General features: G+C 59.1%; 98 protein-coding genes, 1 pseudogene and 1 riboswitch (1 of these 100 only partly in view). Of the genes and pseudogenes, 48 read left to right on the top strand and 51 right to left on the bottom strand.

Annotation, left to right across the window (positions count from 1 at the left end):
* On the bottom strand, positions 1-651 hold the 5' portion of the coding sequence (locus DXC67_RS00515) for a hypothetical protein (RefSeq protein ID WP_117636943.1). It extends 426 nt beyond the left edge of the window; only the first 651 of its 1,077 coding nucleotides appear in the window; the start codon lies at positions 649-651; its stop codon lies beyond the left edge, outside the window.
* Between the two features lie 500 nt (positions 652-1,151).
* On the opposite strand from DXC67_RS00515, the gene DXC67_RS00510 reads away from it, so the two are divergent.
* From DXC67_RS00510 to DXC67_RS00485, 6 genes are all read left to right on the top strand, one after another.
* Positions 1,152-2,375, top strand: a complete 1,224-nt coding sequence (locus DXC67_RS00510) for an iron-containing alcohol dehydrogenase (RefSeq protein ID WP_055251037.1) — start codon at positions 1,152-1,154, stop codon at positions 2,373-2,375.
* Positions 2,376-2,458: 83 nt separating this feature from the next.
* The gene (locus DXC67_RS00505) at positions 2,459-3,559 is read left to right on the top strand and encodes a glycerol dehydrogenase (protein ID WP_117636942.1); all 1,101 of its coding nucleotides are present in this window, start codon (positions 2,459-2,461) and stop codon (positions 3,557-3,559) included.
* A gap of 147 nt (positions 3,560-3,706) precedes the next feature.
* The gene (locus DXC67_RS00500) at positions 3,707-4,774 is read left to right on the top strand and encodes a glycerol dehydrogenase (RefSeq protein ID WP_117636941.1); all 1,068 of its coding nucleotides are present in this window, start codon (positions 3,707-3,709) and stop codon (positions 4,772-4,774) included.
* Positions 4,775-4,925: 151 nt separating this feature from the next.
* Positions 4,926-6,179: a 4Fe-4S binding protein gene (locus tag DXC67_RS00495; RefSeq protein ID WP_117583323.1), complete on the top strand. Its 1,254-nt coding sequence runs from the start codon at positions 4,926-4,928 to the stop codon at positions 6,177-6,179.
* Between the two features lie 114 nt (positions 6,180-6,293).
* The gene (gene ychF / locus DXC67_RS00490; RefSeq protein WP_089572784.1) at positions 6,294-7,370 is read left to right on the top strand and encodes a redox-regulated ATPase YchF; all 1,077 of its coding nucleotides are present in this window, start codon (positions 6,294-6,296) and stop codon (positions 7,368-7,370) included.
* An 11-nt stretch (positions 7,371-7,381) separates the two neighbouring features.
* Positions 7,382-7,765, top strand: a complete 384-nt coding sequence (locus DXC67_RS00485) for a DUF1648 domain-containing protein (protein ID WP_089572786.1) — start codon at positions 7,382-7,384, stop codon at positions 7,763-7,765.
* A 9-nt stretch (positions 7,766-7,774) separates the two neighbouring features.
* On the opposite strand, the gene DXC67_RS00480 is transcribed toward DXC67_RS00485, so the two are convergent.
* A complete protein-coding gene (locus DXC67_RS00480) occupies positions 7,775-8,164 on the bottom strand; it encodes a hypothetical protein (protein ID WP_117583322.1) in 390 nt (129 codons plus the stop codon).
* A gap of 76 nt (positions 8,165-8,240) precedes the next feature.
* Between DXC67_RS00480 and DXC67_RS10735 the strand changes: the two genes are divergently transcribed.
* Positions 8,241-8,459, top strand: a complete 219-nt coding sequence (locus DXC67_RS10735) for a helix-turn-helix domain-containing protein (RefSeq protein WP_035136926.1) — start codon at positions 8,241-8,243, stop codon at positions 8,457-8,459.
* Positions 8,460-8,777: 318 nt separating this feature from the next.
* Here DXC67_RS10735 and DXC67_RS00470 read toward each other — a convergent pair whose 3' ends face one another.
* Complete coding sequence (locus tag DXC67_RS00470) at positions 8,778-9,791, bottom strand: asparaginase (protein WP_117636940.1); 1,014 nt, start codon at positions 9,789-9,791, stop codon at positions 8,778-8,780.
* A gap of 267 nt (positions 9,792-10,058) precedes the next feature.
* Here DXC67_RS00470 and guaA (DXC67_RS00465) point away from each other — a divergent pair, with 267 nt between their 5' ends.
* Positions 10,059-11,657, top strand: coding sequence for a glutamine-hydrolyzing GMP synthase (gene guaA, locus DXC67_RS00465; protein ID WP_117635915.1), 1,599 nt, complete (start codon positions 10,059-10,061; stop codon positions 11,655-11,657).
* Positions 11,658-12,471: 814 nt separating this feature from the next.
* Here the strand turns inward: guaA (DXC67_RS00465) and DXC67_RS00455 are convergent.
* From DXC67_RS00455 to DXC67_RS00430, 5 genes are all read right to left on the bottom strand, one after another.
* Positions 12,472-12,891, bottom strand: a complete 420-nt coding sequence (locus DXC67_RS00455) for a YjdF family protein (RefSeq protein ID WP_117636938.1) — start codon at positions 12,889-12,891, stop codon at positions 12,472-12,474.
* Positions 12,892-13,285: 394 nt separating this feature from the next.
* Positions 13,286-13,522 (bottom strand): hypothetical protein, encoded by a 237-nt coding sequence (locus tag DXC67_RS00445; RefSeq protein ID WP_147327725.1) that lies wholly within the window; start codon positions 13,520-13,522, stop codon positions 13,286-13,288.
* A 245-nt stretch (positions 13,523-13,767) separates the two neighbouring features.
* The gene (locus tag DXC67_RS00440; protein WP_117636936.1) at positions 13,768-14,676 is read right to left on the bottom strand and encodes a radical SAM mobile pair protein B; all 909 of its coding nucleotides are present in this window, start codon (positions 14,674-14,676) and stop codon (positions 13,768-13,770) included.
* Complete coding sequence (locus DXC67_RS00435) at positions 14,664-15,353, bottom strand: radical SAM mobile pair protein A (protein ID WP_117636935.1); 690 nt, start codon at positions 15,351-15,353, stop codon at positions 14,664-14,666. The genes DXC67_RS00440 and DXC67_RS00435 overlap by 13 nt, the downstream gene beginning before the upstream one ends.
* The gene (locus tag DXC67_RS00430; protein WP_117636934.1) at positions 15,350-15,550 is read right to left on the bottom strand and encodes a hypothetical protein; all 201 of its coding nucleotides are present in this window, start codon (positions 15,548-15,550) and stop codon (positions 15,350-15,352) included. The genes DXC67_RS00435 and DXC67_RS00430 overlap by 4 nt, the downstream gene beginning before the upstream one ends.
* Before the next feature lie 143 nt (positions 15,551-15,693).
* On the opposite strand from DXC67_RS00430, the gene DXC67_RS00425 reads away from it, so the two are divergent.
* On the top strand, positions 15,694-16,254 hold the full coding sequence (locus DXC67_RS00425; protein ID WP_117636933.1) for a TetR/AcrR family transcriptional regulator: 561 nt from the start codon (positions 15,694-15,696) through the stop codon (positions 16,252-16,254).
* 83 nt (positions 16,255-16,337) lie between these two features.
* On the opposite strand, the gene DXC67_RS00420 is transcribed toward DXC67_RS00425, so the two are convergent.
* From DXC67_RS00420 to DXC67_RS00410, 3 genes are all read right to left on the bottom strand, one after another.
* Entirely contained in the window at positions 16,338-17,186 is an 849-nt protein-coding gene (locus tag DXC67_RS00420) for an NAD-dependent protein deacetylase, SIR2 family (RefSeq protein ID WP_117636932.1), read from the bottom strand.
* Positions 17,174-17,788 carry a hypothetical protein gene (locus tag DXC67_RS00415; RefSeq protein WP_147327724.1) on the bottom strand — a complete coding sequence of 205 codons (615 nt, stop codon included), beginning with the start codon at positions 17,786-17,788 and terminating at the stop codon, positions 17,174-17,176. Before DXC67_RS00415 ends, DXC67_RS00420 begins: the two co-directional genes overlap by 13 nt.
* Positions 17,789-17,875: 87 nt before the next feature.
* Complete coding sequence (locus DXC67_RS00410) at positions 17,876-18,841, bottom strand: hypothetical protein (RefSeq protein WP_199410538.1); 966 nt, start codon at positions 18,839-18,841, stop codon at positions 17,876-17,878.
* Positions 18,842-18,984: 143 nt separating this feature from the next.
* On the opposite strand from DXC67_RS00410, the gene DXC67_RS00405 reads away from it, so the two are divergent.
* Complete coding sequence (locus DXC67_RS00405; protein ID WP_117636930.1) at positions 18,985-19,545, top strand: TetR/AcrR family transcriptional regulator; 561 nt, start codon at positions 18,985-18,987, stop codon at positions 19,543-19,545.
* 224 nt (positions 19,546-19,769) lie between these two features.
* Here the strand turns inward: DXC67_RS00405 and DXC67_RS00400 are convergent, their stop codons facing one another.
* Both DXC67_RS00400 and DXC67_RS00395 read right to left on the bottom strand, forming a co-directional pair.
* A complete protein-coding gene (locus DXC67_RS00400; protein WP_117635858.1) occupies positions 19,770-20,066 on the bottom strand; it encodes a DUF6508 domain-containing protein in 297 nt (98 codons plus the stop codon).
* Between the two features lie 57 nt (positions 20,067-20,123).
* Positions 20,124-21,857, bottom strand: coding sequence for a DUF262 domain-containing protein (locus tag DXC67_RS00395; RefSeq protein ID WP_117636929.1), 1,734 nt, complete (start codon positions 21,855-21,857; stop codon positions 20,124-20,126).
* 289 nt (positions 21,858-22,146) lie between these two features.
* Here DXC67_RS00395 and DXC67_RS00390 point away from each other — a divergent pair, with 289 nt between their 5' ends.
* Both DXC67_RS00390 and DXC67_RS00385 read left to right on the top strand, forming a co-directional pair.
* Positions 22,147-22,677 carry a flavodoxin family protein gene (locus DXC67_RS00390; protein WP_117636928.1) on the top strand — a complete coding sequence of 177 codons (531 nt, stop codon included), beginning with the start codon at positions 22,147-22,149 and terminating at the stop codon, positions 22,675-22,677.
* A 180-nt stretch (positions 22,678-22,857) separates the two neighbouring features.
* Positions 22,858-24,147 carry an ATP-binding protein gene (locus tag DXC67_RS00385; RefSeq protein ID WP_117636927.1) on the top strand — a complete coding sequence of 430 codons (1,290 nt, stop codon included), beginning with the start codon at positions 22,858-22,860 and terminating at the stop codon, positions 24,145-24,147.
* Between the two features lie 98 nt (positions 24,148-24,245).
* Here DXC67_RS00385 and DXC67_RS00380 read toward each other — a convergent pair whose 3' ends face one another.
* Together DXC67_RS00380 and DXC67_RS00375 are read right to left on the bottom strand one after the other, a co-directional pair.
* A complete protein-coding gene (locus DXC67_RS00380; protein ID WP_117636926.1) occupies positions 24,246-26,486 on the bottom strand; it encodes a DNA gyrase subunit A in 2,241 nt (746 codons plus the stop codon).
* A gap of 45 nt (positions 26,487-26,531) precedes the next feature.
* Entirely contained in the window at positions 26,532-28,529 is a 1,998-nt protein-coding gene (locus DXC67_RS00375) for a type IIA DNA topoisomerase subunit B (RefSeq protein ID WP_117636925.1), read from the bottom strand.
* A gap of 235 nt (positions 28,530-28,764) precedes the next feature.
* On the opposite strand from DXC67_RS00375, the gene DXC67_RS00370 reads away from it, so the two are divergent.
* On the top strand, positions 28,765-29,325 hold the full coding sequence (locus DXC67_RS00370) for a sugar O-acetyltransferase (protein WP_117635853.1): 561 nt from the start codon (positions 28,765-28,767) through the stop codon (positions 29,323-29,325).
* Positions 29,326-29,500: 175 nt separating this feature from the next.
* Here DXC67_RS00370 and DXC67_RS00365 read toward each other — a convergent pair whose 3' ends face one another.
* On the bottom strand, positions 29,501-33,868 hold the full coding sequence (locus DXC67_RS00365) for a hypothetical protein (protein WP_117636924.1): 4,368 nt from the start codon (positions 33,866-33,868) through the stop codon (positions 29,501-29,503).
* Positions 33,869-34,023: 155 nt separating this feature from the next.
* Positions 34,024-35,028, bottom strand: a complete 1,005-nt coding sequence (locus tag DXC67_RS10450) for a helix-turn-helix transcriptional regulator (RefSeq protein ID WP_199410537.1) — start codon at positions 35,026-35,028, stop codon at positions 34,024-34,026.
* Between the two features lie 297 nt (positions 35,029-35,325).
* On the opposite strand from DXC67_RS10450, the gene guaA (DXC67_RS00355) reads away from it, so the two are divergent.
* Positions 35,326-36,306: a glutamine-hydrolyzing GMP synthase gene (gene guaA / locus DXC67_RS00355; protein WP_117636923.1), complete on the top strand. Its 981-nt coding sequence runs from the start codon at positions 35,326-35,328 to the stop codon at positions 36,304-36,306.
* Between the two features lie 116 nt (positions 36,307-36,422).
* Here guaA (DXC67_RS00355) and DXC67_RS00350 read toward each other — a convergent pair whose 3' ends face one another.
* Both DXC67_RS00350 and DXC67_RS00345 read right to left on the bottom strand, forming a co-directional pair.
* Complete coding sequence (locus DXC67_RS00350; RefSeq protein ID WP_117636922.1) at positions 36,423-37,571, bottom strand: cell wall metabolism sensor histidine kinase WalK; 1,149 nt, start codon at positions 37,569-37,571, stop codon at positions 36,423-36,425.
* Positions 37,568-38,242: a response regulator transcription factor gene (locus DXC67_RS00345; RefSeq protein ID WP_117636921.1), complete on the bottom strand. Its 675-nt coding sequence runs from the start codon at positions 38,240-38,242 to the stop codon at positions 37,568-37,570. The genes DXC67_RS00350 and DXC67_RS00345 overlap by 4 nt, the downstream gene beginning before the upstream one ends.
* A gap of 89 nt (positions 38,243-38,331) precedes the next feature.
* Here DXC67_RS00345 and DXC67_RS00340 point away from each other — a divergent pair, with 89 nt between their 5' ends.
* From DXC67_RS00340 to DXC67_RS00320, 5 genes are all read left to right on the top strand, one after another.
* Entirely contained in the window at positions 38,332-38,478 is a 147-nt protein-coding gene (locus tag DXC67_RS00340; protein ID WP_197032826.1) for a CD1871A family CXXC motif-containing protein, read from the top strand.
* On the top strand, positions 38,471-39,382 hold the full coding sequence (locus DXC67_RS00335; protein ID WP_233503109.1) for a 4Fe-4S binding protein: 912 nt from the start codon (positions 38,471-38,473) through the stop codon (positions 39,380-39,382). The genes DXC67_RS00340 and DXC67_RS00335 overlap by 8 nt, the downstream gene beginning before the upstream one ends.
* A gap of 35 nt (positions 39,383-39,417) precedes the next feature.
* The gene (locus DXC67_RS00330) at positions 39,418-40,380 is read left to right on the top strand and encodes a redoxin domain-containing protein (RefSeq protein ID WP_117636919.1); all 963 of its coding nucleotides are present in this window, start codon (positions 39,418-39,420) and stop codon (positions 40,378-40,380) included.
* Positions 40,381-40,605: 225 nt separating this feature from the next.
* A complete protein-coding gene (locus tag DXC67_RS00325) occupies positions 40,606-42,297 on the top strand; it encodes an FAD-dependent oxidoreductase (RefSeq protein ID WP_117636918.1) in 1,692 nt (563 codons plus the stop codon).
* Between the two features lie 221 nt (positions 42,298-42,518).
* Positions 42,519-45,773, top strand: coding sequence for an ABC transporter ATP-binding protein/permease (locus DXC67_RS00320; RefSeq protein ID WP_117636917.1), 3,255 nt, complete (start codon positions 42,519-42,521; stop codon positions 45,771-45,773).
* A gap of 37 nt (positions 45,774-45,810) precedes the next feature.
* Here the strand turns inward: DXC67_RS00320 and DXC67_RS00315 are convergent, their stop codons facing one another.
* Together DXC67_RS00315 and DXC67_RS00310 are read right to left on the bottom strand one after the other, a co-directional pair.
* A complete protein-coding gene (locus DXC67_RS00315) occupies positions 45,811-46,944 on the bottom strand; it encodes a hypothetical protein (RefSeq protein ID WP_117636916.1) in 1,134 nt (377 codons plus the stop codon).
* A gap of 63 nt (positions 46,945-47,007) precedes the next feature.
* Positions 47,008-47,535, bottom strand: coding sequence for a DUF3592 domain-containing protein (locus DXC67_RS00310; protein ID WP_117636915.1), 528 nt, complete (start codon positions 47,533-47,535; stop codon positions 47,008-47,010).
* Between the two features lie 123 nt (positions 47,536-47,658).
* Here DXC67_RS00310 and DXC67_RS00305 point away from each other — a divergent pair, with 123 nt between their 5' ends.
* Entirely contained in the window at positions 47,659-48,612 is a 954-nt protein-coding gene (locus tag DXC67_RS00305) for a tRNA-dihydrouridine synthase (RefSeq protein ID WP_117636914.1), read from the top strand.
* 131 nt (positions 48,613-48,743) lie between these two features.
* Here DXC67_RS00305 and DXC67_RS00300 read toward each other — a convergent pair whose 3' ends face one another.
* The 4 genes from DXC67_RS00300 to DXC67_RS10330 all read right to left on the bottom strand — a co-directional run bounded on the left by DXC67_RS00300 (position 48,744) and on the right by DXC67_RS10330 (position 52,175).
* The gene (locus tag DXC67_RS00300; RefSeq protein WP_055252530.1) at positions 48,744-49,010 is read right to left on the bottom strand and encodes a ribbon-helix-helix protein, CopG family; all 267 of its coding nucleotides are present in this window, start codon (positions 49,008-49,010) and stop codon (positions 48,744-48,746) included.
* A 332-nt stretch (positions 49,011-49,342) separates the two neighbouring features.
* Positions 49,343-50,494: a hypothetical protein gene (locus tag DXC67_RS00290; RefSeq protein ID WP_117636913.1), complete on the bottom strand. Its 1,152-nt coding sequence runs from the start codon at positions 50,492-50,494 to the stop codon at positions 49,343-49,345.
* 556 nt (positions 50,495-51,050) lie between these two features.
* Positions 51,051-51,296 carry a glutaredoxin gene (locus tag DXC67_RS00285; protein ID WP_117636912.1) on the bottom strand — a complete coding sequence of 82 codons (246 nt, stop codon included), beginning with the start codon at positions 51,294-51,296 and terminating at the stop codon, positions 51,051-51,053.
* 51 nt (positions 51,297-51,347) lie between these two features.
* Positions 51,348-52,175, bottom strand: a complete 828-nt coding sequence (locus tag DXC67_RS10330) for a TipAS antibiotic-recognition domain-containing protein (protein WP_158551252.1) — start codon at positions 52,173-52,175, stop codon at positions 51,348-51,350.
* A 140-nt stretch (positions 52,176-52,315) separates the two neighbouring features.
* On the opposite strand from DXC67_RS10330, the gene tsaA reads away from it, so the two are divergent.
* The 3 genes from tsaA (at position 52,316) to DXC67_RS00260 (ending at position 56,465) form a co-directional block, all read left to right on the top strand.
* Positions 52,316-53,053 carry a tRNA (N6-threonylcarbamoyladenosine(37)-N6)-methyltransferase TrmO gene (tsaA, locus tag DXC67_RS00275; RefSeq protein ID WP_233503108.1) on the top strand — a complete coding sequence of 246 codons (738 nt, stop codon included), beginning with the start codon at positions 52,316-52,318 and terminating at the stop codon, positions 53,051-53,053.
* Positions 53,054-53,406: 353 nt separating this feature from the next.
* The gene (locus DXC67_RS00265; protein WP_117636910.1) at positions 53,407-54,276 is read left to right on the top strand and encodes an ABC transporter substrate-binding protein; all 870 of its coding nucleotides are present in this window, start codon (positions 53,407-53,409) and stop codon (positions 54,274-54,276) included.
* The gene (locus DXC67_RS00260; protein ID WP_117636909.1) at positions 54,273-56,465 is read left to right on the top strand and encodes an ATP-binding protein; all 2,193 of its coding nucleotides are present in this window, start codon (positions 54,273-54,275) and stop codon (positions 56,463-56,465) included. The genes DXC67_RS00265 and DXC67_RS00260 overlap by 4 nt, the downstream gene beginning before the upstream one ends.
* Positions 56,466-56,534: 69 nt before the next feature.
* On the opposite strand, the gene DXC67_RS00255 is transcribed toward DXC67_RS00260, so the two are convergent.
* Complete coding sequence (locus DXC67_RS00255; RefSeq protein WP_055252525.1) at positions 56,535-57,014, bottom strand: pyridoxamine 5'-phosphate oxidase family protein; 480 nt, start codon at positions 57,012-57,014, stop codon at positions 56,535-56,537.
* Positions 57,015-57,055: 41 nt separating this feature from the next.
* Positions 57,056-59,860, bottom strand: a complete 2,805-nt coding sequence (locus DXC67_RS00250; RefSeq protein WP_117636908.1) for a transporter substrate-binding domain-containing protein — start codon at positions 59,858-59,860, stop codon at positions 57,056-57,058.
* Positions 59,861-60,073: 213 nt separating this feature from the next.
* On the opposite strand from DXC67_RS00250, the gene DXC67_RS00245 reads away from it, so the two are divergent.
* From DXC67_RS00245 to DXC67_RS00235, 3 genes are all read left to right on the top strand, one after another.
* Positions 60,074-60,499: a potassium channel family protein gene (locus DXC67_RS00245; protein ID WP_055252221.1), complete on the top strand. Its 426-nt coding sequence runs from the start codon at positions 60,074-60,076 to the stop codon at positions 60,497-60,499.
* A gap of 36 nt (positions 60,500-60,535) precedes the next feature.
* Positions 60,536-61,069, top strand: a complete 534-nt coding sequence (locus DXC67_RS00240; RefSeq protein ID WP_117636907.1) for a TIGR00730 family Rossman fold protein — start codon at positions 60,536-60,538, stop codon at positions 61,067-61,069.
* 125 nt (positions 61,070-61,194) lie between these two features.
* Entirely contained in the window at positions 61,195-62,493 is a 1,299-nt protein-coding gene (locus DXC67_RS00235; RefSeq protein ID WP_117636906.1) for a chloride channel protein, read from the top strand.
* An 86-nt stretch (positions 62,494-62,579) separates the two neighbouring features.
* On the opposite strand, the gene DXC67_RS00230 is transcribed toward DXC67_RS00235, so the two are convergent.
* The 3 genes from DXC67_RS00230 to DXC67_RS00220 form a co-directional block, all read right to left on the bottom strand.
* A complete protein-coding gene (locus DXC67_RS00230; RefSeq protein WP_117636905.1) occupies positions 62,580-63,278 on the bottom strand; it encodes an ABC-2 transporter permease in 699 nt (232 codons plus the stop codon).
* On the bottom strand, positions 63,275-64,042 hold the full coding sequence (locus DXC67_RS00225) for an ATP-binding cassette domain-containing protein (protein ID WP_233503107.1): 768 nt from the start codon (positions 64,040-64,042) through the stop codon (positions 63,275-63,277). The genes DXC67_RS00230 and DXC67_RS00225 overlap by 4 nt, the downstream gene beginning before the upstream one ends.
* A 138-nt stretch (positions 64,043-64,180) precedes the next feature.
* Positions 64,181-64,561: a GntR family transcriptional regulator gene (locus DXC67_RS00220; protein WP_117636904.1), complete on the bottom strand. Its 381-nt coding sequence runs from the start codon at positions 64,559-64,561 to the stop codon at positions 64,181-64,183.
* A 647-nt stretch (positions 64,562-65,208) separates the two neighbouring features.
* Here DXC67_RS00220 and DXC67_RS00215 point away from each other — a divergent pair.
* The 3 genes from DXC67_RS00215 (at position 65,209) to DXC67_RS00205 (ending at position 68,391) form a co-directional block, all read left to right on the top strand.
* Positions 65,209-66,822 (top strand): peptide chain release factor 3, encoded by a 1,614-nt coding sequence (locus tag DXC67_RS00215; RefSeq protein WP_055286676.1) that lies wholly within the window; start codon positions 65,209-65,211, stop codon positions 66,820-66,822.
* A gap of 156 nt (positions 66,823-66,978) precedes the next feature.
* Positions 66,979-67,701 (top strand): VUT family protein, encoded by a 723-nt coding sequence (locus tag DXC67_RS00210; RefSeq protein WP_233503106.1) that lies wholly within the window; start codon positions 66,979-66,981, stop codon positions 67,699-67,701.
* Between the two features lie 9 nt (positions 67,702-67,710).
* Positions 67,711-68,391, top strand: coding sequence for an SDR family NAD(P)-dependent oxidoreductase (locus DXC67_RS00205; RefSeq protein ID WP_117636903.1), 681 nt, complete (start codon positions 67,711-67,713; stop codon positions 68,389-68,391).
* 50 nt (positions 68,392-68,441) lie between these two features.
* Here the strand turns inward: DXC67_RS00205 and DXC67_RS00200 are convergent, their stop codons facing one another.
* Positions 68,442-69,167 carry a uracil-DNA glycosylase gene (locus tag DXC67_RS00200; protein WP_117636902.1) on the bottom strand — a complete coding sequence of 242 codons (726 nt, stop codon included), beginning with the start codon at positions 69,165-69,167 and terminating at the stop codon, positions 68,442-68,444.
* Positions 69,168-69,255: 88 nt separating this feature from the next.
* Entirely contained in the window at positions 69,256-70,158 is a 903-nt protein-coding gene (locus DXC67_RS00195; RefSeq protein ID WP_117636901.1) for a DMT family transporter, read from the bottom strand.
* A 158-nt stretch (positions 70,159-70,316) separates the two neighbouring features.
* Between DXC67_RS00195 and DXC67_RS00190 the strand changes: the two genes are divergently transcribed.
* A complete protein-coding gene (locus tag DXC67_RS00190) occupies positions 70,317-71,183 on the top strand; it encodes a LysR family transcriptional regulator (protein ID WP_117636900.1) in 867 nt (288 codons plus the stop codon).
* Positions 71,184-71,210: 27 nt separating this feature from the next.
* Here DXC67_RS00190 and DXC67_RS00185 read toward each other — a convergent pair whose 3' ends face one another.
* A complete protein-coding gene (locus tag DXC67_RS00185; protein ID WP_117636899.1) occupies positions 71,211-72,593 on the bottom strand; it encodes an MATE family efflux transporter in 1,383 nt (460 codons plus the stop codon).
* 178 nt (positions 72,594-72,771) lie between these two features.
* On the opposite strand from DXC67_RS00185, the gene DXC67_RS00180 reads away from it, so the two are divergent.
* The gene (locus DXC67_RS00180; protein ID WP_117636898.1) at positions 72,772-73,587 is read left to right on the top strand and encodes a putative RNA methyltransferase; all 816 of its coding nucleotides are present in this window, start codon (positions 72,772-72,774) and stop codon (positions 73,585-73,587) included.
* 128 nt (positions 73,588-73,715) lie between these two features.
* Here the strand turns inward: DXC67_RS00180 and DXC67_RS00175 are convergent, their stop codons facing one another.
* The gene (locus DXC67_RS00175; protein ID WP_117636897.1) at positions 73,716-74,117 is read right to left on the bottom strand and encodes a hypothetical protein; all 402 of its coding nucleotides are present in this window, start codon (positions 74,115-74,117) and stop codon (positions 73,716-73,718) included.
* Between the two features lie 434 nt (positions 74,118-74,551).
* Here DXC67_RS00175 and DXC67_RS00170 point away from each other — a divergent pair, with 434 nt between their 5' ends.
* A complete protein-coding gene (locus tag DXC67_RS00170) occupies positions 74,552-75,256 on the top strand; it encodes a class I SAM-dependent methyltransferase (protein WP_117636896.1) in 705 nt (234 codons plus the stop codon).
* A 67-nt stretch (positions 75,257-75,323) separates the two neighbouring features.
* Here DXC67_RS00170 and DXC67_RS00165 read toward each other — a convergent pair whose 3' ends face one another.
* Positions 75,324-75,620 carry a hypothetical protein gene (locus DXC67_RS00165; protein WP_055310006.1) on the bottom strand — a complete coding sequence of 99 codons (297 nt, stop codon included), beginning with the start codon at positions 75,618-75,620 and terminating at the stop codon, positions 75,324-75,326.
* Positions 75,621-75,697: 77 nt separating this feature from the next.
* Between DXC67_RS00165 and DXC67_RS00160 the strand changes: the two genes are divergently transcribed.
* From DXC67_RS00160 to DXC67_RS00145, 4 genes are all read left to right on the top strand, one after another.
* On the top strand, positions 75,698-76,186 hold the full coding sequence (locus tag DXC67_RS00160) for an N-acetyltransferase (protein WP_117636895.1): 489 nt from the start codon (positions 75,698-75,700) through the stop codon (positions 76,184-76,186).
* Between the two features lie 258 nt (positions 76,187-76,444).
* Complete coding sequence (locus DXC67_RS00155; RefSeq protein WP_117636894.1) at positions 76,445-78,448, top strand: translation factor GTPase family protein; 2,004 nt, start codon at positions 76,445-76,447, stop codon at positions 78,446-78,448.
* Between the two features lie 93 nt (positions 78,449-78,541).
* On the top strand, positions 78,542-79,660 hold the full coding sequence (locus DXC67_RS00150) for an AAA family ATPase (protein WP_117636893.1): 1,119 nt from the start codon (positions 78,542-78,544) through the stop codon (positions 79,658-79,660).
* A gap of 10 nt (positions 79,661-79,670) precedes the next feature.
* Positions 79,671-82,166 (top strand): excinuclease ABC subunit UvrA, encoded by a 2,496-nt coding sequence (locus DXC67_RS00145; protein ID WP_233503105.1) that lies wholly within the window; start codon positions 79,671-79,673, stop codon positions 82,164-82,166.
* 42 nt (positions 82,167-82,208) lie between these two features.
* Here the strand turns inward: DXC67_RS00145 and DXC67_RS00140 are convergent, their stop codons facing one another.
* The 5 genes from DXC67_RS00140 to DXC67_RS00120 form a co-directional block, all read right to left on the bottom strand.
* The gene (locus DXC67_RS00140) at positions 82,209-83,309 is read right to left on the bottom strand and encodes an ATP-binding protein (protein ID WP_117636891.1); all 1,101 of its coding nucleotides are present in this window, start codon (positions 83,307-83,309) and stop codon (positions 82,209-82,211) included.
* Between the two features lie 111 nt (positions 83,310-83,420).
* Positions 83,421-84,020 (bottom strand): tRNA (cytidine(34)-2'-O)-methyltransferase, encoded by a 600-nt coding sequence (locus DXC67_RS00135; protein ID WP_117636890.1) that lies wholly within the window; start codon positions 84,018-84,020, stop codon positions 83,421-83,423.
* Between the two features lie 95 nt (positions 84,021-84,115).
* Entirely contained in the window at positions 84,116-85,246 is a 1,131-nt protein-coding gene (locus DXC67_RS00130; protein ID WP_117635529.1) for a GTP-binding protein, read from the bottom strand.
* An 86-nt stretch (positions 85,247-85,332) separates the two neighbouring features.
* Positions 85,333-85,674 carry an arsenate reductase family protein gene (locus DXC67_RS00125; protein WP_117636889.1) on the bottom strand — a complete coding sequence of 114 codons (342 nt, stop codon included), beginning with the start codon at positions 85,672-85,674 and terminating at the stop codon, positions 85,333-85,335.
* A 17-nt stretch (positions 85,675-85,691) separates the two neighbouring features.
* Positions 85,692-86,315, bottom strand: coding sequence for a flavodoxin family protein (locus DXC67_RS00120; protein ID WP_117636888.1), 624 nt, complete (start codon positions 86,313-86,315; stop codon positions 85,692-85,694).
* A gap of 334 nt (positions 86,316-86,649) precedes the next feature.
* Here DXC67_RS00120 and DXC67_RS00115 point away from each other — a divergent pair, with 334 nt between their 5' ends.
* Positions 86,650-86,970, top strand: coding sequence for a DUF3784 domain-containing protein (locus DXC67_RS00115; RefSeq protein ID WP_117635527.1), 321 nt, complete (start codon positions 86,650-86,652; stop codon positions 86,968-86,970).
* A gap of 284 nt (positions 86,971-87,254) precedes the next feature.
* Here DXC67_RS00115 and DXC67_RS00110 read toward each other — a convergent pair whose 3' ends face one another.
* Positions 87,255-88,787 carry a diguanylate cyclase domain-containing protein gene (locus DXC67_RS00110; protein WP_117636887.1) on the bottom strand — a complete coding sequence of 511 codons (1,533 nt, stop codon included), beginning with the start codon at positions 88,785-88,787 and terminating at the stop codon, positions 87,255-87,257.
* 126 nt (positions 88,788-88,913) lie between these two features.
* Positions 88,914-91,631, bottom strand: coding sequence for an EAL domain-containing protein (locus DXC67_RS00105; protein WP_117636886.1), 2,718 nt, complete (start codon positions 91,629-91,631; stop codon positions 88,914-88,916).
* Between the two features lie 329 nt (positions 91,632-91,960).
* Here DXC67_RS00105 and DXC67_RS00100 point away from each other — a divergent pair, with 329 nt between their 5' ends.
* Positions 91,961-92,830 (top strand): patatin family protein, encoded by an 870-nt coding sequence (locus DXC67_RS00100; protein WP_117636885.1) that lies wholly within the window; start codon positions 91,961-91,963, stop codon positions 92,828-92,830.
* Between the two features lie 223 nt (positions 92,831-93,053).
* Here the strand turns inward: DXC67_RS00100 and DXC67_RS00095 are convergent, their stop codons facing one another.
* Genes DXC67_RS00095 through thiM form a run of 3 tightly spaced genes read right to left on the bottom strand, consistent with a single transcriptional unit; the run spans position 93,054 to position 94,930 of the window.
* The gene (locus tag DXC67_RS00095) at positions 93,054-93,749 is read right to left on the bottom strand and encodes a thiamine phosphate synthase (protein WP_117636884.1); all 696 of its coding nucleotides are present in this window, start codon (positions 93,747-93,749) and stop codon (positions 93,054-93,056) included.
* Positions 93,746-94,087 carry a thiamine-binding protein gene (locus DXC67_RS00090; protein ID WP_233503104.1) on the bottom strand — a complete coding sequence of 114 codons (342 nt, stop codon included), beginning with the start codon at positions 94,085-94,087 and terminating at the stop codon, positions 93,746-93,748. Before DXC67_RS00090 ends, DXC67_RS00095 begins: the two co-directional genes overlap by 4 nt.
* A 3-nt stretch (positions 94,088-94,090) precedes the next feature.
* Positions 94,091-94,930: a hydroxyethylthiazole kinase gene (gene thiM / locus DXC67_RS00085; protein ID WP_117636883.1), complete on the bottom strand. Its 840-nt coding sequence runs from the start codon at positions 94,928-94,930 to the stop codon at positions 94,091-94,093.
* Positions 94,931-94,981: 51 nt separating this feature from the next.
* Positions 94,982-95,092, bottom strand: a riboswitch (TPP riboswitch).
* A gap of 61 nt (positions 95,093-95,153) precedes the next feature.
* Here thiM and DXC67_RS00080 point away from each other — a divergent pair.
* The 4 genes from DXC67_RS00080 (at position 95,154) to DXC67_RS00065 (ending at position 99,716) form a co-directional block, all read left to right on the top strand.
* Positions 95,154-96,062, top strand: coding sequence for an HAD-IIB family hydrolase (locus DXC67_RS00080; RefSeq protein WP_117636882.1), 909 nt, complete (start codon positions 95,154-95,156; stop codon positions 96,060-96,062).
* A gap of 10 nt (positions 96,063-96,072) precedes the next feature.
* A complete protein-coding gene (locus DXC67_RS00075) occupies positions 96,073-96,969 on the top strand; it encodes a LysR family transcriptional regulator (RefSeq protein ID WP_117636881.1) in 897 nt (298 codons plus the stop codon).
* Positions 96,970-97,124: 155 nt separating this feature from the next.
* Positions 97,125-98,258: a 5-methyltetrahydropteroyltriglutamate--homocysteine S-methyltransferase gene (locus tag DXC67_RS00070; RefSeq protein ID WP_233503103.1), complete on the top strand. Its 1,134-nt coding sequence runs from the start codon at positions 97,125-97,127 to the stop codon at positions 98,256-98,258.
* A gap of 123 nt (positions 98,259-98,381) precedes the next feature.
* Complete coding sequence (locus tag DXC67_RS00065) at positions 98,382-99,716, top strand: uracil-xanthine permease family protein (protein WP_117636879.1); 1,335 nt, start codon at positions 98,382-98,384, stop codon at positions 99,714-99,716.
* 63 nt (positions 99,717-99,779) lie between these two features.
* Here the strand turns inward: DXC67_RS00065 and DXC67_RS00060 are convergent, their stop codons facing one another.
* The 4 genes from DXC67_RS00060 to DXC67_RS00045 all read right to left on the bottom strand — a co-directional run bounded on the left by DXC67_RS00060 (position 99,780) and on the right by DXC67_RS00045 (position 106,000).
* On the bottom strand, positions 99,780-100,445 hold the full coding sequence (locus DXC67_RS00060; protein ID WP_117636878.1) for an alpha/beta hydrolase: 666 nt from the start codon (positions 100,443-100,445) through the stop codon (positions 99,780-99,782).
* A 207-nt stretch (positions 100,446-100,652) separates the two neighbouring features.
* The gene (locus DXC67_RS00055; protein WP_158551250.1) at positions 100,653-102,443 is read right to left on the bottom strand and encodes a carbohydrate-binding domain-containing protein; all 1,791 of its coding nucleotides are present in this window, start codon (positions 102,441-102,443) and stop codon (positions 100,653-100,655) included.
* Positions 102,444-102,714: 271 nt separating this feature from the next.
* Positions 102,715-104,481 carry a carbohydrate-binding domain-containing protein gene (locus DXC67_RS00050; protein ID WP_158551249.1) on the bottom strand — a complete coding sequence of 589 codons (1,767 nt, stop codon included), beginning with the start codon at positions 104,479-104,481 and terminating at the stop codon, positions 102,715-102,717.
* A gap of 208 nt (positions 104,482-104,689) precedes the next feature.
* Positions 104,690-106,000 carry an NCS2 family permease gene (locus DXC67_RS00045; RefSeq protein WP_117636875.1) on the bottom strand — a complete coding sequence of 437 codons (1,311 nt, stop codon included), beginning with the start codon at positions 105,998-106,000 and terminating at the stop codon, positions 104,690-104,692.
* Positions 106,001-106,193: 193 nt separating this feature from the next.
* On the opposite strand from DXC67_RS00045, the gene DXC67_RS00040 reads away from it, so the two are divergent.
* On the top strand, positions 106,194-106,613 hold the full coding sequence (locus DXC67_RS00040; protein ID WP_035137017.1) for a peptide deformylase: 420 nt from the start codon (positions 106,194-106,196) through the stop codon (positions 106,611-106,613).
* Positions 106,614-106,744: 131 nt separating this feature from the next.
* Positions 106,745-107,710: a choloylglycine hydrolase gene (gene bsh / locus DXC67_RS00035; RefSeq protein WP_117636874.1), complete on the top strand. Its 966-nt coding sequence runs from the start codon at positions 106,745-106,747 to the stop codon at positions 107,708-107,710.
* A gap of 102 nt (positions 107,711-107,812) precedes the next feature.
* Here the strand turns inward: bsh and DXC67_RS00030 are convergent, their stop codons facing one another.
* Positions 107,813-108,724, bottom strand: coding sequence for a DMT family transporter (locus DXC67_RS00030; RefSeq protein ID WP_117629623.1), 912 nt, complete (start codon positions 108,722-108,724; stop codon positions 107,813-107,815).
* Positions 108,725-108,842: 118 nt separating this feature from the next.
* Between DXC67_RS00030 and DXC67_RS00025 the strand changes: the two genes are divergently transcribed.
* Both DXC67_RS00025 and DXC67_RS00020 read left to right on the top strand, forming a co-directional pair.
* A complete protein-coding gene (locus tag DXC67_RS00025; protein ID WP_233503102.1) occupies positions 108,843-109,700 on the top strand; it encodes a LysR family transcriptional regulator in 858 nt (285 codons plus the stop codon).
* Positions 109,701-109,901: 201 nt separating this feature from the next.
* The gene (locus DXC67_RS00020; protein ID WP_117637011.1) at positions 109,902-111,383 is read left to right on the top strand and encodes an aminotransferase class I/II-fold pyridoxal phosphate-dependent enzyme; all 1,482 of its coding nucleotides are present in this window, start codon (positions 109,902-109,904) and stop codon (positions 111,381-111,383) included.
* A gap of 199 nt (positions 111,384-111,582) precedes the next feature.
* Here the strand turns inward: DXC67_RS00020 and DXC67_RS00015 are convergent, their stop codons facing one another.
* Positions 111,583-111,993 (bottom strand): peptide deformylase, encoded by a 411-nt coding sequence (locus DXC67_RS00015; protein ID WP_117629625.1) that lies wholly within the window; start codon positions 111,991-111,993, stop codon positions 111,583-111,585.
* Between the two features lie 205 nt (positions 111,994-112,198).
* On the opposite strand from DXC67_RS00015, the gene DXC67_RS00010 reads away from it, so the two are divergent.
* Together DXC67_RS00010 and DXC67_RS00005 are read left to right on the top strand one after the other, a co-directional pair.
* Positions 112,199-113,614: an MFS transporter gene (locus tag DXC67_RS00010; protein ID WP_117636872.1), complete on the top strand. Its 1,416-nt coding sequence runs from the start codon at positions 112,199-112,201 to the stop codon at positions 113,612-113,614.
* A gap of 152 nt (positions 113,615-113,766) precedes the next feature.
* Positions 113,767-114,393 (top strand): annotated as a pseudogene (locus DXC67_RS00005) (hypothetical protein); the annotation flags it as partial.

The following is a 114,393-nucleotide window of genomic DNA, read 5'->3' as shown; positions in this document are numbered from 1 at the left end:
GGCAGAGCGAAAGCGCTTGAGCTCCTCGGCGGGGTATTCGAGCTTTGCCATGGCAAGCATCGCAGTATGGCGGACGCCGGCGGGGTCGTTGGGGGCAAAGTCGAGGCTGCGGTTTGCGGCTTCGAGCGACATGCGGTAGCGGCCGCTAATGAGCGCGCGCGATGCCAAGGCGGCAAGCCAGCGCAGGTAGGGGCGGCGCATAAGGTCGCCTGCGGCCTCGCGCTCGTAGGGGTCCTGCGCCGAGACGATCTTGAGCGCCAGGTCGTGTTCGACTTCATCGCGCTTAGATACCAAGTACTGCACGTATTCCTCGTTGGATTCGGCGGTGAGCGCCGTCAGCATGCGCTGGGCATCCCAGTTGGCCGGATCGAGTGCGGCTGCCTCGCAGAGCATGTTCTCGGCAGCTGCCTCTTCCTGCTCTGCCTGGGTATCGTCAGGGATAAAGGGAATGCGGTAATCGACGGCCTCGACCACCTTGGCAATGAGGTGCCCGGCGCGGTCGCGGTCGTGCACGATGAGCGGTGCGGGGTTGCGGGTGAATTGTTCCATCAGACGCTCTACGGCGGCAGCGTCGGTGAGCGGGATATTGTCGCGGCGCAAGGCCTCAAGAACGAGGCGATGGCAATCCTCTTGAATGGGATCGAATGCCATGGGGCCTCCTTTGCTGCGGTTAGGGTTCAAATGTTTCTATATAAAATTCTAGTTTACCCGCATGTGGCACACCGGGGGTGCCGCACTTGGACTTGCACCTTTGCACCACGAAGACGGATGTCGCACAAATGTCGGCACCTTGGACGACCGAGTGGTATCACGGTGCCGCAAACGGTCGATTTTTGGCGGCGAACGGTGCATATTTTGGAGGGGCACAGTCCTGCCCAGGATATGTAGTCAACCTTGATAAAACGTTTGCCCAGCTTGGGAGTATGAATGCCGCACAAGGGTCTTCAGGGATAGAAAAAACGTTTCATCATTGGCGGCTTTAGGTGAATAACTGACCAACCAGAACGGTAAAATAGCGTTTGTCTGAGCGTTGAGACGTTTAGACATCGCGCATTGTCATCGCCGGCAACGCGCAAACCGGTCCTAACGGAGCCAATTGGGTGCTCCGTTATATACGCAAGTCTAAGAGGGGCTTGTTTAGGAGGCACAGTATGGGACGTTTTACCAATCCTCGCGATCTGTACTTTGGTGAGGGCGCTCGCCACGAGGTGAAGAACCTCAAGGGCAAGAAGGCCATCATCGTTTCTGGCGGCAGCTCTATGCGCCGCGGCGGGTTCCTGCAGGACGTTGAGGCCGACCTCAAAGAGGGCGGTTTCGAGGTCAAGCTGTTCGAGGGCGTCGAGTCCGACCCGTCCATCGAGACGGTCATGAAGGGCGCCGAGGCCATGCGCGAGTTCGAGCCCGACTGGATTATCGCCATCGGCGGCGGCTCGCCCATCGATGCCGCTAAGGCCATGTGGGTCTTCTACGAGTATCCCGAGGAGTCCTTCGATAACATCATCCAGCCGTTCAGCTTCCCTGAGCTGCGTCAGAAGGCTCACTTCTGCGCCATCTCCTCTACCTCCGGTACCGCTACCGAGGTTACCGCCTTCTCCGTCATCACCGACTACGCCAAGGGCATCAAGTACCCGCTGGCCGACTTCAACATCACCCCTGATGTCGCCATCGTCGACCCCGAGCTCACCTACACCATGCCCGCCAAGCTGTGCGCTCACACCGGCATGGACGCTCTGACCCACTGCATGGAGGCCTACGTTTCCACCTTCGCCTCTATGTTCACCGATGCCAACGCCCTGCACGGCATCCGCGAGATCGTCGAGTGGCTGCCCAAGTCCTATGCTGGCGACCACGAGGCCCGTCAGCACATGCACGAGGCTCAGTGCATCGCCGGTATCGCCTTCTCCTCGGGCCTGCTCGGCATCGTTCACTCCATGGCTCACAAGACCGGTGCTGCCTTCGAGAACGGCCACATCATCCACGGTGCTGCTAACGCTATGTACCTGGGCAAGGTCATCCAGTGGAACTCCAAGGATCCCCGTGCTGCCGAGCGTTACGCTTACGTGGCCAAGGAGATCCTGCACCTTCCCGGCGAGACCAACGAGGAGCTTATCGCTGCGCTCGTCCAGAAGATCCGCGACCTCAACGACCAGCTCAACATTCCGCAGTCCATCAAGGATTACGCGAATGGTGGCGTGAAGGTCGACGCCGAGAACCCGCAGATGGTTTCCGAGGAGGAGTTCCTCGCCAAGCTCCCCGAGATCGCCGCGAACGCCGAGCAGGACGCCTGCACGCCCGAGAACCCGCGTGAGACCAAGGCTGCCGACTTCGAGAAGATCCTCAAGGCCTGCTACTACGACACCGACATCGATTTCTAATCGACTCTTGTTATCGTAACGAGGGGCTCCGCACGTATCTGTACGGAGCCCCTTTCTTTTTTCTTTTAGAGAATGGGATAGTTATGGCTGCAATTTTCAATAGCCCCAGCAAGTACATCCAGGGTCCGGACGAGCTCGCCAAGCTCGGCTCCTATGTCGAGCCGCTCGGCGCTAAGGCCCTCGTCATCGTGACGCCTTCGGGCAAGAAGCGCGTCGGTGCCAAGATCGAGGGCGGCTTTGCCGAGGCTAAGGCCGAGCTGCTGTTTGAGGACTTTAACGGCGAGTGCTCCAAGGGCGAGGTCGATCGCCTGGTTGCGCTCGCTCGCGACAACGGTTGCGACATCATCGTCGGCGTCGGTGGCGGCAAGATCCTCGACACCGCGAAGGCCGTCGCCTATTACCTGGAGTCCCCGGTTATCATTTGCCCCACCATTGCTTCGACCGATGCCCCGTGCTCGGCGCTCTCCGTGCTCTATACCGATGACGGCCAGTTCGATAAGTACCTGTTCCTTAAGGCGAACCCCAATATCGTTCTTATGGATACGACGGTTATCGCGGCGAGCCCGGTACGCCTGACGGTGGCAGGTATGGGCGATGCGCTCGCAACCTACTTTGAGGCCCAGGCGACGCACGATGCCGACGGTGGCACCTGCGCCGGTGGCAAAGGCGGCATGGCCGGCCTGGCGCTCGCCAAGCTCTGCTACGAGACGCTTATGGCCGATGGCGTCAAGGCCAAGGTCGCGCTGGAGAAGGGAGCGTTGACGCCTGCCGTCGAGCATATCATCGAGGCCAATACGCTGCTTTCGGGCATTGGCTTTGAGAGCTCGGGCCTTGCTGCTGCTCATGCCATCCACAATGGTCTGACGATGCTGCCCGAGTGCCACGGCATGTACCACGGCGAGAAGGTCGCCTTCGGCACCATCGTCCAGCTGGTACTCGAGGATGCCCCGACCGAGAAGCTCGAGGAAGTCTTGGGCTTCTGCATTGAACTGGGCCTGCCGGTCACGATGAAGGAACTTGGCGTTGCCGAGCTTACACGCGAGCAGGCCATGATTGTTGCCGAGGCCGCGTGCGCGCCCGATGACACCATGTGCAACATGCCGTTTGAGGTGACGCCCGAGATGGTCGCAAACGCCATCCTGGGTGCCGACGCTCTGGGCCACTACTATCTCATGGATGAGTAAATCAAGCTATGGAAGGGGCAAAGCAAGCAGATGGCTTTGCCCCTTTTTGCTATGGTGCAAACTAACCTGACCCCATCGCACCAAGTTGGTGCAAGGGGGTCAGGTTACTTTGCACCAATCGTTGTTTGATGAAGGGCGGATTCTCGTATGGCGCTTCCTATGGTTTACGGTGGTCCTGGCCGGTATGTTCAGGGGCCGGGCGAACTTTCGCGTCAGGGCAGGTATTTGCCATGGTTGGGCTGCGCTGCCTATGTCTTGTTTGACCAGGGCACCGAGGATCGGCTGTGCAGGCAGATTGTCGATGGATTTCTGGACGACGATCTGAGTGAGCCATTCTTTAAGATTTATGACGGTCCGTGTACGGAAGATGCCGTTGTCGAAATGGCCAAGGAAGCCCGGGCCGAGTATTGCGACATGGTGGCGGGCATTGGCGGCGGCAAGATGCTCGATATCGCAAAGGCCGTTGCGTTTTATGCTGAGCTGCCGTTGTGCGTATGTCCCACGGCGGCTTCGATGGACGGTCCGTGCAGCGCGATTTCGGTGTTGTATCACGAGGACGGGTCGTTCGACCGCTATCTGATGCTCGAGAAGAATCCAGACCTGGTCGTGGTCGATACCAACGTGGTCGCGGCGGCCCCACTGCGCATGACGGTCGCCGGTATGGGCGACGCGCTGGCAACGTACTTTGAGGCACGTTCGTGCGCCGCGGCGAGAGGTGCGAACGAGCACGGTGGCGCACCGGGGCACTTGGCACTGGTCGCGGCACGTGCCTGCTACGACACGCTTATGGAATGCGGCATCGCTGCCAAGCGCGATCTCAAAAAGGGACGTACATCGCCAGCGGTTGAACGCCTGATCGAGTGCAACATCCTGCTCTCGGGCGTCGGCTTTGAGAGCGGTGGCTTGGCGTTGGCGCATGCCATCGCCAACGGTCTGACGATTCTGCCCGAGTGCAAGGCCATGCATGGTGAGGCTGTGGCATTTGGCCTGGCGGTGCAGCTGCGTCTGGAGCGTGCGCCCGAGCTTAATCAGGTGCTCGAGTTTTGCCAGCGCGTTGGTCTGCCGACGACGCTCGAGGAGCTGGGCCTCGGCGAGATTTCCGATGCCGACCTGATGAGCGTTGCGGATGCGGCCTTTAGAAACGAACGCAATATGGCCAACGAGCAGGCCAAGGCGACCAAACAAAAGCTCGTGCAGCTCATGCGGGAGGCATAGCTTGGCGCTTGATCGACCTTGTGCAATCGAGGCTGCGATAGGCCATGGGTTATTTGCCTCAAAGGTGCTCCGCGTGTAATTTGCCCGAGGCGTGGGCTCATAGCGTATCATTATCTCTTGCTTGTTTGCACTGCTCAGGGAGGGGCCGCGCATGGCGCAGGAACACGATCTATTTGATGACATTATCGAGATCAGCAAGGGTTTCGACTTTCTTAAAAACCCGCTTGGCGGTGTGACCGATGCACTCGATCCGTCGGCACCGCAGTGGAATCCTGCCGACTACAAGGAGCGTCCGCGCGGCAACACCATTCCGTGCCTGACCTGCAAAAACGAAAAGAGCGGCTGCACCGCGTGCGTGGACGTGTGCCCGGTCAACGCTATCGAGGTCGAGGAAGACGCCATCGAGATCCTCGACTCCTGTCGCAAGTGCGGCCTGTGCGCCGCCGCCTGTCCGACCGAGGCGATCATCTCGCCACGCCTGGCGCCCAAAAACCTGTATGACGACATTGTCTCGGCAGCTACGAGCCACGAGACCGCCTACGTCACCTGCACGCGCGCCCTTAAGCGCATGCCGCGCGAAAACGAGGTCGTCGTTGCCTGCGTGGGCGATATTACGGCCGAGACCTGGTTCTCGGTGCTGGCGGACTATCCCAACGTGAGTGTGTACCTGCCGTTGGGCGTGTGCGATAAATGCCGCAACACCGGCGGCGAGGACATTCTGGGCGAGGCGATTGCGAAGGCCGAGGAATGGGCCGGTACGGGCATGGGTCTTGAGGTCGACCCCAAGAGCCTCAAGTGCCATAAGCGCCGCGAGTACGAGCGCAAGGAATACATGGAAAAGATCGCCCGCACCACGGGCCTGACCGTGACTAAGCTCAACCCGGCGACGGCGGCGCTAGCTTCGGTGACACAGAAGCTCAAAGCCCATCGTCATCAGATTACCCAGCTGGAGCGCACACTCAACACCATGTGCGGTACCACGACGACCAAGCGTCGCCGTTCGCTTACGCACGGGCGACAGCTGGTGCTCTCGACGCTGCAAAACCACCCCGAGCTTGCCCAGAACATGCAGGTGAGCACGCCGGAGTGCGATTTTGACAAGTGCACGTCGTGCGGCGAGTGCGTCAATGTATGCCCCACGTTCGCCTGCGATTTGATGGGAAGCGGCCGCTTTGCGTTGGAGTCCACGTATTGCTTGGGCTGCAGTGCCTGCGTCAAGGTGTGCCCCGAGCATGCGCTCAAGCTGGTTGAGCATGACGCGTCCAATCTGGTCGTCGTCGATCCCGAAGCCGAGGAAAAGGCTGCCCAGAAGGCGAAGGCTCACGAGGAGGCCGAGAAGGTCAAGGCCGAGGCAAAGGCCAAGCTCGATAAGATGCTCGATCAGGTGGAAAAGCTCGCAGACTAGTCAGCGACCCCTATCTCTGCTTCATTTGCGCCGCCGTGGCGTCCGGGTTCGCCTGGATGCTGCGGCGGCGCTATACTTATGCAGTTTGAAGTACCTGTATCAAAAGGAGCTGTCGTGTCCCTTTCCATCGGTATCGTGGGCCTGCCCAACGTGGGCAAGTCGACGCTGTTCACCGCGCTTACCAAAAAGACCGGCCTTGCCGCCAACTACCCGTTCGCCACGATCGACCCCAACGTGGGTATCGTCGATGTGCCCGATAGCCGCCTGCAAAAGCTCGCCGACATCGTCAACCCGGGTCGCATTGTGCCGGCTACGGTCGAGTTCGTCGACATCGCAGGTCTGGTGAAGGGCGCTAACGAGGGCGAGGGTCTGGGCAACCAGTTCTTGGCAAACATCCGCGAGACCGACGCCATCTGCGAGGTCGTGCGCTACTTTAAGGACCCCAACGTCATGCGTGAGGTGGGCCGCACCGGCGAGTTCGTCGATCCCGCCGGCGATGCCGACACCATCATGACCGAGCTTATCCTGGCCGACATGGGCACGCTCGAGAAGCAGCTGCCCAAGCTCGAGAAGGAGGCCAAGCGCGACAAGGAGCTCATGCCCAAGTTTGAGGTCGCCAAGCGTCTGCTTGCCTGGCTCAACGAGGGCAAGCGCGCCGCATCCATGGAGATGACTGACGAGGAGCGCGCCGCCGCCAAGGGCCTGTTCCTGCTCACCATGAAGCCCATCCTGTATGTGGCCAACGTGGACGAGGATATGCTCAACGAGGACCTGGCGCCCATCGATGGCGTCAAGCCGCTGCCGATCTGCGCCAAGATTGAGGCCGAGCTTTCCGAGCTCGATCCCGAGGACGCTGCCGACTACCTGGAGAGCCTGGGCCTGGAGCAGCCCGGCCTGGACGTGCTCGCGCAGGCCGCCTACAAGCTGCTTGGCCTGCAGTCGTTCTTTACGGCTGGTGAGATGGAGGTCAAGGCCTGGACGGTTCGTCAGGGCGCAACCGCTCCGCAGGCCGCCGGCGTCATCCACACCGACTTTGAGCGCGGCTTTATTAAGGCCGAGGTCATTGGCTACGACGATTACATCGAGCTCGGTGGCGAGCAGGGCGCCAAGGCCGCCGGCAAGCTGCGTATCGAGGGCAAAGAGTATGTCATGGCCGATGGCGACGTCGTGCACTTCCGCTTTAACGTGTAAGGACGACGCATATGTTTAAATATGGCAAAAAAGCTGGCTACATGGGTATTGCGTTGCTCGTACTTGCGGTGATTCCGCTGGTGGTTGCAGCGTGTGTTATCCCCAACATTGGTCCCGAGGTGGCAACGAAGTTTAACGCGGCCGGTGAGGTGACGCGCTGGGGCAAGAGCTACGAGCTGCTGGCGCTGCCGGTGCTCAACCTGCTGCTGAGCGTGGCGACGTACTTTACGGCAGGACGTCAGGCTAAAAACAATGATGACTCCGCCGCCATGGCGCGCATCGTGTGCGAGCGCTACCTGCGAAACGGCTGCATCACGGGTGTGTTCCTCAACGTGATTAACGTTTACTTTATGTACTCGGCTATTACCGGAACAGGCTTTGGCTTTGGTTTCTAGCTTGTCCTTTTAGGCAACGAGCCTGCACGCATATTCAATGGCTGCTGCGAGGCCGCCGCTCGATCGTGGTTTAAAGACCATATCGGCGGCGGCCTCGTTTTCGTATCCGGAACCGCGGAGGGCGAGTGCGATACCGGCTTCTAAAAGGAGCGGCAGGCCGCGTTGGCTGGTTGCGATTACGGCAGCCTGATTGAGCGAGCGGCTGTGCGCTTGGCATTGGATGACAAGTTCGCCTTGCGCCGGGCAAGGGACCAGAACGGCGGCGACGCGACTTGATAGCAATGCAAATGCTGTGCGCTCATCGGGCGAAAGACATTCTGCTTCAACGACGACGAGCTTGGGCGGTGCGCTGTTTGTGCGAAGCGTGGCTCGGTACGTGCGGACCGAAGAACCCGACATAGAAAACTCCTGTGTATTCGGCAAAACGTAAACTATAGTTTACGTTTATGTTCGGCTCCATTTCAAACTCGTCTGCATGGACGAACGTGCTAAACAGATTCTTGGCAGGCGGGTCGAAGAGACACGCAGGGACCTTGGTATCTCCAAGGTTGATTTTTGTGTGGCGACAGGAATCAGCCGACCCTACCTCGACCGAATCGAAGATGGGACGGCAAATTTCACGCTCAAGGTTCTATTTAAGATCGCGCCCGCACTCGGCATGACGGTGTCAGAGCTTCTCGAGGGTATCGAGTAGCCTTTTTTTGCTAGATTTGCCGTTTGCTGAACGGGTCCCCCCGACGGCGGCGTGCAAAAACGCGAGTATTCAGCATCCCTCAATAATTTGACGGCAGCCGGGGCCACAAATACGACGCGTAATGTTTTGGATTATCCACAAAATTCAATAATATGAGGAATAACAAGCGCGCGGAACGAGTCTTTCGAGTCGAAAGGCAATTTACAGCCAGCGGTTTTAACGTTCCCGGAAGGGGCGGATGCTGAAAACTCCGCTTTTTGCACGTTCCGAGGGGTATCACGTGCCCTACAAGGCCCAAAGAGGCGGATTTTGTTTTAGCTACGCCATCGGGATGCGGTCGTGGTTGACTTGGCTGTAGAACAGGCGCTGAATCTCGGCCGCATCACGTGACTGGCCGAGTGCCCACATGGTCTTGGCCACGAGCGTCTCGGTGGTCATGTCGTCGCCGCGCAGAATGCCCGGATGATCCGCGTAAGCACGGCCGACCTCATAAACGCCCAAATCGAGGCCCTCTTCGGGGACCTGCGTGGTCATAACGACAGTACGGCCCGAATCGACCCAGCGGAAAATCGCCTCCTGGAATGACTCGCCCGACTCACCAAACTCGGGGATACCGCCAATGCCAAAGGTCTCCAGAATCATGGCGTCGTAGCTATCGGCAAGGGCGTCCAGGATACCCGGGTTCACGCCGGGTGTCAGCTTAAGGACAAACACGCGCGGGTCGATACTGTCGTAGAAACGAACCGGATTCTCATTCTGGTGAGTGCCGTGAAGCCCGTTGCGCACAATGCGGTCGTTGCGGATGTAGGCAATGGGCGGATAGTTGACACTAATGAACGCGTTAAAGCTCATGGTGCGCTGCTTGCGGGCGCGCGTGCCGGCAATGGCGACGCCGCCAAACACGATCGAGACGTCGTGTGAATGCTCATCGAGCGCATAGAGCAGGCTCTGGTACAGGTTGAGCTTGGCATCGGTAAAGGGGTTGCCCATGGGCTTTTGCGAGCCGGTGAGTACGATGGGCTTGGGACTGTCCTGAATCAGATAGGAAAGCGCTGCCGCGGTGTAGCTCATGGTGTCGGTGCCGTGAAGGACTACGAAGCCGTCGTGATCGGCATAGCCTTCGACGATGACGTCGCGGATACGCATCCAGTCGCTCGGGCGCATATTGGTGCTGTCGATGTTCATGGGCTGCACGACGTCGAGCTCGCAGAGGCCCGAGATCTCGGGAACGCTCTGGGCGAGTTCCTCACCGGTCAGGGCGGGGGAGAGGCCGTTGCCGTCCTCGGTCGATGCGATGGTGCCGCCCGTGGCGATGAGAAGGATGCGCTTCATGCTGGTATTCCTATCGTATTTGCCGCCGCGAGGGCGGAGTCGTTCGGCAGTATTGTGGCACAGGGCGTCCAATGTTCAAACGTATTACATCATCTGTAACGTTCGGTAACACTTCAATTGCCGTCAAATAGGGGTCCAGGTCGTGCGTTTGCCGTGCGCTGATGGTTGCGAGGGACGAGAAACCCCATATAACGTGTACACTATGAAAGCTATTTCGTTCATTCACGCGGGTGAGCATCGGCTCCCCGCCAACAAGAGGGGGAAACCATGGATCAAAAGGCTTCCGCAAAGGTCCTCGTACTCGACTTTGGTGCGCAGTACGGTCAGCTCATTGCCCGTCGCGTCCGCGACCTCAACGTGTATTCCGAGATCGTTCCCTGCGACATCTCGGCCGACGAGATTCGCGAGATGAACGCCTCTGCGCTCATCCTTTCCGGCGGCCCGGCTTCTGTGTATGCCGAGGACGCTCCGTCCATCGACCCCGCCATCTTTGACCTGGGCCTTCCCGTCCTGGGCTTCTGCTACGGTCATCAGATCACGGCCGTGACGCTCGGTGGCAAGGTCGGCCACTCCGAGGTGGGCGAGTATGGCCGCGCCACCATCACGCGCACGGCAGGCGCCAAGCTCTTTAACTCCACGCCCATGGAGCAGACCGTGTGGATGAGCCACCGCGATGCCGTCTCCGAGGTGCCCGAGGGCTTTACCGTTACCGCCAGCACCGACGTGTGCCCGGTTGCCGCCATGGAGTGCGTCGAGCGCAAGATCTTCACCACGCAGTTCCACCCCGAGGTCAAGCATTCCGAGTACGGTCAGCAGCTGCTGAGCAACTTCCTGTTTGAGATCTGCGGCCTGGAGCCCAACTGGAGCATGGACAACCTGGTCGAGACCATGACGGCCGAGTTCCGCGAGAAGGTCGGCAACGACCGCGTGATTCTGGCCCTGTCCGGCGGCGTCGACTCCTCCGTCGTGGCTGCGCTGGGCGCCCGCGCCGTAGGCAAGCAGATGACCTGCGTGTTCATCAACCACGGTCTGCTGCGCAAGGGCGAGCCCGAGCAGGTGGAGGAGGTCTTCACCAAGCAGTTTGACGTCGACTTTATCCACGTCCACGCCGAGGACCGTTATGCCGAGCTTCTGGCCGGCGTGACCGAGCCCGAGGAGAAGCGCCGCATCATCGGTACGCAGTTCTGGAAAGAGTTCTTCGCGGTTGCTCAGCAGCTTGAGACCGATGGTAAACCCGTGAAGTACCTGGCTCAGGGCACCATCTACCCCGACATCATCGAGTCCGGCGCTCGCAAGACGGGCGGCAAGACGGCCACCATCAAGAGCCATCACAACCTGATCCCGTTCCCCGAGGGCGTGCACTTCGACCTCATTGAGCCGCTCGACCACTTCTTTAAGGACGAGGTCCGCGCGCTTGGTCTGGCGCTGGGTCTGCCGGGTCACATCGTGTTCCGTCAGCCTTTCCCGGGCCCGGGTCTTGCCATCCGCATCATCGGTGCGGTCGACAAAGAGAAGCTCGAGATCCTCAAGAACGCCGACGCTATCGTGCGCGAGGAGCTCGACGCCTACAACCAGCGCCTGTTTGAGCAGACCGGCGAGCGCAACTCCGAGCACAGCTGCTGGCAGTATTTCGCGGTCCTGCCCGATATTAAGTCCGTTGGCGTTATGGGCGACGAGCGCACCTATCAGCGCCCGATCATCCTGCGTGCCGTCGAGTCCAGCGATGCCATGACCGCCGATTGGGCCAAGCTGCCCTACGACGTACTGGCCCGCATCTCCGGCCGCATCGTTGCCGAGGTCCCCGGCGCCAACCGCGTGTGCTACGACATCACGTCCAAGCCGCCGGCGACCATCGAGTGGGAGTAGCCGAGGGTCTAATACGGCACGTCACAAAAGGTAGTGAATAGCAATGAAGCCCCAGGTAGAATTGGCTATCTGGGGCTTCTTCATGCAACGTCGCGATGCGCTCCATAACGCTCTATTTGGGGAATTTAGTTCAGGCAATGGAGACGGGCGCATGAACGCAGAAAAGACGGCACGAGGCCCACTTGAATCCTCGACACTCATCCGCATTATCGTTGCCCCAATGCCCTCTGCATCAAGCGAGGTCGGCGGTTAAGCAACGGCTCGGCGAGTGTTATTTTGAGAGCTACGCGCATCTAAGGCGAGTTTTCGTGGTAAAAACTACTTGCCGGAAGCCGCGGCTTTCAGAGTACGGCTTACGTGCACGTTTAACCTCCGTGGGCGACGGGGTGCCGCAAGGCGTAGAGTATCGCTCACCTGTAGGGGCAGCGTCGCTTTAGGACCGAGGGTTCGGCCTACTACGAGACGCCCCAGCGCATCATCGACGGCAACACCAAGCGCATTGTCTCCGAGTGCCAGGCATGTCTCGACCGCTACGAGCGCGAGGGAAGGCCCCGCTTCGCCGTCGACATCGACCGCATCGTGGGGCTGCTGGAGGGCGAGAAGTAGGGCACCTCGGCTCAGTCTCGAGCCATGCGGAGTCGCTCCGCATTTTTGAACGCCGCGTGTGCGTTCCAAATACTTGAGAAACAAGCTGTGAAGTGCGGTGGCGCGCCCGTGCCGGTGCATAGCCGTCACCATCAGCGTCTACGCGGTGTCGGCTCCAAGTGGAGCTGACACCGCTGCTGTATATGGTTTGCCTTGCTGCAAATGGCGATCAATGCCCGCGATGCTTCTGTTTGCGCTTCAGTTTTCTCTGCTCGTAGCGCGCATCAGCCTCTTTCGCGCGGCGTCGGCTTCTTGCATGAGCTGACTCCTGCTTCAACGCTTCCCTCTGTGCCGCGAGCGCCTGCTGCGCCTTGGTGCTCATCGCTGGCTGCTTGAGGGTTTTCGCCGCCTCGCGAGCGCGTCGCTTGGGGTTCTTTATGGGCTTGCTTGCCTCAGCCGGTTTGCCATCGAAGAACGAGAACTTCTCCCATTTGCCGACGACGAATTTCAGAATCTCCTCATCGGATGGCTCCGCGCCGAAGACGATGCGGGCGACGCCGTACCGTCCGTCCTCGACGTGCTCCGCCAGCCCGACCCAGAATTGGCCGTCGTGATATACGGTCAGGGTGGACGACACGCTGATCTGCATGGTTGGTTCCTCCTTTATGTAGATGACCATGCAGAGAAGGGACAACCAAGGAGGCAGGTTACTGATGCGGACTCCCGCACGCCCACGACTACCCGACGGGGACTGTGTTTTCATCTCTGGTGGTTGGATTGTAGCATGAGCGAATGCGCATTGACCTCGCTGCCGGCATGCTGTGACTGGTCGAGGGTTTTACCAGGAATGGGGAAAGCCGGCACAGGAACTGCACCCGGGGCGATGCGGTCAACATCGCCCCGGGGGTGAAGCATTGGCACGGAGCCGCGCCCGACGGCTGGTTCTCGCATCTCGCGCTGGAGGTTCCGGGCGAGGAGACCTCCAACGAGTGGTTGGAGCCTGTGAACGACGAGGATTATCTCAAAGCGACTAACAAAGAGGCTTAAGCACCGTCGCCCACCCGCGCCGCCGAGAGCAGTGCGCCCAAATCGGCCTGGATTGCCTCCGCCTTGCTTCCGAGCTGCAACGGGGCTGAGTCGCCCGAGATGTTTACGCTCAACAGATGCGCATCCGGCAGCTTTGCGGCCATGCTCCAGAACGGGAGCGTGATGATGCCGGGGGTCATCTCGCCCACGCCACGCTCCAGCAGCAGCACGCGGCCAGCTCCGCGCTCGTGCACGAAGCGCTCGTATCGTCCGAGGCTCTCGCGCCATGTCGCACCCTGCAGAAACGTGCCGTCGCGCACCCACGGTATAAGATACTGGTTTTCCGTGCGAAAACGCTCATGCCGCTAAATTGAGCGACCGCCTGTACTGCAGCGGGATCATCCGCCCGAGCGATCCCTTAATCCGTCGCCCGTTGCGCCAATCGGCAGAAGCCACGCGTGGACGCTAATCGCTCGAGCGAATCGTCGTCGGTTTCCGTTTAACGATTTCTTTTTCCGCTATTATCCGACCCTCGGACTTCCTCGTGATAGAAGTAGTCCACGATCACCGGATGCCCCTGGGGGACTCTGCCATAAGGCATTTCGTTGTCCACAAAGGGGCAATCGTACTTCTCGGCCATTTCCTCGGCTTTTACTTCAAGCGCTTCAAAATAGCTACGGTTGTGCTTGTTATAGATCTCATCGTAAAGCGGTACGAGATCGGGATGTTTCTCGGCGATATAATCCAGGATCGCTTTTTTGAAACCACCCCGAAGATTGAGATTTTCGAGCCAAAACAAATCGCACCGATCCTTTACTCGCTCAAAAATCATCTCAAAATCCGTGATGCCGGGAAATACCGGGGACACGAAGCAGACCGTACGGATACCTTCGTCATAAACCTGCTTCATAGCGGCGATACGACGCTCGATGCTCGACGCGGAGTCCATATCGTTCTTGAAGTTCTCATCCAGCGTGTTGATCGACCATGAAACAGTCACTCGTCCAAGCTTCTTCAGCAGATCGATATCCCGTACCACAAGATCGGACTTTGTGCAGATCAGAATATCTGCATCGCTGCCAATCAGCTGCTCCAGGAGTTTCCTGGTATTCCCGAATCGCTCCTCCTGTGGATTGTAGCCATCCGTCACAGAACCGATAACCACCCGCTGTCCAGCGTATTTCTTCGGATTCTTGATTTCCGGCCAATGCTTCACATCAAGAAAGGTGCCCCATTCCTCCTTGTGTCCGGTAAAGCGCTTCATAAAGGAGGCATAGCAATACTTGCAGGCATGCGTGCAGCCTACATAGGGATTGACCGAGTAGCCGCCTACCGGCAGGCTGGACTTGGTCATGATGTTCTTTGCTTCCACCTCATTGATGAGGATTCCATCGATCACTTCCGCCATGTTCTCTGCACCTCCAGCACTCTTTCGAATTCTTCCGGCAATTCCTGAATCATGTTTTCGTCCCCTATGACAGAGACGAGGTCTTCCTTCATAAACATTGGAATGCCAAGCGCGTGCGCCTGGTCCGTCAAAGACCATGCCCACTCCGGTTCCGTATGAACCTTCCTGCTCTGCGCCCCGGTCATGGTACCGACGACGATCCAGTTGATTCCGGAAAGGTCGACCGTACCGGGATCGTCGAATAGCGGCTCAAAAGTAACGAAGAAGTGATTTGCTTTGACGTTTTTCCGAAGGGCGTCGATACGCCACAGCTCCGCTTTCCTCGTCACCGTAACGCCGAACCATGCGTTTTCCAGGTCGGTATTTAAATCCAGCAAATCGGGTCTCTTGGTCAGGAACAGGAACTGATGCTGTGGATTCTCATGGATCTTTGCAAATACCTCGTCTCGCCATTCCAGCTTCCACCCGGAGAGATCGCTCATGCCGGTAAGGAGAAAGTTCTGCGGGCGTTTCTTTTCCATCATCTTGAGCTTGCTCGGGAAGAACGCAGGATCAGCGAAGTCGTCAATCATATGCCAACGTTTCACATTGTTACGGGCATAGCAATATGGACACCCCACCGTGCAGCCGATGACGATATTCATATTCTGAATCTGATTTTTGATGCAGATGCTCATAACGCCTGCCTACCTGCCTCTCCCGTAAACACGCAATCAGCCTCCCCCACCTTGCGGGCAAAAGCCTCGATATCTTGCTTGCAAGCAGCAGGCTCGCAATCGCTCAAATCGTATGACGTGCCGCCGTTTCGATAGACGGCCCGATGGGAAAACGATCGGTTGACAAGCCCGATGCCGAGCTTCTCGTACAGGGTCATCCGTGCTCCCTTTCAGCTATTATAAACAGGTGTCTATAAACAGTATCCTTGTTGATTTTCGCAGGGGCAATGAACAAACGCGTGCACCTGTCGATAAACGAACAGCTACCGGACATTGTCAAACGACTCAGATTGGAGAGGCGATGGGAGAAACCAAGATCGACCGCCGGCGGCGCTACACCCTCTCGGTCATACAGGAGGCGTTCTTCGCGCTGCTGGCCGAGGTCGGCTTCGCGAAGATGACGGTGGCGGACATCTGCCGCCGCGCCGAGATCAACCGGGGAACGTTCTATCTGCATTACGAGGATAAGTACGCGCTGCTCGATGCGCTTATCGACGAGGCATTGGCAGCGGCTCCCCCGCTTGAGGGGGTTGAATCGGCAACGCTTTGCCAGCGTCCGCCGGCAGACGACGATTATCGCCTGCTTTATTCGGACAGCGACGCATACGCTCGCGTAGCCCAGCGCGTCATAGAACGCGGAGCGGAGCAGATGGTTCCCTGGGTCATGGAGAAAACAGGGCTTTCACGCGAAGACGCCTTCCTGCTCTTCGTCCACAACGTCCAGGGCAATCTGGCCGTCAACCGCCTGCTCGGCTGGAGACGAGGCCCCGAGTTCGCCCATGCCCAGGAGCTGCTCAACGCCTATTCCGAAGGGGGCTTACTGGCGGTATCCGCTCTTCGCGATTCCGATAACCCATCGTGACCTGCGATTCAGGAATACCAGCCTCCGAGCCCTCTCGTTCGGAGGCTGCGGCTAAAACCTCATTGCGCGTCTACCGCTCCGCGTTACTCGCCACCTGCCCGCGCCGCCGAGAGCAGGGCGCCCAGGTCGGCCTGGATCGCCTCCGCCTTGCTTCCAAGCTGCAGCGGAGCCGAGTCGCCCGAGATGTTTACGCTCAACAGGTGCGCATCCGGCAGCTTTGCAGTCATGCTCCAGAATGGGAGCGTGATGATACCGGGAGTCATCTCGCCCACGCCGAGCTCCAGCAACAGCACGCGGCCATTGCCGCGCTCGCACACGAAGCGCTCGTATCGTCCGAGGCTCTCGCGCCACGCCGCGCCCTGCAGAAACGTGTCATCGCGCACCCACGGCACAAGCTGCCAGCCGCAATGCGGGCACCGGGGGACATCCTCGCTGAGGACCTCGAACCCCGTCATGCCCGCGAGCATGCGTTCGACGTAGGGGCTCGCGTCGAAGACCTCGTCACAGCATGGCTGCTTGCACTGAAGGTGCGCGAAGCTTCCCTGATAGTTGCAGATTCTCTCGGCGGGAAACGTCTTCTCGACCTGGGTGTCCACATTGGTGCTCAGGATGAAGTAGTCCTTATGGCCGATGAGAGACCGCAGGTCTAGGTAGGGCTGTGAGGCCGGCTCGCGCAGCATGAAATCGATATAACGCGCATAGTAGGCCCATTGCTGCTCGAGGCTGGGGTAGAGGTGGTAGAAGCCGTCAAAAAGGCTCTTAAAGCCAAATGCTCGCTGCCAGTCCTCCATTCCGGCGCGCGCCATGCCCGCGCGGTTGTAATGGTTGAACCCGGCGGCGCTCGACATGCCCGAGCCGATGCCGACAATGATGGCGTCGGCATCGTCGATAAGGCTTCGAAGCCTACGCGCTTCTCTTTCTAGGGGTGGCATCGGGCGATCTCCTCGAAAGCCGGGGCCATATCGCCGTCAACGAGAATCGTCTCGCACGATGCATCGGGCGCCATAGCCTGGCCGTAGTTGAACACGATGTAGGTGGCGTGCTCGCAGGCGCTTGCGACCTGGGCGAGCATGCGCTTTATGACGCCGTTGTGCAGTCCCACGCCAAGTTCGAGGATGGCGACCCTGCCGTTGCGATGGGCTTGCACAAGGCGTTCGAGCTCCTCGAGCCGGGCCATGGCGAGGGCGTCTGGATGGGCGAGACGCCGCTCGTCGATCGACGTGCGTATGCTCCCCTCCGTCTCGAGCACGCGCTCCTCGTCGAACCCGGCGCGCGCGAAGTGCCCGTCGATGTTGCATGTGACCACGAAGGTGTCGGCGTGCTCCGTAAGACGCCGCAGCCCGTTCATGAGCGAGCCGGGCTCATATTCGAGATACTCCTTTTGATGGAACCGCTCGGCCCATCGGCGTCGCACGCTGGCATCCGGGGAAGCGAGCCCCTGCAGTATGCAGCCGATGCCGTCGGCCTGAGCGAGGTCGCCGTACGCCTCTCGGAAATGGGCATCGGCGCTAAAGAGGTTGAGTCCCTCCGCCATGTCGAGCCCGTTGCTGGCGCCGATGATGACAAGATCCGCTTCGGCTAGCGCCCTGCCTATGCGAACTGCTTTCGCCGTCTCCATGCGCTACCTCCCCAGCGTCTTGCGCACGTCGGCGAGCACGTCGGCGATGTCGGCGCGAACGGCGAGCCCCCGATCCTCGATCGCGCGGGGGAGAAACTGCGTCTTGTTGTTTACGGCGATGTAGCTGGCCTGCGGTAACTGCGCCGTGAGGGCCCAGAACGGCTCCTGGATAAACGCGGGCGTCATGCGGCCCACACCCAGCTCGAGGAAGAGGATCCTCTGACGCGCGTGCGCGTCGAGCCAGTCGGACACCTTGCGGTACTGCTCCTCGTAGAGCTCGCCCTGCAGGAAGTTGCCGTAGCCGCGAACCCAGGGGAACGCCTCTGCCCCGCAGTGCGGGCAGCGCGGCACGAGCTCTGTCGGAACCTCAAGGCCGTCTCCCATGGCCTCTACCATGTTGGAGACCGGCTCGACCGCATCCCACACCGCGTCGGTGCAACAGCGGGAGCACTGAAAGAAGCGGTGGTCGCCTTGGATCTCTGCCACCTTCTTCCAGGGGTAGAGCTTCACAAACTGCGTGTCCTGGTTGGTGGTGAGCACGAAGAAATCCTTCTCGGCGAGAATGGCGTCGAGGTCCTTGTAGGGCTTGCGCAGCGGGGCGTTGAGCGTGGTGTCGAGGAAGGTGGCGAGGTATCCCCAGCGCGCCTCGGCGGTGGGCCAGCGGTAGAACGACCCCTCGAAAGCGCCCTTGAAACCGTAGCGCTCGGCGAATTTGCCGAAATGCCTGCGATAGGTTGCGTTGTCCTCGTAATAGAAGTCGCCGCCGCCCGCCGCGGAGAGCCCGGAGGCCCCACCCACCAGCACGCAATCGGCTTCCTCGATCATGCGGGCGAAGTCCCTGATTTGCTGGTCGTAGGGCTCGGGCTCGCGGTCACTCAGCTCATAGGGCGTGCCGCCGCTGCGGTAGGCGGCCTGAAGGGAAAACGATTGGTTGGTGAGCTCGATAACGAGCTGCTCGTACAGGGTCACTGGATACCTTCTTTCAGCTATTATAAACAGGTGTCTATAAAAAGTATCCATGTCGATTTGCTTAAGAGCAATGAACAGCTTCGGCCTGCTGTCGATAAACGAGCGTTTGCCGGGCATTGTCGAGCGTTGCAATTGGAGGGGTAATGGAAGCGGGGAAGATCGATCGTCGCCGACGCTATACACTCTCGGTCATACGGGAGGCGTTCTTCGCGCTGCTGGCCGAGGTCGGCTTCGCGAAGATGACGGTAGCGGATATCTGCCGCCGCGCCGATATCAACCGCGGCACGTTCTATCTGCACTACGAGGACAAGTTCGCCCTGCTCGACGCGCTTATCGACGAGGCCCTGACGGCGGTGCCGCCGCTCGAGGGAACGGAGGCGGGTGCCCTCTGCCAGCGCCCGCCGGCAAACGATGACTATTATCTGCTCTACTCGGATGACGACGCGTACGCCCGGGTGGCACAGCGCGTCGTCGAGCGCGGCGCCGAGCAGATGGTTCCCTCGATCATGGAGGAGACTGGGCTTTCGCGCGAGGACGCCTATCTGCTCTTCGTCCACAACGTCCAGGGAAATCTCGCGGTCAACCGCCTGCTCGGTTGGAGGCGAGGGCCCGAGTTTGCCCACGCTCAGGAGCTGCTCAGTGCCTATTCTGAAGGAGGTATGCGGGCGGTATCCGCCCGCTATGATTCTCGTAGTTCATCTTGACCACGGGTTCATTTCAGGTAAGCAGTGCAGCTATGAGCTGAGGATAAAGCGCCATCGTGTGCCCCGCGCTCTCGACTTCTCGGCAGAAATGTGAGCCTTTGGTCAATGTATCTCAAGATTGAGCGTTGGCTCCGCTTTTGATTTGGTGACATGACGGAGTGCGACGGCATGGCATTGTCGCATCGCTGTGCTGTCGCAGCGCCAGACGTCTTCGTGGCCGCCGTTCAGCCCTCGTCGAGCTCCTTCAGTCGGGAGAGGCAGCGGTCCAGAAACCCGCTCCGGGCTTGCGCGGCAAGGAGTCCGTCGCAGAAGCGGTCGCCACGAACGCACCACGTGATGCATGCGCGTATCAGGTCAATGTCCCCATGGTCGATGTCACAGCTGTCTATGCCTTCCGAGGTGTCGATGCTATGGCGTTCAAGCGTCTCGAAGTAGCTGGTGTCCGCGAACCCGTCCAGTTCATAGAAATCGTCGACGAAATCCTCGAGTCCGAGCGTCCCGCCCCCAAGCTCGACATTCATGTTTCTGTCCGTCAGCTTGCCAGCGTACTTGGTTAGTCTTTCGAACGTGTTCGCTCCTTAGCTCAAAAGTCCGTTGTCGCCCAGGTAGTCCACGAAGGCATCGATGATCCGTGCCGTGCGAGTCGCGATGTCTATTTCGGTGAAGTCTTCCATGACTTGTGTCAGGCGCTTGAGTTCCGCGATCTTTGTTCCGGCTTTGCGCTTGCCATTGCCGTCGGTGTATCCCTCATAGTACTTGCGTTTATCGCAGAATCTGTAGTCGGCCGCGCGGATGTTTACACGCTTCTCGAGCAGCGCCTTGTTACCCAGCGCCTCCAGGTTGGATTGGTCGACGAGCGGGTCTACCTCGTTGCGCTTCTTGGCATAGATGTGCTCAATTTCGAGCGTGGTGTCTAGGTCCATGAGTGGTTGATCTGGGTCTGCGTACGCCCACCAAGTGAGCATGGACTTCGTTACAGGCCTGCCGTTGGTGAACACGTAGGTTCGGAATCGCTCAGCAATATTTGCGCGATTGAAGTGGTGGTTGGGAAACTCCACCGGGCGGTGCTCCACGATGTTGATCATCTCGGGATACACTGGCGAACGCAGCGCATTTACGCCGGGACGCTCAATGGCGTAGGCGAGAACGAATGCCGTGATCTTGTTTAGAAAGCCGTAGAGTGCCTCGTCATCGAGGACACTTTTGCTGTCGCGGTTGGCAAGGAACCAGACGCTTAGCAGATAGGTCCACATGCCGTTGGGGGCGTAGTTCAGCACGAAGAGCCTGCGGAGCACGCGCTCACTGAACCCTTCCTGCGCATCGACGCGTTTCCAGAAGCCGAGCAGCGCCTCGAGATCGTCGAGCGTGGCGTCCTCCTTGAGCATGGCGTAGCCATCGGCACCGAAGAAGTCGCGCAACGATGCGGTGGTCGTGTCGCGGATGCCTTTCTTCGCGCGGCGGTAGTACATATAGCGCGTAAATAGCTCATCGGTTGGTGTACCGCGCATGGGCCGGAAGATAGCGTTCGCTCCCTCCTCGAGCGCCTTCCAGCGACGGATGAACTCGTCCTTGCGCCCCGTGTCGGAATAATGCTTGTAGAACTGGCTTTTGAAGATGTCGGCATCCGAGAGAGGCAGCCCTCGGTCGTTTAGAGTCGAGAAGATGCGTAGCGCGGTGTCCTGCGACTCCGCTTCAATGGGTAACAGTATCACATTGTTGATGACGCGTGTGGCCATGTAGACGGTGTAGGTGGGCCACTCGCTCACCAGTTGTTCAATTTTCCTCTGGAAGAAAGCGAAGTTGCGGGCATAAGCGCTCTTCCAGCCATCGCCTACGTTGCCCTCTCGTAAAATCTCGAGGAATTCATTCTTGTCGTTGTCCGATGCAACCTCGGAGTCGATCTTGAGGCGCTCCATGTCGGGCTCGTCGAACTCGTCGGTTTTCCATACACAACGGGCGATTGCCTCGCGCATCTTCACAGACTGCTTATCCTTCATGTTGGTGAACTTGTCGTAGAACGCGCGGAGCAGCAGCATGATGGTGGTGAGGCGCTGCTGGCCGTCAATGATCTCGAGTTGACCAGAGAGGTTCTTAAAGGTGACGATGGGTCCTAGAAAGTATTCGTCGTTCTCGCTGTCGAAACGCTCGTAGTCATCGCCTGGAAAAGCGAACGAGAACAGGTCGTCCCACAGCGTTGCGCATTCATCCTCGCCCCAGGCGTAGGGCCTCTGGTAGTCGGGGATGAGGAAGTCCGATCGCTTATCGGTGAGAAGATCGCGAATCGATCGCTGGTCGATGTTGAGCTTGGACATGAGCTGTACCTTCCGCGCGGGAACAATCAAGATGACACGGATTATATCGCCGAAGTCGTCATTCGCTCTATTGCTGCGAGCTACTGAATCTGGCAACCTCTGGCCAACCCTTACGGTTTCATGTCGTGATCCATATCGGCGCTGATTAATGTCCGTGATGCTTCTGCTTGCACCTTCTTTGGAGAGCGCGAGCGAGAGATGCGATCTACAGACGTCTGAATAGCTCCATCCGTTTTGGTTACAACAAAATGTGTGCCGCGCGCCTGCGGCATGAAGAAGGGAGATTCTTGTGAATATCGTTGTATTGAGCGGCAGCCCGCGTAAGGGCGCTAATACCGATACCATGGTCGAGGCGTTTGCCGAGACCGCGCGTGAGGGCGGCAATACGGTCGAGGTCGTCCGCGTTGCCAGTAAGAAGATCGCCGGCTGCTTGGGATGCCAGTACTGCTTCGCCCATGAGGGCGTCTGCGTGCAGAAGGATGACATGGCCAACGTGATTGAGTCGCTGAAAGACACCGACATGGTTGTCTTCGCTTCGCCTATCTACTGGTTTGATATCACCGCACAGGAGAAGGCTGTCATCGACCGCCTGTACGCCTTCGGTGCTACGGGCTTCCCGTTCACCAAGACGGCCCTTTTGCTCGATAGCCACAGCGAGGGCGTCTATGATGCGGCGATCGCTATGTACAAGTCAGCCTGCGCGTACTGCAAGTGGGAGGACCAGGGCATTGTCACCATTAGCGGCATGACCGAGCGCGACAGCATGGCCTCATCGCCCAAGCTAGAAGAGGTGCGAGAGCTCGCTCGCAAGCTCGCCTAAGGACAAGAAGACCGCATGGCAATCAGCGTTGGTGGAAATGCTTGCTGTCCTTACCGAGAGATAGGGGCGAATTCCCTCAAGTGCCGTATAGAACAATTTTTAAACGCAGAAAAATAACTGAAAACAAATTAATCCGCGTTAAAATATTGTCAAATAGAAGTTCATGAGGGAAGGTTACGTATGCGTCGCAAGGCAGACGAGCTCCTTAGGGAATGGCGAGACAGAGCTGATAGAAAACCTTTGCTGGTCAAAGGCGTGCGCCAGTGTGGCAAGACCTATTTGCTCAGAACGTACGCCCAGGATCTTTTCGAATCGGTTGTCTACGTTAATCTTGAGAACGACCGGTCGGCGCGAGCGGATTTTTCGGGCGGTCTTGACCCTCATTCGATCGTACGTGCGATCGAGGCTCGTACGGGACAGCGTATCGTGCCTGGCAAAACCTTACTGTTCATTGACGAGATCCAGGCATGCGAGGAAGCGCTCACTTCCCTTAAATACTTTTGCGAAGATGCTCCCGAGTATTACGTTGCGGCTGCCGGGTCGCTTCTTGGGGTTGCCATTAACCATCAGTCGTATTCGTTCCCCGTCGGAAAGACCGACTTGATTGAGATGACTCCACTCGATTTCGAGGAGTTTCTCTGGGCGATGGGGCACGATCAGCTGGTCGACGAGATACGCTCATCATTCGAGATAATGGGTCCTCTTGCGCCAAGCCTTCATGAAAAGGCGCTTGGGCTCTATCGACAGTATCTTGTTGTTGGCGGAATGCCCGAGGCGATCCAAACGTACATCGATGATCAGTCAATCATTGATGTGGCCGAAAAACACCGGATTATTCTCGACGGATATTCCGCCGATACCAATAAATATGCTGATGAACGCTTGAGCGCAAAGACGCGTGCGTGCTTCGATTCCATTCCACAGCAGCTTGCCAAAGAGAATCGTAAATTTCAATACAAGGTAGTGCGAGCGGGGGGCAATGCGTCTCTCTTTGGAGATGCTCTCGACTGGCTTGTATTGTCGGGTACGGTGGCGCGCTGCAGCCTAGTCGGGCAGATTGAAAGCCCTTTAGAGGCCTTCGTTAACCCTTCTGCTTTTAAAATCTATCAGGCGGATACAGGGCTGCTCGTCTCCAAGGCCGGTGCTCAACGCGCCGATATTCTAGCCGGCATCGGCGGCACATTCATGGGTGCACTTACCGAAAACTACGTTGCCCAACAGCTTTCAGCCATGGGCTATCCGCTGCATTATTGGGCGCGAGATAATCGTGCGGAAATCGACTTTGTAGTAGAGAAGCAGGGATGCTTGTCTGCGATTGAAGTCAAGGCGGGGGAGAACACAAGATCTCGAAGCCTTTCCTCACTTAAAAAGACCCATCCGGGCGTGCGCCTTATCAGGCTATCTACGAAGCCCTTTGGAATGAATGATGGGCTTATGTCTGTTCCACTTTATGCGGCATTTTGTCTATAGGGATGATGCTGCTGTAATGCATGGGGCCCGGAGCGCGGCATTTACTGTGCTCTGGGCCCCACCGTTTTGAGAGCTTATGGTGGTTTCAGCCGATCGTCCTAGTCAAACAGACTCGGCATGTCGTTTTCTTTCATGAGGGCACCGGCAGAGGGTAGGCTCTGCGCGGTAAACTTTTCGGCCGAGACGCCGGCGCCAAGGATGTCCTCGGTCGTGCCGACGGTGGTGACCGAGCGGCCCTTCTTGGCCGTAAAGGCCTGGACGCCCTGCGTGTTGGTGGTCGTCTTGGTCTTAAGCAGCGACGTGTTGAAGTTCATCAAACGATAGTCGCTCGAGACCAGCGCGATGTCGCGATCTTCCTTGAGCACCTGGGCATACAGCAGCTTGCTGCCACCATAGATGGCGTTTTTGAGGCGCTTGCGGTTGGTCTTGGTAACGTATCCGGCAAGCGCGACACGCACCACGCGGCCGTTCTCAAAGACGAACAGCACGTCGGCCTTGTAGTCCTCGGGGTCGATGACCCAGATGACGTTCTCGTCGGGTTCCATCTCAAGATCGGTCGGCAGGTACGAGCCCAGCTGGGCCGACTTGGTGTCCTCAAACGCCGTGACCTTGCACTTGTACACCTGGCTCTTGTTGGTAAAGACCAGCAGCTCGTGGGTGTTGGAGGACGGGAACTCGATAAAGGGTTTGTCGCCGTCCTTGTACTTGAGCGTGGTCGCCTTCTTGAGCACGCGGTCCGTCATCTTCTTGAGGTAGCCATCGCGCGAGAGCATGATCGTAACCGGGTACTCCTCGACCTCGGGCTCCAAGCTTACCTCGATAACCTCATGGGGCTCGATCCTGCCCGTGCGGCGCGGCATCACGTACTTCTTGTTGACCGCGGCCAGCTCGTCGCTGATGACCTTCTTGATGTTCTCTTCGCTGGAGAGGATCTCCTCGAGCTCGGCGATCTCGCCCTCGAGCTTAGCGATGTCCTTGGTGCGGTTGAGGATGTATTCCTCGTTGATGTTGCGGAGCTTGAGCTCGGCGACAAACTCGGCCTGGGTCTCGTCGATGTCGAAACCCTTCATAAGGTTGGGTACAACCTCTGCCTCGAGCTTAGTGCCGCGGATGATGGCGATGGCCTTGTCGATGTCGAGCAGAATTGCCTCAAGGCCGTGCAGCAGGTGCAGGCGCTCGGACTTTTTGCCCAGGTCAAAGTTAATGCGGCGACGCGTGGACTCAATACGCCACTTGACCCACTCGTGCAGAATCTGGCGCACGCCCATAACACGGGGGTAGCCGTCGACGAGCACGTTAAAGTTGCACGAGAACGAATCCTGCAGCGTGGTCGAGCGATAGAGCTTGGCCATGAGCTTGTCGGGGTCGACGCCGCGCTTAAGGTCGATAGCGATGCGCAGACCCGAAAGGTCGGTCTCGTCGCGGATGTCGGCGATCTCCTTGACCTTGCCCTCCTTGGAGAGCTTGACGATGCGCTCGATGATGACATCGGTTTTGGTGGTGTAGGGGATCTCGTAGACCTCGATAATGCGCTCTTCGGGAATCCAGTGCCAGCGGGAGCGGATTTGGAAGCTGCCCAGGCCGGTCTCGATAATCTTTTCCATCTCCTCGCGGCGGTAGATGATCTCGCCGCCGGTCGAGAAGTCGGGCATGGGCATATACTCGAGCAGGTCGCAGTCGGGATCCTGCAGGTAGTGCATGGTGGCGGTGCAGACCTCGTTGAGGTTGAAACCGCAGATGTCAGAAGCCATGGCGACGCCGATGCCCTTGTTGGCCGAGACGAGGATGTTAGGGAACGTGGTGGGCAGCAGACGCGGCTCCTTCATGGCGCCGTCGTAGCTGTCGACGAAGTCGACCGGGTCCTTGTCGATGTCCTTGAAGATCTCGGCACTGATGGGGGAGAGCTTGGCTTCGGTATAACGCGAGGCGGCGTAGCTCAGGTCGCCCGAATAGTACTTGCCAAAGTTGCCCTTCGACTCAACGAACGGCGCGAGCAGCGCCTCGTTGCCGGTGGCCAGACGCACCATCGTCTCGTAGATCGCGGCGTCGCCGTGCGGGTTGAGCTTCATGGTCTGGCCCACGATGTTGGCGCTCTTCTGGCGCTCGCCCTTGAGCAGACCCATCTTGTACATGGTGTAGAGCAGCTTGCGATGCGAGGGCTTAAAGCCGTCAATCTCGGGGAATGCACGCGAGACGTTGACGCTCATGGCGTAGGGCATGTAGTTGACCTCGAGCGTCTGCGTGATCGGCTGGTCGGTGACCTCGGAGTGCAGGCCGATGACGTTCTCGGCGTTGACCTGCTTTTTCTTTGGCTGGGTTTTGGTCTTCTTCTTTGCCACGATTTCCTCTTGAACTTCTTGTGGGCCGTCGTTATCGATTTGCTGCTACTGCAGGTCCAGCTGGTCCAGGTACTCCTTGCCGTGCTCGGAGATGTGACGCTTGCGGCCCACCTCGTCGTTGCCCAGCAACAGGTTAAACATGGTTTCCATCTTGGTGACGTCCTCGGGCTCCACCTTGATCAGGCGACGCGTCTCGGGGTTCATGGTGGTGAGCCACATCATGTCCGGATCGTTCTCACCAAGACCCTTGGAGCGGTTGATCGAGCACTTTTGGTCGCCGATCTCTTTGAGGATGCCGTTCTTCTCGAGCTCGGTGTAGGCAAAGTAGGTCTTTTCTTTGCAGTTGATCTCGTAGAGCGGCGACTCGGCGATATACACGTAACCCTCGTCGATGAGCGTGGGCACCAGGCGGTAGAGCATGGTGAGCACGAGCGTGCGGATGTGGTACCCATCGACGTCGGCATCCGTACAGATGATGACCTTGTTCCAGTTGAGGTTGTCCAGGTCAAAGGCACCGAGGTTCTTGATGCGCTTGTCCTTGATCTCCACGCCGCAGCCCAGCACGCGCATAAGGTCCATGATGATGTCGGACTTAAAGATGCGCGGATAATCCTCCTTCAGGCAGTTGAGGATCTTACCGCGGACGGGCATAACGCCCTGGAACTCGGCATCGCGCGAGGTGCGAATGGCGCCTGCTGCCGAGTCGCCCTCTACGATGTAGATCTCGCGGCGGCTCTTGTCCTTGGAGCGGCAGTCGATGAACTTCTGCACGCGGTTGGCCATGTCGGTCTTCTGCTGCAGGTTGGTCTTGATGCTCTGACGCGTCTTCTCGGCGTTCTCGCGCGAGCGCTTGTTGATGAGCACCTGCTCCATGATCTTGTTGGCGGCGTCCTTGTTCTCGATCAAGTAGGTCGAGAGGCGCTCCTTAAAGAATGCCGTCATGGCCTGCTGGATAAAGCGGTTATTGATAGCCTTCTTGGTCTGGTTTTCGTAGGACGTCTGGGTGGAGAAACAGTTGGTCACCAGTACCAGGCAGTCCTGGACGTCCTGCCATTTGATGCCACTCTCGTTTTTGTTGTACTTGCCCTGTTGCTTGATGTAGGCATCGATGGCGCTGGTCAGAGCGCTGCGAGCGGCCTTCTCGGGCGAACCGCCGTTCTCGAGCCACGATGAGTTGTGGTAGTACTCCTGCATCGTGAAGGTGCGCGAGAAGCACATGCACGCGGTGATCTTGACGTTGTAATCGGGCAGGTCCTCGCGGTCGCGACCGCGACGGTCGGCCTCGATAAAGAAGGGCTCGGTAAGGTAGTCGGCACCGACCTTCTCGAGCACGTAGTCCTCGATGCCCTTGGGGTAGCAAAAATCCTCTTCGGAAAACTCGCCGTCGTCGCCTTCGATGCGCAGACGGAAGGTCACGTTGGCGTTGACCACGGCCTGGCGGCGCATGGTCTCGCGATACCAGTCGTGGGGAATGCTGATCGAGGTAAAGACCTCAAGATCGGGGCGCCACTTGATGGTGGTGCCGGTGCGGTCCTCGTCGCTGGGCTCGATCTCAAGCGCTTTCTTTTTGGCGCCAACGACCTTGCCTTTCTTAAAGTGCAGGGAGTACTTGTTGCCGTCGCGCCAAACCGTGACGTCCATGTACTCGGATGCGTACTGGGTCGCGCACGAGCCCAGGCCGTTGGTACCGAGCGAGAAGTCGTAGTCGCCGCCCTGGTTGTTGTTGTATTTGCCACCTGCGTAGAGCTCGCAAAAGACGAGCTCCCAGTTAAAGCGCTTCTCGGAGGGGTTCCAGTCGAGCGGGCAGCCGCGGCCGTTGTCCTCTACCTGAATGGAACCATCGCGAAAGGCGGTAAGGGTGATGAGCTTGCCGTAGCCCTGGCGCGCCTCGTCAACGGCGTTGGACAGGATCTCGAAGGCGGCATGCGCGCAGCCGTCGAGTCCGTCCGAGCCAAAGATAACGGCGGGGCGCAGGCGTACGCGCTCCTCGTCCTTGAGCTGACGAATACTGTCGTTACCATAGTTTGCGGTGTTTTTTGCCATGCTCGCTCTCTCGGTGCTCCTTTTGCTGCGTTTAAGTCATATAGATAGTCAAGGTAGCATAGCCCAGGCCGTGGGCGATTCCAACCAACACGAATTCCATCGAACAATCGTTCGGATTCGGGCACCTTTGGCTTCTGCGGTCATTCCCTGCGCGGTGTGGTGCTCGTGTTAAAACCGTGGCTTATCGGCTGGTAGAATTGCCGCATCAAGACTGCATGTTGTTTGAGGGGGCGCAATGACCGAGAAAGAGAAGATGGAGCGCGGTGAGTGGCATGATGCCAACTTTGACGAGGAGCTCCTGGCGCAACGCGCGAAGGCGGAGGCGCTCTGCTATGACTTTAATATGGCAAAACCTGGAAGCGACGCACAGCTCGATGCTTTGAAGTCCTTGCTCGATACCGATCTTCCCGGGGGGCTGACGGTCCTTTCGCCTGCCTACTTTGACTACGGGAGCAAGACGACCTTTGGTGAGGGCTGTTTTGTAAACCATGGCTGCTACTTTATGGACGGCGGCTCTATCACCTTTGGTGGCAACGTGTTTATCGGGCCGTTTTGCGGCTTCTACACCGCTTCGCACCCCCTAAAGGCAAAGGACCGCAACTTGGGTCTCGAGAAGGCTCTGCCCATCGTTGTCGGCGATAACTGCTGGTTTGGCGCGAACGTGTCAGTGCTGCAGGGAGTTACCATCGGCAGCGGTTGCGTAATTGCCGCGGGCAGCGTCGTGACGGAAGACCTTCCAGACAACGTGGTGGCGGCAGGCGTCCCCGCAGTCGTCAAGAAGACCATCGAACAATAACGAAGCCCTTAAACGATAGTGCCCCACTGTCCTCGGTGGAATGCGGGGCGAGGAAGCCGAGCTCGACTCCGCTGGCGACATCTAATGCGCAATGGGCTGGCTCTGGGTATTCAGAACCAGCCCATTTTGATGTTCGATGAGCCGAGCCGGCGTCTCTCACAAAAATAACTAGGAGCTAGCGAGACTTATCCGAATTGACCTCATTGGCGGTGTCTTTTTCGAGCGCCGTGCGGCGGGCGCTGTAGGCGACAAGGCCGGCGCCTGCAGCGGCGAGTGCTGCAGCGGCTGCCGTAAGGGGAGCGTTGACATCGCCCGTGCCCGCAAGTGCGCCCGCTTTTCCGGAGCGCTTGTTATTGCCGTGGTCCTTGCCGCTGCCGGAGCTGCTTCCGCCGGAGCCGCCGCCCTCGTCAGTACCGCCGCCACTCGAGCTACCATCGCCGTCTGCTGTCATCGGGGCGTCGTGAAGTCCTGTCGTATCCGCGCTGTCGCATACGCCGACCTGAACTTCTGAGCGTTCGCATGCCGCGTCGGGCACATGAAGCTCGTGCAGAACGGCACTCAGCGCCGAGTTTGCGCCCGGTCGGATCTCCTCGAGCGTTACGGGGTCGAGCGCCACCAGATTACGCGCCTTCGCATACAGCGTGACGCGTTTGCCCACTTCGTCGCTCCAGCTCTCGGGGATGGCGAAGCTCATGCGGAACTGTGCCGTGCAACCCGGTGCCAGCACGGCGTTGCCGTTGTCGGCTACCAGCGGGTGCGTTGCAAAACGTGCGCCCAGCGTCTCGAGCGCGTACTTTACGTGTGCCATGTCGTTGGCCGAAGCGTCTTCGGCAAGCTCTGGATCGTAGATCGAAGCCATGCGTGCGTTCGCTCCGAATCCGATGGATGCGCTGGAGAACGGCTGGCTGGAGCCCTCTCGGTACAGATCGATTGTGCCGGCAGTCAGCAAAGTGTTGCCGTCGTTTCGCACCGTGACCATGAAGGATTCGCCTGCTGCTCCGGGCACCACCGCGCCCGAGGTAGCGACCGCGCCCGTCGGAGTGGCACACGCCACCAGAGGCACTTCGATGCCGTGCAGCTCTGCCTCGCTCTTCTCCGCGCTCACAATGTGCGTGGCGAGCGCGGAGAGCATGCCTCCCGACGTCAAAAATGTCGTTATCTGATCGACGGGATGGTCCAGCTCGCACATCACGAACGGCTCCGTGAACAGATCACCTGCCAAGGTGCTGGCGAAGATGCGGAAGTGCTTGCCCATCACTGCTACCGGGTTGCCTTCTTCGTCGTAGGTTTGCCCCACCTTGCCATCGGTGTTCTCTATATAGAGCGCGCACCTGCCGTTGTTGCTTACGCTAAACGATGCCGGGCCACAGCCTGCGGCACCCACGGGCTGCGTTGCAAATGCCGATGCGCCTCGCGTCCAAGTAATATGCTGCAGCTGCTCGTTGACGGTGGCCAAAAAGCCCGAATGTTGTGGCCACGGCACCGCATGGGGCACCGTGGCGTCTGGTGGCATAACGCCCCAGCCCGCAATGGACTGGCCGATCACGGCGTACGATGCGCAGCCGCAACCGTCTGCGGTCTCGTACGCAACGGGCACCACCATTTTGCCGTTGATATTCTCGGGCTCGCTCAGCTCGATACTCGACGGTGCTTGCGGAAAGCGAAGAACTTGGCGGAACGTCAGGCTGTCGCCCGAAACGTCCGACCACAGGGTAAAGCATTCCAGCGCAACCTCGGCCTCGCTGCCGAGCGCCTTCTCTGCGGTGGTTCCGCGGCGGTGGAGGTAGGCACCCGACAGGCGTCCGTCGACCAGCGTCTTGCCTACCGTGATGCGCGGGCACTGCAGGCAATGGTAGCCATCCTCTTGCAGGCGGCCGCGCGAGATGCTGCGCCATGACGTATGCGACACCACGCGGATCTCGTCATTACTTATGCGCAGGCGCACAACGGACAGTATGCCGGCTGTGCTTGCCGTATCGAAAAGGGTGTTGTCGCCGGCGGGGCGCTCGCCCGAGACCAGCAGCACGTAGGCGTCCTGGTTTCCTCTTCCGTCCGTATATTCCACCACGTCGAAGTCGTAATCGAATATGCCGTTGCGCTCCACGTCGCCCTCGCCAAACCCAAGGGGAAAGTCCACGGGCGTGGGAGCGGACCACGTGCCGTTTGCCTTTGTGTGCACCACCAGGCGCGAGCGGCCATTGTCGCCGTAGCGCACCGAGGCGATACGGAACAAGCATTCTACGCCGGCAATCATCGTTAGCTTCATGTGGGCTTCGCTGAGCACGCCGGAAAACAGCACGTTGTCGCTCGAGGGTTTTATGCCGCCACGCTCGTCCTCCGACACGCCGGCAGAATTGGCGTTCGGGTCCGCAACGGCGTTCGTTGACTGACCGATGTAGGTGTACTCATACATCGGTGCGGCATTTTCGTCGTTCTCTATCAGCGCATGGACGAAATGTTCGACCTGTCCCGTGTCGTCGCTCTCCGCGTTCGCCTCGAGCTCAATGCGCGTGACCGTTTGATCCCAATCGCGCACGACAGGCGCGGCGTTTACGGCAGTGGCCTTAACCTCGGCGCGTGCGAGCAGCTCGGCGTTGGTGACGATGGTGGCCGATGCGATAAACTGCGGCACACCACCTGCCTCGGCGTTGCCGGCCGAGCCGAAGCAGGCATCCAACGTATAAGGCGTATTTCCACCCAATGCCAGCTCAGAGCGCTGGAGTACATACTGGTCGCCATTGTTCACCGACATATTCCACGAATCGATGAGTGTGGGCCACGACCCCGACCAAGCCTTGGTGGTCCACTTGAACATTACGAACTGGAGTATCACATCGACATCGACGTCTGCACCCACGCGCAGCCGCGGAAGCTGGTGTCCATCTGCCTTCTCGTACCCAATGAACAGCGTGAGGGATGCGGCACCGCGCACGGCAGACGAAGCGACGCCTGCAACGCCGGCTCCAAAGGTGACGGCAAGCCCGATCTGGATGGTGAACGAGCCCGACGTGTTGGAATAGTCGAGCGAAATGTTCTTGAAAAACGCCGCGCCGCTGCCGTGCGTGTGGGCAGCCACAGCGAGCGCCAGCTTCGCCAGCACCCAAGGGTTGACGTTTAGGAAAAATGGCACCGGTCCTAGGGTAAACTGCTCGGTCCAATTGAGGTCAGTTCTTACCTGGAAGAGGGCCTTAATATTGCCGTATGCGGGGTCGTTGTTGTTACCCCAGGTTTTGCCCACCCAATCGTAGGCGAGCGAGCCGTACAGCTGTGTGGCGATATCCATCGTGAACAGCGGCGTGCAATGGTGGCGAAGGAGCTTGGTGTTTCTTGGATCGGTGCCCGAACCGGCACTCATACTTTTGTACTGATTCCACTTCCCCTCCATTTCGTCGAGGTAGCGGTTTGCCTGCTTGGCGCCCGACTCGCGCGGTGACTTCTTCCAGTACTCCGGATCCGGATTGCCCGAATCGTTCATATAGCTGGCTGGTTTGTATCCTCCGCCAAACAGCACGTATCCAGCAAACGAGAAATCGAAGAGGATCGGAAATGTGGGCATCCAGCACGTGAACTTATTACCACCGATGCCGGGAAACGATGCGGGGAAATCAAACGGAGTGATCTCTTGGTCCATAGTGGTGGGGACGATAGTGGTCGATCCGGATTCCGCCTTTGCCGCCGGCGCGGTAACAACGGCCATGGGGGAGGAGAGCGTGTAGGTTTTGCCCTGGTAGTCGAGGACAAAGCGCAGCTTGCATCCTTCTTCCAGAAGGCTCGACGCTGCATCGAGGAACTTGTCTTCGAGTGTGAACGTCGCCAGACTATCCGCGCCCGATGCGCTGGCCTTGATCTGACCAATCTGCGTGACGGTTTCGGTTGAGCTGCCCGCAGCGGGCATCACTTTATTGATATGCAATGTTGCCTGCCCGCCCTGCGGCAGATGAGCCTGCACGGTAAAAGCGTGCGTGTCGGGCTGGTCGTTTGCCGCTTCGTCCGCTGGCATTGCCATAAACGTGGCGTCGGCGTACTGGATGTCCCATTCGTCGAACGTGAGCTGGCGGAAGTACGGCTCGCCGTCGGAAAGCGGACGTGTGGGTGCGGTTATGGCGGTGCCGCCCTGGATACGCGCAAGGGGAATCTCGACATCACGGTAGCCCGCCATGCTAATGGAGATGCCGCCGTTAAAGTCGTACGCGTCAAGGAGCGTTGCCTCGTCCACGTAGCCTTCCGAAAGAGGGGCGACCTCAAAGATGGCCGTGCCTTCGTCATCGGTCGTGGCGGTTAGCTGCTTGCCTACGGCATAGCGCGATGTGAGCGTGACCTGGGCACCTGCGATGGGCGTATTCTTGTTGGCGACGTCGACCACGACCACACCAAACATGGTGCGCGAGAGAACGAGCACCTTGAAGGGGTCTTCTTCGTCGGCATAGGCCGCGGTGGGCGCGAACGGCAGCAGGAAGGCATTTTCGCTTCCCGGCACGCGAGGCAACATAATGCTCGCCAGCGAGGACGCTCCAGCAACAAGTAACGAACGGCGATCAAGCATCTTGGGCTCCCATCCCGCAAATATCGGTGGAAATAATCCAATTTTGCGAGAAGACGCTTCGTGGCGGTAGTGCCGTTCAAGGGTCAAAATGTCCAAATTGATCGAGCGAAGCGCCGGGTTCCGGAACGCGTTCGATGCGCTTGGCAGCCCGGTCGCTAACGCAACATGTGCGCGACCAGCTCGGCGCGTGTGCCGATGCCAAGCTTTGCGTATACGCCGGATAGGCGGTTTTTGACGGTGCCCGGCGATACTCCCATATGGCCTGCGATTTCAGCGTTGGTCCATCCGCGGCAGGCGAGCATGGCCATGGTGAACTCTGTGGTCGTTAAATCGTCGGCAACGTCCTCGCCCGAATCGGGGTTGTGGATGCGCCGCCAGCCGTAGCTGAAGCGGTACGTGATCTCGATGATGCGTGCGAAGTCGTCAGGGTATTGCGTTTTTAGGCATGCCTCGATGAGCCCCTGCAAAAGGCCGTGGTGCTCGCCAATGAGCTCGATAAGGCCGTCGGGGCGCGCAATGTCCCAAGCGGCTCCAAAATGCGCTTTTGCGGCGTCGATGTCCTTGAGGCTCATGCATGCCATGGAAGCTGCCAGGTGCAGGAACAGTTCCGAGATGGGATAGCTTCCCTGTTTCATAATTAGGGCGTTTTCCGCCATGCCCAGGCTGCGGCCGTATTCGCCGCGCAGATACAAGGCGTGCGCCATCACGTAGCTGGCGAACAGTCGCAGGCCTTCGGGTAGGTGCGCCGCAAGTGGATAAAACTCTTCGGCAGAATACGGGGAAGGCAAGTGCAGCAGGACGCTCGCGGCCGAGGCGAACAGGATATGCGTGGCGTGGACGGCGGGCGATTCCTCGTCGGCCGGCGTATCGAGGATGCCCGCAAGGCACCGGCGGGCGTCGGCGATACGGTTGAGCGACAGACTGGCGTATCCGCAGATAAAGCATGCGGAATAGCGCAGCGCGGGATCGGTGACGTCAAGATAGGGGTGCGCCGTCTTGGCGGCGAGTGCGGCCTGTCCGCGAAAGTACAGCGCTTCTGCCGTGGCGATGGCGCGTGAATCGGGGTCGGAAATGCCTGCAACCGCAGCGTCAATCTGCCCCGGCACAAAGGCGGTGCACATCAACGGCATGGGAACGCATGGGTAGCCATCGCAGTCCATCTTCCATCTCCCAACAGCTGGCAACACTAGCAGCAATTGTACTCTTGTTGCTCGGGACTGGAATTTGTGGGTATCGCCTACGATTGTGCCGAACGTATAAAGGAAGAGTCTATTGGCGATGCTCCCAAGGTGGCTACCGAAGTCTAGCTGACCTTGGGATATAGAAAAACTGCCGCCCCTGCAAAAAGCTCTGTCGCAGCGATGGGAAACGTATCTCGTTCTGCATATAATGAGGTCATATGACGGTGCGTCTGCATACGCGCGGCGCATTTCCATCGAACCGAGAAGGAGCTCTGCATGGATCCCAACAAGCGTCCCGACGACATGGTACGTATCACCACTCCCGAACTTGCCCAGGCGTTCATCGAAGAGCAGGTCGCTGCAATCCGCGAGCAGATCGGCGACAAAAAGGTCCTGCTGGCTCTTTCCGGTGGTGTCGACAGTTCGGTTGTCGCGGCCCTGCTCATCAAGGCCATCGGCAAGCAGCTCATTTGCGTGCATGTTAACCACGGCCTGATGCGCAAGGGCGAGAGCGAGCAGGTCGTCGACGTCTTCAAGAATCAGATGGATGCCAACCTGGTTTACGTTGACGCCACAGATCGCTTCCTGGACAAGCTCGTGGACGTCGAGGATCCCGAGGCCAAGCGTAAGATTATCGGCGCCGAGTTCATTCGCGTGTTCGAGGAGGAGGCCCGCAAGGTTGGCGATGAGGTCAGCTTCCTCGCCCAGGGCACCATCTATCCCGACATCCTGGAGTCCCAAGACGGCGTGAAGGCTCACCACAACGTGGGCGGTCTGCCCGAGGATCTGCAGTTTGAGCTCTGCGAGCCCGTCAAACTGCTGTACAAGGACGAGGTCCGCGTCGTGGGTCGCGAGCTCGGCCTGCCCGAGAATATGGTTGAGCGCCAGCCGTTCCCCGGTCCCGGCCTGGGCGTCCGCTGCCTTGGTGCCATCACCCGCGACCGTCTTGAGGCGCTGCGCGAAGCCGACGCCATCGTGCGCGAGGAGATCGACAAGGCCGGTCTGACCATCTGGCAGTATTTTGCCGTCGTGCCCGACTTCCGCGCAACCGGTGTGCGCGAGGGCAAGCGCGCCTACGATTGGCCCTGCATCATCCGCTGCATCAACACCGTCGATGTCATGACTGCCGAGGTTCCCGAGCTCGACTGGGCGCTACTCAAGCGCATTACCGCCCGCGTCACCGCCGAGGTCCCCGGTATTTGCCGCGTTTGCTACGACCTCACGCCGAAGCCCGTTGGCACGGTCGAGTGGGAGTAAGCTAACTCAGCTGGTAGGCGACGAGAACTAGCAGATGTGACAAAGGGACAGTCCCTTTGTCACATCCTCGATATTATGTGCGGGATGGTACGCCACGCGGCGTGCCATCCCGTTCGTTATTTTAATGAGCCGAGTGCGCGAGTGGGAAGAGTCACGAGCATGGTCGTTCCGCGCTCCGAGCTCTCTTCGACCTCGATGGAGCCGCCGTGGAGCGCGGCGATCTCCCAGACCAGCGCAAGCCCCAGCCCCACGCCGCCGTATGCCCTGCTGCGCGATTTGTCGACGCGAAAGAAGGGCTGAAAGATGCTCGTCTGGTATTGCTCGGGAATGCCCGGCCCCTGGTCGCGCACGCGTAGCAGCACGCGGTCGCCTTCGGCGCAGGCGTTGATTTGCACGGTCGAGTTGGGCGCGCTATAGCGTATGGCGTTTTCGGTCAAGTTGAACAGCAACCGATAGATCAGCGTGTCGCTGCCGATCATTTGCGCGTCGCCCTCACTTGTAAGCGTGATGTCTTTTTGCTCGGCAAGGGGTGCCAGGTCCGTGAGCACTTCTTCGATCATCGGCGCTAGGTCAATCACATCGTTGCAAGGGACACTGCGCAGCTCGCTCATCTCGAGCAGGGTCTTTGTCATGTGCGTCATCCGCTCGGTCTGCTCCTGCAGCAGCCCGAGCAGGCTCGCTGTATCGGCGTCGACGTCGGGGTGCTCGGCGCAAAACAGCTCGACCTGGGCCTGCATGAGCGCAAGTGGCGTGCGCAGCTCGTGCGCCGCATTGCCCGTAAACTGTCTTTGTGCGGAAAATCCCTCGTCAAGGCGGGCAATCATGTCGTTAAACGACGCGCTGCAGCGCCTGAGTTCAGAGGGCACGTCCTCGCTGATTTTTGTGTCGGCGAGGTTGTCGGGCCGCACGCTCTCGACTTGCGTCGCAAAGAAGCGCAACGGCCGCAGCGCATGTCCGCTTACAAAGTAGGCCAGCACGCCGCCGAGCAGCGTCACCGCCGCAGTTATATACCAGCTCGTCGCGCCAAACGATTCTTGGGCGTCGTTCACGACGATGGTCAGCGCGTCGTCGAGCTCTTTGTTTGTCGGGTCAAATGAGCTGGGCGAGGCCGCCTCCACCTTGCTGTGCGCCGATAGTTCATTGCCGATCGAGTCCATGTAGCGCATGCCGGAGTAGCCAACCAGGCAATTCATAAGTACGCAGGTTGAACATATCAGCAGTGCCGTCATCAACGTGATGCGCCACTGCAGCGACAGCCGCTTCATTTGCCGTCCTCCATAACGTAGCCTTCGCCGATTCGGTTGCGGATGGGGTCGTGCCCCAACGCGCCGCGCAGCTTTTTGCGCAGCGACGAGATGTGCACGCGGGTTGCGTTGCTAAAGCTGTTGACGCTGCTGTCCCATACATGCTCGATAAGCTCTTCCTGGCTCACCGGCCGCCCCTGGTTAAGCATCAGGTATTCCAAGATGCCGGTCTCCTTGCGCGTGAGGGATAGGGTCTCGCCGCCCACGGAGGCGAGGCGCGCTTTGGTGTCAAAGCTCAGCGATCCACAGGTTAGAACAACGTCGCTTTGCGTAAAGCGCCTGAGCGTGAGGCTGCGTATACGTGCCGCCAGCTCGTCAAGATGGAACGGCTTGGTGAGGTAGTCGTTGGCGCCCGCATCGAGCCCCGCTACCTTGTCGGAGACCTCGCCACGTGCCGAGAGCACAAGCACCTTGGTCTCACAATCAGTTGTCCTGAGTTGCCTGAGCACGGTCATGCCGTCGACATGGGGGAGATTGAGGTCGAGCACGACAAGATCAAAGGTCTCGACATCGAGTAGATCGAGGGCCTGCTGCCCGTCGTAGCAGCAGTCGACGCTATAGGCCAAGTTGCGCAGGCTGCGTGCGATCGCATCGCACAGCGCCCGCTCGTCCTCGACGACCAAGATGCGCATAACGTTCTCCTTGCATAGTCATTCACGCTTAACACGGATTTTATAGTCGGTATGGTCCAATGGGTCGCGAAACGAAAGGAGTGGTCAGATTGTTCAAAGCGATTAAGCCTGTGGCGCAGGTGGCTTTGCTGATCGTTGGGGTAGCCATGGTTGGCTTTGGAATTATGCGCGGCGAGGCAGATGCCGTGCTGGCCAAGGCAATCAGGCTGTGCTTGGAGTGTATCGGAATTGGATAAAAGAAAAAACACTGCATCGCATCTTTTGGCGAGATTCCGCGGATTGATTCAGGCGGCGGCGACGCTTGCGACCAATATTCACCTGCCTAACTTTGCCAAGGGCGGTATCTACCAGGGAGCCGGCAAAGCCGTCTGCGTGCCGGGGCTTAACTGCTACTCGTGTCCAGCGGCCTCGGGTGCGTGCCCCATCGGGTCGTTTCAGTCGGTGGTGGGATCGTCTAAGTTCAGCTTTTCGTATTACGTCACCGGAACGCTCATTCTGATCGGCGTGCTACTGGGACGTTTTGTATGCGGCTTTTTGTGTCCGTTTGGATGGCTGCAAGAGCTTCTGCATAAGATTCCCAGCAAAAAGCTCTCCACGAAAAAGCTCAAGCCGCTCACGTACATCAAGTATGCCGTGCTACTGTTTGCCGTGGTGCTGCTGCCCGTCTTGGTGGTTAACGATGTGGGTATGGGCGACCCGTTCTTTTGCAAGTACATTTGCCCGCAGGGTGTGCTCGAGGGCGCGATTCCGCTGTCCATCATGAATACGGGAATCCGCTCCGCGCTGGGAAAGCTCTTTTCCTGGAAGCTCGCGATCCTCATTGCGGTTGCGGTGCTGAGCGTGCTGTTCTACCGCCCTTTCTGTAAATGGATTTGCCCCCTCGGCGCATTTTATGCACTCATGAACAAGGTGTCGTTGCTGGGGATTCAGGTCGATCATTGTAAATGCGTCTCGTGCGGCAAGTGCGCCAAGGTGTGCCAGATGGACGTGGACGTTACGCGTACGCCCGACCATGCCGAGTGCATTCGTTGCGGCAAATGCGTGGGCGCGTGCCCCGTCGATGCTATTAGCTTTCGCTACGGGCTGGGTGTGACTGGCGACAAACCCGCGCAGTCCACGCAAGCCTGCGAAAACAAATAGGTACCTATATAAGTTTCGATATAAACGGAGGAACCATGAAACTGTCAAAAATTGCGGCTCTGTTGATGCTGCCCGTGCTGGCGCTGACTCTCGCGGCGTGCTCTGCCCCCAAGGGCGACGCGAAGGATGCCACGAGCGGCGATGCGCAGATTGCCGAGCTTGTGGCACAAAAGCCGTCGAGCGCCGAGGAGGCGGCCAAGCTGTACCAGCAGCTGCTGCAAAAGGAAAACGAGATCTTTGCGAGCGATAACGCCCTATGGGAAAAGGTGTTCCTTGCGGCCAACAAAGACACTCCCATGATTGAGGACGGCAAGAACTACGGTGACTTCTTGCTCGATACCATCGAGGGCGCCAAGGATCAGTTTGCGGCTGACGAGCTTAAGACGCTTAAGGCCGGCGCGCAGCAGGTCAAGGAGATCGAGGACAAGCTCATGGCGCTGGAGAAGGGGTTCCCCGGATGCGGCAGCACGCCCGGCGAGGGGGAGAGCGTCGATGCCTCGACCGCAGGCATGACCAACGGCGAGAGCGGGGAGACGAAGTTCCCCAGCTTTAAGGGCAAGGACTTGGACGGCAACGATGTAAACAGCGACGAGCTGTTCTCCAAGAACAAGGTCACCGTCATGAACTTCTGGTTTACCACCTGCAAGCCGTGCGTGGGAGAGCTGGGCGATCTGGAGAAGCTCAACAAGGAGCTTGCCGAGAAGGGCGGCCAGGTCGTGGGCGTTAATTCCTTTACGCTCGATGGCAATAAAGACGAGGTGGCTGATGCCAAGGACGTGCTTTCCAAGAAGGGCGTGACGTATAAGAACATCTGGTTTAAGTCGGACAGCGAGGCCGGAAAGTTCACCTCCAACCTGTACTCGTTCCCGACCACCTACGTGATCGACCAGAACGGTAACATTGTGGGAGAGCCGATCATGGGCGGCATCAACTCCGCTGAGCAGCGCGAGGCGCTCAACAAACTGATCGATCAGGCACTCGCGAAGAGCGAACAGTAAGTCTGTGGGACAGACAACTGAAGGGGAGTCGCTGGAAACAGCGACTCTTTTTCTGCTTCGGGGTAGCATCATGGGTATACGTCGAAAGGGCACGCAGCTTTTCGTGCATTGCCTGAGCGGTGCGCGAAGCAACCAAGCTGTGAGTTTTCTTAAGCGTTCTGGGTATGGCAGTGTCAAGAATATCGGCGGCATAAGCGGCTACACGGGAAAGGTGGTGCGTTAGCTATGAAGGTGGTTATCGTTGGAGGCGTCGCGGGCGGCGCATCGGCGGCGGCACGTTTGCGCAGACTCGACGAGCAGGCCCAAATTGTCATCTTTGAGCGCACGGGTTTTGTATCGTATGCCAATTGTGGGCTTCCGTACTACATTGGCGGCGTGATAGAAGAAGAGAGCGCATTGACGCTGCAGTCTCCCAAGGGCTTTTGGGATCGCTTTCGCATTGCGGTCAAGACGAGTCACGAGGTGTTTGCCATCCATCCCGATTCGCATACGGTCGAGGTTCGCAATATGCTGACGGGCGAGGAATTTGTCGAGACGTATGACAAGCTCATCCTGTCGCCGGGTGCAAAGCCGATTCGCCCTGCGTTGCCGGGCATCGACTCGGATAAAATCTTTAGCCTACGCACCGTTGAGGACACGCTGCGTATTCACAGCTATGTTCGAGAGCGGCGACCGAGCAGTGCCGTCGTGATCGGCGGCGGCTTCATTGGCGTCGAGACGGCGGAGAATCTGTGCGAGCTGGGGCTCCAGGTGACCCTTCTGCAGCGTCCCGTCCAGCTTATGAACAACCTGGATTACGACATGGCGACCCTTTTGCATACCGAGGTGCGTGAGCACGGTATCGATCTGCGCCTCAAGGCCGATGTGACAGGTTTTGAGGAAGTTGATGGCCGCGTTGTCACCCATGTTGCGGGCGATGGCCCTATCGGAGCCGATATGGTACTGCTTGCCATTGGCGTGGCACCTGAGAGCCATCTGGCGCAAGAGGCGGGGCTCGAACTGGGCATCAAGGGGGCTATTGTGGTCAACGACCGCATGGAGACCTCTGCTGCCGACGTGTATGCCGTGGGCGATGCCGTGCAGGTCACGCATCAGGTGACCGGCGAGGACGCGGTCATTTCGCTCGCCGGCCCCGCCAACAAGCAGGGGCGTGTCGTCGCCGATGTCATAGCCGGCATGGACAGCTGCTACCTCGGATCGTTGGGCTCATCGGTTATCAAGGTATTCGACTTGACGGCGGCAAGCACGGGACTATCCGAAAAGGCAGCACACGCGGCGGGAATTGACTGCGACAGCGTGGTCCTGTCGCCCGGTTCGCATGCGGGTTATTATCCGGGTGCAACGCCCATGACCATGAAGGTTGTCTTCGAGAAGCAGGGATTGCGCCTGCTGGGTGCGCAAATCGTGGGCATCGATGGTGTGGACAAGCGTATCGACGTTCTGGCGACTGCCATCCAGGCAGGCATGCGCGGCGATAGGCTTAAGGATTTGGACCTAGCATACGCGCCGCCGTATTCATCGGCGAAGGATCCCGTCAATATGGCGGGCTTTATGATCGAGAACCTCAATCGCGGCATACTGGCGCAGTGGCATTGGGAGGATGAGCCCAACTTGCCACGCGATGGCAGCGTGCAGCTGCTCGATGTTCGTACGGAAGGGGAGTATGAGCGCGGGCATATCGATGGTTTCGTAAACATTCCCGTCGATGATCTGCGCAATCGCCTGGGCGAGCTCGACCGGGCCAAGCCGGTTTACGTGATTTGCCAGAGCGGCATTCGCAGCTACATTGCTTGCCGCATTTTGGCGCAGCATGGCTTTGAGTGCTTTAACTTCTCGGGCGGCTATCGCTTCTTTGCAGCCGTGACTGAGGCTCGCCGCGGCAGCGCTAACGTTATGCCGTGCGGGCTCGAAAAGTAGCGCGCATTGGAATGTGACAAAGTGACAGCCTCTTTGTCGCATCGGGGATGTTATATGCGGGATGGTGCGCCATGCGGCGTGCTGTCCCGTTCGTTTTTTGGCGCGGTTCGTTACATTCCTCACTGGTATCGGCCAAAAATGAGGATAGAGTAGGACAAACGCGCCGAACGTGAACGGCGGGGGAGCGGGCGAGCGCGCCCGCGCGAGAGAGGTTGCCGTCCATGCTGGATCTCAGGGTTATTTGCAAAAGGTACGTTACGCAGTCGTTTACGCAGGTAGCGCTCGACAGCGTAAGCCTGTCTTTTCGCGATAACGAGTTCGTAGCCATTCTGGGTCCCTCGGGTTCGGGTAAGACTACGATGCTCAACGTCATCGGTGGACTCGATCATTTTGATTCGGGCGATCTGCTGATCGACGGCATCTCGACCAAGGACTTCAACGACCGCGATTGGGATGCCTATCGCAATAATCGCATCGGCTTTGTGTTCCAGAGCTATAACCTCATTCCGCATCAGAGCATTTTGGAAAACGTGGAGTTGGCGCTTACGCTCACGGGCGTGGGGCATGCCGAGCGCCGCCAACGTGCACGCAAGGCGCTCGAGGCAGTCGGTCTGGGCGAGCACGTTGACAAGCGCCCGAGCCAGCTTTCGGGCGGGCAGATGCAGCGCGTGGCCATTGCCCGCGCCCTGATCAATGACCCCGAGATTGTGCTGGCTGACGAGCCGACCGGCGCCTTGGATTCAACGACGTCCGTCCAGGTCATGGATTTGCTCAAGGACGTTGCGCGCGACCGTCTGGTCATCATGGTCACGCACAATCCCGAGCTGGCGTACAAGTACGCCACGCGCATTGTCAACCTGGCGGACGGCAAGGTCACCGACGATTCAGATCCCTTTGATGCTGCCGAGCCCGCGCGTCGCGAGGCCAAGCCCACGCGCAAAACCTCGATGAGCTTTGTGACAGCGCTGGGGCTTTCGGCGCGAAACCTTTTGACCAAGAAGGGCCGTACGGCTATGACGGCCTTTGCTGGTTCGATCGGCATTATTGGCATCGCGGCGATTCTGGCGCTCTCCAATGGCGTAAACGGCTACATCAAAAAGGTCGAGGAGGACACACTCTCGAGCTACCCGCTTACGATTTCCAAACAAGATTACGACCTGTCGTCCATGATGGGCGGGCATGGGGCCACGGATGACGATACGTCCAAGAACGAGGGTTCGTCCGACGACGGCACCGACGGCAAGGCTCAGGGGACCGATAAGATCCCTGTGGTCACGGCCGTAAAGGATATGTTCGCAAGCGTTAAGTCCAACGACATGACGAGCTTTAAGGCATGGCTCGATGCCGGTGGCGACGGCATCGATAAAGAGGTCAACGCCATTCAGTACGGCTACGGCGTGACGCCGGTTGTCTATCGTGCCGGCAAGGGCGATGAGAAGCCTGTCCGGCTGGTGCCCAACGCCATGACCGAGGCCATGAGCGGAGGCGCGAGCTCGGCGGCAACGGTGAGCATGGATTCCATGGGAACCTCGGTCTTTAACGAGATGATTGACGATCAGAGCCTGCTCGACAGCCAGTACGATGTCGTTGCCGGCCATTGGCCTACGTCCGCCAACGAGGCCGTGATGGTGCTTTCGAGCCGCGGAACGGTGGGCGACTACACGCTCTACAGTATCGGCGCGCTGGATATCGATGAGCTTAACGACCTGGTTAACAGTGCCATGACGGCCGACGGCAAGGTCAAGACGCCCAAGACCGGCAGCGACTTTACCTACGACGATGCACTGTCCACGACGTTTAAGGTGTTGTCGCCGGCCGATGCCTATCGCAAAAACGAAGAGACCGGCATGTGGACTGACATGTCTGGCGACGCCGACTTTATGAAAACCAAGGTTGCCGACGGTATTGACGTGCGCATTGTGGGCGTGGTGCGACCCAACGAGACGGCAAACGCGAGCGCATTGTCCCCGGGCATTGTCTATACGCATGCGCTGACTCGCCAGCTTATGGAGCGTGCTGCCGATTCGCAGATTGTGCAGGAGCAGCTTGCCCACCCCGAGACGGATGTCTTTACGGGCAAAACCTTCGACGAGCTGCAGGGCGAAGCCAAGCAGGGCGTGGATTTGGGCAGTATGTTCAGCGTAGACGAGGCGGCACTGAAGAGCGCGTTCTCTCTCGATGCATCTGCGCTCTCGGGCGCAGCCGGCGGTATGGACCTTTCTGGTCTCGACTTGTCCGGGCTGGACATTGACCTTTCGGGTGTTGGGAGGGACATCGACTTTAGTGACATCATGGCCAAAGCGCCGGCCCCAGATTTCTCGGGCATCTTTGACGGTCTGGAACTCACACCCGAGCAAATGCAGCAGGTGGGAGCACTTGCCAACCAGCTGTTTGAGGGCTTTATGCGCTCTGATCAGTTTAAGGCGCTGTCACCCGAAGACCTTAAAGACGCGTCAAAGCTCGCTGCCGCATTCTCGGCATATCTTGAGAATGATGCCGCAGCCCAGCAAATTTTGGCACAGCTCAAAGCGCTCGGCGGCGATGCCCTGGCCGAGCGTCTGCAGCAGGTGATGGGCGACTATGTGCAAAAGCAGCTGGCTCCGTATTTGCAGCAGTCTATGGATCAGGTGATGAAGGCGGTCAGCGAGCAGATTGCGACGACGGTATCAACCCAGCTCAAGGCGGGTGCGGCAGGGCTCATGGACCAAATGGCGACGCAGATGTCTTCGAGTTTTGCCAACCTGGCGAGCGCCATGCGCGTGGATGCGGGCGCCTTTGCTCGTGCCATCCACTTCAACATGGACGCCGAGGACCTGAGCTCGCTCATGATGAGCTATGCCAAGGCGTCGAAGCTCACCTACGACAACAATCTGACCACGTTGGGCTATGCGGACGAGGCGGACCCCATTTCGGTCAAGATTTTCCCGCGCGACTTTGAGGCCAAGGAGCGCGTGCTCGATCACATCGATGCGTACAACAAGCAGGTCAAAGCTGCTGGCCACGACGAGCAGGCAATCTCGTACACCGACTACATGGGCATCATCATGGGTTCGGTGACCGACATCGTGAATACTATCAGCTTGGTGCTCATCGCATTCGTGAGTATCAGTCTGGTGGTGAGCTCCATCATGATCGGCATTATCACCTACATCAGCGTGCTGGAGCGCAAAAAGGAGATTGGCATCCTGCGCGCGATCGGCGCGTCAAAGCGCAACGTGGCAAACGTGTTCAACGCTGAGACCTTTATCGAAGGCCTCATTGCCGGCGTCTTTGCCATTGTCGTCGTGGTGGCCGTGAGCTTTCCGGTTAATGCCTGGGCGCTTGCGGCCAAGCAGGTGCCCAACCTGATGAGCCTGCCCGTTCAAGACGCGCTGATGCTCATTGTAATTTCGGTGCTGCTGACGGTCGTTGCCGGCCTGCTGCCTGCTCGCAGCGCATCCAAGAAAGACCCTGTGGAAGCCCTACGCTCCGAATAATGTGACAAAGGGACAGTCCCTTTGTCACATTGGGTGGCTAGCTCGTTTTGCCCATCAATGTGATACGGATGCTTGGATGGGTGTACTCGTCAAATTCATCCTCGGGATCCGTGTCAAACGAATAGTACGTTTTGATGGGGTTGTCACTCGTCCTGATGGAGATTCTCTCGTAGAGCGAACCGTTCAAAAAAGCCTGCCTAAACTCTTCGGGGAGCTTTTGCGGTGCTAGGAGCTCGGGACTCACGGTCTTGACGTCTACGGTTTGGACGACAGAGGAAAGTTCGTCCAAGTCGAGCTCGATGCGGGCGAGGTTGTCCTCAAGGCTCGCGTCGGGGTCGATCTCTGCTATGTAACTCACTTCCTTGAGCGTTCCCTTGTTGTCGAAATCCAGGTACGTATAGGTCTTCTGGGTATCGGAGTCGCCGTCGTGAAGGTAGCCGCGGACGTGATAGCCGTAATCTTGATATCGCTCGTAAGGGTCATCGGCGGATACGTACTCGCATGCGGGCTCTAGCGTCTTGCGGGCGATGGCGATCTGCTCGGCCGCGGCCGCGGCGTTCTGTTGCATCTCGATGTTTCCCTGCGCCAGCTGCGGGATATAGGCACCGCACACGATTGCGAGGGGCAGTGCCACAAGCGCGACGATCCACTTTTTTGCACGGGGGATAGGCACGCCACAGGCCTCTGCCATGGCCTTTGCGTTGGCAAAGCTTTCGGCAAGCACGTCTGCCGCGGTGGCGACGGCGCCTACGGCAGCGGCGACTTCTGCCGCGCCACCCAGGTTGCGCGCGGTCTCGTTGTCGCTGTTCTTGAGCAGGCGCGCGGCAGCCTGCGTACCGATAACGCCTGCGATTTGTGCCGAGCGGTCTTTCTCGGTCTGCTCGACGACGAGTCGGTGCTGCATTTCCTTCCACTGCTTGCCGCGCATGCCAAAGCGCGGTGCGAGCGCGCAATAGCAGAAGATGACGAGCTCGACGGCGGTGAGCACCAGGGCGGCTATCATGCCCGTTTCTTGGAAGCCTTCGTGATGGAAGACGATGTCGTCAATCATTTCGAAGGGAATGATCAAAAAAGGCAGCACGAATGCCATGGCAAGCGCCGCCCCGGCAACCTTGGGGCAGATGCAGTATCGCTGGATGCGCTTACGTTCTTGTTCGGAGAGTGTTGCCATGGCTGATCCTTAGTGTCGTGGCGGTCGTTGCGGCGCATGGGGCGCGGGGCGCATCAGTTTGAGCTAGCGCTGGATAAGAACATAGAGCAAGATGCTCATCGCGATGAGCAAGAAGCCTGCGATGTTAAACATCAGTGTGGCAAAGTTGCCCACGATGGGGCGTTCGACATAGCTTTTGTCTGGGTTGCTGGGGTTGTAGTACACGGTCATTTGGCTACCGAGGGGCCAAAGCTGCTCCGCGAGGGTGCCTAGGCGGGCGATGGGGCCTGTCTGCACGTGCAGCCAGCCCTTGGCGTCTTCGTAGGCGGTGGCTTGCGTGCGGATGGGGAGTCCCGACAAGCTTTTGGTCTTTATGCCACGGAATTGTTTTTTCGCGCGGTATTGCGTGCCGTCGACGGTGTATTCCAAAACGGGATTCATTCTGCCTTCACCCATAAAGCGATGGTCGATGACCGTCCCCATGGTCACGGCGGTACAGGCCTTGGCTTTCTTGCGGGCGGCGGCTTTCATGAGCGCGCTCACTCCGATAAGCAGGATGCCGATGCCCCCAACCAAGATGAGCACGAGCAGGGATATCTGCGACGTGGTCACGGCGTTCTCCTTTGGCGCGATACCGTCATATGTGACTCAGTATAGAGAACCCCCGCCCTCGGTGGGCGTATTATGTGGCAAAGGGACAGTCCCTTTGTCACATTGATTTGAGAATGGATGTTGATGTATTTATCGCTGGCCCCTATGGAGGGGATTACCGGGCATGTGTTCCGTCGCGTGCATGCGGAGTGCTTCGGCGCGCTCGATTGTTATTACACGCCGTTTTTGCCGCCGCCGCGGGTGGGCAATCGCTTTGGCGGCAAGGCGTTTAAAGAGGTCGATCCTGCCAACAACCAGGGACTTAACGTGGTGCCCCAGCTGATGTCCAAGAATGCGGACGAGTTTGTGTGGGCGGCGCAGGTGCTTGCCGATATGGGTTACCGCGAGGTCAACCTCAACCTTGGCTGCCCTTCGGGAACGGTGGTCGCGAAGGGCAAGGGTTCGGGCTTTCTGCGCAATTTGGATGAGCTCGAGGTGTTCTTGAGCGACGTGTGCGAACGCTCGCCCTTGCCGGTGTCGGTCAAGACCAGACTGGGGCTCGAATGCGATGACGAGTACGAGCGCGTGCTCGACCTCTATTGCCGAATGCCGCTGGCGGAATTGATCGTGCATCCGCGCGTGCAAAAGGACCGTTATACGGGCTCACCGCGCAAAGAGTTTTACGGCGAGACGCTGGAACGGGCGCCGTTCCCCGTGGCCTATAACGGCGACATCTTTGATCTTGAGGACATGGATGCGCTGGTGAAGGCCTATCCCGGAACACGCCACGTAATGTTGGGGCGCGGCTTGCTTGCGAATCCCGCGCTGGCTCGCATGGTTAAGGGCGACCCTGCCGCTACCGCCGCTGAGCTGCAACGCTTCCATGACATGCTGTTTGCGGCCTATGCGGACGAGATTGGGGGCAACGCAGTCTTTCGCATGAAGGAGTGGTGGTTCTACGCCAAATGCGCCTTCGCCGATCCCGCGACCGTTCACAAACTCGTACGCAAGACCAAAAAGGTCGATGAATACCGTGCCGCTGTCGACCGTGTCTTTCGCGAGCAGCAGCTTGCGCCCGTCGCCCGCTTTTGTGGCTAAATGATCCCTTGGGGACGGAGAAGAACGGATCGCCTGTGCCGGACCCATGCAAAAAACTGTACGCCAGCATCCAAGGATGTCGAAAAATATCGTTTTTGGATGCTGACGTACATGTTTGGTTCGGCAGGGGACTAGGCAATCATTGCATCGAGTGTAATGAGTTCCCTGAGTCGCTCCGTGCGCGTTTGCCCATGGCGCTTTGCCTTTGCGTCAAATGCTTCAAGAACCGATTCGCCTACACGTGCCGATAAAACAACGCTTGGTTCATCGGAAATCGGCGGCCTTCCCAACTTGACGGTGTGGCCCTTCGGCCACTCATCTTTTTCGTATGCCGCTGCGGCTTTTTCTAGCTCACCGGGAGCAAACCCCATCATCTTTTCGAGCTGTTTAGCGTCCATAGCGCCTCCTATCGATCGATTCCGATTTCCCTGAGCACCTTGCGCGTAGGAGGGACAAGGGCGTGGTAAATGATGTAACCATCTCGGTCGGGGCAACATCGAGCAATGAGCTCCATGAGGCGGTTTTTTCCATCAAGTCCAACGAGAACGTAATCGATGCCTCCATTTTCAAGATCACGCCTAAACCATGCGAAAGCGGAGTTCCAAGCGCAGGTAATATCCGTCTCTGTCAGCCCATGTTTGAGGGCATGGGGGTGGATTGCGATGAGCTCCATAGGGACCTCTCTTTATGTATACAGTTTTGTAGACAAAAATACAAGCAGTTAATACGGTTAAGCAGCCTGTTTTGGTTGGACTGTTGGTTGCATAGTTGGCACGAGGGGCTCTACCGCTTCTTCATTTCTTAGTTCGGTATGCGAGCGGCCGTTGAACTCCCAGAGGGGAGTGTTTTCATAGACTATTGCGAGGAGCTTGGAGACCTTGTTTATCTCCGCTTGTTTGTAAAAATCGGGTCGTACGACGATTAATAATAATTCGGCATCTTCGGTTGTTTGTTGTGCTGTCGGCATGCCGTTGAGACCAATAGAACGCAAGAGTTTTGCCATGATGAAATCGAACTCGTCCTCTCTTGCGTGAAGGCTTGCGGCACCCAGCTTGGAATCATTCAAGATATACAATTTGAGATTATTAACAGATTGTGTGTAGCTGGCATATCCACAGACGATGTCCTCATAATCTAGTTTTTCGATTGGATGCTGCTTATGGCCAGTGAATATGGCCGCCCTCCTGCTCTGAACACGTCGCTCGCGTAACGAGCGCATTTCCTGGGTGTACTCGCTATGGCGTTCGTATCTTCGATAGGAATATCCGTAGTCGTCGTAGTAATAAGGGTTATTTTCGACCGTGTCGTCTAGTTCCGGCGCTATGAGGTACAGCTCTCCGTCCTTGGAAAGTATGCAGGGGTTGTCGATGCGCCCCGACTCCTCTTTGATTTTCCAAATAGTTTCATTTACTTCGAATATCGAGACTGGTTCGGGAGCGCAAGAATTGTAAAGCTCAACAAACTTCTCGAGCGAAATGATTCCGCAGGCATCTGTATAAGCGCGGGCAAAGCGCCAAACTTCCTGGTTCGCTGTGAGCTCGCGGAATTCTCTGTTGCTTGGAGCATCTTGTGGATTCTGGTATCTGGCGTGAAGCGCGATGTGCGATGAGGGCCACCTGTTGTCGGCCGCGACGTTCATGAGCTCAAGACGCAGGTACTCATTTGTGACGCGAGCGAGTGCCTCATAGTGGGCTAGGTCAAGCTCTGATCGAAAAGGTGCGTATTTGGGAACGGCGCGAGCGAACTTAATGCAGCGTGCGAGATAGGATTGTCCTAGGCGGGGGCCATAGTGCTTGTGTAGATGGCCGCCGACGGGGGGAGAGCAGTCCTTTGAGATTAGTAATGGGGTATCCGGCAGTCTCTTGTTCGAGGCGGCGCCCAATGAGCAACGCCCCCTCTAACGAAGTCTCATGATCGAGTCTCTTTTGATTGAGACTCTTGGCTTCAACGATCTTGCTGATATCTGAGCAGGCGCTTGATACGGTGTCGGACGTAAAGGTTGGAATCTTTTTTGCCATAACGATGCACTCCTGTGTGGCTCACGGATAACGGAAACGTTTGGTTGTGAGTGTCGTTCTTTGATGGCGACGACGAACAGGAGCGCAGCCTGTCTGAGATGGACGAGTGCGGTAACCACCGATCTTACTTACCGAGCCCGCTCCGGCGTGTCATTGGGGACCTCCGCAGGAACTCTCGACCATTCTCATGCCTTGAGGCGAGTATAGCATAAAAAGCAAACGTATGTTCTATTAAATCGATACTAGTCGTTGGGGACGTTCTTTAACGACTAGTCATTCAAGAACGTCCCCAATGACTAGATTGAAAAGCTGTACGCCAGCATCCAAAGATGTCGAAAAATGTCGACTTTGGATGCTGGCGTACATGTTTGGTTCGTATGGGTTCGGCTCGGTTGGCGCGAACTGGCCGCAGTGCGCGTGCTAGAGCAAATTCTCCTGCACCCACGCGATGATGTCGCCCGACTCGTAGAGTGGCGTGCCGTCAATGAACAGGCAGGGAACCTGGCGCTTTCCGCCGACGGTGATGAGCGTCTGCTCGGCATCGGAATCGGTCGAGATATTACGCTCGGGGATGGTCACGCCGTTATCGGCCAGGAAGCGCTTGACCTTTATGCAATACGGGCAGCCGGTCATAACGTAGAGCGCGAGCTCGTGATCAGTAGCCATAGGTCTCCAATCGGTTGAGGTTTCGATTGAAATACCCAAAGCCGCCGCGGTCTATGCACGCGTCAACGACGACTCGATTGCCTGTACCAGAAACGCCGTGGCTCCGGTGCCGCAGGGCTTGTCGTAGTAGTCAACAAAGCGCTGGTCGGCAAGATAACCATTGGCGAGGCCCAGGTATGCTTCGTCCTGGGGCTCGTGTCCCCAGTTAAGGCCAACCCATCGGCGGTGCATTGCGACAAGCTTGCGGGCTTCGTTACTCTTTGGATCGCCGTCGTCCATGGCAATCGAGAGCTGGCCCAAAATCGCGCGCTCGAGTTCTTTCATGTCGTTCCATGTCTCGGGATCCATATCCAGCAGTGCTTCGTTTGCGGCGTCGATCGCCTCGTCGCCATAGCGCGCTCGCGCCTCGGCACCGTAGCGCTCCTCGTTTTCCTGCACGGTGCGCCAGCGCTCCAGTTGGGGCAGCACGGCGCCCATGAGCGAGACGGCTTCGTCGAGCGACATGCCGGTGTTTTGTGCCAGCCGCGGAGCACAATCCTCGATCATTGCCTCCATCGTGGTCTTATAGGTGTACTTGCCGTGGTCGTAACACCACTTGCAGTAATGGTCGGTCGTGGCGCCCGTGGCATCGGTGCCGCAGTCGTCGGGCGTGAGCATCATGCCGCAGCTCTGGCAATAGTGCTCGGGCATTTCGAGCAGGTGGGACAGCGGCTCGCCGGTCACGGCGGCGATGAGCTTCATCATGTCGATGCCCGGCGTGACCTCGCCCCGCTCCCAGCGGCTGACGGCTTGGCGCGTGACATAGAGCTTGGCGGCGAGCTGCTCTTGGGTGAGGCTGTTGGCACGACGGACGGCGATGAGTTTTTCTGCAAAGGCCATGATAGCTCCTTTCTGCTGCTTGCGGCTTTAAGCATACGCGGCGGCCGACGCCCTTCCAAGCAACCGTTGGTTGCAAAAAGGGCGGTCGTGGTGGGGGATTGCACGCAGCGTCCATGCCCTCATGCCGTACAATGACCGGCATGGAACCTATTGCACACATACATACCGACCTGCCGCAGAAGTTCGGCATCCCGCGCAACAGCTTTTTGGCGCCCCATCTTGAGGGGCGCATTGTCTTTGAGCCGGAATATGCTTCCAGCGCGGCGGTTGAGGGCTTGGACTCCTTCTCGCACCTGTGGCTGCTCTGGCGCTTTGAAAACGGAACGCCCGGCGGCACGGCGGAAGACATCGCCGCCGATGCCAAGACGCAGGGCAGGTCCGGCACCAACGCCAAGTGGTCGAAAACCGTGCGTCCGCCGCGCCTGGGTGGAGCCGAGCGTGTGGGCGTATTTGCCACACGCAGCCCGTTTCGCCCCAATCCCATCGGTCTTACCTGCGTCAAGCTCGATCGTGTCGAGCTTACCGACGACGGCCCCATCATCCATGTGCTGGGAGCAGATCTGCGCGACGGCACGCCCATCTACGATATCAAGCCCTACATTCCGTTTGCGGACTGTCACCCGGATGCGACCGGCGGCTGGATTGAAGATGCGCCATGGCAAGAGCTCGACGTTGAGTTTCCGCATGCGCTGCAGGATATGGTCCCGCCTGCAAAGCTCTCCGGCTTGATAGAGGTCCTTCGCCAAGATCCGCGCCGCGCGGGCAGCAAGCACGAGCCAAACCGCGTGTACCACTTGGCTTACGCCGGGCTCGATATATCGTTTACGGTTGACGGAACCAGGCTGACGGTAACCGCCGTCGACGACGCGCAGGACTAACCGGCCATTTGTCCGCATTCCCATAGTGGTGCCGCGAGCATGGCTGCGATATTCAGTGGCTGCTCGACGAGGGGGCGCGTGTGGGCGTGGGCTATCAGGACGGCCGTCCATTCCATGGACCTTGCCACATTCGCGTGAATCTGGCGCTGCCGCTTTCGCGTGTAAGGGAGGCGTGCGACCGCTTGGACCGCTACGTTTTTAATGCACGGTAAGTGAGCGCTGCATGCGGGGCTGTCTGCCAGATTGGCTGGAAGGCCCCGTATGGTAAAGCATCTGTAACCATTGAGCGCAAGCGCGGTTTTGTCTGCTATTATTCAGCTCTTGAGTCTGTAAACAGGATCGTCTGGAGCTCGATGAAAAGCCCTCGTCGCTCGGCCGCCATATCGTTGTTTGTTGCGCTTGCAGTGGTGGGCGCCTTTGTCGTGGCGATAGCTGGCTGTTCCGGGTTGAATGATGGGGCCGCGGCGTCTGCATCAGAAGGCGCAGCCGCCTCGCAGGTCAAAGACGACAACCTTAAGACGCTCAACGTTGGCAGCGACCTCTATCCACCGTTTGTGTATAGCAACGAGTACGGCGATATTGTTGGCCTGGATGTCGATATTTTGACCGAGGCTTTGGGCCGCATTGGCTACAAGCCAAAGTACCAGCTGATCGACTGGGAAAAGAAGAAAGAGCTGCTGGCGAGCGGCGAGCTCGATTGCGTCATGGGCAGCTTTAGTATGACGGGCCGCGAAGGCGAGTATCGCTGGGCGGGGCCGTACCTTGCGAGCCGACAGGTGGTTGCTGTCGATCCCGAAAGCGATATCTACACGCTTGCCGATCTTGAGGGTAGGGTCGTGGCGGTCCAGTCCACCACCAAGCCCGAATCGATTCTGCTCAATCACACCAATGAAAACGTTCCGCAGATTAAGGAGCTCTACAGCTTTTCGGACCGCTCGTACCTGAACCCGGCGCTTGTCGAGGGCCTAGTCGACGCCATCGCCGCGCATGAGTCCTCGCTGCTCACCTACGAAAAAGACTATGGCGTGACGTATCGCATTTTGTCTGAGCCGCTGCTAGAGGTTGGTTTGGGCACCGCTTTCGATATCAACGACACACGCGGCATCGACGTTAAGCTCACCCATGCCTACCAAGAAATGCTTGCCGATGGCACCATGGAGCGCCTGGTGTCAAAGTATTTTGATGACCCTTCGCCCTTTTTGAATGTGGAGGGCCTGTCATGATTGATGCGTCCGACCACACCGCTCAGGAGCGGGGCGATCGTTCGGCACGGGAATGGCTCATCGTCGTCCTGTTGGGGATAGCGCTCTCGATTGTTGCCGGCGTGACGAGCTACGCCTACACGACAGCTCAGGCCGAGCAGCGCTTTGCCGACGTTGTCGATTACGTGGCGACACAGAGCCTTTCCTACGATGCGTTCAACAGCGCCTATGCGACCAAAAACCTGATTCGCGTTATGGAGATCGCCGGAGAGGCGGCGCGCGATATGGAGCGCGACGGCTCGGTGGATAACGCTACGTTGGAGCAATATGCTGACCAGTTTAATGTGACAGCGCTGATCGTAACGGATGCATCGGGCAACTTGGTGTCCGAGTCCTCGAAGGATGACGTGGGCTACGAGTCGCTCGCTGCGAATCTCAAAGAGGCGCCTGTGCTGGAGGTGGCAGCCCATCCGCTTAAGTCCTATACCGCTCGCATTACGCTTGCGGACGATTCGATCGCAGACATTGGCTGCGTGGCCCGGCGGGACGGTGAGGGCATCGTTGTCGCGGTGAGGCACCAGAGCGCCAAGGCGGTCGCGAGCAATACGCTCAAGTTGCAGAGCTTGCTCGATGGTTATGAGACTATCGATAGCGGCAATATCGTGATCGAAAACGACGGTAAGGTCGTTGCGACCAACGCTGTTGAGCCCGCCGTGTCGGGCGTGTTCGATTTGCCTGCGACGGATGCCATCGTTGTCAACGGCATTAAGGAGCGTTGCCTGGCTGGTAAGGTCAGATTGGTTAACGAAAGCGGTGAGTGGTATCTGGGCACATTTGGTAAAGCGCGCGATTTTTACGTGTACACCTATGCTCCCGCGCAGCGTTACTTTGAGGTTGTTGCCGCTGTTGTTGCCAGTGTGTTGGCACTCTACGGCGGTGTTATAGCCACTGTTGTGTTGGTGCGCCGCCGCGCCGAGAGCCAGCGCTTTGCCGACCTGTTGCTGCAGGAGCGCGACTATGGCGACAAGCTGGCAAAAGCGGCGCGCGAAGCTTCGTCTGCCAACTCTGCAAAGACGGAGTTCCTGCGTCGCATGAGTCACGACCTGCGCACGCCCATCAACGGCATTCGCGGTATGGTCGAGGTGGGCAATGCCAACGCGGACGACTTGCAAAAGCAGACTGAGTGCCGCTCAAAGATCTGGACGGCGTCGGGACTGCTGCTCGACCTTGCGAACGAGGCACTCGATATGAGCCGCTTGGAGAGCGGGCAGGTCGACCTGAATCTCGTGCCTACAGATATGGTGGCCCTCAACCGTGAGGTGTGCGATATCCTGGAGCGCCAGGCCGAGGAGCGCCTGGTGACAATTATCTGCGACCAACGGACTCTTGATCATCCCTATGCCCGGGTGAGCGTGACGCACCTCAAGCGCCTGTTGCTCAATATTGCCGGTAATGCCGTCAAGTACAACCGCCAGGGCGGCTATGTTCGCCTGACATGCCGCGAGGTGGAGCCGGTGGACGGTGTCCCCGTCTATGAATACACGATCGCCGATAACGGCATTGGCATGAGCGAGGAGTTTCAACAGCACCTCTACGAGCCGTTCAGCCGCGAGGAACAACAGGTGGAAGGCGCTTCATCGGGAACTGGCCTGGGCGCGTCTATTGCCAAACAGTTGGTCGAGCTTATGGGCGGAACCATGAGCTTTACGAGCGCCTTGGGGCAGGGGACGACGTTTACCATTTGCCTGCCGTTTGAGAAGTGCAAGAGTTCCGAGATTCCCCAGGCAGTTCGCGTGGATGCAGGCGACAGCGACGTGCTCCAGGGCCTGCGCGTTTTGCTCGTAGAAGATAACGACCTGAATGCCGAGATCGCACAGTTTACGCTCGACCGCGCCGGTGCCGTCGTGACACATGTCAAAGATGGCGAGTCTGCCGTCGAGACGTTTGCCGCGAGCGCGCCGCACGAGTACGACGTGGTATTGATGAACATCATGATGCCCGGCATCGATGGCCTTGAGGCCACGCGTCAGATTCGAGCGCTCGATCGCGAGGACGCCGCGACCACGCCGATTATCGCCGTGAGCGCCAATGCCTTTGCCGACGACCGTAGGCTTTCGCGCGAGGCGGGCATGAACGCGCATCTGAGCAAACCCGTGAGTTCTCAGGATCTCGTTGAGGCGCTTGCGCACATAGCCGCCGACGCTTCATAAACAAATGGCTCGGTTCCAATACTGGTTGGAACCGAGCCATTTTGCTATTTGTAGGACCTGTTTTTGGGCTTACTTTTCATGAATCTGCTTGCCGCAAAGATGCTCAATCGAAATCTCGTAGAGTTGGACGCCCTTGATGTCTTTGGCGATCTCCTCCTCGACTTCTTCGGCAGAAGGGTAGTACTTAAGCGCGAGCTGACGGACTTTGTCCTCGATAAACGCGGGCGCTTCATCTACCAGGCGACAACGACCAAAGACAACGGTACTCATAACGTAGGGAGCCCAGTCGCCGTCCTTGTACCACTCGTTGCCGTAAACGGTAAAGCAGACTTTATCATCATGCTTGAGTGAATCGACCTTGTGGCCAGCCTTGGCGCCATGGAAATAAATCTTGTCGTGCTCGGCGTCAAAGAAGTAGTTGACGGGAATGGCATAGGGGTAGCCATCATCGCCGTTGACGGCAAAGACGCCGCGCTTGCAGGTAGCGAGCAGTTCGCGCGCTTTCTCGTCGGTGATGGCGCGTTTCTTTCGACGTAAGGGCCTAAACATCGTTGGCTTCCTTTCTACTGCGCATGGTGGTTGAGCACAAACTATAGCGAAACAGCCCCGTTTTTCTTGATACAGGCGAGTATGTTTTTGAGCTTGCTAAAGTCGAGCGGTTTGGGCAGATGGGCGTTCATGCCGGCGTCGTGTGCCGCCTTGGCGTCTTCGGCAAAGGCGTTGGCGGTGAGCGCGATGATGGGGATGTCGGCCGCATCGGCCTTTTCGCTCAGGCGGATCGCCCGGGTTGCCTCGTAGCCGTCCATGCCCGGCATCATGATGTCCATCAGGATTGCATCGAAGCTGCCGGCGGGACGGCTAACGTATAGGTCGACTGTCTCGTTGCCGTCGGCGGCGCGAGTCACGACGATGCCTTCGCTTTCGAGCAGAGCTTGGGCAATCTCGGCATTGAGTTCGTTATCTTCTGCCAAAAGGACGTTCATGCCGGCGAGCGAGCAGCTGCTTACCTGCGTGTCTGCACATTCTTTTATCTGAGGGTTCTTGTCGATATCGAGCGGAATCCGGACGTCAAACGTACTCCCCACGCCAACCTCACTCGAAATCTCAATCGTGCCGCCCATCATATCGATGAGCGATTTGACGATAGACATGCCAATGCCGGTTCCTTGGAACTTGCTGCGCGCATCGGCGCCTTCCTGGGCAAACGGCTCGTAAATGTGCGTCAAAAACTCGGGCGTCATACCAATGCCGGTGTCCGAGACGCTAAAGCAAAACACGGCGTGCTCGTCGTCGACCGGCTTGATGGTCGATGAGAACGTGACGGTGCCTCCGTGCTTGTTGTACTTGATGCTGTTGTCGAGCAGGTTGACAAGGATCTGCCGAATATGGGTGGGGCTGCCGATCATATATTGGTCGACAGCGTAGGGCTCGCTGGTGTCGAGCATGGTTATGCCGCGGTCCGATGCGCGGAGCTTGCACAGTACGAGCGCATTGTCGCACAGCTCTTTAAGGTTGAATGATTCGTGCTCGAGCGTCACTTTGCGCTCCTCGATCCTGCCCATCTCGAGGATGTCGTTAATCAGTGACAGCAGGTGATTGGCGGCAACGCGCGCCTTGGCACGGCTTTCGCGGGCGACCTGCATGTCGCCTTCTCTCAATTCCTCAATTTCGATAAGGCCCAGGATGCCGTTGAGCGGCGTGCGGATGTCGTGGCTCATGCGCGTGAGGAAAGCGGTTTTGGCGGCGTTGGCGGCATCGGCTTTCTGCCGTTCCTCCTGTGCGCGGTAAAGCGACCAGACAAGGATGACGATGCCGGTGAGCAAAATGCAGATGACGACTGCCGCAATGACGATGCGGTTGCGGTAGAGAAGTCGGAACGCATCCGATTCTTGCGCCGAGTACGATGTGGGGAAATAGCTGTTTGCAGAGAGCGATTCACCTGCATTGACGATGCCCTTATTGATGATTCCCAGCAGCTCGGGCTTGCCGCGCGAAATTAAACACGATAGTTGTGCCGTGTTGGTGAGTTCCTGTGTTTCGAAATCCTCGATGTCGTAGATGTCGCGGAGAGTTTCCAGGCGCGTGCTGGGGACAATGATGCAACGTGCCTTCCCCTCATCGAGGGCTTTGAGCACCTCGCCGTCATTCGAATACTCGGTTACCGTTGCGTTCGGAAAGAGACTTTCGAGCTCAAAACGGTTAACGATTGTGCTCTTTGTACAAGCGATGTTCTTAAGGTCGCTGTTCAGGTTTTTGCCATTGTGAATGGCGGTCAGCGAAACCGTTCCCATCGAGTTTGACTGGATGACCCCTGTCTGCTCGGCGAGCCAGTAGTCGCGAAACAACGGCAGGGCGACATCGATGGTTCCGTTGGAAAGGGCTTTGATCATTTGCTTGTTGTTCGAGAGTGCGATTGTTTTGACCGTAATGTCAAACTTGTCGTGCAACGTCGTTGCAAGCGAGGCGAGCGACCCTTCCATCTCGCCGTCGTCATTTTGCGTACAGTAGGGAAGTTGGTTTTTAAGATAGCCGAGCGTGATGGTATTGCCGTTTTCTTTGAGCCAGGTGGTCTCGGTGCCGGTGAGCGATGACGAGCCACTGTTTTGGGTCGAGTAACTCGTTTTGACTTCCTCGTTATAGCGCGGGTTATCGCGGGCGATGGTCGTCATGGCGGCGTTGATGTCGTTCATCAGGTCAGGGCGGCTTTTGGGAACGGCAAAATAGTAGTCGCTCGAGCCTACGTAGAACATGGGTGACGCATCGGGCGACGAAATGGTGTCGTTCATGATGACGGCGTCGACCTCGCCGTCTGCAAGCGCCTCAAAGAGGGCGCTGCCGGTGTCGATTTCTTTATAGGTGCAGGTAACGTCTTCGTTGGCGAGCCACTGCTGGCCGACGATAGTTTGCATAACGCCAGAGTTGCAGCCGATGGTGAGGCCTTGGAGCGCCTGAGGGTCACCCTTAGCTAGATCGTCGCGGTCGGGCCTGGCGTAGATATAGTAGCGCTCGGTGCCCTCGGGATTTGAGGAAAAGAGCAGCTTCTGCTCGCGTTCTGCCGAATACGAGATGTTGGGCATGAGGTCGATTTCGCCTGCCTCGAGCATGTCCATAAGCTCGGAGAAGGTGCCGCTAACGTATTCGTATTGCCAGCCCTTTGTGTAATACGAGAGGGTCTGGAGGTACTCGTAGCCCCATCCCGAGAGGCGCTCGCCCGGCGTGCCTTCCTGGAAGCCTTTGTTGTTGACGAGCCAGCCAACGCGGACCGTCTTGACCTGGTGGTCGGAGTCGGCGGCAAAGGCGGGGGCAGGCATGACGGCGCTCAGTACGGTGAGTACGGCAACCGCGACGGCTAGGGTGCGATATAGAGCCAAACGAAGGATGGCGGAAGGTTTCACATGTAATCCTATCGAGTCGAGACAGTATCACATAAGGATACCAGCTCAACCTGCCCACTCAGCCACCGCACCGCTAAACGGTCAGGTAGTCATTGGGGACGTTCTTGTTTGACTAGTCATTTAAGAACGTCCCCAATGACTAGTTCCGTTTGCGGGGGAGGCGTGGGACAATACCGAGCGAATGTGATTGGGCGTCTGGGAAAAGAGGTCGCGATGAACAAGTTGAGGACGCTTGCTGACGTGTTGCGCCAGGCTGGCTTTGCGCGCATCACGGGCCTGTTTCTCGTCTTCTATCTGCTGTGCTCGACGGCCGTCTGGCTGTCCGAGCCCACGACCCTCACGTTTGGCGACGGCCTCTGGTTTAGCTTTGAGACCGTATCGACGATCGGCTTCGGTGATATCCCGGCCGAGACGCCGGTTGCCCGCGCTATCACCGTCGTTTTGAGCGTCATCAGCATCTTCTACATCGCCATGCTCACGGGCGTGGCGGTGAACTACTGCAACACGCTCATCAAGATGCGTCAAAAGGACACCATGGCGCGCTTTATGGACGATCTCGAGCATTTGGAAGAGCTCGATCGTGACGAGCTCGCCGACCTGTCGCGCCGTGTGCGCGAATATCGCCGACGCCAACGCTAGAACGGGCGACGCGCGTCACGACGAGGGGGACTGAATATGAATATCACGGTATACCTGGGCGCGAGCGTCGGCAACGACCCGGCGTTTCTGCCTGCAGTGCGAGAGCTCGGCACGTGGATTGGCTCCAACGGCCACGCGCTGGTATACGGCGGCTCCAAGTCGGGCCTGATGGGCGCGCTTGCCGATAGCGTGCTCAATGCTGGCGGGCATGTGACGGGCGTTGAGCCGAGCTTTTTTATCGAGGCAGAGTTTCAACACGACGGTATTGACGATCTCATCGTGACGAGTGACATGGCCGAGCGTAAGGCCAGGATGATCGAGCTCGGCGACGCGTTCATCGCCTTCCCGGGCGGTACGGGCACGCTCGAGGAGATTGCCGAGGTCATGTCCGCCGTGTCGTTGGGGCATCTCGATGCGCCGTGCATCCTGTACAACCTCGGGGGCTACTACAACGATCTTAAGTCGCTGCTCGGGCGCATGATCGACAAGGGCCTATCGAGCCCGCAGCGCCAGACCGGCATCTACTTTGCCGACGACCTGCGTCAAATCGCATCGATTATCGGCGCCTAAGCCTTAGGCTCATCGCTCGTGCGGCACCCAACGGCACCGTTCGCGGCGTAGATGGTTAGCCCGCCCGAGGCCTGCTCGTCCTACAATAAAACGTATCTTTGTCGATTTGACCACGGGAGGTCCCGATGGATACCCTTGCAAAACCCAAAAACCGTGCGCTGTTCTTAGTGAGCGTGGCCGTGACCGGTGCGTTTGCAGGCGCCGCGGTCTGGCTGTTTTTCTTTGCGATGGAGCACGGTATCGACTATCTATGGACCGAGATCCCGCATATGCTGGGCGTCGCTTCGCCCGAGCTCGCGAGCGGTCCGTTCGGTTTTTTGCCGTATCCGTTTTTCGTCTGCCTGCTGGGCGGTCTGCTGATTGGTCTGTACGCAAAGATGACGGGCACCAAGACCGATGACCTCAACCAGGTGATGGCCAAGGTTAAACAAGACGGTCGCTACCCGTACGACAACCTGGGCAAGCTTTCACTCGCGGCATTGCTGCCGCTGCTGTTTGGCGGAAGTATTGGACCGGAGGCCGGCCTGACCGGCGTTATCGCGGGTCTGTGCAGCTGGGTCGGCGACCGCATGCGTCGCTTTGGCGCCGAGTTTAGGGAGCTCACGCTGTTGGGCACCCAGGCTGCCCTGACGGCGCTCTTTACCGCGCCCGTGTTTGGCTTTGTGGCGCCGCTCGCCGGTAGCGCCGACGGCCAGGGCGCTGGCGAGGACTCCGCGTCCGACGAGATCACCATCAAGCTGCCCAAGGCACAAAAGACCGTGGTCTACGGCATCGCGATTGCCGGCGGTCTGGGCACCTATCTGCTGCTCGGCCAGCTCATGGGTGGCGGCATGGGCATGCCGAGGTTCGAGGCTGCCCAGGTGGGTAACCTCGAGCTTGCCTGGCTCATTCCGCTGGCGTTGGTCGGTACCGTATGCGGCTGGCTGTACTTTGTCTCGGAGCACGCGAGCGAAGCGCTTGCCCATGCCATAGGGGAGCGCCCTGTCGTCAAGGCGATGCTGGCTGGTCTGGCCCTCGCTATCTGCGGCACGGTTTTGCCCTACACCATGTTTGCCGGCGAGACCCAGGCCGACGTGCTCATGGAGACCTACCTCACCATTCCCGCCGGCGTGCTTATCGCGACCGGCCTGGTCAAGGCCATGCTGACGCCCGCCCTCATCAATATGGGTTGGCGCGGCGGCCACTTCTTCCCGGTTATCTTCTCGGGCGTAAGCCTGGGCTACGGCCTTGCCATCCTCACCGGTGCCGATCCGGTCTTTTGCGTCGCCGTCTGCACGGCATCGACGATGGGTGCGGTCATGCGTCAGCCGGTCATGGTTGTGGGCCTGCTGCTCATGTGCTTCCCGCTCAAGGGTATCGTCTGCATGATCATCGCCGCCGTCATTGCGGCAGGCATTCCGCTGCCCAAACCGCTGCGCAAGTAGCACGATAGCGCGTGCCGGGGATATGCCATTTGTCACGGATTTGCGGCGGGGGCGATCGCGTCCTTCGTGGATTGAGACTCGCGTGCCTACAGGTCGTGTACTCGATAAACCTTGGTGCTGACGGTGCAGCTGATTGCGCATAGCGCGAGGGCCAGCACGGCAATTCCTGCGCACAGACAGCCCAGAACGGCAGGATCGGGATTCGCTCCGGCAATCGACATGAGCCAGTTGCTGATGGGGTTGGAGGAGCTCAGCGCTGCCATGGCAAGGCACCCGAGCAGGGCAAACAGGCCGACGGAAAGGCGCAGCGCCTCCATGTGTCCAAATCGAAAGAACAGCGGCTGTGCCAAAAACACCATCATGAGGGAGATGAGCATCGATGCGGCGGAGGCTATTGTGGTCTCAAAGACGGTCTGTCCCGTCGAGGGAATACCCGCGCTGTTGAAGAGCGGGATGGAGACGATGCTCAAAAGCGCGGCGGCGCACGCCATGACGGCCGAGAAGACAATGATGCTCAGGTAGCGTGCACAGATGATGTCTTTGCGCGAGATGGGCAGCGTTGCCCGATAGCGCTCCCATCCGTTTTGATTGTCGTAGCCGGCCAGCGAGTTCATGACCATGATGGGTGACATGGCACTGACCGCGCAGGCGCCAGCACTCATGCCAGAGTCACCGTCCGATGCGTTGGCGAGGGTCAACACGACGAAGATGAACAGGCCGACACCCGCGATGCTCGGGACGAGCGTGCGGACGATGGCGAGCTCAGACATAAAGGCGCGTTTCATTTCGAAGCCCCTTTCAGCGTGAGGCGAAGATAGTCATCAATGGTTGCCCGGTCGCAGGGAATCTCGGGGAAGGCCTCGAGCACATCGCGACGGTTGGGCACGAGCACGTCCACGCTATAGGCGTGGTGGGCGGCACGGGCGCCTTCGACGCAAGCCATAAGCTCTGCGGCCTGTGCTTGGGTGCAGTGGGCGATGCCGGCTCGGTCGGTAATGTCCTCGCGCGGCAGGTCAAACACAATCGAGCCGTTATCGATGCAGATGACGCGGTCGGCAGTGCGATCGAGGTCGGATGTAATGTGGCTCGAGAGCAGCACGCTGTGCTGGCCGTCGGCGACAAAGGCAAGCAACTCGTCGAGCAGTTCCTCGCGCGCCATGGGATCGAGGCCCGCGGTGGCTTCGTCCAAAACGAGCAGCTTGGCATTGTGGCTGAGCGCACAGGCGAGCTGCAGCTTCATGCCCATGCCGCGGGAGAGGTCCTTGACCTTCGTCTTGGGATCGAGGCCAAATCGGTCGATGAATCCGGCGAACGTTTCGCAGCTCCACGTGGGGTATGCCGGGCCTACGAGCTTCTCGACCTGGCCCACCTTGAGCGTGGAGGGGAAGGGACACGTGTCCAGGACAAGCCCGATGCGGGAGCGCAGGTGGCGCTGCGTCTCGTCGGGCGCGTTGGCGTCGCAGCGCTGTCCAAGCAGATGCACCTCGCCGGCATCGGGCTTTATAAGCCCAAGCGCGGCGCGAATGGTCGTTGGCTTTGCCGGCGCCATTTGCGCCCACAAAGCCAACGATCTGGCCGGGCTCCACGGCAAGCGTGACGTCGCGCAGTGAAAAGCGGTCGCTCACGCGGCGCGATACACCTTTGAGTTCTAGCAACTTTTGCATGGTATAGCCTTTCTTGCAGATGGCTACTGCATGGTTTCGGGGGCTACGAGGTCGAGCATCTCGTGCAGCTTGTCGCGCGTGACGCCCAAGGCTTCGGCTTGGCTCGCCGCTTTCGCAAGCAGCTCTTCGATATGGCAGAGCTGATTTTCGCGCAAGAGTTCTTGGTTGCCCTCGGCGACAAAACAGCCCTTGCCCTGCACGGTGCAGATAAACCCGAGCTGCTCCAGGTCGGCATAGGCGCGCTTGGTGGTGATGACGCTCACGCCAAGATCGCTCGCGAGTGCGCGGATGCTGGGGAGTTTGGCTCCCGCAGCGAGTGTGCCCGGAAGGATTTGAGCTTTGACCTGCGAGGATATCTGTTCGTAGATGGGCTTATCGCTCGAATTGGATAGGATGATGTCCACAGCGGCTCCTTAGCTGTTGGGCTACACGTGTATATAACCGGTAAGCACAGTATATATACACTATGCACAGTTATGCAAGAGCTAAATGTGGAATAGCCCATCGGCGCCGCGCTTGCTCCAAAACAATCTCAATCAGTAACACCTGGGTCCGTTTTGGGTCGCCTTCTGTTACAGATTGAGATGTTATTTGCCCGCCTGCCTATTTGTCTCAATCTGTAACAGTAAGAGGCGATTTGCGCGGCTAGATGTTACAGAACGAGACATTGGCTGCCTGCCTTTCCGTTTGTCTCGATTTGTAACATCTGGAGATCAAAAACCTGTTTATCTGTTACAGATTGAGATTTTGTCGACAGGTCCATTCATTTGTCTTGATCTGTAACATCTAGGCCCGTTTTTGCTGGCTAACTGTTACAGATCAAGATATTGGCTGCCCGCCCTGTGCGTTCATCTCAATCTGTAACATCTGGAGGTCAAAACCCCTTCTAGGTGTTACAGATTGAGACAAACCGTCGCGGAACACCGCTGACATTCCACCGTCCGAGCCCCAACTGATGAATTTGTCCTGATAGGTGCCCTAGAGCGAGATTTCGCGGCTACAATAGTACGGTTTCAACGACGTAATGCACTCAATGCAAGAAAGGATCCGCATGGCAAGCCTGTCGGATGAAATCTCGTCGCGCCGCACATTCGCGATCATCAGCCACCCGGACGCCGGTAAGACCACGCTTACCGAGAAGCTGCTGCTCTATACCGGCAGCATCCAGACCGCCGGCTCGGTCAAGGGCAAGAGCTCGGCCAAGCACGCCGTCTCGGACTGGATGGACATCGAGAAGGAGCGCGGCATTTCCGTTACCTCCTCGGTGCTGCAGTTCACCTATAATGGCGCCTGCGTCAACATCCTCGATACCCCCGGCCACCAGGACTTCTCGGAGGATACCTACCGTACCCTTATGGCCGCCGACGCCGCAGTCATGGTCATCGACGGCGCTAAGGGCGTCGAGGCCCAGACCAAAAAGCTCTTTAAGGTCTGTACGCTGCGCCACATTCCCATCTTCACCTTTGTGAATAAGCTCGACCACGAGGCTCGCGATCCGTTTGAGCTCATGGAAGAGATCGAGAACGTCCTGGGTATCAATACGTATCCCATGAACTGGCCGATCGGCAGTGGTCGCAACTTCCGCGGCGTGTTCGACCGTCAGACCCGTCGCGTCATTGCCTTTGAGGGCGACGGTCACGCCAACGCCACCAAGAAGGTCGCCGAGGTCGAGGCCGAGCTGGGCGATCCTTCCATGGACGAGCTCATCGGCGAGGAGAACCACAAGAACCTGATGGACGACATCGAGCTGCTCGATGGCGCCGGCGACGAGCTCGACTTGGATGCTGTGGCCTGCGGCAAGCTGAGCCCGGCGTTCTTTGGCTCGGCGCTCACCAACTTTGGTGTGGAGCCCTTCCTCAAGGAGTTCCTGCGCCTGGCCCCGACGCCGCGCGCCTATACCGATACGCTCACCAGTGAGCCGGTCGATCCCTGCCGCGACGACTTTAGCGGCTTTGTGTTTAAGATCCAGGCCAATATGGACAAGAACCACCGAGACCGTATCGCCTTTGTGCGCATTTGCTCGGGCAAGTTCGAGCGTGGCATGGACGCCTTCCACGTGCAGGGCAACCGCAAGCTTAAGCTTGCTACGGGCACGTCGATGATGGCCGATGACCGCGCCATCGTGGACGAGGCGTACGCGGGCGATATCGTGGGCCTGTTCGACCCGGGTATCTTTAGCATCGGCGACACCGTGTGCTCCGGCAAGCGCCACGTGCAGTATCCGCAGATCCCGACGTTTGCCCCCGAGATGTTCGCCCGCATTACGCAGGTCGACACGCTCAAGCGCAAGCAGTTCGTCAAGGGTATGGAGGAGCTTGCCCAGGAGGGTGCCATCCAGATCTTCCGCGAGCTGGGTGCCGGCATGGAGAGCGTCATCGTGGGCGTGGTCGGTGTGCTGCAGTTTGAGGTACTCGAGCGCCGCCTTAAGGCCGAGTATCGTGTTGAGGTCCGTCGCCAGCCGCTGCCCTATACGGACATCCGCTGGATTCAGAACGACCCCGATACCATTGATATCCCGGGCCTTTCGCTCACGCGTGACACGCTGCGCGTCGAGGACATGCGCGGCGGTAAGCTGCTGCTGTTCACGAGCCCGTGGAACGTGGATTGGGCAACCGATCACAACCCCGATCTTATCCTGTCGGAGTTTGGCAACGTAGCCTTTTAATGCATCGGCGCGGTGGCCCTGTGGGGCTGCCGCGTCGTTTGCTTGCCTGATGCCGTGTGAGCGGCTATTATACCCATCGTCGTCTCAAGCCCGTGACGTCCGAGCAGTTCGGGTCCGATATCCTGCTCGTTAAACCTAAAACCAAAGGAGTACATAATGATCAAGAAGGTCATGGAGGACTACAAGGTCCTGTTGCGGAGCATTCCCGCGGCAACGGTTTCGCTGTTTTTCGTGAGTGTCATCATGATGAACCTGCTGGCCAACAAAGAGCTTATCAGCCTGCCGTATCTGGCACTCGATTGCGGCTTTGTGGTGAGCTGGGTTTCGTTTTTGTGCCAGGACATGATCTGCAAGCGCTTTGGCGCCAAGGCATCCATCAAAATCTCTGTCCTTGCGCTGCTGGTCAACCTGGCCGTGAGCCTGTGCTTTTGGGCGTGCTCGCTCACGCCCGGCATGTGGGGCGCTTACTACGACACGGGCATGATCGAGGTCAACACTGCCCTTAACGCCACCATTGGCGGCACCTGGTACGTGGTGCTGGGCTCTTCGCTGGCAATGCTCGTTTCTGCCGTGGTTAATTCCACGCTCAACCAGTCGCTCGGCCGTATGCTCAAAAAGAATAACTTTGCGAGCTTTGCCTTCCGCTCTTATGTGTCCACGGGTGTTGGCCAGTTTATCGACAACTTGGTCTTTGCCATTGTGGTGAGCCACACGTTCTTTGGTTGGACCTGGGTGCAGGTCCTTATGTGCTCGCTGACCGGCGCTGTTGCCGAGCTGCTGTGCGAGGTCTTTCTGAGCCCCGTGGGCTATAAGGTCGTGCGCGGCTGGGAGCGCGAGAATGTGGGCGCCGAGTACCTCGAGCGCCACGCAACCGCCTAAGGAGCAAGTATGCGGGTTTTGATCACGGGCGCTTCGGGCGGTATCGGAGCCGCGTGCGTGCAGCGCTTTTTGGACGAGGGCCACGAGGTCGTGGGCTTTGACCTGCTGCCGGCGGCGATCGAACACGAGCGCTACCGGCATCTGATTGTTGATGTCCGCGAACCGGACTCGTTTCCAGACGACCTTGAACCACAGGTAATCGTAAACGTTGCCGGCACGCAGGATTCGGCCGACGACATCGCTGCCAACCTGCGTGGCACCATCAACGTGACCGAGTGCTATGCCTTTGTGGGGGAGGGTCTTGCCGCCAAGCCGACACCGGCTATCACATCCGTGGTCAATGTGGGATCGGCGAGCGGACATACGGGATCGGAGTTTCCCGCCTATGCTGCCAGCAAGGGCGGCATTATCGCCTACACCAAAAACCTTGCAAACCGTCTGGCGCCGCAGGCCATTGCCAACAGTGTGGACCCGGGCGGCGTTATCACGCCGCTCAACCGTTGCGTGATGGAAGACGAACACCTGTGGAACCAGATTATGGAGCTCACGCCGCTTAAGCGCTGGGCCACCGCCCAAGAGATCGCCGAGTGGATCTACTTTGTGGGCGTGACCAACCGGTTTATGACCGGGCAGAGCCTGCTGATCGATGGCGGCGAGGCCGGCCGCACCCAGTTTATCTGGCCCGAGTAGAAAACGCGCCCGATGGAAATCCGTCGGGCGCGTTTTTGATGTATTGATTTTTAGCCGAGGCAAGTCCAGTTGACGGGGGTCGAGCCGCGCTGTTCGAGTAGCCGATTGGCTGCCGAGAAGGGGCGCGACCCTATAAAGGCGGGGAGTTCTGCCGTGGCGCGGTTGGCCGAAAGCGGCGAGGGGTGCGTAGAAGCTAGGCAGAACTTGCCGGTTGCCTTGCCTGCGCCGATCGCGTCGAGCTTGCCCTCAACCATTTGCTGGGCAAAGCGGCCCCATGCCAAAAAGATGACCGGCTGGGGCAGCTGACAGCAGCGTTCGATAATATAGTCGGTGAGCGTGCTCCAGCCCAGCTTGGCGTGCGAATTGGCGGCATGCTTGCGCACGGTGAGCGTGGTGTTAAGGAGCAGGACGCCCTGTTGTGCCCATGGGGTTAGGTCTCCCGTGGCAGGAAAGGGGCAGTCCAGATCGGCTTTGAGTTCCTTATAGATGTTGCGCAGGCTCGGCGGCAACTTGGTTTGCGTCGCGGGGACCGAGAACGATAACCCCATGGCCTGGTTGGGTCCGTGATAGGGATCTTGACCCAAGATGACAACCTTGACCTGGTCGGCCGGCGTGTAGGCGAGGGCATTGAGGATGTCGTCTTGTGCCGGGTAGATGGTCTGCTCGGCACGCAAAAGGGCGATGCGCTCGAGCAGCTGGTTCGTCGTGTCGCGTACCGGCTGCGGCGCATCGCCCAACCAAGTTGCTATGTTGCGGTCGCGCGTTGCGGTGTCCATGGAACTCCTTTATGGCAGATACTCTGTTGGTATCTATTGTAAAGGCGCACCGGTTGCCTTTATGCCGCGGCTGTATGAAGAGTGGGGCCTACGAGACGTGCTCGGGTGCTCCTGCCATGTGAGCGTGTCCTTGCGAGCGAAGGCGCGGGAGCTCGACGGTTGCCGCCATGACGCCGGTGAGGATGAGGGCGGCGCCAAAGAAGGCGATGGGGCTCAGGACCTCGCCGACCAGGAAGAACGAAAAGACGGCGGAGCAGACCGGCTCGAGCGAGAAGGCAAAGCCCGTGGTCTCGGCGGGCACGTGGGGCTGTACGAGCGTCTGGGTGATAAAGCCGTAGGCAGAGCAGATGAGTGCGAGTGCGACGACAACGACGATCTCGCTCGGCGTGCTGGGAAGCGTAAAGCCGCCAAAGGTAAATGCGGCGATGCCCGAGAACAGGCCGCCGAAGCCCAGCTGCCAAACACCCAGGGCCAGCGGATCGACTTCTTCGACAAAGCGCTTGGCTACGATAATGTGGCCGGCATAGATAAAGGCCGAGAGCAGCATGATGATCGCGCCGGGATTCAGGCTGGTAAAGTCGGCGCCCGAGAGCAGCAGCATACCGCAGGTGACGATGGCAGTTCCAATGAGCACCTTGCGCTCGGGGGCGCGACGCAGCAGAGCTGCGTTGGCAAACGGCACGATTACGACCGTCAGGCTCTGCAAAAAGCCGGCGGTTGAGGCGGAGGTGAGGCTGGAGCCCAAGCACATGCAGGTGAGCTCGGTTGCCATGATGGCGCCGATGATGGCGGCGCGAACCATCAGGTCGCGGTTAATGCGCAGCGCGTGCTTGTGGAAGAGCAGCAGGCAGGCCACAAAGGCGATGATGCAGCGCAGCGCAACGATGCTCGTGGCGTTCATGCTGTCCATGCCGATCTTCATGAGGGGGTACGAAAAGCCCCATGCGACGGGAACGGAAAACGAGAGCGCGATTGCTTTTTTGCGATCCATGGGACTCCTTTTGTTACAGAACGGTTTCGCAAAAAGGATTCTGCTCCCAGATTTAGATGTAGTAAAGCGAATGTATCTTCAGTATGATTAAGTAATACTAATGTAGGCGGAAAAAGCGCTGGCAAAACGTTTTACGGCTACGTCGATGTGGAGGTACGATGGCATCGCGGTATCAGATTGTTTGTATGGTGGTCGATCGCGGCAGTCTTAAGGGCGCGGCGGACGAACTGGGCTATACGCAAAGCGCGGTGAGCCAGGCCGTCAAAGCGCTCGAGCGCGAGCTGGGTACCACGCTTATCGAGCGCGGCAAGCAGGGCGTTTCGCTTACGCGCGACGGCAAGCAGTACCTGCCGTATCTGCGCCAGATTGTAACTGCCGAGGCCGAGCTTGAGGGCAAGCGCCAGGAATTGCTGGGGCTTTCGTCGACCGACATTCGCATTGCGACGTTTACCAACGTGAGTCGTACTGTGTTGCCGCGTGTGATCCGCGACTTTGGGGCCCTGCATCCGGGTGTGCGCTTTACCCTCAAGCAGGGCGATTACACGCGCAATGCCCAGTGGGTGCACGATGGCATGGTCGACTTTTGCTTTACAGCGCGTGGATTTACCGAGGGGCTCGAGAAACGCGTGGTCTATCACGACGAGCTGGTGGCGCTGTTGCCAGCCGTCCATCCACTGGCGGCAAAGGAAAAGGTGACGCTTGCCGACCTGGCGTCCGAACCGTTTGTGCTGCTGGATGAGGGCGAACAGAGTCTGGTGCTCGATGCGTTTGCCGCGCACGGGCTATCGCCGCATGTGACGAGTGAGGTCACCGATGACTACACCATTATGGCGATGGTGGAGGAGGGCCTCGGTGTGAGCATGCTCTACCGCCGTACCGTCGAGGGCATGCGGGCCGATATTTGTGTGCGCCCCATCGTGCATGCCCCCTCGCGCGACGTGGTGGCCGCCTGGCGCAGCTGGGACACCATGCCTATCGCCACGAGGCGCTTTATCGACTATATGAGCTCGCATATTGTCAATTAATGACTGGCGTGGCGTTGGGTGCGGTGTTTAGCGGGCTGTCGCTTTGGCTTGGGTGGCGCGATAGGTGCGTGCCGGGTGGCAGAGTAGTACCGCCACGACCATGAAGAACGCCGTGGTGCCCAAGCTGATGGGGTAGACCATCATGATGTTCGCAAAGGTGCGGAAGTGCGGGAACACGCAGAACACCCAATAGAAGCGGATGCCGCAGACGCAGATCATGGTGATGAGGGCGGGCGTGAGTGAAATACCAAAGCCGCGCAAGTAGCCTGACATGTTTTCGTAGAACATGCTAAAGGCGTACGCCGGGAAGATCGAGCACACGCGGATATAGCCGATCGAGACGATGTTGGGATCGCTGTTGAACAGCGACAAGATCTCGCGCCCCAGACCGACAATAACGATAATCGTGGTGAGTGCAACGATACCGCCTTCGACCAGGCAGACCTTGAGCGTTTTGGTGCAGCGGTCGATCTGGCGGGCACCGTGGTTTTGTCCCACAAAGGTGGTGCAAGCCTGGCTAAAGCTGTTGAGCAGGTTGTAGCATACGTACTCCAAGCTCATAGCGGCGCTCGATGCCGCCATGACCTCGGTGCCCAGGCTGTTGATAGCAGACTGGATGATGATGTTGGCGACGGCAAAGACGGCGCTCTGGATGCCGGCGGGCAGGCCGATCTTGACGATGCGCTTGAGGGCGACGGGGTCTAAGCCTAAGTCGCGTGGGGTGACGCGGACGACGGAGTCGGTCTTGAGCAGGCGGATAAAGAGCGTAGCGGCGCTGACGGTGTAGGCGATGGCGGTGGCGATGGCGACGCCCGCGACGCCCCAGTGGAGTACGGGGACAAAGATGAGGTCCAGGCCAATGTTGAGGACGGTGGACACGGCAAGCGCCTGCAGCGGCATGCGGGTGATGCCGACGGAGCGGAAGATCGCGGCCTCAAAGTTGTAAAGCAAGATCGAGGGCATGCTGAGCAAAAAGACGCGTAGGTAGAGCGAAGCGAGCGGCATGGTTTCGGCGGGAACGTTGAGCGCGGCGAGCATGGGCTCGGCAAAGATCTCGCCCAGTGCGATGACGACAAAGCCCACAAGTGCCATAAGAATCGAGGTGTGGACGGCGCGTTTGACCATGTTCTGATCGTTGCGGCCGATAGCGTTGGCGATGACCACGTTGGAGCCAAGCGACATGCCAATAAACAGGTTGAGCATAAGACTGGTAAGCGGAACATTGGAGCCGACCGCCGCCATGGCGAGGGTTCCCTGGTCGCCCGAGAAGTTACCGATGATGACCGTGGCGATGAGGTTCGACAGTTGCTCCAAGATGCTCGTGGCGGCCACAGGGAAGGCGAACAGGGGAACATTGCGCCACAGCGATCCGGTGGTCATGTCAATGTGCTTAGATACGGTGTCAGCCATACGCTCTCAATCTCTAACATGCTCTTTTGTGCTTATTTGCGCAGACGATGATACTCCTAATCGCCTAGTCATTGGGGACGTTCTAAAACGATTACTCATTCAAGAACGTCCCCAATGACTAGGCGGGGAAGGCGTGCGACAATGGTGGGCGTTGTGTTGTTCGCGCTAAGGAGTTGCCATGTTGTTGTGTCCCGTTTGCCATGAGCCGCTGGTGGATGACGAACGCGGTGCTGCATGCGCGGGCGGACACCGGTTTGACCGTGCGCGCGAGGGCTATCTATATCTATTGCGCTCGTCCAAGAGCGGCGACTCCATGGGCGATCCCAAGTCACAGGCGCGCAGCCGTCGTGACTTTCTGAACCGTGGATACTACGCGCCGTTGCGCGATGCGATGGTCGAGCTGGTGCGCAAGCAGGTGTCTGGGCGTGCTGCGTCTACGAGCGGTCCCATGACGCTGCTCGATATTTGCTGCGGCGAGGGCTATTACACCAGCGCCATGGGCGCGGTGCCGGGCGTGGATGCTTACGGTTTCGACCTGGGCAAAGAGATGGTGCGCCTTGCCGCCAAGCGCGACGATGCGACCTATTTCGTAGCCAACATGAAGGACATCCCTGTGGCCGATGGCGCCTTCGATATGGTGACCGAGCTCTTCGCTCCCTTTAACGAGCGCGAGTTTGCCCGCGTGCTGGCGCCGGAGGGCTCGCTCTACACCGTGGTGCCGGGTGCCCGTCATCTGTTTGGGCTTAAGGAAGTGCTCTACGATACGCCGTACCTTAACGACGAGAAGCTGCCGAAGACTACCGAGCTCGAGTTGGTCGGAACGCAGCGGGTATCTGCGAATATTACGCTCCAGACCCAGGCCGACATCGAGGCGGTGTTCCAGATGACGCCGTACTACTACCGCACGCGCCCTGCCGACAAAGAGCGCTTGGCAAACCTGGATACCCTTCAAACCGACCTCGACTTCATCATCGCCGAGTACCGCCACAGCTAACAACCTGCCAAAAAGGGACAGGTTTGTTTTGGTAGGTTTTGTCTGGGCAAACGTAAAGGGCCGACCGCGGAGATGCGCGATCGGCCCTTTTTTGTTGCTTGGCTGCAGAGGTTATGAGAAGCGAGCGCTTACAGGCGGTCCTTGTTCTCGGCCTTAACGTCGTGTGCCTGCTGAACAAAGAACAGGTCGTACACCACGATGACAAAGGCGCCATAGTTTATGGCGTCGCCGCCAAACGCGGGAAGCGTGAGCACCGCCTGGGCAAGCGTGGCGACTGCAGCAACGATACCGAGCTTAAACGCGCCGTCAACCTGCGAAGGCTTGTTGGCACCCTTGATGCCCGCAACGCCTGCGGCGAGATCGATGAGGCCCTTGGCGATAATCACGGCCGCGGCGAGCATGGCGTTCGATCCGTAGGTGGACTCGAGCTTGCCGGTCGCGATGCCGGCGATTCCAATGACGAGACTGGCGATGCCCAGAACAAAATAAATCAGGGCAAGGATTTTGAGAGTCTTGCGAGTGAAGCTCATGGCTGGTCCTTTCGATACGAGTACGCCAACCTGGCGCACCCTTTGTGCTGCACATATGGTGAAGCACATTGTAGTTCAACGCGGCGATGCATGCGCCTGAAAGCGACTCTTGCCTGTGCGGCCCAACCTTTCAAAAAGGAAAGCTGGGCGTAAGCAAAATCGATGGCAGCGTATGCGCGGCGCTGCGATGATGGGGCCATGGCAAGAGCTGGACCGAAGGAGGGGCCATGATGTACGGGGCCAAGCAAGTGCGCGAGCCGCGTTCGTTAGGAAGGCGTATGGGCGATTCCGTGATCGCTGCCGTGTGCACGGGATTGATGGCGGTGCTTTGCATTGGGATGCTGTGGACCATGTCGCATGTGGGACAATAACGGACGGTTGGGTGCTGGCATAAACGGCGCTCACGTATTCGTTTTGCTTGTTAAGGAGTGTCCATGGGCGTCGTCGATCCCTTTTCTGTTGCTCGGGCCGCGGGGCTTGAGCTGACCGGGAAGTCCGAGGGCCTCACGCTCACTGACGGCACGATGGAGCTGCGTGCCGATTTTGGCCGCATGCTTCCGCGGCTCAAGCAGGGTCGTCTGCAGCAGGAGCTGCTGGTGAAGGCCGCGCGCGCGAAAGACGTTGAGCATCCGTGGGCAGTCGATGCCACGGCAGGTTTTGGCGAGGATTCGCTGCTGCTGGCGGCCGCGGGCTTTACCGTCGATCTGTATGAACAGGATTGCGTGATCGCGGCGCTCCTCAAGGATGCTTTGGATCGCGCGGCAGATGATCCGGCGCTTGCGGCCGCCGTGGCGCGCATGCACTTACATGCGGGCGAGGACAGCATTGCCGGCCTTCGCCATACGGCTGAGCTGGTCGAGCGCGTTGAGCTCGCGGCTCCCGACGTGGTGTATCTGGACCCCATGTTTCCCGAGCGTACCAAGAGTGCGGCGGTCAAAAAGAAGTTCCAACTCCTGCACCATTTGGAGCAGCCGTGCGCCGATGAGGAGACGCTGGTCGAAGCCGCGCTTGCGGTGCACCCGCGCAAGGTTGTTATCAAGCGGCCGGTGAAGGGGCCGCTGCTTGCCGGCATCAAGCCGAGCTATCAGCTTGCGGGCAAGGCTGTCCGCTACGATGTCTTGGTGCCGCCGCGCCCGTAGCCTGCGTGCGATGGCCGGCGATGTGTCGGTGCCATGCCGCTGCGTGAGCGCCGCTCCGTTGCGGAGCCTATTTCCAAGGATGCGACGTCAGATGCCACCCGCCGCAGTATTCGCATTTGTAGCAGGCCAAACCACGCCGCCCACGGTTTTCGCAGTCGGCCATAACGGCCTCGGCCTCGGCGCGTGTGTCGTAGCGGTTTTTGCGCTCGCACGATTTGTAGCGCCAAGCCTCATCGCGCTCGGCGTCCAGGGCGTCGCGGCGCTCGTCCTCGCGCGCAAACAGGTCGCTCATATCGCCGCCGGTGGCAGCGCCCAAAAACTCGCTTTTGGCCTTTGACCAGGCGGCTCGCTTTTTGCTCCCCATCTGCTTCGCGCTCCTCTCCAAACGCTGGTATCATTGCTCAATCAAAGTGATACCAATAAACGTGAGGTCGCCGCGTGATGATCAGAAAAACCCTCGAGACCGACATTCCTGCCGTCATGGCCATCTATGATGCCGCCCGCGCCTTTATGCGTGCGCATGGCAACGCCACGCAGTGGCCCGAGGGCACGCCTTCGGCCGAGCAGCTGGCTGCCGATATCGCCGCCGGTGGCAGCTATGTGTGCGAAGTCGACGGTCGCGTGGTGGCGACGTTTGCCTTTTTGTCGGGCCCGGACGAGTGCTATGACGTCATCGAGGACGGTCAGTGGCGTAGCGACACTCCGTACGCCGTACTGCACCGTGTGGCGTCCGACGGCACCGTGCACGGTATCGCGGCCGCGATGTTTACCTTTGCCAAGGAGCGTGCCGACCACCTGCGTATCGATACGCATGCGGACAACCTGCCCATGCAGGGTGCGAGCATGAAGGCGGGGTTCGAGCGCGCCGGCGTCGTGTATGTGTCGGACGGCACGCCGCGTGTTGCGTTCGACTGGCTGCGCGAGGCATAAGAGCGGGGGCACGCAACAACAATCCATGTACATGAAAATGGCCCCGGGCGGGGCCATTATTGATCGCTGCACTGTTAAGGGGAGGTGCCGGCTTTCGCAAGGCGCGAACCTACGAAAATCGCCGCGCGGCAACGCAGGGCGATGAGCTCGGTCGGGGGATAGGGCCCGCTTCGCCCGCCGGCCCGTAAATTGTATCATCCAGTGTGGAACGAGGATGCCCGTTGCCGCGTGCGATGGGCTTGTAATAAGAGGAGAGCCATGTCGAAGCAAGCGGTCGTTGGAATCTTGGCACATGTCGATGCCGGCAAGACCACGCTGGCCGAGGCTATGCTGTTCAACGCGGGCCGCATTCGCAAACGCGGCCGTGTGGACGATGGCGATTCGCACCTGGACACGAACGCGATCGAGCGCGAGCGCGGCATTACGATCTTCTCGTCGCAGGCCGTGCTCGACCACGGCGATGCCCACGTCATGCTCGTGGATGCACCCGGCCACGTCGATTTTTCGGCTGAGGCGGAGCGCACGCTGCGCGCGCTCGACTATGCGATTTTGGTTGTGGGTGCCAACGATGGCGTGCAGGGGCACACCGAAACCCTGTGGCGCCTGCTTGCACGCTATGACATCCCGACGTTCATCTTTATCAACAAAATCGATTTGGAGAATCCCGGTCGCGATGTTTTGCTGGCACAGCTGGGGCAGCGTCTTTCCGAGGGCTGCCTGGATGTCAACGAACTGCTGGCGGGCGGCGCCGTTCAGGAGGACGCTGCTGCGTTGGACGAAGCGGCGCTCGAGGAGTTTCTTGAAGCGGGTGAGCTTTCTGTCGCAACGCTGTCGCGCATGGTTGCCGAGCGCAAGCTCTTTCCCTGCTTTGCCGGCTCGGCGCTCAAGGACCAAGGCGTTGACGAGCTGCTGGATGGTATATGCGCGCTGATTCGTGAGCAGGCGTGGCTCCCGGAGTTTGCCGCGCGCGTCTATCGTGTCAGCCGCGGGGATCGTGGCGAGCGCTTGGCTTGGGTTAAAGTGACCGGCGGCACGCTGCGCGCAAAACAGATGATCAGCGGGCATTCCAGTGCCGAGGCGTGGGAACAGAAGGTCGATCAGGTACGCATCTATAACGGCGAGAAGTATGAGCTTGCCCAAGAAGTTGCTGCTGGCGGTATTTGCGCCGTGACGGGTCTTGCGCACGTTCGCCCAGGGGACGCCCTGGGCACGGAGCCCGCGGGCGATGCGCCCGTCATCGCTCCGGTCCTCACCTATACGGTGCTGCCGGGCGAACACGACGTTCATGCGGTGTTTAAAGCGCTGAGTGAGTTGGCGGACGAAGATCCCATGCTCGGCGTAAGCTGGAATACGCATCTTGAGCAGATCCATTTGCAGTTGATGGGCGCCGTGCAACTCGAGGTCGTGCAGCGCGTGCTGGCCGATCGTTTTGGCCTTTCGGTCGAGTTTGAGTCTGGCGGCATTCTCTATAAGGAGACGATCTCGCAGCCGGTCGAGGGCGTGGGCCACTTTGAGCCGCTGCGCCACTATGCCGAGGTGCATCTGCGCCTGGAGCCGTTGCCAGCAGGTTCGGGCGTGCAGTTTGGCACCGTGACCTCGACCGACGAGCTCGATCTTAACTGGCAGCGTCTGGCACTCACCAACGCCATGGAGCGCGACCACCTGGGCGTGCTGACCGGCTCGCCCATCACCGATGTGCGCATTACGCTCACGGGCGGCCGCGCGCATGCCAAACACACCGAGGGCGGCGATTTTCGCCAGGCCACGTATCGCGCGATTCGCCAGGGTTTGATGCGGGCGCGTGAGGCGGGCGCGGTGGTGCTGCTGGAGCCGTGGTACCACTTTGAGCTCGAGGTGCCGGGGGAGTGCGTGGGCCGGGCGCTCTCAGACGCCACGCGCATGAGTGCCGAGTACGAGCCGCCGACGATGGCGGGCGACCGGGCGAATCTTGTGGGTCGCGTGCCGGCATCCGAGGTGCAGGATTATGCGCTGGAGGTGGCTGCCTACACGAGCGGTCGCGGGCATCTGTACCTGGAGTTCGCCGGTTATGCGGCCTGTCATGATGCCGAGCGCGTCATCGAGGCGGCCGCCTATGAGCCCGAGGCCGATCTGCCCAACACACCCGACTCGGTCTTTTGCTCTCACGGCGCCGGCTACACGGTCAAATGGTACGACGTGCCCGCCGCGGCGCACGTAAAGATCGATCCCGCCACCTTCCGCCCCTGGCGAGCAGCAGACGCCGAGTTTTTCGGCCACATGTGACAAAGGGACAGTTCTTTTGTCACATGCTATTGGTATAACTCGGTACAAGTTGGTATAACTATTACCAGGGTTTGCCAATCCGAGGAGGCCGACATGAATCCAAATCCCTTTAAGCCAACGGCAGGCAAGCGGCCTCCGATGCTCATCGGTCGCGAGTCGGTCGTCGAAGATTTCGAGGAAGGGCTCGATAACGGCGCCGGAGCGCCGGGCAGGCTCATGCTCATTACGGGAAACCGCGGCTGCGGCAAGACGGTTCTCCTGCGGGAGCTGCAACGTCTAGCCAATGAGCGCGGATGGGCGGTTGTCTCCGATTCTGCTTCGCTTGGCTTGTGCGATCGCCTGGCCGACGCGCTTCGCTCGAATAAACCCGTTGTGACGTCAATGGAGTTTGGGCTGTCGTTTGGTCGGATGTCGGTCGAGGCGGCTCGGGCAAAGGGCGAGACGCTACGGGGGCTGGTCAACGAGCGCCTCAAGAAGCTCGGTCCAGGCAAGGGCATCCTGTTTGCGATTGACGAGGCGCAATCTGCGTCAATCGAGGAACTGGCGGCTCTTGCCGTTCTCTATCAGCAGGTGCTCGGAGATCAGGATGCTACGGGCCTGTCCGATAGCGACCAGCGCGGTCTTGCGCTGGTATTTGCCGGCTTGCCCAGTATGGTTGACGACCTGCTCGAAGAGCCGAGCGTGACGTTTTTGCGCCGTGCGCAGCAGCGTGCGCTGGGGGCGATTTCTTTGCCCAAGGTGCGCGATTCATATGTCCAGACGGTCAAGGACGCCGGTCTTTACGTTGATGCGGAGACGGCGGACCTTGCGGCGCGCAAGAGTATGGGGTATCCCTACATGGTCCAGCTGGTGGGATATTACATGTGGCGCTCTGCTGTCCGGCGTGGCTCGCAGGTCATCGAAAAGCACGATGTCGAGGATGGCCATGCGGATGCCGTCTCCGAGTTCTACGAAGCGGTCGACGCGCCCCTGTATTATGGATTGCGCAGTCCGCAACGCCTCTTTATCGAGGCCATGGCTACTGACGAGGGTAAGCCGACGCGCATGGCGGATATCATTGAGCGCTGCGATCGCACTCAGAGCTGGGCGAGTAAATATCGCGCAAGCCTGATTCGCGAGCGCGTCATCGAGGCTGCCGGATACGGCCTGGTCCGGTTTACCGTGCCCATGCTGGGCGAGTACATCCGCGACCGCATTTTATGGCATGAGTAGGGTGATAAAGGTGACGGAACAGAAGATGAGCCCGCAAGCTATCGAGGTGCGCGGTGCGCGCGTACACAACCTTAAGGACATCAATATCGATATTCCGCTGGGAAAGCTCGTGGGTATTGCCGGCGTGTCGGGGTCGGGCAAGAGCTCGCTGGCGTTGGGAGTTCTTTATGCCGAGGGCTCGCGCCGTTACCTGGAGGCGCTCAGCACCTATACCCGTCGACGGCTCACCCAGGCCGAGCACGCTCAGGTGGATGAAGTGCTGCACGTGCCGGCGGCGCTCGCGTTGCATCAGCGCCCTAGTGTGCCAGGCGTACGCTCGACCTTTGGCACCATGACCGAGCTCAACAACAGTCTGCGTTTGCTCTTTAGCCGCTGTGCCCATCACGTGTGCCCACATTGCGGGGCGCGTGTGGAGCCGAGCCTTAACGTGGCCGCAGGCCTGTCGCTCACGTGTTCGACATGCGGCCGCGAGTTCTACGCGCCGAGTGCCGAGGATTTGGCTTTCAATAGCGGCGGTGCATGCCCCACCTGTGGCGGTACCGGTGTCATGCGCGAGGTGGACGAAGCGAGCCTGGTGCCCGACGAGTCCAAGACCATCAACGAAGGCGCGGTGCTTCCCTGGGGCACGCTCATGTGGGACTTGATGAAGCAGGTAGCCGGCGAGATGGGTGTGCGTACCGATGTGCCGTTTAACCAGCTCACACCTCAAGAGCGCGACATCGTGTTCCATGGTCCGGCGGTTAAGAAGCATATTCTCTACGTTCCCAAAAACGGCGAGGGCGCCACGCCGCTCGACTTTACCTATTACAACGCCGTCTATACGGTCGAGAATGCGCTCGCCAAGGTTAAGGACGATAAGGGACTAAAGCGCGTGGCTCGCTTTTTGCGCGAGGGCCCGTGCCGTGACTGCGGCGGCACGCGTCTCTCCGAGGTTGCGCGCCAGCCCCAGGTGCGCGGTATCAATCTGGCGCAGGCCGCGGCCATGACGTTGGGTGAGGCGATTGAGTGGGTGCGCGGGGTGCCCGCATCCTTGCCGGCCGAGATGCAGCCCATGGCAGTGGATATCTGCGATTCGTTTTTGAGCACGGCTCGTCGCCTGGTCGACCTGGGGCTCGATTACCTCTCGCTCGACCGCGCCGGTGCTACGCTCTCCACGGGTGAGCGCCAGCGTGTGCAGCTCGCCCGCGTGGTGCGCAACCGATCGACGGGCGTGCTTTATGTGCTGGACGAGCCTTCGATTGGCTTGCATCCTGCCAATGTCGACGGCTTGGTGGGCGTAATGCGCGATCTGGTGGATGACGGCAACACCGTGGTTGTTGTCGACCACGATACGCGCGTACTAGCGGAAGCCGACTATCTGGTTGAGATGGGCCCCGTTGCCGGAGCAGGCGGCGGTAATGTGATTGCCACTGGCACGGTGGACGAGGTCGAACAATCGCAGGGCAGCCGCATCGCCCCGTTTTTGCGCGCAGAGTCCAAGCGCTTGCGCCCGCAGGTGTCCGACGAGGAAATGTTCGACCGGGGCCATATCCGCATGGCGACCGATGCCATCCATACCGTCAAGCCGCTCGAAGTTGATATCCCGCGCGGTCGCTTGGTCGCGGTGACGGGCGTTTCGGGTTCGGGTAAGACGACGTTGGTACTCGAGACGCTCATTCCGGCACTCAAGGCGCAGGCAGCCGGCGAGCGCCTGCCGGGGCACGTGCGTTGGGTCGATGCCGAGGGCATTGCCCGTGCAAATCTGATTGACGCTACGCCTATCGGCGCCAACGTGCGCTCGACGGTGGCAACTTATGCTGACATCCATGATGAGCTACGTCGCGCCTTCGCCCGTACGCCCGAGGCCAAGGCAGCCGGCTACAAGGCGGGCGCATTTAGCTACAACACTGGCGCCTTGCGCTGCCCTACGTGCGATGGCACGGGCTCGATATCGCTCGACGTGCAGTTCTTGCCCGACGTCGAGATCGTCTGTCCGACATGTCGCGGCTCACGTTATGCAGACGCGGCTTCGCATATTCATCGCGAGGGCAAGGACGGGAGTCTGCTTACGTTGCCGCAGCTCATGGATATGAGTGTGGACGAGGCCCTCGACGCCACGGTGGGTCTCAAGAAAGTTCAGGCGCGCTTACAGACCTTACACGACTTGGGCTTGGGCTATCTCACGCTCGGTGAGCCCACGCCGGCGCTCTCGGGCGGCGAGGCGCAGCGTCTTAAGCTTGCGAGCGAGATGGGCCGCGTGCAGGATGATGCCGTATTCGTATTCGATGAGCCCACGATCGGCCTGCATCCGCTCGATGTTCAGGTACTGCTGAGCGTGTTTGACGGACTCGTTGCCAAGGGCGCCACGGTCATCGTGATCGAACACGACCTCGACCTTATCCGTAACGCCGATTACGTGATCGACATGGGCCCGGGCGGCGGTGACGCAGGCGGACAAATCGTCTGCACCGGCACGCCGGATGACACTGCGGCCTGCTCCGCAAGCGTCACTGGCCGCTACCTCTAGCAGAATGTGACAAAGGGACAGTCCCTTTGTCACATCCGATGCCTATTTCACGCATTGAGCGGCGAGATAGTCGCGGAAGAACGGTAATTCAAAAGCGACGATTCCGCGCCCGCGTTCTCCAATGATGCCGGCGTCTATCATGCGGCGTCGGTAGCGGGAGACCTGTTGCGGCGAACGCTTAAGGCGCTCGACAAGGTCAGCGGTGGTGGACTCTTCCTCGTCATCGAGCATGGCGATGAGAAATCGCTTGTCCTCTGCAGTGAGTTCCCGGTAAGTCGCTGCGAGGATTCGGTCGTCCATCTCGTCGCGCGCGATTTTGATCCCCAGGTCAAAGTCGCGTGACGAGATTTCCTTCGAATTGCTTGTGAGATCCCAGGCACGGTAGCCTACGAGTTGCAATAGGAAAGGAAAGCCCGAAATCGAGCGAACGGCCTTATCGATTCCCTCGGCATCCGCCAAACGGTCGTTTTCCTGGATCGTTCGGATCAAGGCCTCGCGTACATCGTAGTCGGCGATACGCCCCAGATGATATTGCTGGGCGCGACGAAGGAACGAGACCGTCTTGTGGTTCAGCAACGTCGAGACGTTGTTAGGAAGTCCCGCCATGAGTAGGGCGACGCGTTTCCCATCGGTCACAAAGTGCTGATACGTGGCTGCGAGCTGGATCATCTCGTCGAGCGTCGGGTCGACCTCATCAACCGTGACGAGCATGCCGGTGCCCGTTTCGTTGAGCTGGTCGATGATATCGCTCATGCGATAACGCCAGGTTGAGGCATCGTGAACGCGATTGACCTCGATACTGCCGAGCGGCGCGATTCCGAGACCGGTGACTTCGAAGTTGTTAGACGGGTCGATGAGATGGCCTGCAGCACGTTTCGCCCCGAGCTCGATTTCCTCAAGCATTCCCGAGAGCGCGGTCGTCTTTACCGCTATCCAGCCGTGGGATTCCGCCCTTGTCGCGAGCGACGACATGAGAGCGGTTTTACCGGTTCCACGCGCGCCTGAGAAGATCGAGGTCAATTCCGGGCGTCTACGCTGGCTCAAGAAGGCACGGTCCAAATCCCGAATAATCTGTTGTCTGCCGGCGAGATGAGCAGGAACCTCACCAAAACTGGGAGTAAACGGGTTCTCGAGATATTCCACAAGGCTCTCCTTTCGCATCGCCGTTTAACTTTATTTTATTCTAGTAAATCCTGATTAAAAGCGATGGCTCGTTATTTGGTGCATCAATGTGACAAAGGGGCGGTCCCTTTGTCACATTCCCGGAAAGCCTGTTTGGCGCAGAGCTTCGTAGAGGACGATGGCGGCGCTGTTGGAGAGGTTGAGCGCGCTGATGCGGTAGTCGTCCGGGTCGACGAAGTTGCCGCAGATATCCTGTCGAAGGATGGCTTCGTGGCTGTCCTCGGTATGCCCGAGCGACTCCTCGTGGGCCTCCCAGGCGTCGGCGTTTTCGAGCGAGTCGCAATCGCGCAACATGGGGATGCGCTCGCAGCGCTCGGGCGCCGCGGCAAGCAGTGGCTCGGGAATCCCCGAGCTCTCGCTGCCAAAGACCAAAAAGTCACCGTCGCGGTAGGTACTTTGCGCATAGGTGCGGCGCGCCTTTTTGGTCAGCAGATGCAGGCGTTCGTCGGCGGGGGAGAGGCCGTTGCGCGCAAGGAAATCCTCCCAGCCGGCATAGGTCGTCACGTCCAAATTTTGCCAGTAGCCCAGGCCGGCGCGACGCACCGTCTTGTCGTCGAGTGAAAAGCCCAGTGGCTCCACCAGATGCAGGCGGGCACCGGTAACCACGCAGGTGCGGCCGATATTGCCCGTATTGGCCGGAATCTCGGGCGCATACAGCACAATGTTGAACATGAATCTCCTTGGCTCAGAACGAAAAACCACCACGAAGGGCACCTTCGTGGTGGTTTGGCGGTTACGTAGGCGGAAAAATGCCCGCTTGGATAAACCTAGGCGCGGTGCCAGTCGGTCAGGCAGGCATCGAGGGAGGCGATGAGCGCGTCTTTGTCCATGTGACGGCCGATGATGCACAGGCTCGTCATGCGGTCGCCCGTCTCGTCGTCCCAAATCTGCATGATTTCGGGGTTCTCGTCGATAATCTTCTGCTTCTCGCCCTCGGGCGCAGAATCGACAAACAGACCGTTTTCCATCAGACGCATCTGGTGGCCGGCCTGCTCAAACATGTAGCACATGTCCGGATCGCCGGTCTGCCACAGCGGACCCTTGACGCGAATGACTTCGTCGGGCCACTCCTGCTCAACAAAATCGGTGAACTTCTGCAGGTCAAACGGCTTGCGGCGCGAGTACACAAAGGTCTCGATGTCGTACTCGAGCACCTCGGGGTCGTCGTGCTCCTCGGGATGCTCCATGGCCTCGATCCAGGCGGCGGAGTTGTAGGCGCGCATAAAGTCGAAGCGGTCGGTGTCGAGCAGCTCCTCCATGGGGACCTCGCCGTTTTGAGCCTCGACAATCACGGCGTCCTTCTGCAGGCTGCGCACGATGGCTTTGAGCTCTGCGATCTGCTCGGGGGTGACGGTGTCAGTCTTATTAAGAATCAGCGTGGAGCAAAACTCGATCTGCTGGATGAGCAGGCTCTCGATGTCATCCTCGTCAATGTCCTCGGCCAGCAGGTCGCGACCGCCGTTGAACTCGTCGTACATGCGGGCGCAGTCGACCACGGCCACGATGTTGTCGAGCGCGAGCTTGGGCTCGCCGCCCACCTTGGCCTCGTCGCAGAAGCTCGAGATGGTGTAGGCGATGGGGATAGGCTCGCAAATACCCGAGGCCTCGATGATGATGTAGTCGAACTTGCCCGAATCGGCGATGCCCTGCAGCTGGTTGGCCAGGTCGTCCGAAAGCGTGCAGCAGATGCAGCCGTTGGTGAGCGGGATGAGGTCGTCGGTCTCGGAAAGGCCGCCGTCGGCGATAAGGCTAGCGTCGACGTTGATCTCGCCGATATCGTTGACGATCACGGCGGCGCGGATGCCGCCGTCGTTGGCGAGGATGTGGTTGAGCAGCGTGGTCTTGCCGGCACCGAGGTAGCCGGTAAGCATGATGATCTTCACGGGTTTGTTGGGCATGTGCCCTCCTTTGTTAGACATGGCTTACAGTTGAATCTTATGCCAAACGCCTGCTCTTATACCCACGCGCCGACAAATAACACAGGCTACTCCCAGGCTCCCCATACATCAGGGCAATAACCGACGGTGGCCTTTTTGCCGTTGCGCACGATGGGCTCGGCCAGAACCTGCTGGTTCTCGAGTAGCTTGTCGAAGCGCTGGCTGGGGGTGAGGTGCTGGATGAGTGCGAGCGTCTCCTCGTCCTTAGCCTTGGGGTTGAGCAGCTTGTCGATGCCGCCGACCGCCTGCATCACGCTCGTGAGCTCGCCCTTGCTCATCTCCTTTTCCTTAAGGTCGATAAACTGCACCTTAATGTGGCGCTCCTTAAAATAGCGCTGGGCCTTCTTGGTATCGAAGGACTTTTTGGTGCCGAAGATTTGCACGTTCATATTTATGTTCCGCCGTTCTACCGAATAAAGTTGGTTCGCTCGCGATCGGCCTCGGGGGCTTCGATGCCGGCGGCCTTTCCCGCCTCGATGCAACGCAGCAGCCAGGCCATGTTTTTACCGATGTTTCGCATGGTGGCAAGGCCCTCGGCGTCCTGGGCGGCCTCGCCCGGCATGGCACCGAAGACGTTGTTCCAGTAGGTGGATGCTACCACGGGCATCTGGTTGATGGTGAAGTACTTGTTGAGCACGTCGAAGGTGGTCGACGTGCCGCCGCGACGGGCAACGGCGACAGCGGCGCCCGGCTTGTGCGTAAAGGCCTTGCTGCCTGCATAGAATGCGCGGTCGAGTGCCGAGAGGATGCGTCCGCTGGGATGTGCGTAGTAGACGGGCGAGCCAAAGACAAAGCCGTCTGCCTGCTCGGCAGCGGCAATCAGCTCGTTGACCACATCGTCGCCAAAGGTGCAACGGCAATCGAGCTTGCCGCACTGGCCGCAACCAATGCAATCGCGAATGGGCTTGGCGCCCAGCTGAAACATCTCGGCCTCGATGCCTTCGGCGTTAAGCTGCTCGGCGACCTCGGCGAGTGCGCGGGCCGTGTTGCCGTTTGCCTTGGGGCTGCCATTGACCAAAAGAACCTTCATCACAAACTCCCTCTGCTGTCGGTGACTTCTGCAGAGGATTATCGCACGAGCGGGCAGATGGCGTGGGGCACGATGCCGGCCCCGAGGGCCCACGGCAGGCACGCTTACCAGGTACGAGCGGGATACGGTCCAGAGGATGTTGGAGTGCGGGGCCTCGTGCGAGCAGATTGTAAGGGGTCTGGGCGGGTCGCCCTCGATGGCGAGCTTTGAGGCCTTGGAAGGCGGGCTGCTGCGGCGGCTATGGTTTATACTAAGGCGGTTGCTATCGAGTAATTCATACTTGGTTTGATTCGATTGTGAATGCGTAACTAGGATGGAAAGCAAAGGAAACTCTATGGAAACAGAGGATGCTGTTTGCTTGATGACTTCGATTGCCTTGATTGTCCTTTCAATCCAATACCGAAGAGGAAGATGGCTCTGCTCAATTGCTGGATATGATGTCACAAAAAGGGAGAGCGAGATTGATATACGCCCTTACGCAAAGCTGATTTCTTCTGTGACGTTATGGATGGGGCTGCTGTTTTTCTTGTGGGCGGTAGAGGGCTGGGTACGCGATTGGAATACCAGCGTTTTTGAAGTTTTGGTTCTACTTCTGTTCAGCTTGGCCTCTTTGTCGTTCGTGCGGCTCGTTAGGTTTGTGTTTATGAGGCGATAGCCAGCGGAAGTGGCTGGACGACAAAATGGACCAATGCAGCCAATTGTCAATAGAATTTGATAGGCTTGGCTTAACAGATTTACTCGAGGGCATATCCGTGGCGGGGGATAGGTTCTATCTTGTTGAGCACTTATTTGCATCAGGCAAAGTAAACCAAGAGTATCGAAACGGTGCCCCCGGGCCCCGGGAGGGACTGAGGGGACGTTCGGCTAACTGCGGGTACGACCTATTTGCCCAATGTGTTCGGTTGAGATCGGAAATTAACCATCATGCGCCCCATAACGCTAGTCCAGCTTGGTGCCCGGTACCTGCGGCGCCTCTTTAATCAGCGCATTAAGTTCGTTCAAAATGGAAACGGGCTGTCGGTCGACGGCGTCCAGATGAAGCGTCGCCACACGAAGGGGCGGCTGATATTCAAATGAGCCAAGGAGCACGGGCGATCCCAAGAACCGTTCGATTTCGTCTGCAACCGCGTCGGTCTCTTCGGGATCAAAGTCGTCGAAGAGCGCCACGAACATCGGTCCGGTCGAGCGGAACAGACGACCCTTGCCGCGCGAGCAATCCATGAGGCAGGCGGCGCTTTCTGCCAAAACGCGGTCGCCTGCATCAAAGCCAAAGCGGGCATTGACCTGTGCGATTTCGTCGATTTTAATGGCGATCAAGCCCGCGTTTCGTGCCACGCGACGCATCTCGCCAATGGCGTTGACCAGGGCGTGGATATCGCCCAGACCGGTCACGGAATCGGTCGTATCTGCCAAGCTTCGGTTGGTGACAATGCCCACATACATGTTGGGCTCGGTATCGGTGCCGTCCAGGCGGTAACCCGTGCAGTCGCAAAGCGCGTATTTTCCGGCGGTATTCATGACGCGATACTGCATGCAGTGGAAGTGCCACGTGCCGTTTACCACCATATCGAGCTCGGCACGTACGTTGTCGCGGTCCTCGGGGTGAACACGGGCAAGCCATATATCGAGCGAGTTGTAGGGATGCTGGGAGGGTAGGTCAAAATCGCGCACGGCATTAACCGACCATTGCGATTCGCCGGTGTCGAGGTTAATGATGAACGGATAGCGTGTCTCGGAGCTCATGGAGATCGCTTGAAACACTCGGTCGTTGCAGGGGGGGGGTTGTTCGGTGATCGGGCGTTGCAGCGCATCGCCTTCTTCCGGTTGTTGCACACGGTACATGAGCTTGTAGCGATACATTTTGCGGTCGGCGTCCTTTGTCATCTGGCGACGCGTATCGCCTGCAAGCGGGTCGACGCGCGAGCAGCCAAAGCTAAAGCTGGCGATCATGGGCGCCTTGCCGTCCGATGTTGCCTCGATAAGATTGGCACGCGTCCACTCTAGGCGCTGCTCGAGCTCGGCTTCGTTTGTCGTGGGGGATATAAGTACAAATTCGTCTCCACCGATACGGAACAGCAACTCATCGTGCTCCATTGTCTCGGTGAGTGCGCGGCAGATGCTCAGAATGTAGCGATTGCCCTCGGCGTGGCCAAACTTATCGTTGCAATGCTTGAGGCGATCGATGTCAATATAGGCACAGGTGAAGGGGGTGCCTTTGCGCCAGAGCTGATCGACATGGCGGTCGAGTCCGCCACGGTTGCCAAGATTGGTGAGCGAGTCGATATAGGCGCCGTGCTCAAGCAACTCACGTTCTTGTTGCAGGATGGCGAGCGTTTTCTGCAGTTGCTCACCGATGGCACGCAGCTCCGGGGGCAGCGCGGCAACATCGAGCTCGGTGGTTGAGGCCCCGTTCGCAAGTCGCTGAAGATGAGCGATGATTGATTGCTCGCCCAGGCGATACGACTCGTTCATGATGGATTGCCTCCTTGGATGGAACAATGGTTTGTATCTTACTCCCAATTCGGTTTAGATTGGAGTATTAGTTAGCTCATGGGAACAAACGCTCCCCTCGACGGTGGCGTTTTGCGTGCGAGCGTATTAGTTGTCGTTGCCACCATCGAGCAATGCCTCAAAATCCTCCGCCTGCATGGGGCGGTAGTAGAGGAATCCCTGAGCGTAGCGGGCGCCCATGTGGCGCAGCATGTTTGCCTGCTTGTCCGTCTCGACGCCTTCGATCACAACGGGCAGATGGAGTGACTGCGCCATCTCGAGCATTGATGAGATGATTTGCACGCTGCGGCCCTCATCGCCGTTATCGGGCACAAACGTGCGATCGAGCTTGATGACGTCGACGTTGACGTTCTTGAGCATCGCGAGCGTGGACTGGCCGGTGCCAAAATCGTCCATATAGGTCGAGAAGCCGCGGGTGTGCAGGTCGGCCGTTAGTTTATCCACGGCCTCGGACTCTCCCGTATAAGCTGTCTCGGTGATCTCGATGCGCATGAGCTCGGGCGGCAGGTTGTATTGGGCGGCGAGCGCTCCCATATGCTCGGCAACGTTGCAGGCGAGGATATCCACGCGCGACACATTAAGCGAGATCGGAACCACGCGAAGCCCCCGATTGATGCGCTCGCGCAGCCACAAGGCAACGCCCTGCCAAACGTATTTGTCGAGCGTCACCACAAAACCGCTTTCTTCGAGAGCGGGGATAAAGGTGGCGGGCGAAATGAGGGAGCCATCCTTGTCGATCCAGCGCGTGAGCGCTTCGGCGCCAATGATCTCGCCGGTTTCCATGTCGACCTGGGGCTGCAGGTAGTAGGTAATACGGCCGTTGGAGAGCGCGTACTGGAATTCGGTCAGCGTGCGGTGGAACGCGATTTCGCGCTCGTACTCCTCGGGGCGGAAAATGGCAATGCGCTCCTTAAAGTCGTTTTTTGCGCGCCGATTGGTAAACATGGCCTTGGCCTGCGCATCGATGGTGATTTTCTCGTTGGAGTCGATGGGGTAGACGCCCATGGACGGCCAGAATCCCACGCCGTCATCATACTTGGCCACGGCCTGGCGAACGCGGCTATAGATCTGATGGACGGTGTCGTGTTCAAAGGGGATGAGTATGCAAAAGTCGTCTTGGCCCCAGTACCCTGCGACGCCCATGTTGGCATTCTCGATGTCCTTGAGGACCGTGCCCACATCGGCGAGCATGCGGTCGCCCTCGGCCTGTCCGTGCCATTCGTTGAACAGTCGCATGTGTCCCATATCGACGGTGGCGATACACCAGGCGCCGTTGCGCCTTGTCTCGAGAAATTCGTTGGCGCGGCGCATAAACACGCTGGGTCGATAGAGACCCGTGAGCGGATCGATGCGTTCGGCGATGGCGCTTTTGCGCTCCACCTCGGGTATGGGGAGGCTGTCGTTGGGAACAAGCCCGCCGGCCGTGCGAATGCGACGGTCGAGTTCGCCTAAAACGGCGGCCGTTTGATTGGTCAGGTGCTCGTAAAAGGCCGGAACGACAAGACAGACGGGGGTAATGGTGTCGTCCGCGATTCGAACGGGAGCGAAAACGGCCTCTTTGAGATGTTGGATCAGTTGCTCGAATGCTTCGTGATCCAAATTGTTGCTAAGCACGACGAACTGGGCGTTGCGTGAACGGAAGACGCGACTCCTGCCGCGAGTAATCGACAGCATGCGGCCTGCGTATTCGGCGAGCATGTTGTCGACGGCCTCGGCCCCGTAGAGCTCGTTGAGCTTTGCCGTGCCGCGAACGCGCACTGCTATAAGCCCCGTCTCGCAACGGTCGCGACGGCAGGCATCGATAGCGTTGATCAGCGTGCGCTGCGTTCCGAGACCCGTGGCGGCGTCGACGGTCTCGGCAAGCGAGTGGTTGACGAGCTCGCCGACATAGAGCGAGGGGACATTTCCGTCGCCGTCGATACGAAACCCGCGAGCACGGCCGAGGATGTAATCGCCGGCGGCATTGCGCACGCGGTACTGCATGACGTGACGATGTTTGGAGCCGTCATAGATTTGGTCGATGTCGTTGGTATAGGCCTCAAGGTCATCGGGATGGACACGCGTTTTCCAATAATCGTGACAGTTGTCTATATGCTCCGAAGGAAGACCAAGATCGCGCAAGGCGCCTTGTGACCAAAGGGTTCGATGTTTGTCCAAGTTCTCGATAAAGAAATAGCGGCCTTCGTTGAGCATCGAAAGGGCGTCGAAAATTCGATCGCTTATTTCGAAGTCGTCGGTGTGGGCTTGTGCGATATTGCGTCGATCAAGGTGCACGGCATGACGTAGCTTGTAGTCGTACATGCGATGGTCGGCATCGTTCGTCAAGCGATTGGGGGCTTCGCCCAGGGCGGGGTCGGCGTGTGCCACTCCGTAGCTAAACGAGTGAGGCATCTCGGCATCGTTGTTTTTGAGCAGGACCGTTCGGCAGCGTTCCAGACGTTCGGCGAGGTCGTCCTCGGTTGCAATCGTAGACAGGATGGCAAACTCGTCGCCTCCCAGACGAAACGCCGCTTCGTCCACCTCCATATACAGCTTGAGATAGAGGCTTACCTGCAAAATATAGCGGTTGCCCTCGTCATGGCCAAAGACGTCGTTGCAGTGCTTGAGATTGTCGATATCGATGTACGCCATGGTAACGGGGGTGTCCTGCTCCCAGAGCTCCTCGAGGGAACGGGCAAAGCCGCCGCGGTTGCCAAGCCCGGTAAGCTGGTCGGTAAAGGCGGTCCTGACCAGATCCTCCTGACGCTTGAGAAGGTCGCGGACGGTCTTTTCGAGCGTTTCAGTGTAATTGCTGGGGGTATCCATGCTGTAGGCGGCTTTCTGGGGTCGGGGCGGATTGCGTCGGGCGAGCTCGTTGTGCACACGCGTTGTTGCTCAACGCCTCGCGTGTTTCCAAGCCCCCGCCTTGCTGCGTCGTTGGGTTTATTTGTCGGCTGACGTTCGTTGCTGATAACTACTGAGTAGTATAAACAAGTGTATGGAATTATGCAGGGGTGCCCATGTTGCGGGCGGCCATTATTCGCCATTATTCGCCAAACGGTAACGCGACGATGTTCGATGAAAATGCGACTGAGGCGATATATGTTGACGGGTATACTTGTTTCGTTTTAAAACGCAGGAACGGAGATGGTCGCATGGCACAGCCAGATACGACGCCCACGGTGGGGCTTGCGCTCGAGGGAGGCGGCTACCGCGGTATGTATACGGCGGGCGTGCTCGACGTATGGATGGAGTGCGGCCTGACCTGTGACCATATGGTGGGCGTCTCGGCGGGCGCGGCGTTTGGCTACAACTTTAAATCGCGCCAGATCGGCCGTGCCATTCGCTACAACAAGGCCTATTGCGCCGACAAGCGCTATGCGAGCGTGACGAGCTGGCTGCGAACCGGCGACATGTTCAATGCCGAGTTTGCCTATCACGAGGTTCCCATCGAGCGCGATCCCATCGACCTGGAGGCTTATCGTGCCTGCCCCATGCGGTTTACCTGCGTGTGCACCGATCTTAAGACGGGGCGGGCCGTCTACCATGACCTGCCTTACGGTGATGAGCATGATATCGAGTGGATCCGGGCGTCGTCGGCGATTCCCGTGGCAACACGACCCGTTGCCATTGAGGGGCACAAGTACCTGGATGGCGGCGTTGCCGATTCCATTCCCAGCGCATGGCTGTTTGCGCAGGGCTATGACCGCAACGTGGTGGTGCTGACGCAGCCGGCGGGCTTTGTAAAGCAGCCCAATAGCGTGATGCCTATGCTGCGTCGCGTGTATCGTCACTATCCGGAGTTTGTTGCGGCGCTTGAGCACCGGCACGAGGTATATAACGCCACGCTCGACGACCTGGCGCGTCGCGAGGCCGCTGGCGAGATCTTTGTGGTGCGGCCGAGCGAATCGGTGAAGGTGCCGTCGCTGTGCCGCGAGCCCGAGGAACTCGAACGCATCTATCAGATCGGCCGTCGCGATGCGGAGGCGACGCTGCCCGCGCTGGAAGCGTATCTGGCGGGGTAAGGGCTGCTACGGAAAGCGCATTCCGGAATATGCGCTCAGACTGGGATGCGGTTTCCGCGAGGGGGCGGTCGCGGAAACCGCATCCCAAAATTTGCGCTTGGAATGGGATGCGTTTTCCGCTGGCCCTCTATATGGAAAGCGCATCCCAGAATGGACGTCCAAACTGGGATGCGCTTTCCGCTGTCGAAGGTATGAGGCTGCGGAGCAGCTGCTCGGCATAGGCCTATGCCTGCTGCCAGGTGTCGACAAGGTCCTTGGCTGCGGCATGGGGGTCGTCGGCGCTGCAGACGGCGCTTACCACAAAGAAGCCGTCGACGCCGGTGGCCTTAAGCTGCGGCAAGTCGGCCGTCTTAACGCCGCCGCCCACCACGATGGGCACGGGGCTTGCCGCGTGGAGTGCGGCAAGGTCCTCAAAGCTCTTGGTGATGATAGAGCCGTCGGCCGCGCGTCCGCAGTCGCGCTTGGTCTCGGTCTCGTGGAGCGGGCCGATGCCCAGGTAGTCGACCAGGCTCATGTCGGCGGTCTTGACGTACTCGAGCATCTCCTCGCAACGGGCCGAAAGGCCCACAATGGCATCGGGGCCCAGCAGCTTGCGGCAGACCTCGACGGGAATGTCGCTCTGGCCTACGTGCACGCCATCGACGGCAATGCCCTGCTCGCGCGCGGCAAGCACACAGTCCAGACGGTCATCGATTAACAGGGCGACCTGACCGGTCTTGCCGGCCTGTGCGATTGCCTGCGCGGCGTCGTCGGTCAGCGCAATGATCTCGCGGGCGCTTGCCACCTTGGAGCGCACCTGGATGCAGGTAAAGCCGGCGTCGAGTGCCTGGGCCACCACATCGCCCACGGGGCGTCCGAGGGTGTTTTCGGGGCCGAGTACCAGATAGGCCGAGATATCAAGGTTGTCGCGGATGCTCATCGTGCTTCCTCCTGCTTTTTGATCTGTGCTTCCATGCGCTCGAGTTTGCCGGTCATGGTGTCGGTAAATCCGGGTCGAATATCGGCTTTGAGCACGACTTCGGTGCGGATGCCCTTGCTCGCCAACACAAAGGTCGCGTCGCGCACGACCTGCATGACCTCGTCCCAGTCGCCCTCGATCTCGGTGAACATCGAGGTGGTGCGGTTGGGAAGGCCGCTCTCGCGAATGACACGCACGACCTCGGCGACCTCGGCGGACAGCTCATCGCCGGTACCGCATGGGGCGATGGCCACGGCGACGAGTGTGTTCATGCCGGCATCGGTTGCGGGCTCGGACATGGCTTATGCCTCCTCGAGCTCGAGTCGGTTATCGGCAATGTCCTGGGCGGTCGCGCGGTAGAGCTCGTCGATAAAGGCGACCTTAAAGCTTGCCGGGGCATCGGCGACGGCGGCGGCACGCGTGCCGGCAACGTTGTAGACGGCGGCACCGCAGACGGCTGCCGTAAACGGATCGGCGGCGCAGGCATACACGGCCAGCACGCCGCCCTGCGAGCAGCCGCAACCGGTGATCTTGGACATGAGCGGGCTGCCGCCGTGGGACTTGGCCACGGTTGTGCCGTCGGTAATCAGGTCGACTTCGCCCGAGACCACAACGGCGCCGCCGGTGTAGCGGGCGAGCGCCACGGCGGCATCGCGGGCAGCGTCTACCGTGTCGGTGGTATCGACACCGCGCACGCGGCTCAGATCGGCCGCCTCACCCTCAAGACCCCACAGGCCGGCGAGCGCGATGATCTCGGAGGCGTTGCCGCGCACGATGGCGGGCTTGTACTGCTTGAGTTCGTTTACCAACTGGGTGCGCAGGCTACCGATGCCCAGGCCAACCGGATCGAGCACCCAGGGCTTGCCGGCGTCGTGTGCCGCCTTGGCCGCGCGGGGAATCGTCTGCTCGTAGATGGGGAAGAGCGTACCCATATTGAGATAGATGGCGCCGCCGCCGGCAACGAGTGCCTCGCCCTCGTCGGGCAGATAGACCATGGCGGCCGATCCGCCCACGGCGAGCTGTGCGTTGGCGACAAAGTCAATCGTCACCGTGTTGGTGATGGAGCCTGCCATCGGATTGGTGGCGTGAATCTCCTCCACGGCCTTGATCACGTTTTGCTTAAGCTGTTCCGAATCGATCACTGCACATGCCTCCTTGGCATAGAAAAGGGGCGCTGTGCATAGACAGCGCCCCTAAAAAGGCGGCATGCTCCCTACGCCAGCATTAACTGACAGGTTCAAAGGATTGGGCCCCATGCCCTCTCAGCCTTGTGGTTTGCACCGCCGGCACTCCCGCATCGAATCTGTTGTTCCCTATACTAGCGCATCGGTACAATGGTTACGATGAAAACGACTGGGGGACCCTATGATCAAACTTGTGCTGACCGATATGGACGATACGCTGATTCCGGCCGGGCATGACGGCGCCAGCGACTATGCCATCGAGGGCATTCATGCCATGCAGGCGGCGGGTCTGCACTTTGGTCCGGTTTCGGGTCGTCAGCCGTCTGCGATGGGCTGGATGTTTAAAAATCGTTCCGAGTGCTATTCGACCGGCGCATTCTGTAACGGCCAGGTCATGTTTGTCGACGGCGAGGCGGTCGCCTCGCGTGCGACCGATAGCGACGCACTAATGCGTTTAGCCGCCTATCTGGAAGAAGAAACCGACGATACCTATCTGAAGGTCTACAGCTTAGGTGATGACTTTTGGGATAACGATGCCTATTGCGTGACACGTGATGCCGAGCGTGTGCGTCGCGCTATGGAATCGGGCGGCAATGCGTGGCTCAAGGGCGAAGAGGCCCCGTGCCGCCCTGTCGTCGATGATGCGCCGGTGTTCAAGGCGAATATCTGGAGCGCCCGTTCGCGTGAGGAGCTCGCGGAGCTACGCGAGCGCGTTGCCGCCGAGGTGCCGGAGCTCTCGCTTGTGTTTCCCAACAACCGTGTGCGCCTGTTCGACATCCTTCCGGCTGGTTGGGACAAGGGCTGCGCTGCGCTGGAGCTGGCGCGCGCTTTGGGCCTAACGCCCGACGAGGTGGCCGTATTTGGCGATTCCGATAACGACCTGCCCATGATCGATGCCGTTCCCAACTCCGTTGCGGTCGCCAATGCCAACGAGGCCGTCACGGCTGCCGCACGCTGGCATATCGGCGCTGCGGCAGACGATGCGGTTGCCGCAGCGCTGCATCAGATTGCCGCCTGCGCCGCGACGGGGGAGATGCCGTCGTTTATGCGTCAGATGAGCACGACGGGTTTCGACGTCACGAACGTCTAGGGAGAAGGCTATGAAGCTTCAACAGCTCAGGTATGTCGTCAAAGTTGCCGAATGTGGCAGCATCACCGAGGCCTCGCGCCGGCTCTTTGTGTCGCAGCCTTCGATTACCGCGTCGATCCGCGATCTCGAAAACGAGATGGGTGTGCACATCTTTGAGCGCACCAACAAGGGTGTCATTGTGTCCGAGGAGGGCGAGACCTTCTTGGGCTACGCGCGCCAGGTGCTCGACCAGGCGGATCTGCTCGAAGGCAAGTACAAGGGCGCGTCCGAGCAGGTGCCGCACTTTAGTGTGAGCTGCCAGCATTATTCCTTTGCCGTCAACGCGTTTGTCGACGTGATCCGCGAGTTCGATGCCGCGCGCTACGACTTTACCCTGCGCGAGGAGCAAACCCACGAGATTATCGAGGACGTCGCGCACATGAAAAGCGAGCTGGGCATCCTATATCTGTCCGAGCACAACCGCGAGGTCATCGAGCGCATGCTGGTGGCCAACGAGCTCGTGTTCGAAGGGCTCTTCTGCGCCACGCCGCATGTCTTCGTCTGCGCCGACCATCCGTTGGCGGACCGCTCCAGCGTGACGCTAGAGGATCTGGAAGACTACCCGTTCCTGTCCTATGAGCAGGGCAGCTATAACTCGTTTTATTATTCTGAGGAGCTGACCTCGACCTTTGAGCGTCGCAAGAATATCCGCGTGCGCGACCGTGCGACGCTGTTCAACCTAGCTATGGGCCTTAACGGCTACACGGTGTGTTCGGGCGTGATTAGCCACGAGCTCAATGGCCCCGGTATTATCTCGATTCCGCTCGATGTGGACGAATACATGGAGATCGGCATTATCACGCGCAAGAACACGACGCTCACGCGCTATGGGCAGGCCTATATCGACGCGATTCGTCAGCACATCTAGACTGCTGCGTTCTGCGCGGGTCAAATCTCTTTATGGCAGTCCAAACTGATATAGGAAGCATCTATATCAAACTGTTATAAACATATATTTTACGATGTCCATATGAGCGCTCATACTCTGTCCCAGTAAAGCAACCAATGCAAAGGGAGATATCTATGAGCACTTCGATTCAACCGAACGCGCCGTTTCGCGCTGATATCGTCGGCAGCTTTCTTCGTCCGCAGGCCGTAAAGGACGCTCGTGCTGCCTATGCGGCAGGCACGCTTGATGCCGAGGGGCTTAAGGCCGTCGAGGACGATGCCATCCGCGATTTGGTGGCAAAGCAAAAGGCCGCCGGCCTGCAGGTCATCACCGATGGCGAGTTTCGCCGCAGCTACTGGCACCTCGATTTTATGTGGGGCCTTAACGGCATTGAGCGCCGCACCTCGCGTACAGGCTATATGTTCCACGATGAGGAGACTACCGCCGACACCGCCGTGGTAACCGGTCCCATTGGCGGCAAGAATCATCCGTTCGTCGAGCATTTTAAGTTCGTCAAGGCGCTTGAGGGGGAGGGCCAGGTCGCACGGCAAACCATTCCGGCACCGATCCAGACGTTCTCCGAAGTCACGCTCGACCGTTGCGATGGCCAGCAGGAGAGTCTGCGCGCCGTCTACAAGACCGACGAAGAGCTCGCCGATGCCATCGCGGCAGCATACCGCACCGTGATTGCCGACCTGTACGCAGCAGGCTGCCGCAATATCCAGTTTGATGACTGTACTTGGGGTATCTACTGCGACACCGATTTCGTGGCAAAGACCGGCATGAGCCCGGTCGACCTGCAAAAGGTAAGCGAGCTGGGCGTGGCGCTCAACAACGCCGCCATCGAGGGCAAGCCCGACGATCTGGTCATCAACACGCACGTGTGCCGCGGCAACTATCACTCCACGTATGCCTTCGAGGGTGGTTACGATCCCATTGCACCGTACCTGTTTGCGCACGAGGATGTCGACGCGTTCTACCTTGAGTTCGATACGCCGCGCGCCGGTGGCTTTGAGCCGCTCAAGTATGTTGCTCCCGGCAAGAAGGTCGTGCTGGGCCTGGTGACCACCAAGGCCGCTGAGCTCGAGGACGAGGATGCCATCGTCGAACGTATTCACGAGGCCGCAAAGTATGTGCCGCTCGTGAACCTGTACCTGTCGCCCCAGTGCGGCTTTGCCAGCTGTGAGATTGGCAACAAACTGACCGAGGACGAACAGTGGGCAAAGATCGCGCTGGTCAAGCGCATTTCCGAGCGCGTTTGGAAGTAACGCTACCGTTTGCAGGTGACGGCGCGTGCGAGACATGGCATATCACGTACAATGGTTCGGATCGTATCGTTCGGGCAGGTTATCCGATATGCCTGATCGCCCTTCCATCATGAAAGGACTTCCATGTCCCAATCCTCGACGCCCGCCGTCGCCGATGCCATCTACGATGCGTCGTCGCTCGGTCGCCCGCGCATGTTCCTACTCGGTCTGCAGCATCTATTCGCGATGTTCGGTGCCACGGTGCTCGTGCCTGTGCTCACCGGCCTTTCCGTTTCGGCGACGCTTCTGTTCGCCGGCATCGGCACGCTGCTGTTTCATTTTCTATCGCGCGGTAAGGTGCCCGCGTTTCTGGGCTCGTCGTTTGCTTTTATCGCGGGTTATGCCGCCATTGCACCCAACGGCGAGGCCGAGCTTTTGCCCTACGCCTGCCTGGGCGTTGCCTGCGCCGGTCTACTCTATCCGGTACTTGCGGCACTCTTCCGCGCATTTGGCGCCAAGCGTGTCATGCGCTTCTTTCCGCCGGTGGTGACCGGTCCCATCGTCATTTCCATCGGCCTGATCCTGGCGAGCTCTGCCATTGCCAACTGCCAGACCAACTGGCTTGTCGCCGTTATCGCTGTGGCCGTGATCGTCATCTGCAACATCTGGGGCCGCGGCATGATCAAGATCGTGCCGATTTTGCTGGGCGTTGTGGTGAGCTATGCCGTTGCGACTGCGCTCGGCGAGGTTGATTTCTCGGGCGTCGCAGCCGCTCCCTGGGTTGGCTTGCCCGTCGTGTGGGATAACACCGTGTTTGCGCTCTTTGGGCCGCAGTTCGATAGCGGTCTTGCCACGACGGCCATCATCACCATCATGCCGCTGGCCTTTGCGACCATGATCGAGCATATCGGTGATATCTCGGCTATCGGCTCCACTTGCGAGCGTAACTACATCGCCGATCCCGGCCTGCATCGCACGCTGCTCGGCGATGGTCTCGCCACGATTCTGGCGTCGCTCTTTGGCGCTCCGGCCAACACCACGTATGGCGAGAACACCGGCGTGCTCGCCCTGACGCGCGTGTTCGACCCGCGCGTGATTCGCATTGCCGCCTGCTGCGCCATCGTGCTTTCGTTCTGCCCCAAGTTTGCTGCCGTGATCGCCGCCATGCCAGCGTGTGTAATCGGCGGCGTGTCGCTCGTGCTCTACGGCATGATCAGCGCCGTGGGCGTCCGTAACCTCATCGAGAATCAGGTTGATTTCCAGAACAACCGCAACGTGCTGGTGGCGGCTCTGGTGCTCGTGCTTTCGCTCGGCATTGCCTACAGTACCGCCGGTGCCATCGTGCTGGAGCTGGGCGGCGTGACCATTTCGCTCTCGGGCCTTGCCGTGGGTTCGCTGGTGGGCATTGTGCTCAATGCCATCCTACCGGGCAACGACTTTGAGTTCGACGTCTCTGAACTCGAGGAGGCCGCCGAGTAAGGCCGGCTATCGATAAATCTAAAAAATGGCTCCCATGCGTGCAGCTACGCGTGGGAGCCATTTTTAGTGCGTGAGTATCCAGTGGATGCCGCGGGCCATGCGCAAGTCGGTTTGGGCAAAGTGATTGCCGGGGTTGAGCTCCAGCGTTGTTGGAATGTCGCGCTCGACGAGCAACGCTTCCATCGCGCGTGTGTCGTCGAGTACGTGCCGCATCATGCGGTTGGGCGTCTTGGTTTCCTTTTTGCCGAGTGACAGATAGACGGCTTGCGGGCTGCCGGCAAATGGCGCCGTGCTGGCGCGATCGACAAAGTCGGGAAACCATAGCGACCCCGATGCGCTCGCGGCGCGGTCAAAGGCGTCGGTTTGCCAGAGAGCCCAAAGCGAAAAGAGGCCTGCCAGCGAGTAGCCAGCAACGCCGTGCCAGGTGGGCGGCTGAGGAAGCGACGACTCGACCTGGGGGATTATCTGATTCAGCAGCTCATCAAGAAAACCGGCAGCTTGGCCGCCGAAAGGCTCGGCATCGCGCACGGTTCCGTCGCATGCCCAGGGGCTCAGCTCGCGATTCCAATCGAGCCCGCCAATGGTGACGAGGGCGAATGGCGGACAGTCGAGCTCTCGGCAACACTTATAAACCTCGCTGCCGTCGCCCACGACCACAGGAAGGTAGATGACAGGCGCGCTTTCCGTATGATTCGAATAAACGGTTATCTGCTTTTGATGCGCTTCCATGACGGGCTTCTCTCGGTGTTGTGATATCGACGGCCCCCATTGTCGCACGCCGGCTCATGCAGGTTGGGCTAGACCAAAGACAATCTCGTGCATACCCTGCGGACGCATATGGAAAACGCCACCGCCGGAGGGGGCTCGGCGGTGGCGTTGCTAAACGGTGCTCGGGCTAGGCGCTTTCATGGGTGCCGTCCCGTGCATCAAAAGCGTCTATGAGCGCTTGCGGCTCGCCACGGCGCCCGCGGCGATAGCGGCTGTTCCCGCAAGGACGGTTGCCACGATGGCCGCACCCGAGGTGTCGCCGGTTGCCGCGAGCACGCCGGTAGTCTTGGCTTTCGTGGTTGAAGCCGCAACGGCCTTGGTCGGCTTTGAGCCCTCAGGCTTGGGGTTCTGCTTGGACTCCGCGGGCTTGCTTTCTGCGGGCTTGGTCTCGTCGCGCTTGGGGTCTTCCGGCTTGGCTACCTCGGGAGGTGCGATGACCATGCTCTTGGCGACAGCTTCGTTATAGGGGGAGTCGATCACAGCGTCGCTCGTGCCGATGGCTTGGCCTGCCTCGTAGATGCCGTCACGGAGCTTGCGATAGTCAATGACCTTGCCGCCTTCGGGCGTCTGGATGGCGGCGTTCTCAATCTTGATGGTGCCGATTGTCTTGCCGTCAGCGCTCATGGCACGGGCAAAGATTGCCGCTGTATCTCCTTCGGCCGTTACCTTGCTGCGGATGATCGAGATGACTGCGGGTGTGACGCCCTCGCTGGTCTGGGCGATGATGCCGATGTTCTCGCCTTGGGGCTCGGGGCTCGTCTCACCATCTTGGTTTTCGCTGTAGGGGATGGGGCCGTCGCCGTTCTCGACATAGCGGGCTATGGCCTTGACAACGGAGTCGCTGATGTAGATGTGGCCACCCTCCTCGTTGGGTCGATCGTTTCTGGTGGAGAATGCAGCCGAAACCTCGCCTTCCGCAAACGCGTCCACGGTGGAGCCGTTCTTGACGACGATATCGTCTTGGTAGGTGAAGAGGGCAATGGCGTCACCGTATCTGCCTTTACTTGCGCGGACTGTCACGTTTGCATGATCGAGTGTGATGCCCTTGTGGGCATAGACGCCATATTCAACACCGTTTGCGTTGAGGGAGGCGTTTGTGGCTGCGAGGCTGCCCTTGGCCTCGACGGCGGCGTCTTTCTCGGAGCTCGCCTTGACCTGGCTGCCGTCCGAGATATTGATGTTGCCGCCGCTCCAAATGGCCTCACCATCGGCTGAGCTTGCCTCGACTGTGCCGCCACCCTTGATGGTGAGGTTCTTGTCGGTTCCGATACCCTTGTCCTTGGTAGCCCTGGCGGTGACGGCCCCGCTGTCGTCAATCGTGATATTGCCGTTTGCCCTGATGCCATCCGATACGCCCGTGGCGTTGACGTTGCCCGAACCTTTGATAGCGAGATCGCCCTCGGCGTCGATGGCATCAAACCCAGCGCTCGTGGCGTTGACGGATCCGGCTCCGTCGATGTTGATATTACCCGTGGAGAGGATAGCGTCCTCAGTAGATGTCACGCTGAGCGTGCTGCCCGCGTCGCCTTGGATATTGAGCTCGGCGTTCTCATTCTTGCCATGAGAAGCCTTGATGCCTTCGATCCAGTCGGCAGTGACGATGTTGTTTCCCGAGTAATTCACGTTGAGCTTGCCTGCGGCCTGGATCTCGCCGCCGTTATAGTTGTTGAGCTTCAAGTCGTCGGCGCCGTCCCACGACCAGGTGCCGGTCTCGTCGCCCGCCGCAGTGCCGGCGTTGTATTTGGTTTCGCCGACCTTGACCCATTCCGCCGCGAGCGAGACGCTCGGCATGAGCAGCGAGCTCACCGTGAGCGCGCACACGGCGCCTACGACGATGCGGCGCGTCACGCGGCGCCAGCTGCCGTGCGCGAGTCCTATGCGACGGCGAACGTCGGGTTCGGCAACATGGGTTCCGGCGGTAGTGTCATTGCGTTTGGGGGTCGTGAACAAGGCTGCCATGGTTGCTCCCGTTCTCATAGGGCCTATACGGCTAGGTTCAGCGTATCTGCTGGATGTTGCCGGCGGTAGTGCCGTTTGGAGGGCAAAATGGCCAAAATGGGGGAGAAATAGGCCGCACGCCGGCGCAGGGACCGACGCTAAAAGAAAAGCGCGGGGCCGCATGGCGACTCCGCGCTTTATTGTTCAGCTTTTGCAGCCTTGCCCTTACGCTACGAAGAAGTAGACGGGGAAGGCAAGGGCTGCGATCCACCCGTCCTGTGCGAAAAAGTGTTTACGAACGTTTGCGACTCGCCAGGGCGCCTGCGGCGATGGCGGCTGTTCCCGCAAGGGCGGCTGCCACGATGGCTGCGTTCGAGGTGTCGCCGGTTGCCGCGAGCTTGCCGACGGTCTTGGCTCCCTTGGCTGCAACTGCAACGGTCTTGGTTGTCTTCGTGCCCTCGGACTTGGAACCCTCGGGCTTGGTCTTGCCGTGCTTTTCCTCGGGCTTGGTCTCCTCGGGAGGCACGATGACCGTGCTCTTGGCGACAGCGGCGTCATAGGGGGAGTCAATCGTGGCATCGCCCGTGCCAATGGTCTGCCCCGCCTCGTAGACGATGCCGTCGCTGAGCTCTTCCTTGTTGCGATAGTCAATGACTTTGCCGCCTGCAGGCGTCTGGATGATGGCGTCCTTGATTTCGATGGTGCCGATCGCCTTGCCGTCCGCGCTCATGGCAAGGGCGAAGATAGCCGCCGTGTCTCCCTCGGCCGTGACCTTGCTGCGGACGATCGAGATGGTCGCGGGCGTGATGCCCTTCTCGGTCTGCGCGAAGATGCCGATGTTCAGGCCCTCGGACTCAGGGATGATTTCGTCGTTTTGGTCTCCACTGTAGTGGTCGGGGCCGTCGCCGCCGGTCTCGGCATAGCGGGCTATGGCCTTGACAACGGAGTCGCTGATGTAGATATGGCCACCCGCTTCGTCGGAGTAGAAATTACTGGTGGAGATTGCAACCGAGAACCTGCCTTCTGCGAGCGCATCCACAGTCGAGCCGTTCTTGATGACGATGTTGTCCTCATCGGTGAAGAGTGCGCTGGCTTCCCCGCCATCTGAGCTTGCGCGGACCGTCACGGTCGCGCCATCGAGCGTGATGCCCTTGTAGACATAGATGCCATACCCAACGCCACTTGCGTTGAGGGAAGCGTTCGTGACCGTGAGGCTGTTTTTACCGTCGATGGCGGCGTCTTCCTCGGAGCTTGCCTTGACCTGGCTGCCACCCGAGATCTCGATACTGCCGTCGGCCCAAATCGCATTGTCCTCGATAGAGCTTGCCTCTACCTTGCCGCCGCCCTTTATGATGAGGTTCTCGTTAGCATCGATACCCTGATCCTCGGTGGCCTTGGCGGTGACGGTTCCGCTGTTGTCGATCGTGATGTTGCCGTCGGCCCTGATGCCATCCGAATCGCCCGTGGCGTTAACGTTTCCCGAGCTCTTGATGGTGACATCGCCCCCGGCATCGATGGCATCGTGCTCGGTGCTCGTGGCGTTGACAGTGCCAGCGCCGTCGATGTTGATGTTGCCGACGGAAGTGATGGCGTCACGAGAAGATGTCACGTTGAGCGTGCTAGACGCGTCGCCCTGAATATTAAGCTCGGCGTTCTCGTTCGCGCCATCCTTAACCTTGATGCCGCGGCCGTCGTCGTTAGTGACGGTGTTGTTGCCCTCGTAGCTCACGTTGAGCTTGCCCGCTGCCTCGATCGCGCCGCCGTTATAGCCGTTGAGCTTCATGTCGTCGGCGCCGTCCCAGGCCCAGGTGCCGGCCTCGTCGCCTGCTGCAGTGTTGTACTGAGTGCCGCCGACGTTGACCCACTCGGCCGCGAGTGAGACGCTCGGCATGAGCAGCGAGCTTGCCGTGAGCGCGCATACGGCGCCCACGACGATGCGGTGTGTCACGCGGCGCCAGCTGCCGTGTGCGAGCAGCGTGCGACGGCGTGCGTCGGGCTCGATAAAATGGGCTCCAGAGGTTTTGTCATTGCGCTTGGGGGTCGTGAACAGGGCGGCCATGGTTGCTCCCATCCTCATAGGGCCTATGCGATTACGCCCAGCATATCTGCAGGATGTAGCCGGCGGTAGTGCCGTTTGGAGGGCAAAATGTCCAAAACTTGGGAAGCAATACATCGCGCGTCCGTGCGTTGCCTGGCTTTAAAAGAAAAGCGCGGAGCCGCTCGATGCGACTCCGCGCTTTTGTGTTCTGCTTTGGCAGACTGTGCCGTTACGCCACGAAGAAGTAGACGAGGAAGGCAAGGGCTGCAATCCACATGAGCGGCTTGATCTTGGAGGCCTCGCCCTTAAAGAGCGCGACGATCACGTAGGCGATAAAGCCCAGGCCAATGCCGGCAGAGATGGAGTAGGTGAAGGGTACGCCGGCGACAATCATGAACGCCGGGAAACCCTGCGACACGTCGGACCAGTCGATCTCGGAGGCCTCGCTCATCATGAGGTAGCCAACGTAGACCAGAGCACCGCAGGTGGCGGCGCTGGAAACGATGGTGACGATGGGGGAGAAGAACGCGGCGAGAATGAACAGCACGCCGGTGGTGACGGAGGTGAGGCCCGTGCGGCCACCGTCGGCGGCGCCGGAAGTGGACTCGACGAAGGTGGTGATGGAGGAGACGCCCATGAAACCGCCCACAGCAGCGGCGGCGGAGTCGACGATCAGGATCTCCTTGATATTCTCGACGTTGCCGTCGTCGGTGAGGAACTCGCCCTGCTTGGCCACGGCCATCGCGGTGCCCATGGTGTCGAAGAAGTCACTCATGAGCAGCGAGAACGAGATGACGAGGAGCGTGGGGTCGGTAAGGACCTTGACGATGGCGGGCACGCCGCCGGCGTCGGCGATGGGGCCGCCGATGCTCGAGAAGTCGAGCGGGGCGATGATGCCGGTCGGAGCCTGGGTCACACCCAGGGGGATACCGGCGATAACGGCGACGATGATGCCGATGAGCAGCGAGCCGGGGACGTTGCGGCAGGCGAGGGCGACCGTCACCAGGATGGAGATGATGCCGACGATGAAGGTGGGGGAGGTGATGTCGCCCAGACCGACGAGTGTACCGGCGCCAGCGGTGATAATGCCGGCATCGCACAGGCCAATCATGGCGATGAACAGGCCCAGACCCACCGAGATGGCGTGACGCAGGACAACCGGGATGGCGTCCATGATGGCCTCGCGCAGGCCACAAAGCACGAGCAGCAAGATGACGACGCCCTCAAGGAAGATGACGCTCATGGCCACGTGCCAGTCACCGCCGCAGACGGTGGTGGTGATTCCAGCGATCATCGCGTTGACGCCTAAGCCCGACGCGCATGCGAGCGGACGGTTGGCGAAGATGCCCATGCAGATGGTCATGATGCCAGCGCCCAGGCAAGTGGCGCAGGCGAGCGCTCCCGCATCGATGCCGGCGCCCGAGAGCACTGCGGGGTTGACGGCGATGATGTAGGCCATCGCCAGGAATGTTGTCAGTCCAGCGCGAAGTTCGGTCCCGATTGTGGACTTGCGCTCACTGACGTGAAAAAGTTCGTCCATGCATACCCTTTCCTTGTTCGGCCCCGAGTTTAGGCCGATTGACACGAACCCACCCACTATATCGCCTTTGTGAAGTTGGTGTTCCTCACATGTTGATGTTCGGCGGTTTGTAACGGACGGGCGGTATCTTTCGCATGAAATTGTGTAGGTACCGTATACTTAAGCGGTTACAACGACCCCTATGGAGGAACGTATGATTAAAGAGCTTTGCCACGACGAGGCTATCCTGTCCCAGCGTTGCGAGGTTGCGACCGTCGAGGACGAGTCGGTTGCTCAGGACCTGATCGATACCATCAAGTCGCTCGACGATGCCGGCTGCCTTGCCGCTAACCAGATTGGCGTTACCAAGAAGGTTTGCGTCTACCTGGACGACGCCGGCGAGCCCCACGTGCTCTACAACCCCCGTCTGGTGTTTGGCCTGGGTGCCAGCAAGATGGAGGAGAGCTGCCTGACGCACGAGGAGGTCACCAAGTCCACGCGCTATATCAAGTGCAAGGTTGCCTTTGACCAGATCGTCGACGGCAAGATGAAGGAGTGCCGCCGCGATTACGCAGGCTTTGAGGCGCAAATGATCCAGCACATGATTGATCACTGTCTTGGAAAGTTGGTCTAAGGGGACCAAAGCACCGCACCTCGTCGTTTTTAGTCCGGGTATGACATTGTTGTCATGTCCGGACTTTTTTGTTTAGCGCTCCTTTGTTTGGTGACAATGACCTTAGTAAGAACATTGAGCTAGGAGGCGCTATGTGCACGAGCATTCGATTTACCGATAATTCCGGCCACATGTATCTGGGCCGCAACCTCGACTGGAGCTTTGGATACGGCGAGCAGGTTCGCGTGGTGCCCCGCGGGTTCCACATCCCGTACTCGTTTATCGACGATGCGACGGCGGCGCATGCGGTAATCGGTATGTGTATCGATTACAAGAACTATCCCATGTTTTTCGATTGCGGCAACGATGCGGGCCTGGCTGTGGCGGGGCTCAACTTTCCCGGCTATGCCGAGTATGCCGAGGGGCCGGTTGATGGCAAGACCAATATCGCGGCCTACGAGTTTCCCCTGTGGGTGGCGGCGACGTTCTCGACGGTCGACGAGGCCGAGGCTGCACTGCGCGATACGGTGATTGTCGCCAAATCTGCCGGCGAGGGCCTGGGCGTGTCGCTGCTCCATTGGATTATCGGCGACAGCCAGCGCAGTATCGTGGTCGAGATGATGGCCGACGGCCTGCATGTATACGACGACCCGGTCGATACCCTTGCCAACCAGCCGACTTTCCCGTGGCATATGGAAAACCTGCGCACCTATATCACCGCCACCAGCGATTTTCCGCAGACGGCGACATGGCGCGCCGCCGAGCTCAAGCCCTATGGCGCTGGTGCCGGCATGCGCGGTATTCCGGGCGACTGCTATTCGCCGAGCCGTTTTGTAAAGGCGGCCTACCTCAATGCCAATTACCCGCAAAAGGGCAGCGAGGCCGAAAACGTCGTCCGCATGTTCCGCTCGCTCGAGGGCGTGGCGATGATCGAGGGAGCGTCCAAGATGGGCGACGGCAAGTTCGAGAAGACCATCTACACCGGATGCTTTAGCGCGCGTACGGGCAATTATTACTACGCGACCTACGATGACCCATCGATTCGCTACGTGAGCCTGATGGATGCCGAGGGCGCGAGCCCCGATAGGCTCGTGGTTCCCGAGCCGCGTCGTTCGTAGCCCATAGCTTTACTGCAATGCAAAATGGCCCTGCATCTCCCGTGAGGTGCAGGGCCACTGCGACCTGGGCTTTATCCCGCATGCGCCCCGAGAAAATGTCCCTTAAGCGCGCGCTGCCTGGGCGATACCAGCCTTGGTGCTTGCGCGTTTGCCGGCGAGTTCGCAAAAGACCGCGCCGCCGATGATGAGCGCGGCGCCCATCAGGCGGACCGGCGTTATGCCTTCGCTCAAAAGGATGGCGGAGAACACAACGGCCGAAAGCGGCTCGAGGTAGCCGACAACCGCGACGGTCTGCACGGGCAGCCTGGCGACGGCGCTAAAGTAAAGCAGGCAGCCGACGCCGGTGTTGACGACGCCGAGCATAGCGACGGCACGCCAATCGATGCTTGCGGCGATACCGGGGGAAAAGAACGAGGGGGCGCCTTGGGTGACGAGCGTGAGGACCAGCGCGGTCACAAAGGCGGCGCTCACCTGGAGTGCAGAGTTCTCGAGGCCTTCGATGTGTGGCGCGCCTTTGCTGGCGATGACCATCAACGCGTAGCAGAAGGCCGAGGCAATGCCACAGACGATGCCCGCAATGGGCATGTTGCCGCCGAGATCCTGCGCTGCAACGAGAAAAGCGCCGCAGGCGACGGCGATAAAGCCGGCGATTTTGCCCCCGGTCAGTTTTTCGCCAAAGATAAACGGCGAGAGGGCCATGACGATGATGGGGCCGCAGTAGTACAGCAGCGAGGATACGCCGACGCCGATCGTCTGATAGGCGCGGAACAGAAAAATCCAGCTGGCGCCCAACGCAGCTCCCGAGAGGATCAAGGCCACAGCTTCGCGAGGGCGGGATGGCGCCTGCAGTTTATGGCGTTGGGTGATGGCGAGGATGGTGACAAGCGAGAAGGCTCCCAGAAAGGTGCGCAGCAGCACGATATCGGAGCTCGGCAGCGCGATGGCCGCGGCAATGATGCCGTTGGAGCCAAACAACAACAATGCTGCTAAATACGTAATCAGTCCGTTGTTCATGCGCAGCCGCCCCTTTCATATCCCTGCATGTTCACTATGGGTGAGGTTGCCTTAGAAGAAAAGCGAATATAATGCATGGATAACATGACAAAACATCATGCAAAGGCGGAGGCGTGTCGTGGAAACGAATATTCAAAAGATGCAGGTGCTGCTCGAGACAGTGCGCGCCGGAAGCTTTACGCGCGCCGCCGAGCGCCTGAGCTATTCGCAATCGGGCGTGAGCCGCATGGTGGCCGACCTCGAGGCCGACTGGGGCTTTAAGGTGCTCGACCGCAGCCGCGAGGGCGTGACGCTTTCTGCCGACGGGCGGCAGGTCATGCCGGCTGTCGAGGCGCTCTGCGAGGAATTCATTCGCTTGCAGCGGCGTGTGGATGAGATGCGTGGGCTCATGCGTGGCAAAATCTGCATCGGTACGTTTTCGAGCGTGGCGACCCACGTACTGCCGCCGGTGATTGCGCGTTTTCGCGCCGATTATCCAGACGTCGATTACGAGTTGCTGATGGGCGACTATTCAGAGATTGAACAATGGGTGGCGCAGGGCCGCTGCGATCTGGGCTTTATCCCGCATGAGCCCCGAGAAAATGGCATGACATCGCGATCTTTGGTGCGCGACGAGTTGATGGCGGTGGTGCCGACAGACTCTCTGCTTGCTAGTGAGGGGGCCGTTTCACTTGCCGATTTGGCCAACGAGCAGTTTATTCTGCTGGAACGCGGCACCGATGACGAGATTACGCCGCTGTTCCGTCGGGCGGGGCTGACGGTGCGCTCAAAACTGTCGACCTGGGATGACTATGCGATTATGGCCATGATCGAGGACGGCTTGGGCGTGAGCATCCTTCCGGCGCTCATCTTGCGGCGCTGCCAGTTCAATGTCGCCATTCGTCCGCTCGAGGGACGTCCCCATCGGCAGATTAACGCCATATATCGAACGGCCGACGTTTCGCTTGCTGCTGCTCGATTCCTTGAATACCTCTAAACGCGTGCACGTTATTGTCCGCTTTGGGCAAATCTCGGAGTTCGGTACGTTTTCTTATGAAATTGAACTTTCGAATTAGGTACGGCGCTATACTGCTTGCTAAATTGAACCTTGGTTCAATTCGTGTCCTATAAATTGAACTTTGCCAGCAAGGAGGTTCTAGTGGCCCAAGAGACGTTTAGCGATCGTCTGCGACAGGCTATGTCCGATCGCGACGTTCGCCAGTCGGACGTGATCCGCGCATCGGAGATGCTCGGCAAAAAACTCGGCAAGAGTCAGATGAGCCAATATGTGAGCGGCAAGACGATTCCGCGGCGCGATGTGGCTGAGCTGCTCGCCCGTATTTTGGAGGTCGATGTTACCTGGCTGCTTGCCGGCGACGCCGATCAAGGCGAGGCATCATCACCCCGCAACGATTCCAAGCCCGAACCCCATCCCTCAGCTCAAATTGCAAGGAGCACCACCATGCGTACTTTTTCTAAATCCACCAAGCTCGATAACGTCCTGTATGACGTGCGCGGTCCCGTCGTCGACGAGGCCGCCCGTATGGAGGACGAGGGCGAGCGCATCCTCAAGCTCAATATCGGCAACCCGGCGCCCTTCGGTTTCCGCACGCCCGATGAGGTCATCAAGGACATGCGCCAGCAGCTGCCCGACTGCGAAGGCTATTCCAACTCGCGTGGCCTGTTCTCCGCGCGCAAGGCGATCATGCAGTATTCGCAGATCAAGGGCTTGCCCAACGTTCAGATGGAGCATATCTACACGGGCAACGGCGTGTCCGAGCTCATTCAGCTTTCGATGAACGCGCTGCTCGACAATGGCGACGAGATTCTGATCCCCAGCCCCGACTATCCGCTCTGGACGGCGTGCGCAACCCTTGCCGGCGGTCATCCCGTGCACTATCTGTGCGATGAGCAGGCGGATTGGTATCCCGACCTGGAGGATATGGAGTCCAAGATCACGAGCGCGACCAAAGCCCTCGTCATCATCAACCCCAACAACCCCACGGGTTCCGTCTATCCGCGCGAGGTGCTCGAGGGCATCGTCGAGGTTGCACGCAGGCATCAGCTGATGATCTTTGCTGATGAGATCTACGACCGCCTGTGCATGGACGGCTACGAGCACGTCTCGATTGCCTCGCTCGCTCCCGATCTGCCCTGCGTCACCTTTAGCGGTCTGTCCAAGTCGCACATGATCGCGGGCTATCGTATTGGCTGGATGGTGCTTTCGGGCAACCAGCGCTGCATGAGCGACTTTATTATGGGCATCAACATGCTCTCGAACATGCGCCTGTGCTCCAACGTGCCGGCTCAGTCGATCGTCCAGACGGCGCTCGGCGGCCATCAGTCCGTCAACGACTACATCCGCCCCGGCGGTCGTGTCTACGAGCAGCGCAACTTTGTGTATGAGGCGCTCAACAAGATCGACGGCATCTCGGTGGTCAAGCCGCGTGCGGCGTTCTATATCTTCCCCAAGATGGATGTGAAGAAGTTCAACATTACCGATGACGAGCAGTTCGCCCTTGACCTGCTGCACGAGAAGAAGATCCTGATCACCCGCGGCGGCGGCTTTAACTGGGCCGAGCCCGACCACTTCCGCATCGTGTACCTGCCGCGTATGGAAGTGCTCAAAGAGTCGCTCGAGGACCTCGCCGACTTCTTCGATCATTACCGTCAAGCGTAGGGGATTGGATATCTTCCGCTGCGAGGGTTGAGACGTCGCAGGATAGGCATACGACAGCGAGCGAGCCGCATTTGCGCCAAGGTGACGTGAAGCGAAAGGGCGCTGACCTTTTGGTCGCGCCCTTGAAGCTGAACGTCAGATTGGCGTGAATGCGGCTCGCGCAGCGTCAAGTGGTCCGCCGTTCGGTAGAACGGCGGAACTATATAACAATTCCGCAACAGTGGTCGATTTCGTGTTGGATGATCTCGGCGGTGTAGCCCGAGAAGTTTTTGATGCGGTGGACGAAGTTCTCGTCCAAATACTCCACCTTAATGCGACGGTAGCGGGTACAGGGGCGCTCGCCGATCAACGAGAGGCATCCTTCGCTCGTCTGATAGGCATTGACCTGCTCAAGAATTTGAGGGTTGTACATCAGCAGCGTCCTGTTGCCGTCCTTTACGCAGATGATGCGCTTGCGCACGCCGATCATGTTGGCGGCGAGCCCCACGCACTCGTGCTCATGCTCAAGGAGCGTATCCAGGAGGTCCTGCCCGGTCGCGGCATCGTCGGGTCCCGCGTCTTCGGAAGGCAGACGCAAAAAGAACTCGGATTTCATGATGGGCTTAATCATGGCGGGCTCCTCATGTCTCATGCTTTCGTGGACTTTCAATAATAGCGCGGAAGGAAAGCAGCGCGTCCGCGTTACGATCTTTCGACGTTGGACCATGTTGCCAGATTCGTCGTGTTGCGGCATTTGGCGTAAGTCTAGGGCTCATTCTCGCCCTGGACGGTTCCTCCGGGGCGATGCGACGGTCGTTCCAAGAGGAAGGAAATGCATGGGGAACAAATCTCAGCAACAAGTTAGGGCAACGCCATCGGGCACTTCGGCGTTTCTCGTCGTCATGTATATCGCAGCCTTTGTTGCCGCGTTTAACGAGAACATCATTAACGTGGCGCTGCGCGACATTATGGCGGCCTTTTCGGTGAGTGCCACCACGGCGCAGTGGCTTGTTTCGGGCTACATGATCGTGACGTCGATCTTTACGGCCATCATGGCCTTTCTGTCCGGACGCTTTTCGACGCGCAAGCTGCTGTTCTTTGCATGCGGCTGCATGGTCGCCGGCGAAGTCCTGTGCCTGGTCGCCCCGTCGTTTGTCGTTTTGCTGCCAAGTCGCATTTTGCAGGCTGCGGGATCGGGCATCTTGTGTCCGCTCATGATGAATGTGGTGCTATCTTGCGCTCCGCGCGAGAAGCTCGGTCTGTATCTGAGCTTGGGCGGTGCCTGCATTACGCTGGGGCCGGCGTTTGGACCTGTGATCAGTGGTCTTATGTGCACGTTGTTTGGCTGGAGGGCGGTGTTCCTAGTGCCGCTGGTGGGCGGTGTTGTGGTCGCTGCGGCGGGTGCAAAGCTCGTTCGAAATGTCGGAGAGCGCCTGGATGTTTCGCTCGATATCCTGTCGGTTATTTTGCTCGCCGCCGGCATTACGGCGTTCGTGTATTCCGTAGGCGAGTTCTCGGCCAATGTGATGGCCGGCATCGTGACGCTTTTCGCCGCGGTTGTGCTGCTCGGCCTGTTTGCGGCCCGTCAGCTCAAGCTCGTCCATCCGGTGCTCAACGTGCGTCCCATGACGAGCGTTCGTTTTTGGCCTGCCTGTCTGCTTGTGGTGGTGTCGATGATGACGACGTTCTCGATGAGCGTTTTGTTGCCGCTCTATTTTGAGGGCGCATACGGCATGACCGCGCTTGTCGCGGGCCTGCTCATTTTGCCGGCAATTGCCTGCAACGCCGTGACCTCGATTGTGGGCGGACGCGTGATGGATGCCCATGGCGCATGGCCGCTGCTACCGGTCGGCTTTGCCCTGATTGCCGTGGGGCAGACTGCCATCTCGATGACGGCGGCAAGCATGAACATCGGCGTCGTCGTGGCGCTGACCGTTGTGGTGTATGCCGGAGTCGGTTTGGTGCTGAGCCCCTCGCAAACGGCCGGCTTGGAGACGCTGCCCGCCGCTGAGCATCCTCACGGAACGGCATTGCTCAACACGTGGAACATGATTGCCGCATCGTTTGGCCCGTCGCTGTTTATCGGCCTGCTCTCGAGTTCTGCGGCGGCTGCCGGTGCTGCCGGCGTGGCGACGGACGTTGCCCAGGCGATTGGATTTGCAGCCGCCGTGCGCATGGCGGCCGTGATTGCCCTGGTTGGCTTCGCGGTGTCGGTTGTGTACGCTCGCCGCGAGTCGCACATGTCGCATTAATGTGTGCACATAGATTCTGCAGCTAGATTAGCGGACGACACCATAAACTAATGGACGTTTTGCCGAGAGGCATGAATGTTTAAAGCGCAAAGAGTGCGCGACGGGCCCCGCGAATGGGGCGATGATGCCCGAGAGGGCCAAGAAGGAGTCTCATGTCCGAGAACGAAGAGATCATGAACGAGACCGAGAACGAGACCATGGCTGCCGAGGTCGAGGCAGTCGAGACCGTGGAGACCGAAGCTGCCGAGGTTGAGGCTGCTGACGAGGTTTCCGCCGAGGAGGAGGCCGAGGTTGTCGAGGCCGCCGTTGATTACGATGACGAAGAGCTGATGGACAAGATGCAGAAGGCCGCCCGCCTGCTGCGTAGCCGTCGCTTTGCTATTTCCAAGGAGGAGGAGGCCAAGGCCGAGCGCATGGCGAACATCGAGCGCGCCATCAAGCTGCTTGACCTCAAGCCCAAGATGGAGCAGAAGGAGATGTCCGACCTGCTGGGCATGCGCCTTCGTGAGCTCGATGGCCTGATGGCCGAGGCCGAGGCTGCCGATCTGGTCGGCCGCATCGACGACGCCGAGGGCGATATGCGCAAGATCGTCGTCTTCGCTGCCGAGGATGCCGCCGAGGGCCTGGTCGAGCTTGCCAACAAGAAGGAGAAGCTCCTGCCCGAGCTTTCTTACGAGGAGGCCACCGAGCTGATGGCTGCCCTCGATAAGGTTATCGCTCCGCTCGTCGCCATGGGCCTGGACGAGGACCGCGGTCCTCGCGGTGGCCGTGACGATCGC

Origin of the sequence: Collinsella sp. TF07-1 (assembly GCF_003437235.1) — a bacterium.
Taxonomy (GTDB): domain Bacteria; phylum Actinomycetota; class Coriobacteriia; order Coriobacteriales; family Coriobacteriaceae; genus Collinsella.
The sequence above is the reverse complement of the archived record's forward strand: the minus strand, read 5'-3'. Positions and strand labels throughout refer to the sequence as shown.

Excerpts from the sequence above, each read along its gene's own strand:
- DXC67_RS10735 (WP_035136926.1), top strand. The coding sequence starts at position 8,241 with ATGGACGAACGTGCTAAACAGATTCTTGGCAGGCGGGTCGAAGAGACA.
- guaA (WP_117635915.1), top strand. The coding sequence starts at position 10,059 with ATGGATCAAAAGGCTTCCGCAAAGGTCCTCGTACTCGACTTTGGTGCG.
- DXC67_RS00175 (WP_117636897.1), bottom strand. The coding sequence starts at position 74,117 with ATGAGCTTCACTCGCAAGACTCTCAAAATCCTTGCCCTGATTTATTTT.
- DXC67_RS00480 (WP_117583322.1), bottom strand. The coding sequence starts at position 8,164 with ATGTCGGGTTCTTCGGTCCGCACGTACCGAGCCACGCTTCGCACAAAC.
- DXC67_RS00010 (WP_117636872.1), top strand. The coding sequence starts at position 112,199 with ATGGGGAACAAATCTCAGCAACAAGTTAGGGCAACGCCATCGGGCACT.
- DXC67_RS00485 (WP_089572786.1), top strand. The coding sequence starts at position 7,382 with ATGTTTAAATATGGCAAAAAAGCTGGCTACATGGGTATTGCGTTGCTC.
- DXC67_RS00500 (WP_117636941.1), top strand. The coding sequence starts at position 3,707 with ATGGCGCTTCCTATGGTTTACGGTGGTCCTGGCCGGTATGTTCAGGGG.
- DXC67_RS00350 (WP_117636922.1), bottom strand. The coding sequence starts at position 37,571 with ATGAAGCGGCTGTCGCTGCAGTGGCGCATCACGTTGATGACGGCACTG.
- DXC67_RS00160 (WP_117636895.1), top strand. The coding sequence starts at position 75,698 with ATGATCAGAAAAACCCTCGAGACCGACATTCCTGCCGTCATGGCCATC.
- DXC67_RS00200 (WP_117636902.1), bottom strand. The coding sequence starts at position 69,167 with ATGGACACCGCAACGCGCGACCGCAACATAGCAACTTGGTTGGGCGAT.
- DXC67_RS00320 (WP_117636917.1), top strand. The coding sequence starts at position 42,519 with ATGCTGGATCTCAGGGTTATTTGCAAAAGGTACGTTACGCAGTCGTTT.
- DXC67_RS00110 (WP_117636887.1), bottom strand. The coding sequence starts at position 88,787 with ATGAACGAGTCGTATCGCCTGGGCGAGCAATCAATCATCGCTCATCTT.
- DXC67_RS00215 (WP_055286676.1), top strand. The coding sequence starts at position 65,209 with ATGGCAAGCCTGTCGGATGAAATCTCGTCGCGCCGCACATTCGCGATC.
- guaA (WP_117636923.1), top strand. The coding sequence starts at position 35,326 with ATGGATCCCAACAAGCGTCCCGACGACATGGTACGTATCACCACTCCC.
- DXC67_RS00060 (WP_117636878.1), bottom strand. The coding sequence starts at position 100,445 with ATGGAAGCGCATCAAAAGCAGATAACCGTTTATTCGAATCATACGGAA.
- DXC67_RS00040 (WP_035137017.1), top strand. The coding sequence starts at position 106,194 with ATGATTAAAGAGCTTTGCCACGACGAGGCTATCCTGTCCCAGCGTTGC.
- DXC67_RS00225 (WP_233503107.1), bottom strand. The coding sequence starts at position 64,042 with ATGGCGCCGGCAAAGCCAACGACCATTCGCGCCGCGCTTGGGCTTATA.
- DXC67_RS00180 (WP_117636898.1), top strand. The coding sequence starts at position 72,772 with ATGTTGTTGTGTCCCGTTTGCCATGAGCCGCTGGTGGATGACGAACGC.
- DXC67_RS00105 (WP_117636886.1), bottom strand. The coding sequence starts at position 91,631 with ATGGATACCCCCAGCAATTACACTGAAACGCTCGAAAAGACCGTCCGC.
- DXC67_RS00190 (WP_117636900.1), top strand. The coding sequence starts at position 70,317 with ATGGCATCGCGGTATCAGATTGTTTGTATGGTGGTCGATCGCGGCAGT.
- DXC67_RS00470 (WP_117636940.1), bottom strand. The coding sequence starts at position 9,791 with ATGAAGCGCATCCTTCTCATCGCCACGGGCGGCACCATCGCATCGACC.
- DXC67_RS00015 (WP_117629625.1), bottom strand. The coding sequence starts at position 111,993 with ATGATTAAGCCCATCATGAAATCCGAGTTCTTTTTGCGTCTGCCTTCC.
- DXC67_RS00055 (WP_158551250.1), bottom strand. The coding sequence starts at position 102,443 with ATGGCAGCCTTGTTCACGACCCCCAAACGCAATGACACTACCGCCGGA.
- DXC67_RS00260 (WP_117636909.1), top strand. The coding sequence starts at position 54,273 with ATGATTGATGCGTCCGACCACACCGCTCAGGAGCGGGGCGATCGTTCG.
- DXC67_RS00100 (WP_117636885.1), top strand. The coding sequence starts at position 91,961 with ATGGCACAGCCAGATACGACGCCCACGGTGGGGCTTGCGCTCGAGGGA.
- DXC67_RS00325 (WP_117636918.1), top strand. The coding sequence starts at position 40,606 with ATGAAGGTGGTTATCGTTGGAGGCGTCGCGGGCGGCGCATCGGCGGCG.
- DXC67_RS00455 (WP_117636938.1), bottom strand. The coding sequence starts at position 12,891 with ATGCAGATCAGCGTGTCGTCCACCCTGACCGTATATCACGACGGCCAA.
- DXC67_RS00415 (WP_147327724.1), bottom strand. The coding sequence starts at position 17,788 with ATGGCGGAGGGACTCAACCTCTTTAGCGCCGATGCCCATTTCCGAGAG.
- DXC67_RS00305 (WP_117636914.1), top strand. The coding sequence starts at position 47,659 with ATGTATTTATCGCTGGCCCCTATGGAGGGGATTACCGGGCATGTGTTC.
- DXC67_RS00065 (WP_117636879.1), top strand. The coding sequence starts at position 98,382 with ATGTCCCAATCCTCGACGCCCGCCGTCGCCGATGCCATCTACGATGCG.
- DXC67_RS00265 (WP_117636910.1), top strand. The coding sequence starts at position 53,407 with ATGAAAAGCCCTCGTCGCTCGGCCGCCATATCGTTGTTTGTTGCGCTT.
- DXC67_RS00300 (WP_055252530.1), bottom strand. The coding sequence starts at position 49,010 with ATGGACGCTAAACAGCTCGAAAAGATGATGGGGTTTGCTCCCGGTGAG.
- DXC67_RS00210 (WP_233503106.1), top strand. The coding sequence starts at position 66,979 with ATGATCAAGAAGGTCATGGAGGACTACAAGGTCCTGTTGCGGAGCATT.
- DXC67_RS00080 (WP_117636882.1), top strand. The coding sequence starts at position 95,154 with ATGATCAAACTTGTGCTGACCGATATGGACGATACGCTGATTCCGGCC.
- DXC67_RS00030 (WP_117629623.1), bottom strand. The coding sequence starts at position 108,724 with ATGAACAACGGACTGATTACGTATTTAGCAGCATTGTTGTTGTTTGGC.
- DXC67_RS00195 (WP_117636901.1), bottom strand. The coding sequence starts at position 70,158 with ATGGATCGCAAAAAAGCAATCGCGCTCTCGTTTTCCGTTCCCGTCGCA.
- DXC67_RS00150 (WP_117636893.1), top strand. The coding sequence starts at position 78,542 with ATGAATCCAAATCCCTTTAAGCCAACGGCAGGCAAGCGGCCTCCGATG.
- DXC67_RS00045 (WP_117636875.1), bottom strand. The coding sequence starts at position 106,000 with ATGGACGAACTTTTTCACGTCAGTGAGCGCAAGTCCACAATCGGGACC.
- DXC67_RS00205 (WP_117636903.1), top strand. The coding sequence starts at position 67,711 with ATGCGGGTTTTGATCACGGGCGCTTCGGGCGGTATCGGAGCCGCGTGC.
- DXC67_RS00125 (WP_117636889.1), bottom strand. The coding sequence starts at position 85,674 with ATGAACGTGCAAATCTTCGGCACCAAAAAGTCCTTCGATACCAAGAAG.
- DXC67_RS00285 (WP_117636912.1), bottom strand. The coding sequence starts at position 51,296 with ATGGCTACTGATCACGAGCTCGCGCTCTACGTTATGACCGGCTGCCCG.
- bsh (WP_117636874.1), top strand. The coding sequence starts at position 106,745 with ATGTGCACGAGCATTCGATTTACCGATAATTCCGGCCACATGTATCTG.
- DXC67_RS00315 (WP_117636916.1), bottom strand. The coding sequence starts at position 46,944 with ATGGCAACACTCTCCGAACAAGAACGTAAGCGCATCCAGCGATACTGC.
- DXC67_RS00130 (WP_117635529.1), bottom strand. The coding sequence starts at position 85,246 with ATGCCCAACAAACCCGTGAAGATCATCATGCTTACCGGCTACCTCGGT.
- DXC67_RS00155 (WP_117636894.1), top strand. The coding sequence starts at position 76,445 with ATGTCGAAGCAAGCGGTCGTTGGAATCTTGGCACATGTCGATGCCGGC.
- DXC67_RS00135 (WP_117636890.1), bottom strand. The coding sequence starts at position 84,020 with ATGTTCAACATTGTGCTGTATGCGCCCGAGATTCCGGCCAATACGGGC.
- DXC67_RS00165 (WP_055310006.1), bottom strand. The coding sequence starts at position 75,620 with ATGGGGAGCAAAAAGCGAGCCGCCTGGTCAAAGGCCAAAAGCGAGTTT.
- DXC67_RS00345 (WP_117636921.1), bottom strand. The coding sequence starts at position 38,242 with ATGCGCATCTTGGTCGTCGAGGACGAGCGGGCGCTGTGCGATGCGATC.
- DXC67_RS00330 (WP_117636919.1), top strand. The coding sequence starts at position 39,418 with ATGAAACTGTCAAAAATTGCGGCTCTGTTGATGCTGCCCGTGCTGGCG.
- DXC67_RS00430 (WP_117636934.1), bottom strand. The coding sequence starts at position 15,550 with ATGACCCTGTACGAGAAGCTCGGCATCGGGCTTGTCAACCGATCGTTT.
- DXC67_RS00170 (WP_117636896.1), top strand. The coding sequence starts at position 74,552 with ATGGGCGTCGTCGATCCCTTTTCTGTTGCTCGGGCCGCGGGGCTTGAG.
- DXC67_RS00095 (WP_117636884.1), bottom strand. The coding sequence starts at position 93,749 with ATGAGCATCCGCGACAACCTTGATATCTCGGCCTATCTGGTACTCGGC.
- DXC67_RS00370 (WP_117635853.1), top strand. The coding sequence starts at position 28,765 with ATGACCGAGAAAGAGAAGATGGAGCGCGGTGAGTGGCATGATGCCAAC.
- DXC67_RS00440 (WP_117636936.1), bottom strand. The coding sequence starts at position 14,676 with ATGGCGGAAGTGATCGATGGAATCCTCATCAATGAGGTGGAAGCAAAG.
- DXC67_RS00365 (WP_117636924.1), bottom strand. The coding sequence starts at position 33,868 with ATGCTTGATCGCCGTTCGTTACTTGTTGCTGGAGCGTCCTCGCTGGCG.
- DXC67_RS00420 (WP_117636932.1), bottom strand. The coding sequence starts at position 17,186 with ATGCCACCCCTAGAAAGAGAAGCGCGTAGGCTTCGAAGCCTTATCGAC.
- DXC67_RS00020 (WP_117637011.1), top strand. The coding sequence starts at position 109,902 with ATGTCCGATCGCGACGTTCGCCAGTCGGACGTGATCCGCGCATCGGAG.
- DXC67_RS00395 (WP_117636929.1), bottom strand. The coding sequence starts at position 21,857 with ATGTCCAAGCTCAACATCGACCAGCGATCGATTCGCGATCTTCTCACC.
- DXC67_RS00400 (WP_117635858.1), bottom strand. The coding sequence starts at position 20,066 with ATGAATGTCGAGCTTGGGGGCGGGACGCTCGGACTCGAGGATTTCGTC.
- DXC67_RS00120 (WP_117636888.1), bottom strand. The coding sequence starts at position 86,315 with ATGAAGGTTCTTTTGGTCAATGGCAGCCCCAAGGCAAACGGCAACACG.
- DXC67_RS00185 (WP_117636899.1), bottom strand. The coding sequence starts at position 72,593 with ATGGCTGACACCGTATCTAAGCACATTGACATGACCACCGGATCGCTG.
- DXC67_RS00115 (WP_117635527.1), top strand. The coding sequence starts at position 86,650 with ATGGAAACAGAGGATGCTGTTTGCTTGATGACTTCGATTGCCTTGATT.
- DXC67_RS00385 (WP_117636927.1), top strand. The coding sequence starts at position 22,858 with ATGCGTCGCAAGGCAGACGAGCTCCTTAGGGAATGGCGAGACAGAGCT.
- DXC67_RS00505 (WP_117636942.1), top strand. The coding sequence starts at position 2,459 with ATGGCTGCAATTTTCAATAGCCCCAGCAAGTACATCCAGGGTCCGGAC.
- DXC67_RS00435 (WP_117636935.1), bottom strand. The coding sequence starts at position 15,353 with ATGAGCATCTGCATCAAAAATCAGATTCAGAATATGAATATCGTCATC.
- DXC67_RS00255 (WP_055252525.1), bottom strand. The coding sequence starts at position 57,014 with ATGTTTAGGCCCTTACGTCGAAAGAAACGCGCCATCACCGACGAGAAA.
- DXC67_RS10330 (WP_158551252.1), bottom strand. The coding sequence starts at position 52,175 with ATGGCCTTTGCAGAAAAACTCATCGCCGTCCGTCGTGCCAACAGCCTC.
- DXC67_RS10450 (WP_199410537.1), bottom strand. The coding sequence starts at position 35,028 with ATGGACTGCGATGGCTACCCATGCGTTCCCATGCCGTTGATGTGCACC.
- DXC67_RS00240 (WP_117636907.1), top strand. The coding sequence starts at position 60,536 with ATGAATATCACGGTATACCTGGGCGCGAGCGTCGGCAACGACCCGGCG.
- DXC67_RS00070 (WP_233503103.1), top strand. The coding sequence starts at position 97,125 with ATGAGCACTTCGATTCAACCGAACGCGCCGTTTCGCGCTGATATCGTC.
- DXC67_RS00405 (WP_117636930.1), top strand. The coding sequence starts at position 18,985 with ATGGAAGCGGGGAAGATCGATCGTCGCCGACGCTATACACTCTCGGTC.
- DXC67_RS00425 (WP_117636933.1), top strand. The coding sequence starts at position 15,694 with ATGGGAGAAACCAAGATCGACCGCCGGCGGCGCTACACCCTCTCGGTC.
- DXC67_RS00235 (WP_117636906.1), top strand. The coding sequence starts at position 61,195 with ATGGATACCCTTGCAAAACCCAAAAACCGTGCGCTGTTCTTAGTGAGC.
- DXC67_RS00510 (WP_055251037.1), top strand. The coding sequence starts at position 1,152 with ATGGGACGTTTTACCAATCCTCGCGATCTGTACTTTGGTGAGGGCGCT.
- DXC67_RS00090 (WP_233503104.1), bottom strand. The coding sequence starts at position 94,087 with ATGTCCGAGCCCGCAACCGATGCCGGCATGAACACACTCGTCGCCGTG.
- DXC67_RS00375 (WP_117636925.1), bottom strand. The coding sequence starts at position 28,529 with ATGGCAAAAAACACCGCAAACTATGGTAACGACAGTATTCGTCAGCTC.
- DXC67_RS00050 (WP_158551249.1), bottom strand. The coding sequence starts at position 104,481 with ATGGCCGCCCTGTTCACGACCCCCAAGCGCAATGACAAAACCTCTGGA.
- DXC67_RS00230 (WP_117636905.1), bottom strand. The coding sequence starts at position 63,278 with ATGAAACGCGCCTTTATGTCTGAGCTCGCCATCGTCCGCACGCTCGTC.
- DXC67_RS00245 (WP_055252221.1), top strand. The coding sequence starts at position 60,074 with ATGAACAAGTTGAGGACGCTTGCTGACGTGTTGCGCCAGGCTGGCTTT.
- tsaA (WP_233503108.1), top strand. The coding sequence starts at position 52,316 with ATGGAACCTATTGCACACATACATACCGACCTGCCGCAGAAGTTCGGC.
- DXC67_RS00495 (WP_117583323.1), top strand. The coding sequence starts at position 4,926 with ATGGCGCAGGAACACGATCTATTTGATGACATTATCGAGATCAGCAAG.
- DXC67_RS00075 (WP_117636881.1), top strand. The coding sequence starts at position 96,073 with ATGAAGCTTCAACAGCTCAGGTATGTCGTCAAAGTTGCCGAATGTGGC.